At 66.7% G+C, this 110268-nt stretch carries 94 protein-coding genes, 1 tRNA gene, 4 pseudogenes and 1 riboswitch (1 of these 100 only partly in view); of the genes and pseudogenes, 52 read left to right on the forward strand and 47 right to left on the reverse strand.

Going from position 1 to position 110268, the window contains the following annotated elements:
- From J7I85_RS01295 to J7I85_RS01325, 7 genes are all read left to right on the forward strand, one after another.
- Positions 1-846, forward strand: the end of a protein-coding gene (locus J7I85_RS01295) for a dihydroxyacetone kinase family protein (protein WP_214845618.1). 927 nt of this gene lie to the left of the window's left edge; only the last 846 of its 1773 coding nucleotides appear in the window; its start codon lies beyond the left edge, outside the window; it ends in the stop codon at positions 844-846.
- Complete coding sequence (locus J7I85_RS01300; RefSeq protein WP_102973483.1) at positions 843-1313, forward strand: ribose-5-phosphate isomerase; 471 nt, start codon at positions 843-845, stop codon at positions 1311-1313. The genes J7I85_RS01295 and J7I85_RS01300 overlap by 4 nt, the downstream gene beginning before the upstream one ends.
- Positions 1297-2169 carry a triose-phosphate isomerase family protein gene (locus tag J7I85_RS01305; protein ID WP_308159354.1) on the forward strand — a complete coding sequence of 291 codons (873 nt, stop codon included), beginning with the start codon at positions 1297-1299 and terminating at the stop codon, positions 2167-2169. Before J7I85_RS01300 ends, J7I85_RS01305 begins: the two co-directional genes overlap by 17 nt.
- Complete coding sequence (locus tag J7I85_RS01310) at positions 2166-2984, forward strand: sugar phosphate isomerase/epimerase (protein ID WP_214845620.1); 819 nt, start codon at positions 2166-2168, stop codon at positions 2982-2984. The genes J7I85_RS01305 and J7I85_RS01310 overlap by 4 nt, the downstream gene beginning before the upstream one ends.
- A 1-nt stretch (position 2985) precedes the next feature.
- The gene (locus tag J7I85_RS01315; RefSeq protein WP_214845622.1) at positions 2986-3846 is read left to right on the forward strand and encodes a phosphogluconate dehydrogenase C-terminal domain-containing protein; all 861 of its coding nucleotides are present in this window, start codon (positions 2986-2988) and stop codon (positions 3844-3846) included.
- Positions 3847-4214: 368 nt separating this feature from the next.
- A complete protein-coding gene (locus J7I85_RS01320; protein WP_214845624.1) occupies positions 4215-6578 on the forward strand; it encodes a bifunctional SulP family inorganic anion transporter/carbonic anhydrase in 2364 nt (787 codons plus the stop codon).
- A gap of 226 nt (positions 6579-6804) precedes the next feature.
- Positions 6805-7269: a hypothetical protein gene (locus J7I85_RS01325; RefSeq protein WP_251023776.1), complete on the forward strand. Its 465-nt coding sequence runs from the start codon at positions 6805-6807 to the stop codon at positions 7267-7269.
- On the opposite strand, the gene J7I85_RS01330 is transcribed toward J7I85_RS01325, so the two are convergent.
- Positions 7259-10678 carry a DEAD/DEAH box helicase gene (locus J7I85_RS01330; RefSeq protein ID WP_214845625.1) on the reverse strand — a complete coding sequence of 1140 codons (3420 nt, stop codon included), beginning with the start codon at positions 10676-10678 and terminating at the stop codon, positions 7259-7261. The genes J7I85_RS01325 and J7I85_RS01330 overlap by 11 nt on opposite strands.
- 248 nt (positions 10679-10926) lie before the next feature.
- Here J7I85_RS01330 and J7I85_RS01335 point away from each other — a divergent pair, with 248 nt between their 5' ends.
- The 7 genes from J7I85_RS01335 to J7I85_RS01365 all read left to right on the forward strand — a co-directional run bounded on the left by J7I85_RS01335 (position 10927) and on the right by J7I85_RS01365 (position 19859).
- Positions 10927-11808 carry a hypothetical protein gene (locus tag J7I85_RS01335; RefSeq protein WP_214845632.1) on the forward strand — a complete coding sequence of 294 codons (882 nt, stop codon included), beginning with the start codon at positions 10927-10929 and terminating at the stop codon, positions 11806-11808.
- 169 nt (positions 11809-11977) lie between these two features.
- On the forward strand, positions 11978-13699 hold the full coding sequence (locus J7I85_RS01340; RefSeq protein WP_214845634.1) for an Ig-like domain-containing protein: 1722 nt from the start codon (positions 11978-11980) through the stop codon (positions 13697-13699).
- 216 nt (positions 13700-13915) lie between these two features.
- Positions 13916-14938 (forward strand): LacI family DNA-binding transcriptional regulator, encoded by a 1023-nt coding sequence (locus J7I85_RS01345; protein WP_214845636.1) that lies wholly within the window; start codon positions 13916-13918, stop codon positions 14936-14938.
- A gap of 131 nt (positions 14939-15069) precedes the next feature.
- A complete protein-coding gene (locus J7I85_RS01350) occupies positions 15070-16365 on the forward strand; it encodes an extracellular solute-binding protein (protein ID WP_214845639.1) in 1296 nt (431 codons plus the stop codon).
- Positions 16366-16449: 84 nt separating this feature from the next.
- Positions 16450-17409 (forward strand): carbohydrate ABC transporter permease, encoded by a 960-nt coding sequence (locus J7I85_RS01355; RefSeq protein ID WP_214845646.1) that lies wholly within the window; start codon positions 16450-16452, stop codon positions 17407-17409.
- On the forward strand, positions 17410-18288 hold the full coding sequence (locus J7I85_RS01360; RefSeq protein ID WP_214845647.1) for a carbohydrate ABC transporter permease: 879 nt from the start codon (positions 17410-17412) through the stop codon (positions 18286-18288).
- 32 nt (positions 18289-18320) lie between these two features.
- Positions 18321-19859 (forward strand): glycoside hydrolase family 32 protein, encoded by a 1539-nt coding sequence (locus tag J7I85_RS01365; RefSeq protein ID WP_214845649.1) that lies wholly within the window; start codon positions 18321-18323, stop codon positions 19857-19859.
- Positions 19860-19926: 67 nt separating this feature from the next.
- Here the strand turns inward: J7I85_RS01365 and J7I85_RS01370 are convergent, their stop codons facing one another.
- Positions 19927-20550 (reverse strand): hypothetical protein, encoded by a 624-nt coding sequence (locus J7I85_RS01370; protein WP_251023777.1) that lies wholly within the window; start codon positions 20548-20550, stop codon positions 19927-19929.
- Positions 20511-21032: a hypothetical protein gene (locus J7I85_RS01375; RefSeq protein WP_214845651.1), complete on the reverse strand. Its 522-nt coding sequence runs from the start codon at positions 21030-21032 to the stop codon at positions 20511-20513. Before J7I85_RS01375 ends, J7I85_RS01370 begins: the two co-directional genes overlap by 40 nt.
- Before the next feature lie 191 nt (positions 21033-21223).
- Between J7I85_RS01375 and J7I85_RS01380 the strand changes: the two genes are divergently transcribed.
- Positions 21224-21724: a sigma-70 family RNA polymerase sigma factor gene (locus tag J7I85_RS01380; protein WP_214845659.1), complete on the forward strand. Its 501-nt coding sequence runs from the start codon at positions 21224-21226 to the stop codon at positions 21722-21724.
- Positions 21721-22404, forward strand: coding sequence for a zf-HC2 domain-containing protein (locus J7I85_RS01385; protein WP_214845661.1), 684 nt, complete (start codon positions 21721-21723; stop codon positions 22402-22404). Before J7I85_RS01380 ends, J7I85_RS01385 begins: the two co-directional genes overlap by 4 nt.
- Before the next feature lie 31 nt (positions 22405-22435).
- Here the strand turns inward: J7I85_RS01385 and J7I85_RS01390 are convergent, their stop codons facing one another.
- Together J7I85_RS01390 and trmB are read right to left on the reverse strand one after the other, a co-directional pair.
- Positions 22436-23242 carry a DUF1206 domain-containing protein gene (locus tag J7I85_RS01390; protein ID WP_214845663.1) on the reverse strand — a complete coding sequence of 269 codons (807 nt, stop codon included), beginning with the start codon at positions 23240-23242 and terminating at the stop codon, positions 22436-22438.
- 104 nt (positions 23243-23346) lie between these two features.
- Entirely contained in the window at positions 23347-24279 is a 933-nt protein-coding gene (trmB, locus tag J7I85_RS01395; protein ID WP_214845666.1) for a tRNA (guanosine(46)-N7)-methyltransferase TrmB, read from the reverse strand.
- Between the two features lie 628 nt (positions 24280-24907).
- Between trmB and J7I85_RS01400 the strand changes: the two genes are divergently transcribed.
- Complete coding sequence (locus J7I85_RS01400) at positions 24908-26206, forward strand: MFS transporter (protein ID WP_214845668.1); 1299 nt, start codon at positions 24908-24910, stop codon at positions 26204-26206.
- A gap of 74 nt (positions 26207-26280) precedes the next feature.
- Here J7I85_RS01400 and J7I85_RS01405 read toward each other — a convergent pair whose 3' ends face one another.
- Together J7I85_RS01405 and J7I85_RS01410 are read right to left on the reverse strand one after the other, a co-directional pair.
- Positions 26281-27570, reverse strand: a complete 1290-nt coding sequence (locus J7I85_RS01405; protein WP_214845670.1) for an MFS transporter — start codon at positions 27568-27570, stop codon at positions 26281-26283.
- A 24-nt stretch (positions 27571-27594) separates the two neighbouring features.
- On the reverse strand, positions 27595-28854 hold the full coding sequence (locus tag J7I85_RS01410) for a M20 family metallopeptidase (RefSeq protein ID WP_214845672.1): 1260 nt from the start codon (positions 28852-28854) through the stop codon (positions 27595-27597).
- Positions 28855-28954: 100 nt separating this feature from the next.
- Here J7I85_RS01410 and J7I85_RS01415 point away from each other — a divergent pair, with 100 nt between their 5' ends.
- Positions 28955-30028 carry an Lrp/AsnC family transcriptional regulator gene (locus J7I85_RS01415; protein ID WP_214845674.1) on the forward strand — a complete coding sequence of 358 codons (1074 nt, stop codon included), beginning with the start codon at positions 28955-28957 and terminating at the stop codon, positions 30026-30028.
- Positions 30029-30030: 2 nt separating this feature from the next.
- The gene (locus J7I85_RS01420) at positions 30031-31428 is read left to right on the forward strand and encodes an MFS transporter (protein WP_214845676.1); all 1398 of its coding nucleotides are present in this window, start codon (positions 30031-30033) and stop codon (positions 31426-31428) included.
- Between the two features lie 203 nt (positions 31429-31631).
- On the opposite strand, the pseudogene J7I85_RS01425 reads toward J7I85_RS01420, so the two are convergent.
- The 7 genes and pseudogenes from J7I85_RS01425 to J7I85_RS01455 form a co-directional block, all read right to left on the reverse strand.
- A pseudogene (locus J7I85_RS01425) lies at positions 31632-32111 on the reverse strand (dihydrofolate reductase family protein); the annotation flags it as partial.
- A 27-nt stretch (positions 32112-32138) separates the two neighbouring features.
- Complete coding sequence (locus J7I85_RS01430) at positions 32139-32891, reverse strand: cyclopropane-fatty-acyl-phospholipid synthase family protein (RefSeq protein ID WP_251023779.1); 753 nt, start codon at positions 32889-32891, stop codon at positions 32139-32141.
- Positions 32888-33289 (reverse strand): DUF1801 domain-containing protein, encoded by a 402-nt coding sequence (locus J7I85_RS01435; RefSeq protein ID WP_214845680.1) that lies wholly within the window; start codon positions 33287-33289, stop codon positions 32888-32890. The genes J7I85_RS01430 and J7I85_RS01435 overlap by 4 nt, the downstream gene beginning before the upstream one ends.
- A 57-nt stretch (positions 33290-33346) precedes the next feature.
- Positions 33347-33676, reverse strand: coding sequence for a Rieske 2Fe-2S domain-containing protein (locus J7I85_RS01440; RefSeq protein WP_214845682.1), 330 nt, complete (start codon positions 33674-33676; stop codon positions 33347-33349).
- A complete protein-coding gene (nirB, locus tag J7I85_RS01445; protein WP_214845685.1) occupies positions 33673-36186 on the reverse strand; it encodes a nitrite reductase large subunit NirB in 2514 nt (837 codons plus the stop codon). The genes J7I85_RS01440 and nirB overlap by 4 nt, the downstream gene beginning before the upstream one ends.
- A complete protein-coding gene (locus tag J7I85_RS01450) occupies positions 36186-36533 on the reverse strand; it encodes a molybdopterin oxidoreductase (RefSeq protein WP_214845687.1) in 348 nt (115 codons plus the stop codon). Before J7I85_RS01450 ends, nirB begins: the two co-directional genes overlap by 1 nt.
- A 259-nt stretch (positions 36534-36792) precedes the next feature.
- A complete protein-coding gene (locus J7I85_RS01455) occupies positions 36793-38289 on the reverse strand; it encodes an amino acid permease (protein ID WP_214845689.1) in 1497 nt (498 codons plus the stop codon).
- Between the two features lie 695 nt (positions 38290-38984).
- Between J7I85_RS01455 and J7I85_RS01460 the strand changes: the two genes are divergently transcribed.
- Positions 38985-40838 carry a DEAD/DEAH box helicase gene (locus J7I85_RS01460; RefSeq protein ID WP_214845691.1) on the forward strand — a complete coding sequence of 618 codons (1854 nt, stop codon included), beginning with the start codon at positions 38985-38987 and terminating at the stop codon, positions 40836-40838.
- Between the two features lie 90 nt (positions 40839-40928).
- On the opposite strand, the gene J7I85_RS01465 is transcribed toward J7I85_RS01460, so the two are convergent.
- From J7I85_RS01465 to J7I85_RS01485, 5 genes are all read right to left on the reverse strand, one after another.
- The gene (locus tag J7I85_RS01465; RefSeq protein ID WP_214845693.1) at positions 40929-41579 is read right to left on the reverse strand and encodes an MBL fold metallo-hydrolase; all 651 of its coding nucleotides are present in this window, start codon (positions 41577-41579) and stop codon (positions 40929-40931) included.
- A 26-nt stretch (positions 41580-41605) separates the two neighbouring features.
- Positions 41606-41989 carry a multidrug efflux SMR transporter gene (locus J7I85_RS01470; protein WP_214845695.1) on the reverse strand — a complete coding sequence of 128 codons (384 nt, stop codon included), beginning with the start codon at positions 41987-41989 and terminating at the stop codon, positions 41606-41608.
- On the reverse strand, positions 41989-42312 hold the full coding sequence (locus J7I85_RS01475; protein ID WP_214845698.1) for a multidrug efflux SMR transporter: 324 nt from the start codon (positions 42310-42312) through the stop codon (positions 41989-41991). The genes J7I85_RS01470 and J7I85_RS01475 overlap by 1 nt, the downstream gene beginning before the upstream one ends.
- A gap of 9 nt (positions 42313-42321) precedes the next feature.
- Positions 42322-42388, reverse strand: a riboswitch (guanidine-III (ykkC-III) riboswitch).
- A 109-nt stretch (positions 42389-42497) separates the two neighbouring features.
- Positions 42498-43028 carry a ferritin gene (locus J7I85_RS01480; RefSeq protein ID WP_214845700.1) on the reverse strand — a complete coding sequence of 177 codons (531 nt, stop codon included), beginning with the start codon at positions 43026-43028 and terminating at the stop codon, positions 42498-42500.
- 43 nt (positions 43029-43071) lie between these two features.
- Positions 43072-43704 (reverse strand): HutD family protein, encoded by a 633-nt coding sequence (locus J7I85_RS01485; protein WP_214845702.1) that lies wholly within the window; start codon positions 43702-43704, stop codon positions 43072-43074.
- Between the two features lie 105 nt (positions 43705-43809).
- On the opposite strand from J7I85_RS01485, the gene J7I85_RS01490 reads away from it, so the two are divergent.
- From J7I85_RS01490 to J7I85_RS01500, 3 genes are read left to right on the forward strand one after another with little or no spacing between them, the layout of a single operon-like run.
- The gene (locus J7I85_RS01490; RefSeq protein WP_214845704.1) at positions 43810-44406 is read left to right on the forward strand and encodes a phosphoribosylanthranilate isomerase; all 597 of its coding nucleotides are present in this window, start codon (positions 43810-43812) and stop codon (positions 44404-44406) included.
- A 24-nt stretch (positions 44407-44430) separates the two neighbouring features.
- Complete coding sequence (locus J7I85_RS01495; protein ID WP_214845710.1) at positions 44431-45624, forward strand: MFS transporter; 1194 nt, start codon at positions 44431-44433, stop codon at positions 45622-45624.
- A 59-nt stretch (positions 45625-45683) separates the two neighbouring features.
- Positions 45684-46085 (forward strand): YccF domain-containing protein, encoded by a 402-nt coding sequence (locus J7I85_RS01500; RefSeq protein ID WP_214845712.1) that lies wholly within the window; start codon positions 45684-45686, stop codon positions 46083-46085.
- Between the two features lie 43 nt (positions 46086-46128).
- Here the strand turns inward: J7I85_RS01500 and J7I85_RS01505 are convergent, their stop codons facing one another.
- Positions 46129-46998 carry a DUF4031 domain-containing protein gene (locus J7I85_RS01505; protein WP_214845714.1) on the reverse strand — a complete coding sequence of 290 codons (870 nt, stop codon included), beginning with the start codon at positions 46996-46998 and terminating at the stop codon, positions 46129-46131.
- Between the two features lie 497 nt (positions 46999-47495).
- Between J7I85_RS01505 and J7I85_RS01510 the strand changes: the two genes are divergently transcribed.
- From J7I85_RS01510 to J7I85_RS01545, 8 genes are all read left to right on the forward strand, one after another.
- Complete coding sequence (locus J7I85_RS01510) at positions 47496-49556, forward strand: Ig-like domain-containing protein (protein ID WP_308159355.1); 2061 nt, start codon at positions 47496-47498, stop codon at positions 49554-49556.
- A gap of 95 nt (positions 49557-49651) precedes the next feature.
- Entirely contained in the window at positions 49652-50743 is a 1092-nt protein-coding gene (locus J7I85_RS01515) for a hypothetical protein (protein WP_214845719.1), read from the forward strand.
- Positions 50744-50753: 10 nt separating this feature from the next.
- A complete protein-coding gene (locus J7I85_RS01520) occupies positions 50754-51566 on the forward strand; it encodes a glycosyltransferase (RefSeq protein WP_214845720.1) in 813 nt (270 codons plus the stop codon).
- Positions 51563-52846, forward strand: a complete 1284-nt coding sequence (locus tag J7I85_RS01525) for a polysaccharide biosynthesis protein (RefSeq protein ID WP_214845722.1) — start codon at positions 51563-51565, stop codon at positions 52844-52846. The genes J7I85_RS01520 and J7I85_RS01525 overlap by 4 nt, the downstream gene beginning before the upstream one ends.
- A complete protein-coding gene (locus J7I85_RS01530) occupies positions 52843-54696 on the forward strand; it encodes a glycosyltransferase (RefSeq protein WP_214845724.1) in 1854 nt (617 codons plus the stop codon). Before J7I85_RS01525 ends, J7I85_RS01530 begins: the two co-directional genes overlap by 4 nt.
- The gene (locus J7I85_RS01535; RefSeq protein WP_214845726.1) at positions 54693-55034 is read left to right on the forward strand and encodes a hypothetical protein; all 342 of its coding nucleotides are present in this window, start codon (positions 54693-54695) and stop codon (positions 55032-55034) included. Before J7I85_RS01530 ends, J7I85_RS01535 begins: the two co-directional genes overlap by 4 nt.
- Positions 55031-55237 carry a hypothetical protein gene (locus J7I85_RS01540; RefSeq protein WP_214845733.1) on the forward strand — a complete coding sequence of 69 codons (207 nt, stop codon included), beginning with the start codon at positions 55031-55033 and terminating at the stop codon, positions 55235-55237. The genes J7I85_RS01535 and J7I85_RS01540 overlap by 4 nt, the downstream gene beginning before the upstream one ends.
- Positions 55234-56286: a hypothetical protein gene (locus tag J7I85_RS01545; RefSeq protein WP_214845735.1), complete on the forward strand. Its 1053-nt coding sequence runs from the start codon at positions 55234-55236 to the stop codon at positions 56284-56286. Before J7I85_RS01540 ends, J7I85_RS01545 begins: the two co-directional genes overlap by 4 nt.
- Positions 56287-56555: 269 nt before the next feature.
- Here the strand turns inward: J7I85_RS01545 and J7I85_RS01550 are convergent, their stop codons facing one another.
- From J7I85_RS01550 to J7I85_RS01565, 4 genes are all read right to left on the reverse strand, one after another.
- Positions 56556-58661, reverse strand: a complete 2106-nt coding sequence (locus J7I85_RS01550) for a glycosyltransferase (RefSeq protein WP_308159356.1) — start codon at positions 58659-58661, stop codon at positions 56556-56558.
- A gap of 13 nt (positions 58662-58674) precedes the next feature.
- Entirely contained in the window at positions 58675-59775 is a 1101-nt protein-coding gene (locus J7I85_RS01555) for a hypothetical protein (RefSeq protein WP_214845739.1), read from the reverse strand.
- Between the two features lie 61 nt (positions 59776-59836).
- Complete coding sequence (locus J7I85_RS01560) at positions 59837-60835, reverse strand: glycosyltransferase (protein ID WP_214845741.1); 999 nt, start codon at positions 60833-60835, stop codon at positions 59837-59839.
- Position 60836: 1 nt separating this feature from the next.
- Positions 60837-61688, reverse strand: coding sequence for a glycosyltransferase family 2 protein (locus J7I85_RS01565; protein WP_214845743.1), 852 nt, complete (start codon positions 61686-61688; stop codon positions 60837-60839).
- 233 nt (positions 61689-61921) lie between these two features.
- Between J7I85_RS01565 and J7I85_RS01570 the strand changes: the two genes are divergently transcribed.
- Positions 61922-63034, forward strand: a complete 1113-nt coding sequence (locus J7I85_RS01570) for a glycoside hydrolase family 16 protein (RefSeq protein WP_251023780.1) — start codon at positions 61922-61924, stop codon at positions 63032-63034.
- Between the two features lie 19 nt (positions 63035-63053).
- Here the strand turns inward: J7I85_RS01570 and J7I85_RS01575 are convergent, their stop codons facing one another.
- Positions 63054-64100 carry a metallophosphoesterase gene (locus J7I85_RS01575; protein WP_251023781.1) on the reverse strand — a complete coding sequence of 349 codons (1047 nt, stop codon included), beginning with the start codon at positions 64098-64100 and terminating at the stop codon, positions 63054-63056.
- Between the two features lie 168 nt (positions 64101-64268).
- Between J7I85_RS01575 and J7I85_RS01580 the strand changes: the two genes are divergently transcribed.
- Complete coding sequence (locus tag J7I85_RS01580; RefSeq protein WP_251023782.1) at positions 64269-65132, forward strand: trypsin-like serine protease; 864 nt, start codon at positions 64269-64271, stop codon at positions 65130-65132.
- A 4-nt stretch (positions 65133-65136) separates the two neighbouring features.
- Here J7I85_RS01580 and J7I85_RS01585 read toward each other — a convergent pair whose 3' ends face one another.
- Complete coding sequence (locus J7I85_RS01585) at positions 65137-65472, reverse strand: YciI family protein (RefSeq protein ID WP_214845749.1); 336 nt, start codon at positions 65470-65472, stop codon at positions 65137-65139.
- 271 nt (positions 65473-65743) lie between these two features.
- Between J7I85_RS01585 and clpB the strand changes: the two genes are divergently transcribed.
- On the forward strand, positions 65744-68401 hold the full coding sequence (gene clpB, locus J7I85_RS01590) for an ATP-dependent chaperone ClpB (protein ID WP_214845751.1): 2658 nt from the start codon (positions 65744-65746) through the stop codon (positions 68399-68401).
- 36 nt (positions 68402-68437) lie between these two features.
- On the opposite strand, the gene J7I85_RS24780 is transcribed toward clpB, so the two are convergent.
- Complete coding sequence (locus tag J7I85_RS24780) at positions 68438-69136, reverse strand: septum formation family protein (protein WP_251023783.1); 699 nt, start codon at positions 69134-69136, stop codon at positions 68438-68440.
- A gap of 326 nt (positions 69137-69462) precedes the next feature.
- Between J7I85_RS24780 and J7I85_RS01600 the strand changes: the two genes are divergently transcribed.
- Both J7I85_RS01600 and J7I85_RS01605 read left to right on the forward strand, forming a co-directional pair.
- On the forward strand, positions 69463-69696 hold the full coding sequence (locus tag J7I85_RS01600) for a DUF3073 domain-containing protein (RefSeq protein WP_003803040.1): 234 nt from the start codon (positions 69463-69465) through the stop codon (positions 69694-69696).
- Between the two features lie 221 nt (positions 69697-69917).
- Entirely contained in the window at positions 69918-70709 is a 792-nt protein-coding gene (locus J7I85_RS01605; RefSeq protein WP_214845753.1) for a VOC family protein, read from the forward strand.
- A 190-nt stretch (positions 70710-70899) separates the two neighbouring features.
- Here the strand turns inward: J7I85_RS01605 and purM are convergent, their stop codons facing one another.
- Genes purM through uraD form a run of 6 tightly spaced genes read right to left on the reverse strand, consistent with a single transcriptional unit; the run spans position 70900 to position 76039 of the window.
- Positions 70900-72063 (reverse strand): phosphoribosylformylglycinamidine cyclo-ligase, encoded by a 1164-nt coding sequence (purM, locus tag J7I85_RS01610; protein WP_214845755.1) that lies wholly within the window; start codon positions 72061-72063, stop codon positions 70900-70902.
- The gene (gene purF, locus J7I85_RS01615; RefSeq protein ID WP_214845757.1) at positions 72063-73793 is read right to left on the reverse strand and encodes an amidophosphoribosyltransferase; all 1731 of its coding nucleotides are present in this window, start codon (positions 73791-73793) and stop codon (positions 72063-72065) included. The genes purM and purF overlap by 1 nt, the downstream gene beginning before the upstream one ends.
- A gap of 47 nt (positions 73794-73840) precedes the next feature.
- Positions 73841-74281 (reverse strand): hypothetical protein, encoded by a 441-nt coding sequence (locus J7I85_RS01620; protein ID WP_308159357.1) that lies wholly within the window; start codon positions 74279-74281, stop codon positions 73841-73843.
- 56 nt (positions 74282-74337) lie between these two features.
- Complete coding sequence (locus tag J7I85_RS01625) at positions 74338-75195, reverse strand: fumarylacetoacetate hydrolase family protein (RefSeq protein WP_214845759.1); 858 nt, start codon at positions 75193-75195, stop codon at positions 74338-74340.
- Positions 75196-75206: 11 nt separating this feature from the next.
- On the reverse strand, positions 75207-75545 hold the full coding sequence (gene uraH / locus J7I85_RS01630; protein ID WP_214845761.1) for a hydroxyisourate hydrolase: 339 nt from the start codon (positions 75543-75545) through the stop codon (positions 75207-75209).
- On the reverse strand, positions 75542-76039 hold the full coding sequence (uraD, locus tag J7I85_RS01635) for a 2-oxo-4-hydroxy-4-carboxy-5-ureidoimidazoline decarboxylase (protein ID WP_214845763.1): 498 nt from the start codon (positions 76037-76039) through the stop codon (positions 75542-75544). Before uraD ends, uraH begins: the two co-directional genes overlap by 4 nt.
- A 456-nt stretch (positions 76040-76495) precedes the next feature.
- Here uraD and J7I85_RS01640 point away from each other — a divergent pair, with 456 nt between their 5' ends.
- The 10 genes from J7I85_RS01640 (at position 76496) to J7I85_RS01685 (ending at position 89521) form a co-directional block, all read left to right on the forward strand.
- Positions 76496-77179: a response regulator transcription factor gene (locus J7I85_RS01640; RefSeq protein WP_214845765.1), complete on the forward strand. Its 684-nt coding sequence runs from the start codon at positions 76496-76498 to the stop codon at positions 77177-77179.
- A complete protein-coding gene (locus J7I85_RS01645) occupies positions 77176-78576 on the forward strand; it encodes an ATP-binding protein (protein WP_251023784.1) in 1401 nt (466 codons plus the stop codon). Before J7I85_RS01640 ends, J7I85_RS01645 begins: the two co-directional genes overlap by 4 nt.
- Before the next feature lie 38 nt (positions 78577-78614).
- Entirely contained in the window at positions 78615-79199 is a 585-nt protein-coding gene (locus tag J7I85_RS01650) for a TetR/AcrR family transcriptional regulator (RefSeq protein ID WP_214845767.1), read from the forward strand.
- Positions 79200-79586: 387 nt separating this feature from the next.
- Positions 79587-81302, forward strand: a complete 1716-nt coding sequence (gene betA / locus J7I85_RS01655; protein WP_214845774.1) for a choline dehydrogenase — start codon at positions 79587-79589, stop codon at positions 81300-81302.
- A 9-nt stretch (positions 81303-81311) separates the two neighbouring features.
- Positions 81312-82838: an aldehyde dehydrogenase family protein gene (locus J7I85_RS01660; protein WP_214845776.1), complete on the forward strand. Its 1527-nt coding sequence runs from the start codon at positions 81312-81314 to the stop codon at positions 82836-82838.
- A gap of 150 nt (positions 82839-82988) precedes the next feature.
- A complete protein-coding gene (locus J7I85_RS01665; protein WP_214845778.1) occupies positions 82989-84587 on the forward strand; it encodes an APC family permease in 1599 nt (532 codons plus the stop codon).
- Positions 84588-84646: 59 nt separating this feature from the next.
- Positions 84647-85786: an S-(hydroxymethyl)mycothiol dehydrogenase gene (locus tag J7I85_RS01670; RefSeq protein WP_214845780.1), complete on the forward strand. Its 1140-nt coding sequence runs from the start codon at positions 84647-84649 to the stop codon at positions 85784-85786.
- A complete protein-coding gene (locus tag J7I85_RS01675; protein WP_214845782.1) occupies positions 85783-86403 on the forward strand; it encodes an MBL fold metallo-hydrolase in 621 nt (206 codons plus the stop codon). Before J7I85_RS01670 ends, J7I85_RS01675 begins: the two co-directional genes overlap by 4 nt.
- 121 nt (positions 86404-86524) lie before the next feature.
- On the forward strand, positions 86525-88876 hold the full coding sequence (locus J7I85_RS01680) for an FdhF/YdeP family oxidoreductase (RefSeq protein WP_214845784.1): 2352 nt from the start codon (positions 86525-86527) through the stop codon (positions 88874-88876).
- A gap of 468 nt (positions 88877-89344) precedes the next feature.
- The gene (locus tag J7I85_RS01685; protein WP_115523802.1) at positions 89345-89521 is read left to right on the forward strand and encodes a CsbD family protein; all 177 of its coding nucleotides are present in this window, start codon (positions 89345-89347) and stop codon (positions 89519-89521) included.
- Between the two features lie 151 nt (positions 89522-89672).
- Here J7I85_RS01685 and J7I85_RS01690 read toward each other — a convergent pair whose 3' ends face one another.
- From J7I85_RS01690 to J7I85_RS01700, 3 genes are all read right to left on the reverse strand, one after another.
- Positions 89673-90296, reverse strand: coding sequence for a TetR/AcrR family transcriptional regulator (locus tag J7I85_RS01690; RefSeq protein ID WP_251023785.1), 624 nt, complete (start codon positions 90294-90296; stop codon positions 89673-89675).
- A gap of 9 nt (positions 90297-90305) precedes the next feature.
- Entirely contained in the window at positions 90306-90572 is a 267-nt protein-coding gene (locus J7I85_RS01695) for a hypothetical protein (protein ID WP_308159359.1), read from the reverse strand.
- Between the two features lie 452 nt (positions 90573-91024).
- On the reverse strand, positions 91025-91450 hold the full coding sequence (locus J7I85_RS01700; RefSeq protein WP_251023786.1) for an Hsp20/alpha crystallin family protein: 426 nt from the start codon (positions 91448-91450) through the stop codon (positions 91025-91027).
- Positions 91451-91670: 220 nt separating this feature from the next.
- On the opposite strand from J7I85_RS01700, the gene J7I85_RS01705 reads away from it, so the two are divergent.
- The 4 genes from J7I85_RS01705 (at position 91671) to J7I85_RS01720 (ending at position 93581) form a co-directional block, all read left to right on the forward strand.
- Positions 91671-91745: transfer RNA gene (locus tag J7I85_RS01705), tRNA-Lys, on the forward strand.
- Positions 91746-91813: 68 nt separating this feature from the next.
- Positions 91814-92062: a hypothetical protein gene (locus J7I85_RS01710; protein WP_214845788.1), complete on the forward strand. Its 249-nt coding sequence runs from the start codon at positions 91814-91816 to the stop codon at positions 92060-92062.
- A gap of 459 nt (positions 92063-92521) precedes the next feature.
- The gene (locus J7I85_RS01715; RefSeq protein WP_214845790.1) at positions 92522-92797 is read left to right on the forward strand and encodes a hypothetical protein; all 276 of its coding nucleotides are present in this window, start codon (positions 92522-92524) and stop codon (positions 92795-92797) included.
- A 421-nt stretch (positions 92798-93218) separates the two neighbouring features.
- Positions 93219-93581 carry an SRPBCC family protein gene (locus J7I85_RS01720; RefSeq protein WP_374102418.1) on the forward strand — a complete coding sequence of 121 codons (363 nt, stop codon included), beginning with the start codon at positions 93219-93221 and terminating at the stop codon, positions 93579-93581.
- Positions 93582-93618: 37 nt separating this feature from the next.
- Here the strand turns inward: J7I85_RS01720 and J7I85_RS01725 are convergent, their stop codons facing one another.
- From J7I85_RS01725 to purU, 9 genes and pseudogenes are all read right to left on the reverse strand, one after another.
- Complete coding sequence (locus J7I85_RS01725; RefSeq protein WP_214845791.1) at positions 93619-94428, reverse strand: IclR family transcriptional regulator; 810 nt, start codon at positions 94426-94428, stop codon at positions 93619-93621.
- A gap of 221 nt (positions 94429-94649) precedes the next feature.
- A complete protein-coding gene (gene fdhD / locus J7I85_RS01730) occupies positions 94650-95543 on the reverse strand; it encodes a formate dehydrogenase accessory sulfurtransferase FdhD (protein WP_214845792.1) in 894 nt (297 codons plus the stop codon).
- A gap of 3 nt (positions 95544-95546) precedes the next feature.
- A pseudogene (locus J7I85_RS01735) lies at positions 95547-96840 on the reverse strand (molybdopterin molybdotransferase MoeA).
- 248 nt (positions 96841-97088) lie between these two features.
- Positions 97089-99458, reverse strand: coding sequence for an FdhF/YdeP family oxidoreductase (locus tag J7I85_RS01740; protein WP_214845793.1), 2370 nt, complete (start codon positions 99456-99458; stop codon positions 97089-97091).
- A gap of 46 nt (positions 99459-99504) precedes the next feature.
- The gene (locus tag J7I85_RS01745) at positions 99505-99753 is read right to left on the reverse strand and encodes a hypothetical protein (protein ID WP_214845794.1); all 249 of its coding nucleotides are present in this window, start codon (positions 99751-99753) and stop codon (positions 99505-99507) included.
- The gene (locus J7I85_RS01750) at positions 99750-100628 is read right to left on the reverse strand and encodes a bifunctional 5,10-methylenetetrahydrofolate dehydrogenase/5,10-methenyltetrahydrofolate cyclohydrolase (protein WP_214845795.1); all 879 of its coding nucleotides are present in this window, start codon (positions 100626-100628) and stop codon (positions 99750-99752) included. The genes J7I85_RS01745 and J7I85_RS01750 overlap by 4 nt, the downstream gene beginning before the upstream one ends.
- Positions 100625-101251: a cyclodeaminase/cyclohydrolase family protein gene (locus tag J7I85_RS01755; protein ID WP_214845797.1), complete on the reverse strand. Its 627-nt coding sequence runs from the start codon at positions 101249-101251 to the stop codon at positions 100625-100627. Before J7I85_RS01755 ends, J7I85_RS01750 begins: the two co-directional genes overlap by 4 nt.
- A 110-nt stretch (positions 101252-101361) precedes the next feature.
- Complete coding sequence (locus J7I85_RS01760; protein ID WP_214845799.1) at positions 101362-103854, reverse strand: FAD-dependent oxidoreductase; 2493 nt, start codon at positions 103852-103854, stop codon at positions 101362-101364.
- A 54-nt stretch (positions 103855-103908) separates the two neighbouring features.
- Positions 103909-104823: a formyltetrahydrofolate deformylase gene (purU, locus tag J7I85_RS01765; RefSeq protein WP_214845805.1), complete on the reverse strand. Its 915-nt coding sequence runs from the start codon at positions 104821-104823 to the stop codon at positions 103909-103911.
- A gap of 122 nt (positions 104824-104945) precedes the next feature.
- On the opposite strand from purU, the gene J7I85_RS01770 reads away from it, so the two are divergent.
- The gene (locus tag J7I85_RS01770; RefSeq protein ID WP_214845807.1) at positions 104946-105626 is read left to right on the forward strand and encodes a GntR family transcriptional regulator; all 681 of its coding nucleotides are present in this window, start codon (positions 104946-104948) and stop codon (positions 105624-105626) included.
- Between the two features lie 144 nt (positions 105627-105770).
- Here the strand turns inward: J7I85_RS01770 and J7I85_RS01775 are convergent, their stop codons facing one another.
- Positions 105771-107237, reverse strand: a complete 1467-nt coding sequence (locus J7I85_RS01775) for an MFS transporter (protein ID WP_214845810.1) — start codon at positions 107235-107237, stop codon at positions 105771-105773.
- A 492-nt stretch (positions 107238-107729) separates the two neighbouring features.
- On the opposite strand from J7I85_RS01775, the pseudogene J7I85_RS01780 reads away from it, so the two are divergent.
- Positions 107730-108814, forward strand: a pseudogene (locus J7I85_RS01780) (inositol-3-phosphate synthase).
- 91 nt (positions 108815-108905) lie between these two features.
- Here J7I85_RS01780 and mshA read toward each other — a convergent pair.
- Positions 108906-110161: pseudogene (mshA, locus tag J7I85_RS01785) on the reverse strand (D-inositol-3-phosphate glycosyltransferase).
- Positions 110162-110268 lie beyond the last annotated feature (107 nt).

Here is a 110268-nt window from a genome sequence, read left to right on the forward strand (position 1 = left end):
GGCACCTCGCTGACCCTCTTCTGGCTCGATGAGGAACTCGAGACCCTCTGGAACGCACCCGCAGACACCCCGGCGTTCCGCCGCGGTGCCGTCACGGCACAGGCCCTGAACGCCGACGAACTGTCCGCGGAAACGGCAGAAGACGTGGTGATCCCGGAAGCCACGGACGAGTCGCGTGCAGCTGCAGTCCGCGTCCTGGCCGCGCTCGGCGCCGCGAAGGACGTCGTTGACGCCAACGTCGAGGAACTGGGCCGCATCGATGCGGTCGCCGGCGACGGCGACCACGGCATCGGCATGGAGCGCGGTGTCCGGGCCGCGGTCGAGGCCGCAACGGACGCCGTCGAACGCGGTGCCGGTGCGGCCACCACCCTGCACCTGGCCGCCGACGCCTGGGCCGACCGGGCCGGCGGCACCTCCGGTGCGCTCTGGGGCATGGCCCTGCGGGCAGTCGGGGACGCGATCGGGGACAGCCACACGCCCGACGGCGGCGCTGTGGCTGCCGGAGTGGCTGGCGCCGCCGCCTCGATCGTGGGCTTTGGCAAGGCAAAGGTGGGCGACAAGACCCTTGTGGACGTGCTGGTTCCGTTCCGCGACGCCCTGTCCGCCGCCGTCGGCTCCGGGCAGTCCCTCACCGACGCCTGGGGTGCGGCAGCCACCGTGGCCCAGCAGGCCGCCGAGGAAACCGCCAACCTGCTGCCCCTCATGGGCAGGGCACGCCCGCACGCCGAAAAAAGTCTGGGCACCCCGGACGCCGGCGCTGTATCCATGGCGCTGATTGTCCGCGCAATCCACAACACCTTCGCCGAGGCGAAAGCTGCAGCAACCACCACTAAGGAGAACGCATGAGCGCCAAACTGCGCCTGATCGTCGGTTCCGACGACGCCGGATTCGAGTACAAGGAAGCCCTGAAGGCGGACCTGGAGGCCAGCGAACTGGTCGAGTCCGTGCAGGACGTCGGAGTGGACGCCACCAGCCACACCCCGTACCCGTCCGTGGCCATCGCCGCCGCCGAACTCATCGCCGCCGGCAAGGCCGACCGCGCCCTGCTGGTCTGCGGCACGGGCCTGGGCGTCGCGATCGCCGCGAACAAGGTCCCCGGCGTCCGAGCCGTCACCGCGCACGACAGCTTCTCCGTTGAGCGCTCCATCCTGAGCAACAACGCCCAGGTCCTCACCTTCGGCCAGCGCGTCGTCGGCCTGGAACTGGCACGCCGCCTGGCCAAGGAATGGCTCACCTACACCTTTGACGAGTCTTCAGCCTCCGCCGAGAAAGTCACCCTGATTAAGGACTACGAGGGTGTCACTTCCTGCTAATTCCCCCACCACAGGCAAGATAGGTGCGGCCCGGCCGGGGGCCATCATCGGCGTCAGCCTGAAGATGTACTTCGGCTATGAGCGCACCCTGGGCTGGTGCCGGGACATGGCTGAAATCGCCTCGGCCCATCCGGCCGTCCGCAGCGGCGACATCGAACTGTTTGCCCTGCCGGCGCACCCGGTCCTGCCCGAGTGCGCGCGGATCCTGTCCGCCGCCGGGGCGGCGGCCGGCGCCCAGGACATTTTCTGGGAGGACGAAGGCGCCTTCACCGGCGAGGTCAGCGGCAAGATGGTGGCCGAAACCGGCGGCCGGTACGCCGAGGTGGGCCACGCCGAACGGCGCCGCATCTTCGGTGAGGACGACGACGTGATCGGGCTGAAGACCGCCGCGGCCTACCGCAACGGCCTCACCCCGGTGCTGTGCGTGGGCGAGCCCGGCAGCGGCACCGCGACGGACGCCATCAGGCACTGCATCCGCGAAATCGACGGCGTCCTGAACCGTGCCGGAAGCCTCGGCAGCACCGGGCGCACCATCGTGGCCTACGAACCGCAGTGGGCCATCGGTGCAGCCGAACCGGCGTCGCCTGAGTTCATCAGCGAAGTCATCACCGGGCTGGACGCCCACCTGCGCACCCGCGCGGGCCAGGAGGACAGCCGGGTGATCTACGGCGGCAGCGCCGGCCCCGGCCTCATCAGCCAGCTCGGCCCCGCCGTCGCCGGGCTGTTCCTGGGCCGCTTCGCCCACAACCCGGCAGCCGTCAGGGACATCCTGGACGAGGCCGCCGAGCGCCTTGGACTCATGAAACCCGGTCTGCTGGAACCGGCACTACTGCAAACCGTCGGGGGCCGGGCATGAACGCCACTGGCGGCCAGGGTTCAAGGATCGGACTGAGCAGCTACGCGTTTTTCTGGCAGCTTTCGGACCGGGTTTCCCGTCCGCTGAGCATCCACGAGGCGCTCGAGCGGACCGCGGCGCTGCGTGTGGACCTGTTCCAGATCTGCGACTACGCGCCGCTGGACACCATGACCGACGATGAACTGCAGGCCGTGCGGGCCACCGCCGACTCGCTCGGGATCAGCCTGGAGCTGGGCACCAAGGGCATCCGGCCGGAGCACCTGCGCCGGTTCCTGCACATCGCCAAGATCCTGGGGGCACCGCTGCTGCGGACCATGTTCAACGTCCCGGGCCACACCCCGACGGCGGACGAGGCGGTGGAGATCTTCACCGAGATCCTGCCCGAGTTCAAGGCAGCCGGGGTGCGGATCGCGCTGGAGACCTACGAACAGGTCCCCACGTCCCGGATCCTGGAGGTCGTGGAGCGCGTCGGAAGCCTGTACCTGGGCGTGTGCAGCGACCCGGCCAACACCGTGGCGGCCCTGGAGTCGCCGCGTGAGGTGATTGACGCCGTCGCACCGCACGTCCTGAACATGCATATCAAAGACTTTGCGTTCAGCCGCAAGGAGGGGTGGGTCGGGTTCACATACTCCGGCGCGCCGCTCGGCGAAGGCCTTCTGGACTATGACTACATGGCCCGGAAGCTTCAGCCCAAAGAAAGAAACATCAACCAGATCGTCGAACACTGGCTGCCGTGGCAGGACTCCGAGGACGAAACCATCCGCCTCGAAAACCAGTGGACCCAGCAAAGCCTCGATTTCCTAAGGAGCAAATGAAATGTCTGCAGAACAGTTGACCGTCGCCGTTATCGGAGCCGGAGGCAAGATGGGGATGCGCGTTTCCCGCAACCTCCAGAAGTCCAGCCACACCGTGTTCTACTCCGAGAACTCACCCGGCGGCCAGGACCGCGTCCGCGCCGAAGGCCGTGAAATCACCGCCACCGACGAGGCCGTCAAGGGTGCCGACGTCGTGATCCTCGCCGTTCCGGACACCGTCCTGGGCGTCGTGTCCGAAGGCGTCGTCCCGCAGATGAAGGCCGGCGCGATCCTGCTCACCCTGGACCCGGCCGCCGCCTACGCCGGCCTGCTCGCCCAGCGCGAGGACGTCGTCCAGGCCGTGGCCCACCCCTGCCACCCGTCCGTGTTCCTGGAGCGCACCACCAAGGAGGAATGGGCCGATACCTTCGGCGGCGAGGGCGCCCCGCAGAACGTCGTCGCCGCGATCGACGAGGACGCCCCCGAGGACACCAAGGCTGCCGCCGAGGCCACCATCCGCGTCATCTACGCCCCCGTGATCGACGTCCACTGGGTCACCGTGAAGCAGCTCGCCATCCTCGAGCCCACCCTCGTGGAGACCGTGGCCTGCATGATCGGCACCCTGCTCAACGAGGCCCTGCACGAGACCGTCCACACCGCCGGCGTGCCCGAGGAAGCAGCCAAGGCCATGCTGTTTGGCCACGTGCAGATCGCCCTCACCAACGCGCTCCGTGGCTCCAACCCGTTCTCCGAGGCCTGCGAAATCGCCATCCAGTACGGCAAGGACACCATCATCAAGGACGACTGGAAGAAGATCTTCGACGACTCCGAGCTCGATAGCGTCATCGCCAAGATGCTGAAGCTGGACGCCGTCAAGCGCTAAACCGTCAGCCGCAAACCGGCGTTAGGCAAAGGATCCATCCCCGGGATGGATCCTTTGCCGTTTAAACGCTGCCGCCAAAGATTTCCGGCACGTTAAATCTTTGCCGGCTGATCCGCCGTCGCGCATGTCCGGCCTCAATGTGACTTGAACGGCGGCCGGTTTTCCTCCTCAGCGGGGACCCCTTGCGGCATGGGGAACTGCCTCAATGGAAGCAGCGTGGCCTTTATGCAAACGAATGGATTAGTGCACTAGTTTTCGCATTATGTCCGGTCTGACCTCGTGTTTCTTCTCACGGGCCGTATCCTTGCGGCCGGCATCCGGGCGTCAATAGCGTGGGTAAGGACCCTTCGAACGAGCTAAGGACTTATATGCCCTCGCCAGCCGCCACGGATCCACAACCCATCCATCCCGGCAGGAGCCGGATACCAGTCCTGGCACGCCTCACATCGGGCCTCCGCTGGGACCTGCCGGCGTCCCTCGTGGTGTTCCTCGTTGCGGTTCCGCTGTCCCTCGGCATCGCCGCGGCGTCGGGCGCGCCGGTCATGGCGGGACTGATCGCGGCCGCAGTGGGAGGCATCGTCGCCGGCAGCCTGGGCGGCTCCCCGCTGCAGGTCAGCGGCCCGGCAGCGGGCCTGACCGTCATCGTCGCAGGGCTCATCGAGCAGTTCGGCTGGCCCGTCACCTGCGCCATCACTGTGGCCGCCGGCGTCCTCCAGGTGCTGCTTGGCATGGCCAAGGTGGGGCGTGTGGCGCTTGCCATCGCGCCGGTGGTGGTGCACGCGATGCTTGCCGGGATCGGCATCATCATCGTCCTGCAGCAGCTGCATGTGATGCTTGGCAGCGAAACCGGCGAAGCGGCGCTGCACAACATTGTGGCACTGCCGGACAGCCTGGCCGCCCTCGATCCGCAGGCCGCGTTCCTGGGAGCTGTGGTGATCGCGCTGCTGGCCGGCTGGAAGCACATGCCGGCAGCCGTCCGCCGCGTCCCCGGCCCGCTGGTGGCCGTGGTGGCCGCGACGCTGCTGTCCCTCCCGTTCAATTCCGACGTCGACCGAATCACCTTTGATGGTTCGCTGCTGGACGCCCTCTCACTTCCGCACCTGCCGCAGGGGGAGTGGACCGCCATCGCGGTCGGCGTCGTCACCATCGCCCTGGTGGCGAGCGTGGAGTCGCTGCTGTCCGCCGTCGCCGTCGACAAGATGCACCACGGCGAGCGTACAAATTTCAACCGTGAACTGCTCGGCCAGGGCGCTGCCAACGTGACGTCAGGCATGCTGGGCGGCCTGCCCGTCACCGGCGTGATCGTCCGCAGTGCCACCAACGTCGAGGCCGGGGCGCGCACCCGCAAGTCCGCCGTCCTCCACGGCATCTGGGTTCTGGTCTTTTCCCTGCTGCTGGCGGGAGTCATTCAGCAGGTGCCCCAGGCCGTGCTTGCCGGGCTGCTCATCATGATCGGCATCCGCCTCGTGAAGGTGGCCGATTTCCAGACGGCACGCGTCACCGGTGACCTGACCGTCTATGCCGCCACGCTGCTCACGGTGGTGTTCGTCAACCTCCTGGCCGGGGTGCTGATCGGGCTCGCGCTGGCAGTGCTGCTGGTCCTGTGGCGTGTGGTCCGGGCCAGCATCCACGCGGAGCCCCTCGGCGGAACAGCCGAAGGCCGCTGGCGCGTGGTCATCGACGGCTCCTGCACGTTCCTGTCGCTTCCCCGCCTGAGCAAGGTGCTGGCCGCGGTGCCGCCGGCGGCGCATGTCACGGTGGAGCTCGACGTCGACTACCTCGACCACCCGGTGCATGACACCCTGGAGGCCTGGCGTGTGCGGCACGTGAACAACGGCGGCAGTGTCGAGATCGAGGAAACCGGCACCGCCACGCTTCACGCTGCCCAGGCGGGAACTCCCGCACGCGGCTCGTCGCGCTCCGCACTGCGCGGCGGCTTCGCGCCCTGGCGGAGCTGGCAGCGAAACGCTGTGCCGCTGGCCGCAGAGGCAGCCGGACACGTCCCGGCCCCGGTACGCTCGGTGCTCAACGGCGTGGACAGCTACCACCGCCGCCACGCCCACCTGCTGCGTCCGCACGTCCAGGAACTGTCCACCTTCCAGGACCCCGACACGCTTTTCATCACCTGCGCCGACTCCCGGCTGGTGCCCAACCTGATCACCAGCAGCGGCCCGGGGGACCTGTTCACGGTCCGGAACGTGGGCAACGTGGTGGGGAGCGACCGCCTCGAACCGTCGGTTGAGGCATCCCTGAAGTTCGCCCTCGACGAGCTGTCGGTGACCTCAGTGGTGGTCTGTGGCCACTCCGGCTGCGGCGCCATGACCGCCCTGCTCGCTGGACCTGCCCCAGACCACAAGGCCTCAGACCACAAGGCCTCAGACCACAAGGCCTCAGACCAGAGGCCCGAATTGCAGGAGGAACGTTGCCCCATTGAGTCCTGGCTGGACCACGGACGGCCGAGCCTCGAGTCATTCCATGCGGGCCATCCGGTCCAGGTTGCGGCTGAGAAAGCCGGGTACGGCGCGGTGGACCAGCTGGCCATGGTCAACGTTGCCGTCCAGCTCGAGCGGCTGCAGCAGCATGCCAGGCTGCAGGACACCGTCCGTAGCGGTGACGTCCATGTGACGGGCCTGTTCTATGACATCGCCACGGCCCAGGTCCTGCAGATCACACCCACGGGCATCAGCCACCTGGACCCGCTGCCGCGGGCCGATGAGCTGACCCCGGCCTGACGGGCCCTAATTCACATCTGAATGGAGTACGCAGTTCGGCGGCCAGTCAAAGACCGGCCGCCGAACTGCGTACCGCTGTGTAGAGGCGAGTGATGCTGGCGGCAAAGACGGGTAGCCGACCCCCGTGACTCAAGGTGGACGGGCGCCGTTGAATGGTCTGACACACACAGAGGGGTACAGGAAGCAGTGCAAGCGACGGAGGAGACGGCATGGAAGGGTGCAGGCCATGAGTTCCGGGCTGGCGTCAGCGGTACAGTTCGCCGGGTCCCTGTCGGGGTCCATCCTGCTCACGCTGGGACAGGCCGTGGTGGTGGTGTGCGCCTGTTCCGACATGGTCCGTCTGCTCTCAGTGCCGCGCTCCCACCGGCGGTACCTGGCCAACTCGGTCTTCCGCACCCTGGTCCCGGCGGCGATCCTGGCCACCGCGCTCAAGGCGCTGCTCGACGCGGCCTCCGGCGTCTGGCCGAACGTCACCGCCGGGATGTTTGTGCTGGTGGTCCTGATCTACCGGTGGCGCACCGACACGGACGAGGACAGTTGGTGGAAGGGCAAGGGCAAGGCGCTTGGGCGGTGGTTCAGTAAGCGGACTTCATTCGGGTTGCGCCCCGCCCCGGCCGCGGTCATGTCCCTCGACAGACGGCCATGCGGGCGTCAGCCGGGAACGTGCCCCGTAGTATCCGTCAGTCGTTGAAGAGCCCCGCCAGATCGTCCGCGGTGAGCGCGCCGCCGGAGAGCGCATCGCCCTCCATCACGTCGGCGAAAAGCTGGGACTTCTTGGCCTTGAGCGCCATGACCTTTTCCTCGATGGTGTCCTTGGCCACCAGCCGGTAGACCATGACGTTCCTGGCCTGGCCAATGCGGTGCGTGCGGTCCACCGCCTGCGCCTCTGACGCGGGATTCCACCATGGATCGAGCAGGAATACGTAGTCGGCCTCGGTCAGGTTGAGGCCGAACCCTCCGGCCTTGAGGCTGATCAGGAACACGGGCGCCGTGCCGTTCTTGAACTCATTGACGACGTCGGTACGGTTCCGGGTGCCGCCGTCGAGATAGCAGAACTCGATGTTCTCCTCGCGGAGGCGCTCGCGGACCTTGCCCAGGAAGCCGGTGAACTGGCTGAAAATCAGGGCGCGGTGGCCTTCGGCCACGAGGTCCTCCAGCTGTTCAAACAGCACGTCCAGCTTGCTTGACCGCACGCCGGACAGCGACTCGTCCACCAGTGAGGCGTCCAGGCTGAGCTGGCGCAGCAGCGTCAGCGACTGGAAGATGGTGAAGCGGTTCTTGTTCACGTCCTCGATGAGGCCCAGGATCTTCTGCCGCTCGCGCTGCAGGTGTGTCTGGTAAACCTTCTGGTGCCGCGGGTTGAGCACCACCTCAAGGATCTGCTCCTGCTTGGGCGGCAGATCCTTGATGACCTGCTCCTTGGTCCGGCGCATCATGAGCGGACGGACCCGGCGGCGGAGCTTGTCCAGCTGCCCCTTGTCACCGTTCTTCTCCACCGGCTTCTGGTAGTACTCGGCGAACCGCGAAGGGCTCGCGAACAGCCCCGGCGCCACGATGGAGGTCAGGGCCCAGAACTCCATGAGGTTGTTCTCCAGCGGCGTGCCGGTAATGGCCAGCTTGAACGCCGCCGGAAGCTTGCGGGCGCACTGGTAGGCCTTGGACTGGTGGTTCTTGACGAACTGCGCCTCGTCCAGCACCAGCCCGGCCCAATGACGTCCCGCGTAGGACTCGTAGTCGATCCGGAACAGCGCGTAGGACGTGATGACGATGTCCGCCCCGGCCAAGGCCTCGGCGGGGTCGGCGCCGCTCTTGGCAAATGTCTCGCCGACGGCACGGACCGTGAGGCCGGGCGCGAAGCGGGCTGCCTCGGCCTCCCAGTTGCCCACGACGCTGGTGGGTGCCACCACCAAAAAGGGCGTGCCGCCGTCGTCCGCTGTTGTGGCGTCTTCCTTAAAGTCCGCGGCAGAAGCGGCGTGTTCCTTGGCCGCGCACATCAGGGCCAGCGCCTGCACGGTCTTTCCCAGGCCCATGTCGTCGGCGAGCACACCGCCGAGGCTGTGGCGGTACAGGAAGCTCAGCCAGTTGTAGCCCTCCAGCTGGTACGGGCGCAGCTCGGCGTTGAGCGTGGCCGGCAGCGGCAGGCCCTGGACGCCGCCCTCCAGCAGCCCGCCCACGGCTGTGCGCCAGGCGGACGCCTGCTCATCCACGATCCCAAGCTGGGCAAGTTCATCCCACAGGCCGGCCTGGAAGCGGCTGATCTGCAGAGGAGCGTTCTTGTCGCCCGAGTTGTCCTGCAGCGCGCGGGCCTCGTCGATCAGGGCCCGCAGCTGGTGCAGCTCCGGAAGGTCGAGGGAGAAGTAGGCGCCGCTGGGCAGGAGCATGCGTGTCTGCCCCGCAGCGAGGGCGGAGAAAAGGGCCGCGAAGGACACCGGCTGGCCCTCGAGGGTGATCACGATGCCAAGGTCGAACCAGTCGCGCTGGTCGGTCGCCTTGGTGGAGATAGCCACCACCGGCGCCTCTTCGGCCTCCCGGTAGTCGGCGATGTCGCCCGAGGTGTCCACATCGACGCCGGGCGTGTTCCGCAGCCGGGGGAGCACCTCCTCCGTGAAGGCGAGCGTGTCCAGCCCGCTCAGCTCCGCAGCGGCTGCAAGGCGCGGCGTGCCCCAGCCGCCGGTGGCCGATTCACCCAGCTTGGGCACCACGTCCCACGGCTGGCCTACTGCCTCCAGGATCCGGGCTTCCGCCGGATCGTCACGGTAGCCGTGGTCGCCGGGATGGCGCCAAAGCGGCTGTGCCGTGACGATGGTGCCCGACTTGTAGTGCCATTCCCAGTGCAGGCGCACACGGTGGTCGGCGCCGTAATTGGCCAGCAGCGAGAGAGTCGGGAGGGCGAGCTCGGGCAGCTCTACGGACTCGTCCGCCGCGGTCACGCGCGCGGTCTGCTTGAGCTTGGGGTAGAAGCCGGTGAGGAAGCGTCCTTCATCCCGGGCCGGGATGTGCAGCGTGCTGCCCGCCGTGACGAAGGCCAGCAGCTCCTCGCTAAGTCCGCTCTCGAGCGGGGCGAGGGTGATGATCTCGTCCGCGGCGACCCCCGGGAGCGCGTCCCCGCTTGAGGTAAGGAAAATGCCGTGCGCCGGGCGTCCGATGGTGCCCACCGACGCAGGATCAACCTCGGTGCAGTCGACCGTGATGGTGGACGCGAGCTCCAGGCCGCCTTCCTGCCCGTCGCTTCCGTAGCGGCCCAGGTTAAGCCCGACCGCGGCGGGTGCCGCCGCCACCTTCACCAGTTCCTGGCCGCGGTTGTGCACCAGCGCCACGCCGATCTGCCGCGCTTCCTCCAGCAGGCCCCACAGGTTCTTGCCGGCGAAGGTGTTCAGCCCCAGCCAGAGGGACGACGACGAGTAAGACCGGTTCGCGCCGCCGGTGTGCGCGGCGAGGAAGGTCTGCAGCCACTCCACATGGGCCTGGTTGCACTCGCGCTTGAAGTTCAGGTAGCTCAGCGTGTTCCACGAGACGTCGCCGCGGATCCATTTGCCCTTGGCACCCATGATCACCGGGCGGGCCTTGAGCTGGCGGACGCTGCGGAGCGGGTCGCGGCGGCCGGTGTAGGAGAAGTGCGGGGCCGGTTCCTCCACCTCGAACTGCAGGGCCAGGGGAGTGCCACCGATTTGCTGGGCGGGGCCGGCCTGCGAGATCAGGGGGCTGAGCGCCTGCTCCCAGTCCGAGAGCGCCGGCACGGACGTTTCCCGCGACACCCGCGAGACGTCGGCGGGGGACAGGAGCTGCACCCTCACGGCCGGGTTGTCTTCGGCCGCGAACAACAGCGCGGCCACGTGCTTGCAGTCCTTGCGGACCGGGCAGCTGCAGACGCCCACCGTGCAGCTCCAGCCGCCGCCCTTCCGGACCAGCTTGGCCGTGGTGGAGTAAGGCACCTCGGAGCCGCCGCGGACCTTGCCGAGCATCAGGCCGGTGGCGGAGTCGAACGAGATCCCGGACACACGGCCGCCCATGGCATAGGCGAGCCCGGCCGCGAGGGAACGGTCGTTGATCGCGGGGGTCTGGATTGCCAGTGCCGCACTGTCGTCCGGTTGGGAAGGCATGGGTGCGCGCTACTTTCGGCAGGTCGAAAATCTGCAGGTTATCTGATCCATCTTAGTCGGGCTGGAGGGGCCCTCAAATTTGCCTCCGCCCGCCGTCGGGCTCTCCGGTTTTTGTCCTGTCGGTGTCCCTCCGCTGATGCGGCGCAAACTTCGCCTGACGTTCACTTCGCCCTAAACCTGCGGGCGCCGGTGGCGCGTACGTTGAGAGGGTCCTGAGCACCACCGGCTTTCTGCAGTGAGGATTTCCCATGACATCCAGCGAATACCCCGTTGTCCTGACCGTCGAAGGCGCCGCAGGCGGCGGCAGTGCCAGTGATGCAGAGGTCGTTGATTCCAACGTTGCCGTGGTGAACGCCATGTATCAGGAGCTCCTCGGCCCGGGGGAGATCGCGCCCAACGCCCTGCGCAGCTACTTCGTGGACTTTTACCTGACGCAATCCCTCGGCGGCGGCTTCGCGCAGTATGTCTTCACCGCCCCGGACCGTGAGGAGCTTGACGCCTACATCCGGGAGGGCCTGGAAGGCATGGGCGCCGCCGGGCATGTCGACCTCTTTGACCGCACCGCGGAGGCATTCGACGCCCTGTCCGAGGAGGAAGCCGACATCTACCTGGACGGCGAGGCCGACGCCGAGCAGGACGGCGACCTCCCGGAACGCGTACAGGCCATGGAGGACCTCGACGCAGAATTCGAATCGCTCCTCGAAACGGAGGGCATCGTAGCCCTCAACGCCGCGTGGCTGCGCGGTCAGGAAGGCCTGCTGGTCCTGGCAGACGACGAGCTCACCGCACACATCGCCAAGCGCGTGGCGGCGCTGCCGGACCTCGAAGAGCGGCGCGCCGAGGCCGAGGAAGAGGCCCTGGAGAACGCCCCCGAATTCGAGCTCATTATCCGCGAGCTGTGCGACATCGCCGGGTACGAGCTGCGGAAGATCACCATGGGCGACCCGAACTACAACCACAACGGTGAGCCGGTGCTGGCGTGGCACTTCAGCACCGACCACGGCGACTTCCTGATGATTGAGGACGACGACGAGGCCTTCATGCTCAACCCGGATACCAAGGAAATCGTGGCCGCCGTCGAGTTCGAAGAACTGGGCGGAGACCTGGACGAGGACCTCGTGGAGGCGTAGCGCCACGGTTCTGCGGGACCCCTCGGTGAGGGGTCCCGCAGCTTTTGGTTAAAGGTTTCCCCAACGTGGCGTCCAGATACTGGCATCCTCTTCAGATCATGGACCTGAAGAGGATCACCTCGCTGGGTCTCGGCCGGGTGAAGTCTGGGGCCTTTGAGGGGAGCTTTCCATGAAACCTGCAAGAAATCGTCCGCGTCTGGCAGCCGCCATCACGGCTGGCGCGCTGGTGGCGCTGGCCGTTCCGACCGCGGTTGTTCCGGCTTTCGCCGTCATCAGCGACCCGGGTACACACATCATCACCGTTTTCCCGGAACGGGACATGGTCTCAGCCGAAGGGTACGCAGCGGGCGATCATCCCACGATCCAGGTGCTTCGCGGCGGCGCAGTAATCGGCACGTCGTCGGTCCTGACTCCTGCGGCCGGCATCGTGGAAGTCAACCACCCCGGCGGAGGATGCTGGGAAGGCACCACCCCGGACATCCGCCCGGGTGATGTGGTTCGTGTTCTGACAGCCCCCGACGTCGGCGACCAGACGTCCGTGGGGAACGTCACCGTCACGCAGCCGGCCACGAAGATCAACGCCAGCACCGTGGTGATGAAGGGTACCGCTGTTGCGACCGGCGGCGGGCAGCTTCCGGCGGACCAGCTGGAGGCCCGGGTCGTGGCAGCCAACCAGTCGTTCGCACTGAACGGGCGGCGAACGCTGCGTGCCGGTGCCCCGGGGTCTGGCGCGGACGGCGTCGTTGTTTACGACGGACCGGGCGTCACCACCTGGACGGCAACCTGGACCGGCCTCACCGGAGTTGGCGCGGACGGCGTGTCCGACGCAGACCGCGCATCATCAACCACCACCTCCGAAAGCCGGGGCATGTGGCTGGGACGGGCCGCCGCGATCGGCAATGAAGTCACGATCTTCGAATACGCGGCGATCGGCGGACCCGCCGCTCCGTGCACGGCGCCCCTAGCCAAGGGACCGAGCACACCTGACCTGACGGCCGCCACCGACACTGGCCGCTTCAATACGGACAACATCACGCGCAGCACCACCCCCGGCTTCACCGGTGCCGTTGCATTGCCGGACGCCGCCAGCGTCAACCTCTACATTGACGGGGTAGCCAGCGGCTCGGCATCGGTGGCCGCGAACGGCAGCTACTCGATCACGTCCAACCGGGCGCTGGCCAACGGGCGGCACACCGTAACTGCCGGGGAGGTCAGCCCTGCAGGCATCGAAACACGCTCCGCCGCGTCCCTGGCCGTCACCGTCGACACCGTGGCGCCCTCGGTGACAGCCAAGGCGCCGGCCGTCAACTCGCTGATGGTCAGCCAGACGGCCAACGTCACGGCAACCTTCAGTGAACCGATGGCCGGCATAGGATTCGCGTCCTTCAATTTGAAGAACTCCGCAGGGGCGGTGATCGCGGCTCCCGTCACGTGGAACGCCACGACCCGTGTGGCCACTGCCAACCCTAACGTAACGCTCACTGCCGACCGGAAGCACACGGTAACCCTGACTTCAGGCATCACTGACATCGCCGGCAACCCGATTGCCGCGAACTCCTGGGCGTTCACCACGGGACCGCGGCCTGTCGTGACCGCCAAGTCCCCGGCAACGAATGCCACAGCCGTCAGCCGTACGGCCAACGTCACTGCGACCATCAGTGAGAACGTGACCGGCGTCAGCAACGGAACGTTTGCCCTCCGGAACGCCGCCACCGGCGCCCTGGTGAGCTACGCCGTCAGCTACAACGCCACCAGCCACGTGGCAACGCTGAACCCGAATGTGACGCTGGCGGCCAACACGAAGTACACGGCCACCATTTCCACCAGCATCAAGGATGGCGGCGGGAACCCGCTCAGCGGCCTCTCCTGGAGCTTCACCACAGGACGGTAAACGAGCAGTTACACAGGACCTCCGGCCCGGTGCCGCCCGAAAGGGCAGAGCCGGGCCGGACCCATGCCCACTGGTTGAGCCTGGGGCCACGCCCGCGCGGTTCCCTGTCCGAGCTGGCGAGGTTAGGGAGCGGGTTGGGGAGTGACGCTTGACACATGCAAAACGTTTTGTGTACTCTCATTCACACCGAACCAAAACGTTTTGTAAAGGAAGTCGATGACGACGCGAGTAGGGATACGCGAAGTGGCCAAGGCCGCCGGAGTCTCAGTGACCACTGTGTCCCACGCACTCAATGACGCCACCAGCTCCCGGGTCAAAGCGGAAACCCAGCAGCACGTCCGGGACGTGGCCAGGAACCTCGGCTACGCCCCCAACCGGCTCGCCAGCGGGCTGCGCAACCAGCGCTCCCAGATCCTGGGCCTGGTCAGTGACGAGATCACCACCACGCCCTTCGCCGGAGCGATGATCCGCGGAGCGCAGGACGCGGCCTACGAGCGGGGCTACGTGGTCATGGTGGTGAACTCGGGCCTGGACAGCGAGCTCGAACACCGCGAAATCACCATGCTTCAGCAGCACCAGGTGGACGGCGTGGTGTACGCCCGGATGTACCACCAGGGAGTGGAGCTGCCGTCTTCGCTCGCCGGGTTCCCCACCGTGCTGTTGGACGCCGTCACCGGGGACCCCACGGTCTCCTCCATCGTTCCGGACGAGGTCAACGCCGCCGAAACCGCCGTCGAAGCCCTCATCAGGGCCGGGCACAAGCGGATCGGAATGATCAACAACGTGGACGACATTCCCGCAACGCACGGCCGGCTGGAAGGTTTCCACAACGCCCTGCGCCGCCACGGCATCGAGCACGATCCGCGGCACCTCGTCATCGCCGCGCCGGAGACCTCGGGTGGCCGCGAGGCGGCACTGGCTCTCCTCGGCCAGCCGGACAGGCCAACGGCCCTGTTCTGCTTCAGCGACCGGGTGGCCATGGGCGCGTACCAGGGGGCCGCAGCTTTGGGGCTGACCGTCCCGGAGGACATTTCGATCGTCGGCATCGACAATCTGGAGCTCATTGCGGACTCGCTGTGGCCGGGACTGACCACGGTGGCCCTGCCGCACTACGACATGGGGCGATGGGCGGTCAACCGCGTTCTTGACGACATTGAGAACCCGGCGGCGCCGCCGGAACAGGTGCGGCTCGCCTGTCCCCTGATCGAGCGGGGATCCGTAGGACCGCCCCGGACCTGACGGCATTTTTCAGAAACCAACACCACCCGGTGTCCGCCAGAAAAAGGGACGCAGCCGTTGCAGCGGCCGCGCCCCTTCCGGATCCGGGGCCAATCATCCACGCGCAAAATCAGCAGAAAGACTGGACCTTCATGAACAAGCGATTCACACGGATCCTGGCCACCAGCATAACCGCGGCTGCACTCGTGGGCGGTCTCGCTGCCTGCGGCAAGGGCAGCGCGTCCGCCACATCCCAGGACGGCAACGAGATCACCATGTGGACCCACAACGCGGGCAACCCAGACGAGCTCGCGGCCATCGAGTCCATCGTCGACAAGTACAACAAGAGTGGCGCCGCCAAGGCCCAGATCAAGGTGCAGGCATTCCCGCAGGACTCGTACAACGACTCGGTGGTCTCGGCCGCCGCTGCCGGGAAGCTCCCGTGCATCGTGGACATCGACGGGCCCAACGTGCCCAACTGGGCCTGGGCCAAGTACCTGACCCCGCTGAAGCTCTCAACAGACCTGTCCAAGAACCTCCCCAGCACCGTCGCCAAGTGGGAGGGTGAAACGTACGCGGTGGGCTACTACGACGTCGCCCTCGCCATGCTGGCCCGCGCCTCGGACCTCAAGGCAGCCGGCGTCCGCGCGGCCACGGTAGAGAAGCCGTGGACCAAGGAGGAATTCCAGGACGCGCTGACCAAGCTCAAGGCTCTCGGCAAGTGGCAGTATCCCCTCGACATGGGGACTGCCGGCACCGGTGAATGGCTGCCCTACGCGTACTCGCCGCTGCTGCAGTCCTTCGGCGGAGACCTCGTCAACCGCGACGGATTCCAGTCGGCCGACGGTGCCCTCAACGGCGACAAAGCCGTCGAGTGGGCCGCGTGGTTCCGCGGACTCGCCGACCAGGGCTTCATGGCCAAGAAGAGCGGCAAGGACTCCACCCAGGACTTCCTGAACAATAAGAGCGGCCTCGTCTACACCGGCTCGTGGGCCGCGGACAAGGCGCGCAAGGCGCTCGGCAAGGACCTGACGGTCATGCCGTCCGTGGACCTCGGCAACGGACCGAAGATCGGCGGCGCCTCGTGGCAGTGGGGCGTGACCAGCGGCTGCAAGAACTCCGAGGCCGCGATGGACTACCTCTCCTACTCGCTGAAGCCGGAAAACATCGCCGCCGTGGCCACGGCCACCGGAACCATTCCGGCCACCGATGAAGCCGCGGCCCTGATCCCTGCCTTCGCCGAGGGCGGCGAGAACCGGGTGTTCATGGAACTCTCCCGCCAGCAGGCCGTCATGCGCCCCGAAACGCCTGCGTACCCGTTCATCGCTACGGAGTACGGCAAGGCCGTCCAGGACATCCTGGCCGGCGCAGACCCCAAGACCGTCCTGGACAAGGCGGTCAAGGCGATTGACGCCAACATCAAGTCCAACGGCGGCTACAAAAACTAGCCAGCCGCCGGACGGGAGGACGACGGCGGGCGGCACCTGCCGCCGTCGTCCTCCAGCCGGCACTGACTGTCAACGGAGACTCCCATGACAACCACCCAGCTTCCCTCCCGCCGCTCCGCCGCTCCGGCAACGGGCGGAACCCCCACCACAGCAGCCCGCCGCAAGCGTCCGGGCCGCCTGCGCGAACAGCTCAGCGGCTGGGGGATGATCGCGCCGGCCGCCGTCCTCCTGCTCGCCTTCGTCTTCCTGCCGGCGATCCTCGGCTTCGGCCTGGCCTTCACGAACGCCCGCCTCATCTCCCCGCGGCCGGTGGAGTTCGTCGGAGTGGACAACTTTGCCCGGCTCTTCACCGACCCCACGTTCTGGCGCGCGCTCCTGAACGTCAGCTACTTCGCCGTGGTGGTAGTGCCGGTGCAGTCCGGCCTCGCCCTGGCCATGGCCCTGCTGATCAACAAGAAGTTCCGCGGCGTGAACTTCTTCCGCACCGTGTACTTCCTGCCCGTGGTCACGTCCATGGTGGTGGTGTCGCTGCTCTGGCTCTTCATGTACCGCAAGGACGGCCTGATCAACGAGCTGCTGTCCACGTTCAGCTTCGGCCTCATCCAGGGCGCGGACTGGCTGAACGACCCCGCCACCGCCATGCCGGCCATCATCGCGCTGTCCATCTGGCAGGCCGCAGGCTTCCACATGATCATCTGGCTCGCCGGGCTGCAGAGCATTTCCGGCGAGCTGTACGAGGCCGCGCAGCTGGACGGGGCCAGCCGCTGGCACCAGTTCCGGTACGTGACGTGGCCGGGCCTGAAGCACACCCGCAGCCTGGTCCTGGTGACCATCACCATCCAGGCCCTCGGCCTCTTCGACCAGGTGAGCGTCATGACTCAGGGCGGCCCGCTCGACTCGACGACCACCATCATCTATGAGGCGGTCCGCTCCGGTTTCAAGCAGCAGGAGACCTCCTACGCTTCCGCCATCTCGCTCGTATTCTTCGTCCTGGTACTGCTGATCTCCGCGGTCCAGCGTTACCTGACCCGAGAGAAGGACTGAGTGAAAAACGTGCTCCGCCTCAATTCGATCGGCGCCATGGCCGTGCGCATCCTGTTCGCCGCCGCCGCCGCCTTCCCCATCGTGTTCATGCTTGTGTCCTCGCTCAAGCCGGACCAGCAGATCTTCGGTGACATGTCCTCTGTGGCGGCGTTCCTGCCCATCGGCAACATCTCGCTGGACAATTACACCGCCGTCTTTGACCGGGTTCCGGCCGCCCGCTTCCTGATCAACTCGGTCGGTGTCTCCGCCGTGACAGTGGTGCTGGGAATCTTCATCAACAGCCTGTGCGCCTTCGCGCTGTCCCGCATGCAGGTCCGCGGCAAGCGCGTGGTGTTCACCGCGATCCTGGCAACCCTCATCGTGCCGTTCCAGACGCTCGCCCTGCCGCTGGTGTGGTGGGTGAACCAGCTGCCCTACTTCGAACTCAACGGCTTCAGCCTGGAGATCTCGAAGGGCTGGCTGGACACGTACCAGGTGCAGATCATCCCGTTCATCGCCAACGCGTTCTCCATCTACCTGTACCACCAGTACTTCGAGTCCATCCCCAAGGAACTTGACGAAGCAGCCCGGATCGACGGCGCCGGTTGGTTCAAGATCTACCGCCAGGTGGTCATGCCGCTCGCCGGTCCCGCCACAGCCACCGTGGCCATCCTGACCTTCCTGCCCGCCTGGAACTCCTACCTGTGGCCGCTCATGGTGGTCCAGTCCGAGGAGCTTCGCCCGGTGATGATCGGCATCCAGTACTTCTTCCAGCTGAATGTCTCCTGGGGTGAGGTCATGGCCTACGCCTCGCTGATCACGGTTCCCGTGGTGGTCCTCTTCATCGCGTTCCAGCGCTCCTTCATCAACAGCATCGCCTCCAGCGGTGTCAAAGGCTGATCCAGCCCCTCTTCCTAGTTCGAAAGCGAACCATGACTTCCCTGAATGCAACGCCTGCGCTCGACTGCCGTTACCGGCCCAAATGGCACTACGCCGCCGAGCGCAACTGGCTTAACGACCCCAACGGGCTGGTGTACTCCAACGGGGTCTACCACCTCTTCTACCAGCACAACCCGCTCGGCGACGTGTGGGGCAACATGTCCTGGGGCCACGCCACCTCGGCGGACCTGCTGAACTGGGACGAGCAGCCCGTGGCCATCCCGTGTGATGAACACGAGGCCATCTTCTCCGGTTCAGCCGTGGTGGACCCGCTGAACACAAGCGGTTTCGGCGTTGGGGGAGTGGCGCCGCTGGTGGCGGTCTACACCAGTGCCTACTCCCCGGCGTCGCCGCTTGCTGGCCGGCAGGCGCAGTCGCTCGCGTACAGCACTGACGACGGCGCAACCTGGACCAAGTACGCGGGGAACCCGGTGCTTGACCGGGCGTCCGCTGACTTCCGCGACCCTAAGGTCTTCTGGTACGACGGCGACGCCGGCAGCTACTGGGTGATGGCCGCCGTCGAGGCCGTCCGGCATGAGGTGGTGCTCTACAAGTCCGACGACCTCAAGTCGTGGGAGCATCTGAGCACCTTCGGTCCTGCCAACGCGACGGACGGGGTCTGGGAATGCCCGGACCTGTTCGAACTGCCCGTGGACGGCGATCCCGGGAACACCCGGTGGGTCCTCGTGGTGAACCTGAGCCCGGGCGGGATCGCCGGCGGTTCGGCGGGCCAGTACTTCCTGGGAACGTTCGACGGCGTGACGTTCCGTTCCGAAACCACCGTCACCGAGGGCATGCAAACCGACGACAGCCGGATGCCCGACTACGGATGGCTCGACTGGGGGCGGGACTACTACGCCGCCGTCTCGTTCAGCAACGCTCCCGGCGGCCGGCGCCTCATGATCGGCTGGATGAACAACTGGCAGTACGCCGCCAGCACCCCGTCGCAGGGCTGGCGCAGCGCCATGTCGCTGGTCCGCGAGGTCCGGCTGGAGACCCGCGCCGGGCGTCCTGCGCTGGTTCAGGCTGCGGTGGATCCGTTCGCGGCTTCCGGGACGGAGCTGTTCGCCGCGGGTCCGGCGCCGCTTGCGGACGGGGTGCGGTGGCTGCCCGTGGAGGCATCCGGGGATGTGCTGCGGATCGACGCCGAGTTCCGGCCAGGTTCCGCAGGCAAGGTCGGGCTGGTGCTGCGTGCCGGCGAGGCGGACGGCGTGCAGGAGCGCACAGTGCTGGCCTACTCCTCAGTTTCCGGGGAGTCCCTGTCCGGCGAGCTCAGCCTGGACCGGACGGCCTCCGGGCACGTCGGGTTCCATGCCGACTTCCCGTCCGTGGAGCGCGTTCCGGTCTCTTTGGACGGCAGCGGCAAGCTGCGGCTGACGATCTTCCTGGACCGCTGCTCTGTGGAGGTCTTCGCCCAGGACGGCCTGGTGACCCTTACGGACCAGATCTTCCCCGCGGAGTCCAGCACCGCCGTCGGACTGCTGGCGGAAGGCGACGGCGCCACCCTGGTAAGCCTCAGCGTCACGGGCTGAGCCTGTCGAAACCCGAGGGCCTGCCTGTCAGCGTCGTTTCGCCAAATGTGGCCGCTCGCCGAGGGGTTCAGGCGGCCATTTTTGGTAAAACGTCGGCCTGGAGCGGCGTCAGCTTGACCGCCTTGAGGCGCTCCCCCATTGGCGCCTCAAGGCGGAGAATTACATCCACTGCTGTGCGGTTCGCCCGGGTCACCTGCGCGAACTTCCGGCGGCTGCTGTGCAGCGAGACGTAGCCTTTGCGCATCTGGATTTCTACGCCCGGATGGGCTGCGGCCCACGCCAGGAGGGTGTTGGCAATGGGCCGCAGGTTCGGATGGTCACTGTACTGGCCATCAAGGAGTTCGTCGGCGTCCCGCAGCATAAACTCGGGATAGCCGAACATCTCCCAGGACACGGCGTATTGGGCGTAGCCGGTGATTCCGTGCTCGGTTCGCATCCATTCGCGCAGCTCGGCGTCGCTCTTCACCCCGGCGGAGCGTCCCCGCTCCGCCCACCAATGGACGTCGTGTCCTGACCTCCGCAGCAGCAGTGCCTGTTGCTGTCCACCATGGACTTCCAGGTTCTTGCCGCTGATTTCAATTGTGTGGATCCGCCATGCTCCGATGGTAGTGCCGGCACCTCCGGAGAGGCGCCGGCCCCAAACCTGCAGGTTTACTTCATCATCGTCCCGTCGGGTGCCACGAGGTACCAAACGTTGCCCACGCCCTGGCCGGTGATGTCACCGGGGGCCTTGTCCTTCTCCCACAGGTAGACGGGCATGCCATTGACCGTCACCTGCTTCTTGCCGTCCGGCGTATCAATGGTGCCGACCGTGCCCGTCACACCCTCGACCGTGGGGGTGTCCGTGGCAGCAAACACCGGAGGCCACTTCACGAGGCAGTCGCCTGTGCAGTTGCTCTTGCCGGAGTCCTTGACGTCCTTCGTGAAGTAGTAGACGCTCATGCCCTTGCCGTCCACCACGATGTCACCCTTGCTCGAGGACGCCGTCTTGAGGTCCACCGTGGCGCTGTCGCTGGCGGATGCCGTGGCCGACGCGCTGGCGGTGGCCGCTGGCGGCTCGCTGGCCGGGGCGGCCGCCGAGGTGGTGGTTGTTGTGCCGGATCCGCCGCCACAGGCCGTCAGTGAGGCGGCAAGGGCCATAACTGCGAGGCCAACGCTCAGTTGCTTCTTCATGTGCTGCTCCTTGGCTCGGGCCGGCAGACTGAGAGACCGGCGCTATCTGGAATGACGCACAAAGGTGAAGAATGGTTCAAAGGATCTGACGCTGGCAGGAATTGAACTTATCGCCGGCTGCCGACGTCGTATTTGCCAGGAAGGCCGGCCCGCTCGGAACGGCTTCACAGGTCATTGCAGGGAGGCCGAACGTGCCGCTGGATGAGGATTTGGTTGCAGCGATCTACCGCGAGCACGGGACGGCGCTGCGCCGGTTTGTGCTCAGTGCCTCCCGCGACCCGCACCTCGCCGACGACATAGTCCAGGAAACAGTGCTTCGCGTCTGGCAGCAGGCGCCCACGGTTACGGGCAGCATGCGCAGTTACCTTTTCCGGACTGCCCGCAACATCATGATCGACAACTACCGGAAAGCCCAGCGCCGGCCGGTGGAAGCCGAGGACCGGGACTTCGCGGATCCGGAGGAAGCGACGGGGCGGGTTGACGACCTGCTGAACAAGGTACTGATGGAGGAGGCGCTGCTCCGGCTGAGCGCGGAGCACCGTGATGTCCTGGTGGCACTCCACTACCGGCGGTTCACGGTGGGCGAGGCCGCGGTCCAGTTGAACATTCCGAGCGGAACGGTGAAATCCAGGGCTTTCTACGCGGTGAAGGCCCTGCGGACGATTCTTGATGAAATGGGTGTGGAACGGTGAACGGCAAGGAAGTCCATGAGCTGCTGGGGGCATACCTGCTGGGAGGGCTCGACGACGCAGAGAGGCTGCGTTTCGAGGACCACCTCAAGCAGTGCGCCACCTGCCGCAGTGAACTGTCGGACCTGGAATCCCTGCCTGGACTGCTGGAAGCCGTGCCGGTCCCGGACGCCGTGGCGCTCGCCGTCCCGGCGGCAAGCCGTCCCGGCTCCGATGCCGGCTTACCTGCCCCGTCCCCGGTCCCCCAGCCGATACTGGACCAACTGGCGGCCCGCCGTCGTAATTCCCGACGGCGGCTGACGGCCCTTGTGGGTGTGGTGGCCGCGGCCTGCCTCGCCCTGGGATTTTCGGCGGCGCCGTTCTTTGATCCCGCAGACAAGCCCGATGCCAGCTACTCGGTCAAGGCCGATACCGGCATGCAGGTCACGGTGGGAATGGTCAAGAAAACCTGGGGTACCGAACTGGCCGTCGACGCGCGGAGCCTGCCCAAGAACGGCCGGCTTTCACTGTGGGTGAAGGACCGCGCCGGGGTTGCGGACCGGGCCTGCGCGTGGATGGCGACACCGAGCGGAAGGGTCCGGGTCACCAGCGCGACGCCGCTGCAGTACACGAGCATTGCCAGCGTTGAAGTGCGGAACGACCGGCAGCAGACCATTGCCGTCATTGCCGTGCCGGGCACCTGAACCGTACCGACGCCTCTGCCATCCCGACGACTCACATCCTGGCGAGCCGCGCCCGCACCACCGTGAAGACCCCGTAGCAGATCAGTCCGGCGCCCACCGCGGCCAGCACGTACACACCGTAGGGCTGTTCCCGCAGAGCGCGGAGCCCGCCGTCGAGACCTGTCGACTGCTCGGGATGGACGGTGACCGTGGCGATGACCACCAGCAGGCCCGTCACAAACAGGGCAACGCCCTTGGCCACATAGCCCACCATCCCAAGGGCGGTGATGGCTTTGCGCCCGTCCGGCGAAGACGGCAGATTGATGTGCTTTTCAAACGACTTCTTGAACCCGCGGACCGCGTAGATGATCCCAACGACGGTCACCCCCGCACCGATCAGCACCAGGAGCAGGACACCGCCCGGCGCCTTTATGAGGTTGACCGTGAGGTCGCTGGTTGATTCCCGGTTGTCCTTGCCGGCGCCGCGCGCGAAGGTGGCCAGCGTGAATGCCAGCCCGGCATACACGACAGCCTGTGCTGCGGCCTGCAGTTTCTTGCCGGCCTTGTGCTTAGTGGGCAACCGCTCAAAATCGAAAATCGCATCACCGGCCTGCCACAGGGCCAGCGCCACACATCCGGCAAAGCTGCACCACAGAAGCACCGGCCCGGCCGGCTGGCTGGCAAGTTCGGCGACGGCGCCGCTCACATCCGCGCGGCCGCCACGGCCCCGGGCGAGCCCGAAGGCAATGAGCCCCACCAAAATGTGGAGCACGCCGCTAACGGCGAATCCGCCGCGTGCCAGCATTTCGAGGGGCTTCGAGTTCGTGACGTCCTCGGCCCTGCCGGCTGCGCTTCTCATTTCTCGTTTGATGATCGTTCCTCCGCGCCGGCAGCTGCTGTGGCACTCCGCCACACGCTTATCGTGCCACGGCGTGGCGCCGGGGAACAGATGCCCGGACGGGGTTAAACCCGCCGGTAGCAGAGGTCGAAAATCATCCGGCCGGCTTCGTGCGCCTTGCTCTCGAAGCTGGTGCGTATGCGGCCCTCGAACCGGGGCGCCCAGCCGCCTCTTTCGTCGATGCCCTCGTTAGGCCCCGTATGTTCCGTACTCACGGGCGCCCGTCCCTCCTTGACCGGCGCGCCGCCCACCAGCGACTCCACGCCGGTCTGCCACACGTGGGTCAGGGGACTCTCGGGACCGCTGCGCTCGCCGTGGTGAAGGTTTTCGAACGCCTCCGACCCGGCGAGGACGTCGCGGACGTGCACGGCGTAGTTGGACCAGTCTGTGGCGATGCGCCAAAGGCCGCCCGGCTTCAGCGCCTTCGCGGCGAGCTCGGCGAATTCGGGCTGGATCAGGCGGCGCTTGTGGTGCCGGGACTTGTGCCAGGGGTCGGGAAAGAAGACCCACAGCTCACTGACCGAGCCGGCCGGGAGCATGGTGGCCAGGACCTCGGGAGCGTTCGCCTCCACGACCCGCACGTTGGTCAAGCCACGGCTGTTGATCTTGATCATGGTGTTGGCCAGGCCGGGGGTATAGACCTCCACGGCGAGGAAGTCCGTGTCCGGGTTTTCCTCCGCGGCATGGCAGACGGCATCGCCCAGGCCTGAGCCGATCTCCACGATCAGCGGTGCCTTGCGCCCGAATTCGGCTTCGGCATCAAACGTGTAGTCGGGGTGGACCGAGGTGTTGGCAATATGGCGCGGCACGTCGATGGCCCAGCGGCCGGAGTGCTCCTCCCAGGCCGTCTGGCGGCGCCCCTGCAGCCGGGTTCCGCGGCGAACGAAGCTGACCGGCCGTCCACCGTAGGTTCCATAGGATGCCTGGCTTCCCGGCGTGACCGGCCGGGGCTGGTTCGGATTTGCCGGCGGCTGCGGGGATTCGGGAGATTCGCTCATCCCTTCCAGAATAGTGGAGCCGATGGGACGTGGCTTTCACGTGGGCTGCCGGTTCGCTAGTATCCGCGCGGGATCGAAGGCAAGAGTATGCAGACGGCCTCCAAGCCCGCGAGTACGAGGCCGACAGCGCCGGTTCTGAATCCCGTGGAACGCCGAGGGGCTCGTCCCAGGGCGACGAGCCCAAAAATCAGGGAGAGCAATGTAAGGATCACTGGCGCCGTAAAGAAAACAGTGCTTGCGACCCATTCCCTGCCGCTTCGTCCCCTGTCCGGTCGCGTGAACCACGAAACGAGCGAAGCAGGAAACATCGTCACCATCATGCTGGGCACGACCAGCGCACCACACACGAGGCTGGCCACACCCATGCCCGAATCGTCAGGCGGCCGGTGGCCAAGACGGCGCCCCGGCAGCTGACCTCCGGACTCCGGTGTTTCTTGAAAGCTCATGGTTCTCCTCGCGGACTCGGACCGCTGGCGGATTAGATCCGCACTTACCGCCCAGACTATTGCCCCCCCGGATACAGGAGATCCGTCCTGGGCCGGTATGTGGATAACCACACGTGGGGAGGCGCCGTCCGGGGATGGCTCGATCGCACAGGCCCACACAGCGCAACTGCAAGAATGGGCGGGTGATCGATGCCCAGAATTCACGCAGACACAGCAGCCGGCCGCAGCGCCCAGCCGTTAACACGGACACACTCGTGGATGCAGAAGCCGACGACGTTCCGGCCGCCGAACCCACTCGTGTGACCGGCCTCCGGGCCTTGGCGTACCTGGGCCTGTGCCTGGTGCTGATCGGGCTGAACCTGAGGACAGTGTTCTCCAGTTTTTCGGCTGTTCTCCCCGAGGTGACGTCCGACGCCGTCCTGCCCGGCTGGGCGGTGGTGGTGCTGACCACGGTGCCGGTCACCCTGCTCGGCGTCTTCGCGCCGCTGGCTCCGGTCCTGGCCCGCCGGTTCGGCGCCGAACGGGTGCTGCTGGGCGCCATGGCCGTCCTGACGGCCGGTCTGCTCCTGCGGCCGGCCGAGATCCCGGGCGCCGGGCACCTGCCGGCGCTGTTCGCCGGGACGGCCGCGTGCGGTGCCGCGATTGCACTGTGCAACGTCCTGCTTCCCGGGCTGGTGAAGCGGGACTTTCCACACCGGCTCGGCCTGATGGGCGGGCTATACACCACGGCCATCTGCGCCTCCGCCGCCCTGGGTGCCGGCTTCACCTACCCCGTTTTCAGCGCTACCGGCCAGTGGACGTCGGCGCTGTGGTTCTGGGCGGTACCGGCCGCCGTCGTACTTCTGCTCCTCCTGCCGGTGGCCGTGCGGCAGCGGCACGGGCAGCACAAAGCGGTGCGGGACGGCGTGAACGTGTGGCGCTCGGCCGTGGCCTGGCAGGTCACGATCTTCATGGTGCTGCAGGCGATGATGTCATTCAGCGTCTTCGCCTGGCTCGCGCCGATCCTGCGCGAGCGCGGCGTGGACGGCGGAACGGCCGGGCTGATTGTGTCCGTGTCCATCGTGCTGCAGATGCTCGGCTCGCTGTTCGCTCCGGCACTCGCCGCCCGGTTTCGCGACCAGCGGGTTATCAACACCGTGGTGGCGCTCATGACTGGCGGCGGTTTTGCCCTCAGCATCTTCGGCCCGCTTGAGCTGATCTGGGTGTGGACGGGCTTGCTGGGGCTGGGCCAGGGGAGCCTCACCGCCGTTGCCCTGACGATGATCATGCTCCGGACCCGCGACGGGCACACTGCAGCCCACCTCTCCGGCATGATGCAGGGGGTGGGCTACGGGCTCGGCTCCACCGGCACGCTGCTGGTGGGTCAGCTGCACCAGGGCACCGGATCCTTTGCTGCGGCGGGGCTCCTGTTCCTGGCCGTGGGTACGCTGGCCGCGGTGTTCGGCTACCGGGCCGGGCGGGACAGGTTCGTCGGCGGCTAGCGGCCCCATGTAGGTAGCAGCAGAGGGCGTTCTGATCGCTCAGAACGCCCTCTGCTGCTACCTGGTTGGGTGGGTTAGTGAGTCAGGTCTTTGCCCTTGGTCTCGGGGATGGTGAAGATGAACGCCACACTGATGGCCAGCAGTACCACCGCGTAGACGTTGAACAGGTCCGGCATGTGGATGGTGGTGCCCAGCCACTGCTGCAGGTAGGGCGCCGTCCCGCCGAACACTGCAACGCAGATGGAGTACGGCACGCCCACGCCCACGGTGCGGATGCTCGTGGGGAACAGCTCGGCGTATACGGCCGGAACGATGGCGGCGCTCGCGGCGATGAAGATGAGCATCACGGACATGCTCACGGCCAGCTGCCAGGCGGAATCCTTCAGCAGCCACGTCATCGGGAAGTGCATCACGGCCGAACCGATCGCGCCGGCCCACAGCACCTTCTTGCGGCCGATCCGGTCCGACAGCTTGCCCCAGAACGGCAGGGCGGCAATGAACACGATGTTGCCGACGACGCCGGCCCAGAGTGCCTCGCCGCGGTCGATCTTCAGCGCCGTGGTGGCATAGCTGGGGGCCACCACGCCCCAGATGTAGTAGATCACCGTGAGGCCCACGGTCAGGCCGATCACCTGCAGCGCCTGCTTGCGGTACCGGACAATCTGCGGCCAGAGCGGGGCGCGCTTCTCCTTTGTGGTTTCGCCTTCGAACACGTCCGTCTCATGGAGCTTCGACCGCATGATCAGTGCGTACAGACCCATCGCGGCCCCGATCAGGAACGGGATGCGCCAGCCCCAGGCGTTCATGACCTCCGTGGTCAGTGCCATGTTAAGGACGGCGCCCAGCAGCGTGCCAAACAGGATCCCCACCGTGCCGGAGGTGTAGATCAGCGTGGCCCAGAAGCCGCGGTGTTCCCTGGGTGCCATTTCAGAAAGATAGGTCTGCGACGACGGCAGCTCGCCGCCGTGGGCCAGGCCCTGGACCAGCCGGGCCACCAGCAGCATCAGCGACGCGAAGGCGCCGACGCTGGCGAACGTGGGGGCGATGCCGATCATGAGGCTGCCCAGCGACGCCAGGCCGACGGCGAGCGTCATGGACGCCTTGCGGCCCACCCGGTCACCGATCCAGCCGAACAGGAAACCGCCGAACGGACGGGCAACGAACCCGACGGCGAAGATCGCCAGCGTGGACAGCACTGCTGAAGCGGGGTCGGACTTGCTGAACAGCTGGCTGGCGATGAAGGGGGTGAAAGTGGCGTAGATGGCCCAGTCGTACCATTCGACGGCGTTTCCGATGCCGGTGCCGATGATGGTCTTGCGGGTCGTGATCCGGGCCTTGCGCTGGGCGTTGATGATGGCGGTCATGGTTGTCTCCCTGAAATGGGCGGGCTAGAGAGCCGGAATGGAAGCGGGGACCCGGGCGCCGGCGGCGGCCAGAGCATCCAGGCGGGTGATGGCGAGTTCCGCGTAGAGCGCGGCCCCGTCAGCCAGCACGCCGTCGTCGAACGTTGCGTACGGCGAGTGGTTGAACGGTGAGGTGGCGTGGTCCGCATCCTGCGGCACGGCGCTCAGCCCGACAAACGTGCCGGGCACCTCGGCCAGGACCCGGGAGAAATCCTCGGAGCCGCTGAGCGGCGTGGCCCACCGCGAGAGCCGCGAGTCGCCGAACAGTTCGGTGATGACCTTTTCAGCGGTGTGTGTCTCGTCCTGGTCGGTGATGGTGAGGGGGTATTCCTGCTGGTGGTCCACGTCGACGTCGAGGCCGTGTGCCGCTGCGATGCCCTTGAGCAACCGTGGGACGGCATCCATCATCCGCTGCCGGTTCTCCTCGGAGAACGTCCGGATAGTGGCCTCGATGCGGGCCGTTTCCGGGATGACGTTGCGCTTGGTGCCCGCGTGGAGGACGCCGACGGAGAGGACCACGGGATCGAACATGTTGAACTGGCGCGTGACCATCACCTGCAGCGCCGTCACCATCTCGGCTGCGGCCGTCACCGGATCCTTGGCTGAATGCGGGGCGGAGCCGTGACCGCCCGCGCCGAGCACGGTGACCACCAGGCCGTCGGAGGCGCTGAGCATCACGCCGGGCTTGGTGCAGAACGTTCCGTGCGGCTCGAGGGAAGAGAAAACGTGCATGCCGTAGGCCGCGTCCACCCGCCGGCCGGGCGCGTCCAGGACACCTTCGCGGATCATGTAGCTCGCGCCGTCGAAGCCTTCCTCGCCGGGCTGGAACATCAGGACGACGTCGCCCGCCAGCCGGTGCCGCCGCTCGGCGAGGAGGGTGGCCGCGCCGGTGAGCATCGAGGTGTGGAGGTCGTGGCCGCAGGCGTGCATCGCGCCGTCGATGGTGGAGCTGTATCCGACGCCGGTCTTCTCCTGCACGGGCAGCCCGTCCATGTCCGCCCGGAGCAGCACGGCGGGCGCGGTACCTGACGATCCGTCAGCACGGACGGCCCCGCCGCGCAGAACTGCGGTGACCGACGTCGTCTCCTTGCCGAGGGTGATTTCGTACGGCAGGCCCTCCAGTGCCTTCAGTACCTTTTCCTGCGTCCGCGGCAGCTGCAGTCCGATTTCGGGTTCCCGGTGCAGGCTGTGGCGGAACCGGGCAAGGTCTTCCTGCATGTGGCGGGCGTCTGCGGCAATCGGCACGTGTTCTCCTCGTTGGTGGTCCGGTGCTGTGGGTCTATTCTGGAGTGGCCTGCTTCACATTCGGCCGAAGTGCTGGAAAGATGCAAAAGCCCGGGCCAATATGCAGGATTCGTGCACTGCCCTACAGAAGGGAAGACCGCTGGACGTCACGGAGGAGGACCTCGCGCTGATCAACGCCCTGCAGATCGCACCGCGGCTGAGCTGGGCGGAGGCCGCGGAGGTCCTGGGCGTGCACGCCACCACCCTGGCCGCGCGGTGGGAGCGCCTCACCGCCGCCGGTGCCGCCTGGGTCACGGCTCATCCGATGGGGGACCCCCAGAAGATGTGCCTCGCCTTCGTTGACGTCGAATGCGAACTCCACCGCCGGGCGGAGGTCACCAAGGCTCTGGCGGCGGTGCCCGAGATCGTCACCGTGGAGGAGGCAGCGAGCAACCGGGACCTGATGCTGACGGTCATCACCGGCTCCCTGCAGCACTTCACCGCTGTGGCGTCGAAGCTGCACGCCATCGAGGGGCTGGTCAAATACAAGACCTCACTGGCCACCCGGCTGCACACCGGGGCCTACGCCTGGCGCATCAACGTCCTTAACCGCAGCCAGCTCCAGGCGCTCCGGGCACTCGCCGGTCCCGAGGCCGCAGCGTCGGCACCCTCGGCGGCGGTGGGGGAGCCGCTGCCCGCCAGCCACCTGGCGATCCTGCCGTTCCTGTCGACGGACGGCCGGGCGACGGCGGCGGAAATCGCCAGGGCGCTGGGCCGGCATCCGGCCACCGTGCAGCGCCAGCTGAACAGGGTGCTTGCCAGCGGCGTCCTCTCCTTCCGCTGCGAGATTGCACAGCGGTATTCGGGCTTCCCGGTCACCTGCCACTGGTTCGCCAACGTCCCGCCCGGCCAGCATGAAGCGGCGGCCGAGGAGCTCCGCAGCTTCCGGAACGTGCGGCTGAGCGCCTCCACCACCGGGCGCACCAACTTCGTCATCATCATGTGGCTGCAGTCGCTCGCTGATGTCATGACCGCTGAGCTGGCCCTTCAGCAGCGCATCCCGGGCATCGAGCTGGTGGAGAGCGTGGTCATGCTGAGGACGGTCAAGCGTGTGGGCTGGATGCTCAACCCTGATTCGACGGCCAGCGGCGACGTCGTCGCAGTGACCACCGGCGCCCCCGAGCTGGTGGGCTGACCATGCGCGACTCTGCCGTATCCGCCCCTCCCGGCGCGGGGATCCTGCAGCGGCCCTACGTGCTGGTGACGGTGGGGGCCTGCGCCCTGGTGTTTCTCGCCGCGTTCGAGTCCCTCGCCGTCACCACCGTCATGCCCGTGGTGAGCCGGGAGCTGGGCGGGGCCGGCCTGTACGCGCTCGCCTTCGCGGGCCCGCTGGCCACCGGCGTGATCGGCATGGTGGGCGCCGGGAACTGGTCCGACAGGCGCGGGCCCGTCGGCCCGCTGCTCGCCTCCGTGGCGGTCTTCGCACTGGGCCTGCTCGTCGCGGGCACGGCCGGCACCATGTGGGCGGTGGTCGCAGGCCGGCTGGTGCAGGGGCTGGGCGGCGGCGCCATGACAGTGGCCCTGTACGTCGTGGTGGCCAGGGTCTATCCGGCCGTCCTGCACCCCAAGATCTTCGCCGCCTTCTCCGCCGCGTGGGTCATCCCGTCCCTCGTAGGGCCGTTCGCCGCCGGGCTTGTGGCCCAGCTGGCGAGCTGGCACTGGGTGTTCCTCGGAGTCGTCGTGCTGGTACTCCCCGCCCTGGCGATGCTCCTTCCCGCGCTGCGCGGCGTCCGGTCCGGCAACGCGAACGGGAACGGCAACGCGAACGGGAACGGTGCAGATGCGGCGGGCGGGCCGGTGCCCTGGGCGCTGGGGCGGCTGGCCTGGGCGGCCCTGGCAGCGCTTGCGGTGCTGGGCCTGAACCTGTCCTCCGGGCTTCCGGTGGCCGGACCGCTCGTGGCGGGGGCCGCCGTCGTGATTGCACTGCTGGCCGTCAGGCCGCTGGTGCCGCGCGGAACCCTGACCGCCCGCCGGGGCCTGCCCAGCGTGATCCTGATCCGCGGACTGGTTGCGGCCGGATTCTTCGGTGCCGAGGTGTACCTGCCGTACCTGCTTGTGGAGCGCTACGCCTTCTCGCCAACGTTCGCCGGCCTCACCCTGACCGGCGGGGCCCTCGCCTGGGCCGCGGCGTCAGGCGTCCAGAGCCGTCTGGGCGGGCGGCTGGGCAGCCCGGCCGCCGTGCGGATCGGCTCGGTGATGGTGCTGCTGGCGATTGCCCTGGCGCTGGTGACGACGGCGCTCGGCTGGCCGCCCGCCGTCGCGATTGCCGGCTGGGTCCTTGCCGGCGGCGGCATGGGGCTCGCGTATCCAAGGCTGAGCGTGATGACGCTGGCACTTTCCACGCCGGACACGGAAGGCTTCAACAGCTCCGCTATGTCTATTTCCGATTCCTTGGGTGGTGCCCTCGCGCTCGCCGCCACGGGAATCGTGTTCACGGCGTTTACGACGACGGCGGCCTCCTTCGCCGGCGTCTTCGTGCTGACCGCGGTGATCGCCGCCGCCGCGGTCGCCATAGCGCCCCGCGTCGCCCACTGAGGCGCAACCAGCCGGAGTTTTTGTACAGATATCGCGACTTGAACCGCCTTGAAGTCGCGATACGTGTACAAAAACTCCAATGAAGGGTCAGATGCGGGGAGGACCTTGTAGTACAGGTGGGTCACGGCATCGCCCTGGATCGCCGCGGTCTGCTCCAGCTTTACCGGGGCCGCCGCGAGGTTGTCGAAAAACCTGATGCCGCTGCCGAGGATCCACGGCGCCAGGTTCACCCTGATCTCCTCCACGAGCCCGGCGTCGATCGACTGCCGGATGATGTCCGGTCCGGCCACGGACACGTCCTTGTCCCCGGCCAGCGCGGTGGCGGTCTTGACTGCATCCGCAAACCCCGTGGTGACAAAGGTGTATGGGACGCCGTCGCGTGGCCAGCCGTCCGGGACCGAATGGCTGAGCACAACGATGGGGCAGTCGATGGGATGCCGGCCGCCCCAGCCGTCCGTCAGGTCGAAGATCCGGCGGCCCACCAGCATGGCGCCGGCTGTGGACATGGTGCGCCGCAGGTGCATGGCGCTGGCTTCAGTCACGTGCCAGGTCATGTCCGGCCTGGCCGTGGGAACCTCCACCGGGCCGTTGCCGTACCAGTCGAACAGGCCGTTGACGGAGTCGTCGGGGAGGGCGATAAAACCGTCCAGGGACATTGTCATCTCGGCGACCAACCTGGCCATCCGTGCGCTCCTCTCGATGGGCGGGGACTAGGCGGGTGGCGGCTGCAGGCGGGTGGCGCGCAGAACGGCGTCGGCGAGGACGGCCGATTGGCCGTCCGGGCCCGTGGCCTCCCGCTCCCGGCTGGCCGCAACATCCACGCGCCAACCGGGCGGCGCGATGCCGAGCTCGGCCGCGGCCTGCTCCGCCGTGAAGAACATTTCCGAACCCGCGTGGCCGCCGCCCCCGTGAGAGTGGCTGTGCTCCTCAGCGTTGCTGCCCTGGCCTTGGCTGTCCTCATTCGAAATGCTCCGCCAGGGCGGCAGGCCGTCGGGATGGTGGCCGACGACCAGCAGCGTCCCGCCCGGGCGCACCGCATCTGCGGCTACCCGGTGCGGCCGCTGCCACGGAGCCTCGGTGGAGTGCAGGAACTGCGCGGACACAAGATCGAACTGCTCCTCGGGCGCCCACGCCCCAAGGTCGCGCTGCAGCCACGTGATGCGTTTCCCGACGGCTGAATCCGCGGCGTGCTGTTCGGCCCTTTCCAGCGCGACGGCGGAGACGTCCACCGCTGTCACCGTCCAGCCCTGCTCGGCGAGCCACAGGGCGTCGGCACCCTCGCCGCAGCCCAGGTCCAGGGCAGTGCCGGGCTCCAGCCCGGTTGCCTCGGCCACCAGTTGCGGGTTGGGCCGGCCGCTCCACACTCGTGGCCGGCTCCGGTACATTTCATCCCAATGGTGCGCTGCGGCATCGGGGTCTTCAGGGCCGACGTGCCCTTCGGGGGCAGGGTGACCGGCGGTCATGGTTTCTGTCCGTTCTTGATTCGGCGCCATCCGCCGGCCCGGTTGTTGGCGATGATGGACCTGAACATCTCGGTCAGGGCCGGGCCGTTGATGGCCTCGCCTGCGTAGAAGGCCACGGTGCGGCCGGTCTTGTTTTCATGCCCGCCCGTGATGAGGTGCTCCGGGTCCGGCGTAAGCCCGCCGTCGTAGAGGAAGACGTTGACGTGGTCCTTGGCGGCCAGGAGGGCACAGACGTTGCCCTGGAGTTCAAAGTAGGGCTGGCGGGTGCGTTTGATGGTTTCCGCCACCTCCGGATCGGCGGCGTGGACAAGCTCGCGGACCTCCCGGCACACGGCCTGCTGCCATGCGGGGAGCGCCGAGATATAGGCGTCAACGCGCGGTTCGGCAGCGTAGTCCATGGGGGATACCCTGCCACAGAACGCGCCACGCAACTAGGGCGCGGCCCCCATTGCCCGTCAAAGGAGATGGAGGACGATGTTCTGCTCGCCGTCAGCGAACACCGCATAGCTGCGCAGCGAGCCGGCCCCGGTGGTGGAGCAGCCTGTCTCCAGCTCAAACGCGTGCTGGTGCAGCGGGCACATCACCACGGCCCGGTCGATGGTGCCGTCGGCGATGGGGCCGCCCTTGTGCGGGCAGACGGCGGACACCGCGCGGAGGGAACCGTCCCGGAGACGGAACACCGCGATCTGTTCGCCGGCCACGCCGTACGCGCGCCCCTCACCCACCGGGATCTGGTCCACGGGGCCGAGGACGTGCAGCCCTCCGCCGGATAGTCCGGCGCTCATCGGACCGGCACCTTGGGGAGGACCTCGAGCGGGAGCGAGGTACGGAACTGGCCCGGGGTGAGGGGATCGTTGCGCTCGGCCCAGGGGTCGGCGTAGCTGTCGACGGACCGCTGCATTGCCTCGTCGAGCCGGGCGGCTATCCCTTCGGCGTCGTCCACGATGACCGCGCGGAGGTGCTCGATCCCTACCCGCGGCACGAAGGAATACGTGCGTTCGAGCCAGTTGGCGCGTTCCCGGTAGTACTGCATGAACCGTCCGGCCAGCAGCTTCACGGTCTCGGGATCGTCCACGGTTGCCAGCAGGTCCCCCTGCCGGATGTGGGCACCCGCGGCACCGCCGACGTAGATTTCCCAGCGTCCGCCGTCGACCGCCACCACCCCCACATCCTTGACCAGCGATTCGGCGCAGTTCCGCGGGCAGCCGGACACAGCGAGCTTCAGTTTCGCCGGTGACTCGATGCCCTGGAACCGCGACTCGATCTCGATGCCCAGCTTCGTTGAGTCACCCGTGCCGAAGCGGCAGAAATCCTGCCCCACGCAGGTCTTGACGGTCCGGAAGCTCTTGCCGTACGCGTAGCCGGACGGCATGTCCAGGTCTGCCCAGACTTTCGGCAGGTCCTCCTTGGGAACACCGAGCAGGTCGATCCGCTGGCCGCCCGTCAGCTTCACCATGGGGATGTTGTATTTGTCCGCGACGTCGGCGATCCGGCGGAGCTGCTCCGGGGAGGTCACCCCGCCCTTCATCTGCGGCACCACGGAGAAGGTGCCGTCGCGCTGGATGTTGGCGTGGACACGGTCGTTGACGAACCGCGCATCGCGCTCGTCGATGTACTCACCGGCCCACATCATCTTCAGCAGTGATGCCAGCCCCATCTTCGATTTGGCGTCCTCGGCGCCGTCCGGAGCCAGCGCCGCGAACACGGCAGACACGGACCTCAGGCCCTGCTCCCGGATCGCCGTCATCAGCGCAGCCTTCTCCAGCGGCACGCCGGGAACGTAGTAGGCCGCCGCCGGATCCTCCTCCACGGCGCCGTCGGCGGCCCATTCCACCACCTGCCGGACCAGCAGCTTGCAGGAGCCGCAGCCCTTGCCGGCCCGGGTGGCGTCCATGACGCCGGACAGAGTGGTGCAGCCGCCCTTAACGGTGTCCGCGATCGCCTGCTTGCTGACGCCGTTGCAGTTGCAGACCTGGGCATCGCCGTCGAGCTCGGCCACGCCGGCTTCCTCGCCCGGTCCGCCGAGATCGAACAGCAGTGAGACCCGCTCCTCCGGCAGCGGCAGCCCGCGATCGAACGCCTGCGTCAGATAGGCCACTTTACGGCTGTCCCCGAGCAGCGTTGCGCCCACAATCTTGCTGTCGCGGATCACGATGGACTTGAACACTCCCCTGCTCGGCTCGGAAAACACCACGTGCTCGTCGGTGTCCCGTTCCGGAGCCTGCAGCCCCATGGATGCGACGTCGACGCCGGCCACCTTGAGTTTCGTGGCGGTGCGGGATCCCAGGTAGACGGCCTTCGGGTTGGCTCCGGTGACGTGGTCGGCCAGCACAGCGGCTTGCTCCCACAGCGGCGCCACCAGGCCGTACACTTCGCCGCGGTGCTGGACGCACTCACCGACGGCGTAGATCTCGTCCTCGTCCGGGACGCGCATATGGTCGTCCACCACGATGGCCCGCTCCACCGGCAGGCCGCTGGTCACGGCCACCTCCACATTGGGGCGGATTCCGGCCGCCACCACCACCATGTCGCATTCGATGTCCGGCTCGTTCCGCAATTGGACGCCGCGCACCTTGCCGCCGCCGAGGATGGCGGTGGTCCGGCTGCCCGTGCGGACCCTTATGCCGAGCGCCTCCACGCTGCGGCGCAGGACCGCACCGCCGTCGGGGCCCATCTGTGCGTTCATCAGATGCCCGCCGGAGTGGACCACCTCGACGTCGATGCCGTGGCTTTGCAGGCCGCGCGCGGCCTCCAGCCCCAGTAGCCCGCCACCGATCACCACGGCACGGTGGTGGTGGTCCTGTTGGGCGTATGACACCATGCCCGTGGTGTCGTCGATGGTACGGAAGGCGAAGATCCCGGGCAGCAGCCGCCCGCCCGGCGTGTACATGCCGTCCATCGGTGGCAGGTGCGAGCGGCTGCCGGTGGCGATGATCAGCACATCGTACGGAGTGGCCCGGCCGTCATCGGAGAACACCAGCTTGGCGAAACGGTCGATCCTCTCCACCCGGACGCCGCTGTGCAGCGTGATGTCGTTTTCCCGATACCAGGCCAGTGAATTGAGGAAGATGTTTCCGGTGTCTTCCTCGCCGGAGAGGACATGGCTGAGCATGATCCGGTTGTAATTGCCATAGGGCTCGTCGCCGAACATGGTGATTCTGTGCTGGACGGCGCCTCCGCGGGCCAGGATTTCCTCGACGGCCCGGGCGCCGGCCATCCCGTTGCCGATCACTACAAGACGGCGGCGGGTATCACCCGGCGTGCTCCGCGCGGAGCGGCTGGCGAGGGCAGTCATCAGTGTTCCACCATGCCCATGTCGATGACGACGGAGCCGCTGACCCCCGTGTCCGCCAGCAGTCTCAGCTCGATCAGCGAGCCGCCGTCGATGTCCTCCACGACGCGCAGCGGGACGTGGACGTCCCCCCTGGCAGCAATCGGGAAGTACCGCATGGGCACGCCGTCCCGCATCAGCACCACCGTGATCAGTTCGGCGGAGGAGTTGCCGCCTCGGAAGTACAGCGTCTGGTTGATCACGCCGTCCGGGACGAAATGGGAGAGCTGGCTGTGGATGGGCACGGCTTTTTCGAGCCCTGCACCGTCGAACGGGAAGATGCCCTGAAGGAAGATGTTCTTCAAGATCACGGTCGGATCCTTTCGGCGGAGGGACGCTGCGGCCGCTGCCATCAGCCCGGCATAGGTCCATCCTTCGCCGCACGTGTTACAGCGCCAGGCGCCCTGTGTAATTTCCGCTTAACACCTTCCTCACCGCTTACCGGAGCCGGACCTGGCCAAAGAAGAACAGGGCAAAGAAAAGAAAAACCGCGCCGCGGACCACCGGGGTGGCCGCAGCGCGGTTTTCTGGATGCGGGATCAGCCCGCGGGGCCAAGCCGCATGAAGGATCTAGGCCGTGCCGGAGCTGGCCGCAGGGGCGGGGACGCTGGCGCCCTCGGCCTTCCATTCCTCGATCCGGGCCTGCTGCAGCGGAGTCTGGCGGTTGAAGTACCAGGCAGCGCCCAGCAGCAGGAACCACACCGGGGCAACCACCAGCGCGAGGCGGGTGTCCTCGGCCTGGGCCAGGGCCACGAGCATGAACACGAAGAAGGCCAGGACCACGTAGGGCATAAAGGCCGAACCCGGCATCTTGAAGGCGGACGCCTCGTGGAGTTCCGGCCGGCGGCGGCGGAACGCGATGTAGCTGATGAGGATCATCGACCAGACGAACATGGTCAGCACAGAGGCCACGGAGGTGACGATGGTGAAGGCTCCGATCACGGAGTCACCCGCGTACAGCAGGACCAGGCCGGCCAGCAGGAAGATGCAGGAGAACAGGAGTGCATTCTGCGGGACTTTGCGGACGCTGAGCTTGCCGAAGGCCTTCGGGGCGTTGCCGTCCTGCGCGAGGCCGTAGACCATGCGCGAGGTGGAGTATATGCCGGAGTTGGCACTGGAGGCGGCCGAGGTGAGAACCACGAGGTTGATCACAACGGCGGCGATGCCCAGGCCGGCGAGGGTGAACATGCCGATGAACGGGCTGCTGGCGGCGTCGATGCTCCGCCACGGGTTGACGGCCATGATGACCACAAGGGCGCCCACGTAGAAGAGCAGGACACGGATCGGGATCGAGTTGATGGCCCGGGGGAGGTTCTTTTCCGGGTCCTTGGTTTCGGCGGCAGCGGTGCCCACGAGTTCGATGCCGGCGAAGGCGAAGATGGCGATCTGGAAGCCGAGGATGAAGCCGAACAGGCCGTGCGGGAACATGCCGCCGTCGTTCCACATGTTCGCCAGGTTGGCCACCGCGCCGTTCGGCGAGGTGAAGTTGGTGGCGATCATGACCACACCGGTGGCGATCAGGGCGAGGATGGCCACCACCTTGATGATCGCGAACCAGAACTCCGCCTCGCCGAAGGCCTTGACCGTGGGAAGGTTCAGCAGGATGAGGACCACGGGAGTGATCAGTGCCGGGATCCAGAGGGGAGTGCCCGGGGCCAGCTTGTCCACGTAACCGGCGATTGCCACGATATCTGCCACGCCCGTCACTACCCAGAAGAACCAGTAGGACCAGCCGGTGAAGAAGCCTGCCCAGGGGCCAAGGATGTCGCCGGCGAAGTCGCTGAAGGACTTGTAGTTCAGGTTGGAGAGCAGGATCTCGCCCATGGCCCGCATGACGAAGAACAGCATGAAGCCGATGATCATGTACACGAGGATGACGGACGGGCCGGCGAGGGAGATGGTCTTGCCGGAGCCCATGAACAGGCCGGTGCCGATGGCGCCGCCGATGGCCAGGAGCTGGATGTGGCGGTTGCCAAGTCCGCGGGCGAGGTGCGGTTCCCTGCTTTGGCCGGATTCAGCACGCTCTGTGGACGGTTGAACGGAAATGCTGGTGGTGCGTTCAGACATCAAGTCTTCTTCCTTGTCACAGGTGCCGGCACGAACAGGAAGTTGCCGTGCCGGCCGCGTCGGTCCGCCGCAGATGTGACGGAACTAACAGTTGGGATGGTGTTAAGACTATGAGCGGCGGAACGCGGCAAAGGGTGCGCCCGCTGCCCGCGCCGCCCGGTAGCGGGCGGGCGGGTCGTCCGTGCGCCGGGCGGAGTGGACTGCCGGAAAAGCGCATTCCCGCAGTCCAGCCGGTAATCAGCCCGGCCAGCAGAAAATTCGCAGTGAGCGCGAAACGCTGCAATAGTCTTCGACATATGTCCAGCATGCCAGTCCTAAATGTCGTCCATTGTTCTCAGTGAGCTGCGTCACGCATCACTGGGCGGTGCCGCGAGGAGACAAATGCCCCGGCCAGCGCTGCCGGCTGACGCCGCAAAAGGAGCCGGCAATGGGGCGGAAACGGGCCGGAGCGGGTCCGGACGGCGCGGATGGTAGACTGGTGGGACTTGATGTGCAGTGATGCCCGCTTCTGGTGGGCTTTTTTCATGTGAGAGGCACATCCTGCGTCGATGAACGCTAATGGTCCCGGCGGCCGCTGTCTGAAACTGGCAGCAGCCCGGTTGACCACCTGACTTTTCTTCGGCGACCCCCTGCGCCAACCGGCGTCGGGGGCCGATATCCGCTGGATACCGCCTGAAAGACCCTGATAAACGCATATGACTACTTTTGCTGCCCTCGGCACGCCCAAGGCACTCACCGAAACCCTGACTGCCCAGGGCATCGAATCCCCCTTCCCCATCCAGGTCAAGACCCTGCCGGATACCCTGGCCGGCCGCGACGTCCTGGGCCGTGGCCGCACAGGCTCCGGTAAGACCATCGCGTTTGCCATCCCGCTTGTAGCACGACTCGCTGAGCGGGAAGCCAAGCACTTCCGCAAGCCCGGGCGCCCCATGGGCCTGGTCCTCGCGCCGACCCGTGAGCTCGCCACTCAGATCAACGCCACCATCGAGCCGCTGGCCAAGGCCATGGGCCTGAACACCACCGTGATCTACGGCGGCATCTCCCAGGCACGCCAGGAAAAGGCCCTGCGCGCCGGCGTCGACATCGTCATCGCCTGCCCGGGCCGGCTGGAGGACCTCATCCGCCAGCGCATCCTGACCCTCGAGGCAGTGGAAATCACCGTTCTGGACGAGGCCGACCACATGGCTGACCTCGGCTTCCTGCCCGTGGTGAAGAAGCTGATGGACATGACCCCCAGCCAGGGCCAGCGCCTGCTGTTCTCCGCCACCCTGGACAACGGCGTGGACAAGATCGTCCAGCGCTACCTGTCCAACCCGCTGACCCACTCCGTGGACGACCCCCAGGCCGCGGTGACCACGATGGAGCACCACGTGCTGGTGGTCAACGACCAGACGGTCAAGAAGCAGCTGATCGTCGAGCTCGCCTCCGGCGCCGGCCGCCGCGTGCTCTTCATGCGGACCAAGCACCATGCCCGCAAGCTGGCCAAGACCCTGACCGACGCCGGAATTCCCGCCGTCGACCTGCACGGCAACCTGTCGCAGAACGCCCGCGACCGCAACCTTGCCGAGTTCTCCTCCGGTGACGTCCGCGTCCTGGTGGCCACCGACGTCGCCGCCCGCGGCGTCCACGTGGACGACGTCGAACTGGTTATCCACGTTGACCCGCCCACGGAGCACAAGGCCTACCTGCACCGCTCCGGCCGTACGGCACGCGCCGGTTCCGACGGCACCGTGGTCACGTTGACCCTCCCGGAGCAGCAGTCTGACGTCAAGAAGCTGATGAAGGCTGCCGGCGTTGAGGTCAACTTCGAGCGCGTCAGTGCCAACTCCCCGCTGGTTGCAGATCTGGTGGGCGAAATGGCTGACAAGATCGATCCGCGCACCCGCGCCGCACTGCTGGCTGCCAAGGCCGCGCAGCACGGCGGCGGCACCTCCACCGGCGCCAACGCGGAGCGGAAGCGCGCACGCCGGCAGGCATCACCCACGGCCGGTGGCCGGGGTGGCCGCGGCGGCCGCGGGCGGGTTGCCGCTGAGGCTCCGCGCACGGACCTGCCCCGCGCCGAACGCCGTGCCGCTGCCTACGAGGGCCGCGCCGCTGCCCGCGACGCTGCAGACCGCGTAGTCGAGCAGAACGAGGACCGCGCCACTGCGGCAGCTGCAGCCCGCCGCAACGCGCGTGGCCGTGGCACGGCGTCCACGCACCGCAACGACGTTCCTGCCGCTGGTGGCCGTTCATCGGCTGGCCGCGGTTCGGACGGACGTTCCGAATCCCGGTTCACCCGCAGCGATGCTCCCCGTGGCGGCACCGGCCGCCCGGCCACCGGCGGCCAGCGCAGCGGACGTCCGGCAACCGGCCAGCGCGCAGCGGCTGGCAGCAAGGCCGGCGGCAACGGTCCGGTCTGGTCCTCCACCACTGGCGGCACGTCGGGCGGCTCGTACTCGGGCGGTTCCTCTTCGGGCGGCAGCGGCCGCTCCGGTGACGGCCGTCCGGCCCGGAAGTCCCCGCGCCGCGCGTCGGCCCCGGCGTCGAACGAGCGCCGCGGCCGCTAGGAACTAAGCGCCTGAAGGCTAGCCGGTGGCTGAGCTTGGAGAAACCCGGGTTTCGACAAGCTCAACCACCGGCTTTTTGTTACCCCGGATTCACCAGCCGCGGGCGCGCCACTCCTCAAGGTGCGGGCGCTCCGCGCCGAGTGTTGTCGGCTTGCCGTGGCCCGGGTGCACCACGGTGCTGTCCGGATAGACGCCGAAGATCCGCTCGGTGACGTCGGTGAGCAGCTGGTCGAACCGCTCGGGGTCCTTCTGCGTGTTGCCCACGCCGCCTGGGAACAGGGAGTCGCCGGAGAAGATGTGGGCCGGTCCCTCCGGATCCTGGTAGACCAGCGCCACCGAGCCGGGGGTGTGGCCGCGCAGGTGGACGGCGGTGACGTCGAACCCGTCGAAGTTCCCGACGTCGCCGTGGTCCAGCAACACGTCCACCTTCACAGGCAGTTCCGGGGCGTCGTCGGTGCCGGCAGCGGTCTTGGCTCCGGTGGCCTCGACGAGGGCCGGCAGTGCGCGCACGTGGTCCCAGTGCTGGTGCGTGGTGGCGATGAGCGCCAGCCTGGGCTCGCCTGAGGTGTCCGCCGCGGCATCCGCCAGCAGGCCCTGGATGGCCGGCAGGTCATCAGCGGCGTCAATCAGCAGCTGCGCTCCGGACTCCTTTGCCGTCAGCAGATACACGTTGTTGTCCATCTCGCTGACCGAGATCCGGCGGATGGTGATATCCCGAAGTGAGTGCATGAGCGTGTCCATGAGCCCAGTCTAAAGAGGAGACCCAGTTAGGGAGCCGAATCAGCCCCGCGCTCGGTCCGGCGCTGACGGGGCCGCCCCGCCGGCAGCATCTTGAGCCCGGCCGCGCATCCCACAATGCCCGCGATGAACAGCACCTTGAGCAGGCTGAAGGGCTCGACGCCGGTGGCCATGGCCCAGCCGACCGTCAGTGCCGCGCCGATCCCCACCCAGACGGCGTAGGCGGTGCCGAGCGGGATGTGCTTCACCGCCATGCCCAGGCCCTGCATGCTGAGCGCAGCGGTCACTACGAAAACGACGGTAGGCAGTGGCCGGGTCAGCCCGTCGGACAGGCCCAGCGCCGTGGCCCAGACAGCCTCGAGGACGGCGGAGGCGAGCAGGATGATCCAGGCCGTGGCAGGTTTCGCGGGCATCACGCCACCACCTTCAGACCAACCACGCACGCGGCGATTCCGGCGAGCAGCAGGAGCCGGGCCGCCGTCGGCCGTTCTACTTTGGCGACGATCGCGTAAGCGGACGTCAGCACCACACCCACGCCGACCCACACCGCATAGGCGGTGCCGGTGGGAATGGACTGCATGGCGATGCCGAGGCCTGCGGTGCTGGCCACGACCGCCACGAGGAAGAGGGCTCCGGCCGCGAGCCGGCGCCGGCCGGAGGACTGGGACGCCCGGTGCAGCGCTGCCGCCCACACCGCCTCAAGGGCGCCGGAAAAAATGAGGATGAACCACGACATGACAGATCCTTTGGCCAGTCTTGTCGCGCACCGGGTACTGAACCGTCGTCCGGAGGCCCGGGAAAGGGGACCTTGGTTTTCACCCTAGCAACGCCCGACGGCGGCGGCCACCGTTGGTGGCAAAGCTCACCGCCAGCGGGTCCTGAGCTCCTCGGGCCAGAGGCCGCCGCCAAAGAACGCTCCGGTCAGAGGGTGCCGCCTGCTGCCTCCGGTGCTGCGGCATCGCGGCCGCCGTCGCCGATGGTTTCCCGGGCGACGAAGTTCTCGATGTCGAAGGTGTTGTCCGCCCGTTCGGCGATGTTCAGGAGGGTGGTCATCGAGGCGACTTCCTCCACCTGCTCCTTGAGGAACCAGAGCATGAACTGCTCGCCGAGGGCGTCGTCCTCGGCCCGAGCTGCGCGGAAGAGGCTTTCGATGCTGCGGGTGACTTCCTTCTCCTGCTGCAGCGCGAGTGCCAGCGGGTCCGTGACGGAGGCGAAGTCATTGCGGACGGCCGGCACGCCGGGGATGCTGACGGAAACGCCGCGGTCCACCATGTACTGCACCATCATCATGGCGTGGTTGCGTTCCTCCACCGACTGCCGGTAGAAGTACCTGGCCAGCTGGGGGAGGTCCTGGTTGGTGAACCAGACGGCCACGGCAATGTACTGCTGCGAGGCCGCGAATTCGTTGCCGATCTGCAGCAGCAGGAGGTCGCTGAATTTTGACTTGGTCATGGCATCGAGTCTAGGTTCCGGTACCGGCTGCGGACCAGAGCCGCTAGTCAGTCACCGGGTCGATGGACACCACGGCCAGGAACCCGCGGCCCAGGATCTCCGGCGTCCGGCTGTCCGAACCCACCACTGCGTCGTAGCGGCTGAGCGGAACAGGCTCAGTAACCTCACCGGCCGGCTCGCTTGTATCGGAACCTGCGGTAACCGCCGCCTGGCCCTGCAGCAGGATGCCCAGTTGGCCCTCGAACACGGGATGGGCCCGCTTCTTGGAGAGCTCCACGATGGAGGTGTACGCCTTGAAAGCGCCCTCCCGGGCGATGACGTTGAGGTTGCGGACATCGCCGGTGGGCAGGGCCGAGGAGGAGGCCGCACCGCCGGGGAACCGGAAGGGCCGGTATTTTTCGAGCGGGTGCTCGGTCCCGTCCACGGCCAGCAACAGCAGTTCGCCTTCGACCACGGTCAGCACGCGTTCCATCCCGGGAAAGGGGGAATACTCCCCGGCGCTGGTGACGTCGGCGATGCTGACCCGCCAGTCCCACGCGCCGTCGTCCGATGACGTGGCCCCAGACGAAGCGCCGTCAGACGAAGCATCTCCGCGATGGCTGGCCAGCTCGCGGGTGACACCGCCGCCGTTGCGCCAGGGCTGGGCTTTGAGGTCGGCGAAGCGGATGATCTGCATCAGCCCAGCCTATCCGCGCGTTGCCCGCACCCTCCTTCCCCGCGTAAAGTCGGCGACGGATCGCTGCGGTCGTGGGCGACGCTTTCAACAACGAGGAGCCGGTGAATGTTCGTTAAAGTCTGCGGCCTGAGCACGCCTGAATCAGTCCGGGAAGCCGTGGAAGCCGGAGCGGACGCCGTCGGCTTTGTCCTGACGGCCAGCCCCCGTGTGGTGTCGCCCGCGCAGGTCACCCAGCTCGTGAAGGCCGTGCCCGACGGTGTGGCCGCCGTCGGCGTCTTCCGTTCCGAACCGGCCGCCGACGCGGTGGCCATCGCCCGCGCCGCCGGGCTGGGCTGGATTCAGCTTCACGGTGAGCGAACACCGGATGACGTAAAAACAGTGCACGACGCCGGCATGAAGGTCATCCGCGCCGTCACCATGGGTGCCGCACCGGACGCGTTTGCCAACTGGGGCGAGGAACTGCTGCTTATCGACGCCGCAGTTCCCGGTTCCGGCGAGGCCTGGGACTACGGTTCGGTGCTTGCCAAGGGCCTTGCGGGACGGCAGTGGCTCCTGGCCGGCGGCCTCGATCCCGCCAACGTGTCCCAGGCCGCCCGTGATGCCGGCGCGTGGGGCGTGGACGTCTCCTCCGGCGTCGAACAGAGCAGGGGAGTGAAGGACCTGGCCAAGATCAGGGCCTTCGTGACGGCAGCCAAAGGCTGACCGCCCCGTGACTCCGGCGACCCCGTGACTCAGGCGACGCGCGCCCGGACGCCCGCGGCGCCCCTCTACGCTGCCGGATTCGTGACCGCGTTCGGCGCCCACAGCATTGCCGCCGGCATGGGCGCCCAGAGCGGCAGCATCGGCCTGACCCTGCTGAACCTGGGAATCCTGCTGGCCGTCTACGACATCTCCGAGGTGTTCCTCAAGCCCGTCTTTGGCGCGCTGAGCGACCGGATCGGGGCCAAGCCGGTCATTGTCGGCGGCCTCTTCGGCTTCGCCGTCCTGTCCCTGATCGGCCTGTGGGCCGCAAATCCGCTGCTGCTCGGCCTGGCCCGCCTGGGCCAGGGCGCCGCTGCCTCGGCGTTCTCGCCGGCGTCCTCGGCCATGGTGGCCCGGCTCTCGGCCGGGAAGAACGCCGGGACCTTCTTCGGCAGGTACGGGTCCTGGAAGAGCCTCGGATATGTGATCGGCCCGCTGCTCGGCGCCGGGCTGATTGCCTCCGGCGGCTTCGCGCTGTTGTTCGGGGCGCTGTCCGTGATTGCCGCGGCCACCGCCGTGTGGGTCCTTCTCGGCGTGCCGCACCTGCCGCCGCTCCCGCGCCAGCGGTACACCGTGCTGGACCTGGCCCGGCAGGTTGCGGAGCGCAGGTTCCTGGTGCCCACCCTGGTGCTGGCGGCATCGATGGCGGCCATGGGGGCGGCTATCGGTTTCCTTCCGGCCCTGGCCGTGCAGCACGGCCTCGATCCGGTGGCCGGCACGGCCGCCGTCAGTGTGCTGGCCGTCGCCTCCCTGCTGGCCCAGCCGCGGATCGGAGCGATGCGCGACATGCACCGCATCGGCGACGCGGGCGGAATGCGCACCGGCCTGTTGCTCACCGCCGCCGGGGTCGCCCTGGTGGCCGCCGCCCCGGGGCCTGCCACCATCTTTATCGCGGCGGCGGTCATTGGGGCCGGCGTCGGCGCGGCCACGCCGCTGGGCTTCGCGCATTTGGCTGACAGCACGCCGAAGGACCGGATGGGGCGGACCATGGGCTCGGCCGAGCTGGGGCGCGAACTCGGCGACGCCGGCGGCCCGCTCCTGGTGGGAGCCGTCGCCACCGCCGCCTCGCTCCCGCTGGGCCTGGGGCTCCTCGCGCTGCTGGTCGCGGCCGCCGGGGTCCCGCGCCTCAGCACAAGGGTGAAGGTGTCCAAAGACGAAAGTTCGCAGCCTGAAGGTTAAGGGTTAATTCAGGGCAGGTCTCGGGGTGCTTCAGCCTTCCGGCCCGGCAGAATGGACGGATGAAGACAATCCTGAACATCATCTGGCTGGTTTTCGGCGGCTTCTGGCTGGCGGTGGGCTACTTCGCCGCCGGCATCATCTGCTGCCTGCTCATCGTGACCATCCCCTGGGGCATCGCCTCCTTCCGGATCGCGTCCTACACCCTGTGGCCCTTCGGGCGGATGGTGGTGGATAAGCCGGGCGGAAACGGCGTGTTCTCGCTCCTCGGCAACGTGATCTGGCTGTTGGTGGCCGGCATCTGGATCGCCATCGGGCACGTGGTCACGGCGTTCGCCATGGCCGTCACCATCATCGGCATCCCACTGGCCATCGCCAACCTGAAGCTGATCCCGGTTTCCCTCATGCCACTGGGCAAGCAGATCGTGCCCACCGACAGGCCGTTCATCACGGCCTACCGCTGACCCTACGCGGCGTCCGGCCGGTGTCGGTCAGGCCGAGCACCGGTCAGGCCAGTTCGCCCTGCAGGTTCCGCCGGGCGGCCTCCAGCCACAGGCTGCGGGCCCGCTCGGTGTGGAAGAGCGGGTCCAGTGCCAGCAGCTGGCGGACGACGGCGGCCCTGCCGGCCGCAAAGTCGGCGTCGCCGATGTGTGCATAGTCTTCCCGGACTGCCGCCACGTACCGGGCGTAGGGCTCCGGTTTGCCGCCGAGAACTGACAGGTCCGCGTCGCAGAGGAGGGCGCCGTCGTCGTCCCCGGCCTCCGGCCGGTGATCCGAGGTGAGCCGGACCAGCCGCGCCACCTCTTCGACGTCGGCCGCCGGCAGTCCGGCCTGGCTGAGCCTGAGTTCGGCGAGCTGGGCGGATTCCTCCTCGTCCTGGCCCGCCACTCCCCGGTAGACGGCGTCGTGGAACCAGGCCGCCAGCAGCACGGTGCGCGGCGGCCGGGCGGGTGCGGTGAGCAGGTCCAGGGCTTCCAGCACGGCGAGCAGGTGGGTGCAGCCGTGGTACCTGCGGTGGCTCTCGCTCCAGCGGTCCAGCAGGTCCAGGAACAGGGCGTCCTGGCCCGGCATCACCATGCTCCAGCGGTTGAGCAAGGGAGTTTTCAGGGACTTCGTCCGGCTGCGGGCCGGGATCCGAAGCCCGCTGGCGATGAGTTTCCGGACGAGGACCCGCGCCTCCACCGGAATGGCGCCGGCGGCCACCAGATCGTCATAGCGGCGCTGCGGCACGTCGTAGTGGTCGCCGTCGAATGCCCGTTCCGGGATGCCCGCCGCAGCGGCGAAGGCATGCAGTTCCGCCAGGGAGGTGTCCGAAATCAGATGCGAAAACAGTGTTTCATGGGCAGGCCAAAGCGGCGGATCGAGGTAGACGGCCATGGGGGAGAGTCTAGTCCGGTGCCCTACAGGCTGCTGAATGCGCGCTGGCCATGGGGAAGTGTGGCATTGGGACTTGCCGGTTCCCAGGGATCTTAGCCCCCTATAACTGGGGCTAGCTCAAGAATTCCCAAGCTTTTTACAAGTTGGCGAGCCGACCATGTTCCGAGGGGGAGTGCACGCAAGTTGCCAGGACCGCAGCAGCAGGCGCTTCGATGTCTCCGATTCAGCCCGGAAGGTTGCTCGGAACTGGCATAGGCAAACAACTTCGATGAGTGGTGAGGCTAGTGAGCATCCCTATACAGGCCGACGTTCAACTCCGGGAAGCAACAATGCTGGGCTATGCATTCTTTCACGTGGGCAGGCGTGGCAGAGGTGGCAGGACTTCCTGGCTTGGCGTAAGGCGGGGACGTGGTCGCTCGGCTGGTCTTCGTCGCGGGTCGCGGAATCTGTGGCTCCATGCACTGCTGACAGCGCTCCTGCTTGCGCTGAGTGCCCTGGTGGTGCCGGTTACGGCGACGGCCGCTGCAGGTGATGTTGGGGTTGAGGATTTCTCGCATTCGGGAACTGGGACGCCAACAGGTACAAAGCGGCAGGAGAATGCGCTGTGGTTCAACGACGGGATCTGGTGGGGGAACCTGTGGGACACTGCCAGCTCGGACTTCCATATCTTCCGGTTCAATGCCGCGACCAACTCGTGGGTCAATACGGGTGTGACGACGGAGACGCAGGCGAACACCCATCATGACGTGTTGTGGGACGGGAAGACGTTGTTTGTGGCGAGCTATCGGTTCGTTAATGACGGCCTGCCGTTTGAGCCGAACTTCCCGTCGACAATGCGGCGTTACAGCTACAACTCGAGTACGAAGACGTACACGCTGCTGAGCTCTCAAAGGATCCACAACAACAAGGTTGAGACCATGTCCATCGACAAGGACTCGACTGGTCGGGTGTGGGCCACCTGGCAGCAGGGGAACCGGATCTTTCTGAACGTTACTGGCACCGATGGCATAACGTGGGGAACGCCGTTCGCGCATCCTGCGTCGTTGAGCAACGTGTCAGTGGACGACAATTCGGCTGTGATCGCGTTCGGACCCGGCAAGATCGGTGTGATGTGGAGCCGGCAGGTTGGTGACGCCACTGACGGCATGTACTGGAGCTACCATGTCGATACCGACCCGTCGAACACCGCCTGGACCACTCCTGTGGCGGCGGTGAAGGGGCTGCGCAGCGGTGACGACCATATGAACCTGAAGTGGCTGGACTCCACGAACCATCAGGTTTTCGCCGCTGTGAAGACGTCGAACACGTCGGCGTCCCTGCCGCTGATCCAGCTGTTGGTGTTGAATGGCACGGCGTGGACGGCGCACACGATCGCGACCGTGTCGGAGTGCCCGAACCGGGTGATCGTCATGATTGACGAGTTTGCGCAGAGGCTGCGTACCTTCGCTACCTATCCGAAACCGAGCGGCACGACGAACGCCGGTGTCTGCACCAGCTCGGGTGGTGCGATTTACGAGAAGTCCACGCCGCTGAACAACATCAGCTTCACCACCACGAAGACGGCCCGTATCGTGGACGGCGACCAGTATGTCCACAACGTAACGTCGACGAGGCAGAACCTCAACAGTAATGCTTCCGGCACGGCCAACAGCGGCCTCCTGGTGCTCGCCGATGTGAACGCCACAAGCCGGTACTGGCACTACTACGACTCCACCGGTGGTGGTGGTGGTGCGGATACGACCGCTCCGACCGTGACGGGTACGTCTCCGACTGCCGGTGCGACCGGCACAGCGGTGACGACGAATGTGACGGGAACGTTCTCCGAGGCGATGACTTCGTCGACGGTCACGTCGTCCACGTTCACGCTGACGTCGAGTACGACGACGGTGGGGGCCGCTGTGACGTACAGCGGCGGGGTTGCGACGTTGAACCCCACTGCCGACCTGGCGGCGGGGACGACCTACACGGCGACCATCAAGGGCGGTGCCAGCGGAGTGAAGGATGCTGCCGGTAACGCGATGGCGACGGACAAGACCTGGCAGTTCACCACGGCTGCCGTGGGCGGCGGCACGACGCCGCAGACCGTCACGCTGACCGCCACTGCTGACAGCTATGTGACCAGCGCGTCGCCGACGACGAACTTCGGCACGAGCACCTTGTTGGGTGTGGACAACAGCCCGGTGGAGGGCACGTACCTGAAGTTCGACCTGTCGGCCTATGCGGGTAGGACGCTGCAGAGCGCGACGTTGCAGCTGCGTAGCGCCGGGAGCGGGTCCACGGGCCAGCAGAACGTCAAGCTGGTCGCTAATGACGGCTGGTCCGAAACCGGGATCACGTACAACAACCGTCCGGCGATGGGCACCACCGCCATCGGCACGCTCGGTCCGACAGCGACCAACACCGGCTACAGCGTTCCGCTGACGGTCACCGGCCTCGCCGGTGAGCTTGGACAACAGCTCACTCTTGGTATGGACTCCAGCAGCAGCGACGGCCTGGACCTCAACTCCAGGGAGGCTGGCAGCACTCTCGCACCGAAGCTGGTGCTCACCCTGAACTAGTAGGTGGACGGTGTCGGCACGGCCGGCACCGTCCACACCAGCAACACCATCCGCCCGACACCATCCGCCCGACACCACCCAGACAGGGGACGACCATGCGCACCTTGCAGAGCAAGGCACTGCACTTCGACATCCACGGCCGCGTCACGATCCGCGTCGACGCAAAGGCCCCGGCAGCGGCCCAGCTCCAGAGCATGTTGGCGTGTTTCGCCAGCGACACCGAACGGCCGGCCGACATCGTCGTCAATGACCGGCCGGAGCCGATGCCGGATGCTGGTCTGCTTGAGCACGAGCTCGCGTACACCGAGAGCAGCGTGCGTTTTCAAGACGATCGGGTCCAGGTTGTGAGGGATGGAGAGCAGTGGCGCATTCACGGGCCGGGCGAGCTGCTGACGTCTGTGGTCCCCGTTCTCGATGCCGCCATGGTCGCTCGAGGAGCCGGCATGATCCACGCGGCAACGATGGCGTACCGGGGTCACGCGATCGCGCTTCCCGCCGCCGGAGGGACCGGTAAGACGAGCACCGTCGCCAAGCTGATGCGGCGCGAGGGGTGGTCATTCATGGGCGACGACTGGGCCTTCCTCGCCGAGGACGCCACCCTGCTCGGATACGCGAAGCCCATGTTCATCAAGCCACACCACCGGACCATCTACCCGCACCTGTTCGAAGGTGTCCGGAAACCCCTTATCCCGTCACGGCTCTCGAAGGGCGTCGGCCGTCTGACCACGGTGGTGCACCCGTACGTCATCCGTTATCCGCGCCTGGCGGACTTCTCCCGGCGATGGTCGCCGGAGCACCGCATGGTCAAGCCAGCGACCGCGTTCCCGGGGCGGCAAGTGACCACCTCGGCCCCGCTCGCGGCCGCCATCTACGTCGAGCGCTTCGAGGGCGCCCGGTCCCGGATCGTTGAGCGGACGAGCGACTGGATGGTCGACCGCATGCTCGGCAACTTCCACATCGAGATGGCGGGCTTCTCGCAACAGGTCGTAACCGGCCTGGCAGCCACGTCCGTCGTCCCGTGGCGCGAGCACTTCGCGGCGAAGGGGCTCGTGCTGAGCAAGGCGCTCGACGGACGGCCCTGCCATCTGCTGCAGGTGCCCGCCGCGTACTCGGCAGACGAGGCATCCGACGACATTGTGCGGCATCTCGAGGAGCTGCTGCCGTCGGTCCTCGACGAGCAAGCCTGAGGAGGACGCAGTGGATCACAGCACTGCCGATCTCACCGCCGTCGTTCCGGCCCGCAACGCGGAGCGCATGCTCCCGCGCTGTCTGGAGGCCCTGCGCCAATCGGGTGTTGCCGAAATCATTGTGGTGGACGGATGCTCCACCGACAGCACCGTCGCCCTCGCCCACGAGGCCGGTGCCCGGGTCCTGAGTGACGAGGGCCGCGGCCTGCCATGGGCACGAACGCTCGGTGTGCGGAACAGCAGCACCCGTTGGGTCCTGCTCGTCGACACCGACGTCGTGTTCGGGCCCACGGGGGTCGCCGACCTGCTCACGGAGCTTGTCGAAGGCGGCTATGACGCCCTTCAGGCCGGTCTGGAGAGTGTCGGTGGACCAGGCTACTGGGGGCAGGCGCTGGCACATCACCACCGCACCGGCCGCAGCCGCAACTGGTTCGGGCTCGTGGCGACTGTCGTCGACCGGGACCTGATGCTGGACGTGGGTTTCGACGACTCGTTCAAATCGGGGGAGGACATCGAGCTGCGCTGGCGGATGCGCCAGTCAGGAATGCGTACGGCGGTCTCGCGCCGGGTCGTCGTCGAACACCGTTTCGCTGCAGACGACTTTGATTTCGCGCTAGACCAGTTCCTCATGGACGGAACGGGACTGGGACGGATGATCCGCAAGCATGGCTGGCGCGGTGCGAGGTTGGCGCTGCTGCCCGCTGCCGCGGCAGTCCGGGGCAGCGCCTTGAGCCTCGCCAAGGGCCAGCCCCGGTGGCTGCGCTACTACGCCGCCTTCTGCTGGTGCAACTATGTGGGCCTGGCGAGGGGCCTGGCGTCGTGAGGGCTAAAGCGGGGACCGCTGTGCCGGACGCCTCCGCCGTCCGGCACTCCGCCCTGCGCAGCTCGCTGGGCCTCGTCGCGGGAAAGGCCGCCCAGACGGGTGCGGGCTTCGCGTTCTGGATCGTGGCCGCGCGCGCGACGTCCGACCGTGAGGTCGGGCTCACCACGGCCGCGGTCTCGGCAGTGATGATCTGCACGCAGCTCGCGGTGCTTGGCGCCGGCTCGGCCGTGATCGTCGCGGTGGGGCGAGGGGAGCCGCCCGGGAGGGTGCTGGACGCGGCGTTCGCCATCGTGGGGGTAGCCGGCACCGGGCTGGCCCTCGGCTACCTCGTGCTGCAGTCCGCCGTGATGCCGGACACGGCCACGACATCGGTTCTCTTCTGGCTCACGTTCCTCGTGGCTGCCGTCACCGGCACCCTGGTAATCGTTCTGGACCAGGCGCTCGTGGCGTTGGGACGCGGTGCCAGCGCGACCTTGAGGTACGCCTTGGGCGGCGGGGTCTCACTCGTGGCTGCAGCGCTCGTGGCCTGGCTGGCGCACGGCGCCTCCGCCGACGTGCTGATGGCCTGCTGGACCCTCGGAACCACCGTGGCGTGCGTCGTCGGTGCGGTCCAGTTGCGAAGACTGGTCGGCTACCGGCCGCGACTGACCTTGCGCCCGGCGCGCGGCCGTCCACTGCTGGCGCTGGGCATTCCGCACCAGCTCCTCACCCTCACCGAGCGCGCCCCCGGGCTGCTGCTGCCGCTCCTGCTCGCGCACATGGTGGCGCCGGAGGCCGCTGCCTACTGGTACCCCGCATGGATGATGGCCTGGGCCGCCTACTCCGCTCCGATGCTGATGGGCATCGTGCAGTTCTCCGAGAGCGTCCGCGACGCGGACCGCCTGACGTCGACGACGTGGGCGAGCCTCCGTTTGTCGCTCACCGTAGGAGGTCTGGCTGCCGCCGTCCTCGTCCTCCTCGCCCACCCGCTGCTCAGCCTGCTGGGAGAGCGGTACGCCGATTCGTCCGCCGGCGCTCTGCGGTGGTTGGCCGCCGGCCTGGTGCCGTATGCGGTTTTGCAGGCCTATAACGCCGTGTGCCGGGCCCGCGGTCGCTACACGGAGGCGATCGTGGTCGGCACGACGCTGGGCATAGCCCTCTGCGTTTCAGCGCTCTCGGCCGCCGACAGAGGCGCCACCGCCATGGCCCTTGCGTGGCTGGTGGTGCTCTCCATCGGGGCCGCGGCGGTCGGCCTCCGGCTACTCGCCGTGCTCCGGCACACCAGGAAGGACATACGATGACTGGCACACTCGAAGCGACCACCCGTACCAAGGAACGCTGGAAGTCCCGTGAGGCGTGGTGCGCTCTGGCAGGCGTCGTCTCGCTGGCGCTTGCCGTGGGGGCTGCCTCCACGGTGACCGCGCCCGTGGACAACGACCTCGGGCTCGTCGCCGTGCTGCCCTACCCGTTCTGGGCGGGGGTCCTGATTCTGAACGTCGCCTTCGTCGTGGCGCTGCGGGGGGATGCCGCCGGCCCGGCGCGCCGCCCGGTCATGATTTGGCTCGTCGTCGTGCTCGTGCTGGTGCTCTTCGGGACCGCAGCTTTCGTGACTGATATACCGCGGGGTGAGATCGCGTTCCGTCATCTCGGCATCGCCGACGCCCTCTCGCACACCCAGGGGATCGACCCGGACATCGACGGGTACTTCAACTGGCCGGGTTTCTTCGCCCTCCTGTCCACGGTGCTCCGGGCGACCGGTCTCGACCCCGTGGCCCTTGCCCTGTGGGCGCCGGTGCTCAACATGGGTCTGTGGCTCGCTGCCCTGGCCGTGCTGACGGGCTACCTGACGCGCGATCCGCGACGGCGCTATCTTGCGCTCTGGCTCTTCTGCCTCGGCAACTGGCAGGACCAGGACTACCTGTCTCCCCAGGCCTTCGGCTTCTTCCTGCACCTTGTCGTGATCGCGCTGCTCCTCGGTCCGTTGGCCGCGCGGGCCCCCCAGTTCCGCGGCTTCCGGCGCGCGGACCTGGCGGCGTGGTGGCGAGGCAGGTCGCCCGCCGAACCCCGGCCGGGGTACCGGGTAGGCGCCCTCGTGATAACCCTCTTGCTCATCACGGTCATCGTCGCGAGCCATCAGCTGACGCCTTTCATGCTGCTCATCGGCGTCACCGCTCTCACCCTGAGCGGACGTGTGTGGCCCAGCAGGCTGCCCCTGATCACCATAGTCGTGCTGACGCTCTGGCTCGCCTACCCCGCGAGTGCATACCTCCTCGGGCACCCACCCTTGGCCGACGCAGGACTGGAGGCCGCGACCGAGGCGAACGTCCTCGACCGCGTGCGCGGGACCGACGGGCACGTGCTCGTGGTGCAGGTCCGGGCCCTTCTCACCCTTGTGCTGTGGGGGCTCGCCGCCGCCGGCGCCTGGCGCGACTGGCGCAGAGGGCGTCTCGACATCCGGGTGGTACTCCTCGCCGTCACCCCACTGTTGCTCTTCCCCGCCCAGGTGTACGGCGGGGAGATGCTCATCCGCGTCTCGCTGTTCGCGCTGCCCTTCATCGCCCTGCAGGCGTGCTCGGTCCTGCTTCCTACGGACGGCAGCAAACTTTCCACGGTCGGCAGCAAACTTCCCGCCGACGGCAGCAAACGCCGCTCCTACCTTGCCGCTGACGACAGCAAACGCCGCTCCTACCTTGCCGCGGGGGGCCTTGCGCTCACCTGCGTCCTACTGGCCGTGTTGACCGTGACGGGCCGGTTCGGAAACGCCCGGTATGACGTGTTCACTCATGATGAGATTGACGCCGTCGCCGCCATGCAGCGTCTCGCGCCCCCCGGCTCGGCGATCATCTCGGCTGCCCACCCGACACCGTGGCGGAGTGAGGCCTACCTCGATCACCGGTCCCGGACGATCGAGGACCTGTGCCGGTCCGACTTGTCGACGGCGAGATGCGGCCCACTCGTCTACGACTACGCCCGGCGCAGCACAGCCGGTGCCGTCTTGCTGATCACGCGCTCGTCGGAGGCGAGCCTTGTGCTCCAGGGCGTCCGTGGCGCCGGTGGCTTCTCCGAGCTGGAGAAGTGGCTGGGCGCGCAGAACGGCGTGGAACTTGTGTTCAGCAACGTTGACGCACGCGTGTACCGGGTGACGCCATGAACATCGGAAGCATCAGCCGGCTCACCCTGGCGCTCGGTCTCTCGGCCGTCGCGCTGTCGCTAATTACGCTCGTCGGGCTGCCGACACCGCTGCAGACGATCGCCGCGATAGCCGTCCTCGTCCTGCTCCCCGGGCAGGCACTGGCCCGACTCACACAGGTGACCGACATCGCGCTGGGCGCGCTGCTCGTCCTGGCGCTCGGCCTCGCCGCGCTCACGGTCGTGTCCACTGCGATGTTCTACCTCGCTGTGTGGTCCTGGCAGGCGTGCGTCGTCTCGATGGGCGTCATCACCGTTCTAGCGTGCATGGCACGCGCCCGGCAGGAGGCAACAACATGATAATCGAACTCGCGGGACTGCTCGCGGCTGCCGGCCTGCTCATGACCCTCGTGGCGCTCGAGGTCCGACGCACAGTCCCTGATACCGGGCAGCCCACACGCAAGGGGCTCCTTAGCCGAAGGGTGAGCCGGTGGGCAGTCGCCGCCATGTGGACGATGTACCTGTTCCTCTTCCTTCCACGCGTGCTGGGACTGCTCGCGTGAGCAGCCCCGCGCGGTGGTGGCTCCTCAGCGACCTCCATCTGGGCGTGTCGGACGACGACCCGCGGAGCCCCGGCAGAGTGCTGCCCGAGTTCCTGCGCCGCGAGGTGCTCGCAGCCTCCGGTTCGCAGCAGCACGTCGCCTTCGTCGGCGACACGTTCGAGCTGGCCGGGTTCGCGGAGGACGAGAGCCTGGCCCGACTTGAGTCCATCCTCGCCCGCCACCCAGACACGTTCTCGGCGATGAAGGCGTGTGCGGCGCGCGGCGTGCAGCTGCACTTCGTGTGCGGCAACCACGACGTGGAGCTGGCCCGGCCCTCGGTCGCCGCCCGCCTGTCGGTGCTGCTGTCACCCGCCGAGCCGACGCGGGTCCGGGTATACCCGTGGTTCCTGCACGTGCCCCACGTGCTCGTGGCCGAGCACGGGCACCATCACCACGCGCTGCATCGGATACCCGAGGTGCTCCGCGCGGCAGTTAACGGCACCGACGAGCTGGACCTGCCACCGCTCGCCGCCTGGAACGCCCTTCCGTCAAGGTCGCGCCTGAGCCGCGCCGGGGCCGTTGCCCGGGCCTGCCTGGCGTCCGAGCGGGCGGAACGCCGCGTCCGGCAGCCCGCGTATGACGAGCTGTTGCAGGCCGAGTCACAGCGGCTCGCGCTCGACGGGGTGGCCGTTCGGGACCTGGCGCGCCTGTCCCGGTTCCGGACGGTGTCGGCGCTCCCGGTCGCCGCGACCCGCATGGTGCTCGCGGCTGCCGGCCGCAGAGTCACCGGCGAGGAGGCTCCCGCGGCAGCGGGCCGGTTCGCACGTACCCTCGAGGCGCACGGTTCCGGGGTGGCCTGGTACGTCTCGGGCCACACCCACCGGGCCCTCGAGTCGGCGCTCGAGGCGAGCCCCACCCGGTACGTCAATACCGGCACGTGGGGTTCGGACGTCCGCGGGCGCGGACTTGACCAGTCGGACCGTCGGGCGTTCCCGTACGCCGTGGTCGACGTCGCCGCCGACGGAGCCACCAGCGGCGGGTTGCGGTACTGGCGTCCGGACGGTGGCTGAGCCTGACCCGTGTCAGCGCACCCGCGGAGCGGGGCGAAATGCTTGAGGATTGCCGCGAGCAGCTGTCCTGCGCGAACAGCCGTCCTGGGGGATGACCAGTGGTCCCGAATCGAGGCGTTGCTGCCGACCTTAGATCCATCATGCCTGCGACGTGAACCCGACGCTGACCACAGCCAGGACCCGCCGAATCCACCGTGACCCGCCGCATCCACTGGCGGCGGGGCTGGAACGGAACATGCCCTGGTGCGGGACGGTTGGATCAATCCGGGTTACGCCGCCGGCCAGAGACCACGTGCACCGGTTGCTGCCGGTGTGCCAGGCCCAGCCGCTGGAGGCGTTGCTGGCAACAGCATCCTGAGGCGCCAGATGGCAATCAGAGCCGCGCACGCCTGGGCGGCGGACCAAAGGGCTGCGACGCCGAGGAGGCCGAATTCGCGGGCGCCCAGCGAGGCTGGCCCCACGACAAGGACGGCAGCGAAGACAGCTACGGCTGTGGCCTCGGCGAGGCGGCCTTGCGCCCGGCACAGACCGAAGTAAACCTGAGTCACGCAGCCCAGCAGCAACGCCGGCACCAGGACAGGAAGCAGGATGGCGGTCGCCGCGTACTCCGGGCCAAGGAAACCGAGAAGGTAGGGGCCAGCTATGAGCAACATGGCTCCGGCGACGGAAGTGAGGGCGAGGCTGGCCTTGAGTGCGGAGGACACCAGCCCAGGCCTTGACCTGCCTCCGGCCAACGCGGTCTGCAGGGAGAACCCGGAAGACTGAGGAAAGAAGAAGACCGCCGAAGCCATCATCCACGCCATGTACCAGGACGCGGTTGCGGCCGGGCCGAGGGTAGCGGCCACGATCAGTGGAAGGAGATACCGGGGGGCGCGGTCTGCGAGCATCAGCGCATGGTTCGGCAGGCCCGGCTTCAGCAGCCGCAGGGCCGGGCCGAGCCGGAGCCCGTGCTTCCAGTCCGGTGATACCCCGGCACGGTTGAGCTGGCGCAGCCCGAGGACCACACTGGCCAGGGCGCCGGCGCCCACCGCCGCCACCACCACTGCCACTTCCCGGATGCCGGCCGCCATGGCAAAGGCCAGCACAGCCAGTTGCACCAGGCTTTGGGTCAGGCTCCTGACCAGTGCGCGGTCAGAGCGTTCCTGCGCTACGCCCACGTGGTCCAGCTGATACGCGACCGCGGCGAACAGTGCCGTCGCGGAGAACATCCCGGTTATGACGGGATCGTTCCAGGCCAGGCCCACGCCAGACCCCAGCCAGTAGGTCACCGCCGCCACTGCACCGGACAACACGACTGTGGAAACCCCAACGGTGAGGAGGCTGCTGGCAATCAGCCGGCGGCCGCCGTCGGACTGTCCGGGGAGCAGGGTAAGCGTGGCCGGCCCGACCCCCAGCATCCCGAGATGCACGGTCAGGAGGGCGGCGGCCACCACCGCAGAACCCATGCCGAGCTGCGCGGGCGGCAGCATGATCGCCGCCATCGCCCAGAACAGGAAACCGGTGGCCATCGGGGCCACCCGGGCGGCGGTCAGCCAGGCGGCGTTCCCGCCCACGGACAGGCCGGTGCCGGGCGGCCGCAGGAGCTCGCCGAACATCGACCTGTAGTTGTACACGAGGAAGCAGGCCCAGTACGCAAGGAACCGGGGCGCATGCAGCAGCGACAGGCCGGCGCCGCGGATGGCGGCCAGCAGCGGCAGCACCACAAGCCAGCCGGCGCGGCCTGGGTGCTTGCGGACCGTGCGGGCCAGCCCGGCGCCGTCCTGGAGCCACTGGTCGCGGGCGGCGTCGAATGTGTCCATGAACCGGTGCCGCACCGCAGTGATGCTGGAGACGCCAATGCGATAGCCCGCCTCTTCGAGCCTGATCCTAAGCTCGATGTCCTCGCCGGAGCGGAAGGTCTCATCGAACGCCACGGACAGCAGCACTTTCCTTCGCATGAGGGTGGCGCACACGCCGAACCACGAGCGTACCCGGCTGTGCATGTGGTGCCAAGACAGGGCGGCACCCCAGTATCCGGGCCCGTCCGCCTCGCTGACCAGGCCGAACTGCAGCCCGTCGTAGCCGCAGGCCTTGAACTCGTCCAGGAGACCACCCAAGGCGCCCGGCGGAAGGACGACGTCGGCGTCGATCAGTGCTACCAGGTCGGAGCAGGCGTTCTCGACACCCAGCATCCGAGCTGCCGGCAACCCGCGGCCCTCGTCCGAGATGACGCGGGCGCCCATGGACCGTGCGATCTCCACTGTGTTGTCCGTGGAGCAGCCATCCACCACAATGATCTCGCGCGGCTTTTCGGCGCGGATGGATTCCAGGCATTCGCCCAGCCACCGCGCCGCATTCCGCGCGGGAACCACCACGGACACTTCGAGGTCGCTCACGTGGGCACCCAAGTCACTCCTCCAGCTTGGAGCTGATCAGGCCTGCCACATAGTCCGACGTCCGGTCGGCGGACCAGGAGGCGGGAATCCTGAGCAGGGAGCACGGCACGTCCTCAAGGGCGCGGCGTACCACGGCTGCCTTCTGGCTGAAAAACTCCTCTAGCGGAACCAGGCCCGTCGCGCCGAGGGCCTCGATCAGCCGCCGTGACACCACCGGGAGCTCGGAGTGGAAGTTCCCGACGATGCGGGAGGTCATCCACTCGCGGCTCCGTGTCTCCAGCCGGGCTTCGGAACCGTCGTAGCGCTCCAGGAAGATTGCCAGCCGGGTGAGCGCTGCCGATGAGATGCCGTCCTGCCCGAAAACCAGTTCTGGATGGACCATCCGGTGCTCCGGGGACCATCGGCGGGTGAAGGCGGCGGTCTTCGGATACCGGACGATCACCGGATGGACAGCCGTCGCAAGGTGGGCCACCGTGTTCGTCAGCCAGCCGGGAGCCAGCGGCTTACGGGCGCCGCTGAACACCTCGGGGTAGATCCTGCGGTGGTGCGGCTTGAGGAACATCGGTTTCGCATAGCCCATGAGCATGCTGTCGGCATCCAGGAAAGCCCAGTCGTCGGCCATGAACCGCACACCGGGCATGGCCGTAAGCTTCGCGACCGTGCTGGTCTTGCCGACTCCGCCCCAGGCTGGAAGCAGGACCCCCGAGCCGCGGAAGTCCACCACCGCCGCGTGGATCATGGCGGCGTTTTGCCTGATGCAGAGCCGGTCCAGCAGGGGGATGACGGCGGTCAGCAGCTCGCCCCGGCCCTGGATCGAGTAACCGTCGCGGGTTTCCTGGACCTGGACGCGGTCCGCCGGGATGTAGAGCGACTCCGGCGTGAACCGGAAGGCATCCTCGGCGTGCGACTGTTCCGCCACATCCGCCGTTTCCGCGCTGACATGCAGGCGGAGCGGTGCCCGGGACGGTCCCAGGAACGGAGCGAGCATGTCCCGCAGCTGCGCTTCGCCAGGGGTGCCGGGGGCCACTTCAATGCCCACGAGGCCGTGGACATCGAAGCTGGCGCCGGTGGACGGGAGCGAGTCCCTCAGGACGTCTTTTTCGGACTGACTCATGCTTCGGGCCCTCCAGCGGTCTCGTTGATTCGGGCAATGTTGCCCTGCGGGTACATCCGGATCATTTGACTTCCCTCCAGCTGGCGCGGGACTCGTGCGGCTCGAGGCCCCCGCCCGTGGGATCAAGGGGCAGGCGGCGTCCCCGGATGTACCCGCAAGTAGTTACGGCCAGCACGGCCAGGATGGCCATTGCCCGGCGCAGACCGGCGGGGTCCGTTCCCCGGATCCTGCCCAAAATGCCAGCGGCTACGGCACGGGGCAGCACGCTGCGGACGTACCGGCGTTCGGGCCCCAGGGCGCGCTTGTGGCCGACGATCTTGCTGACCAGAGCTTTTGATATCCCCTCAGACCAGCCGCGCCGCAGCATGTAGTTCAGCGTGCCCCGCTGCGCGGGGACGTAATGGTTCACCACGGCCGCCGGTTCGTACACCACGCGGCCACCCGGCGAACCTATGGCGGCGCGGATGCAGATTTCCGTCTCCTCGCAGCCCAAAGGCAGCGAGTTCTGCCGGCCCAGGGACGTGTTGAAACCACCCGCCACCTGGAGAACCTGGGAACGGAAAGACATATTGGCGCCGACGACGTTGCGGACCTCGGCCGCCACCTTGGGCATGCCGCGGTGCGTGCAGCCGACGATCCAGTCCAGCTCCTCGCCGAAATAGGCCGGCCGGCTTGTTTCCCATTCCGGCACGACACGTCCGCCCACGGCCAGCACATCGGGGTCGTCGTAGAGGGCCGTCAGCCGCTCCAGCCAGTCCGGGGCCGCCACTGCATCGTCATCGAGGAAGGCAACGACTCCGGCCGTTGCCGCCGCGGCCCCCGTGTTCCGTGCTCCGGAGAGGCCTTTGGGGCCGGTGTTCTCCAGGAGCACGACATCATCGACCGAAAAGATGAGCCGCTTGTACAGGTCAACGTTGTAGTCGACCACCACGATGGTCTGCTGGGGCGGCACCGTTTGGGCGCGGACGGATTCGACGGCGGCCATCAGACGGTCCCATCGGTCTTCCGTGTAGGAGCAGATCACCACCGAAACGGCCGGAAGCCCTTCAGCGTGGTTCACGTTAATCACCTGCTATCAGGCCAAGGACGGTTGCCGGATCCGTCGGAATGTGGGGGAGGGAGATGCTGGGGTACCTGTATTTCACACGTCTGAGCGACTCCGGCCGGGCGCCGGCCGTGGGTGCTTCCCAGCCCACGCATTCACGGGCCAGGGTCCTCAGTACGCGCCACCCGTCACGGAATGTATTCAGGTTGGAATTGCCGGAGATCCGGTTGAGTTCGGTGCTGGGCACCTCGGCGATCCGCAGGCCAGCCCTGGACGCGCGGACGATCAGCTCCGTCTCGATTTCGAACCCTTCCGACGCCAGTTCGAGGATCTGCAGGCATTCCCGCCGCATGGCGATGTAGCCGTAGCAGAGGTCGGAATAGTTGCTGTGGAGCACCACGTTGGCGAGGCGCGTCAGGGCCCGGTTGCCGGCGCTGCGGAGCAGCGTGATGTCCTCGGACCCGCCACCGGTGACGTACCGGGAGCCCTTGACGAAGTCGAATTCATGCTGCAGCGGGGTGACGAACCAGCCTATTTCCTGCGGATCCATGCTCCCGTCCGCATCCAGCATGACAATGATGTCTCCGGAGGCCGCAGCGAGCCCGGCCCGGACGGCGAAACCCTTGCCGGCGTGGGTTTCCGAGACCACCACCACGTCGAGGCGGAGGGCACGGGCAACGTCGACCGTGCTGTCCAGTGAACGGCCGTCGACGATCACCACTTCGTCCACGTAGGAGGGCATGCGGCGCAGAACCCACGGGAGGTTCATGGCTTCGTTCAGGGTGGGAATCACCACGCTGATGGAGGCCAGAGGAACCGGCGCCGGACTTGGTGCATGAACAGCCGAAACTTGTATGGGGATGGTCACTAGCCTCACCACTCATTGGGGTCGTATGCCTATGCCCGTCCCGAGCAGCTTCCCGGCTGGTTACGGGAAATCGAAGCGCCTGCTGCTGCGGTCCTGGCAACTTGCTTGCACTCCCCCTCGGATCATGTTCGGCTGAGCAGCCTGTAAAAAGCTTGGGATTCCTTGAAACAGCCCCAGTTTTGGGGGTCAGGGATTCCTTGGAATCCCCAAGGCCCAAATGCCATAGTTTCCCCATGGCCTCTACCCCAGCCCACGGTAACCAGCAAAAACACCGCGTATGGCGGTTCGCCGCGCTCGCCGCGGTGGCGATGCTCACCGCGTGCGCTCCCGTGGCCAAGGAAGCGCAGCGGCTGCCGTTGGACCGACTGCCCGAGACCCAACCCTCAGCGGTCGGGCCGTCTACCAAGTCACAGTCGCCGGCTACGCCCTCTCCCGCCAAGCCCTCTGCAGCGGCACCAACTGGAGCGGCACCAACTGCAGCGGCACCGTCTGCAGTGGCACGGGCGGCAGCTGAACCAACTGCAGCTGCGCCGTCCACGGCGGCACCATCGGCGGGACGGCGGCCCACCCCGGGGCAGCCGGTGCCTGCCGTCGACCCGGCGGTGCACAAGTTGCCTGTAGGCGATTTGCCCGGCTGGAAGCAGGTCTTCGTGGAGGACTTTGAAGGCGGCGACGTTCCGATTGGCGCATTTCCCGGCCCGGCCTACATTGATAAGTGGAGTGCCGGCTATAAGGACGGGTGGCCCGATTCCGCAGGCCAGACCGGCCAGCCTTCACGCTACTATCCATCCAAGGTCCTCAGTGTGAAGAACGGCATGCTGGACTGGTACCTGCACACGGAGAACGGCATCTCAATGGGGGCCGCGCCTACTCCCAAGATTCCGAATGCCACCACCAACCCTCCCCGCGCCAACAGCCTCCTCTACGGCAGGTACTCCGTCCGGTTCAAGGCAGATCCCCTGAAAGGCTTCAAGACAGCCTGGCTCCTGTGGCCGGACAGCAAGATGTGGCCCCGGGACGGAGAAATTGACTTTCCGGAAAGCGATCTGGCTACATCCTCGTTTTACGGAGCAGTGCACAAGATGGGCAAGGACCCGCGCGACACAGATGTCTTCTATGCCAATGCTTCGTTCACCTCCTGGCACGTCGCCACTATGGAGTGGACGCCGGGAAAGGTCGAGTTCTTCCTTGACGGCCACTCGCTCGGAGCAGGTACTTCCCGAGTGCCGAACACCCCCATGCATTACATACTCCAAACGGAATCCTGCATGTTCAATGTGTGCCCCAAACCTAAGACGGCAGGGCACCTCCACCTGGACTGGATCGCTATCTGGAAACGCGCCTAGAGGGGTCGTAACTGCCCGCCTATTTCCGGTCGATGCCAAAGTTGTCAGTAAAGGTGTACCCCTCCGCCGGGACAAACTTTGCTGCGAGCCGGTCAGCGGTTGCCGTCACGTCCAGCGTGCCGAGGGCGGCGTCGTGGTTGCTCCCGGACCAGGTGGCAAAGTAGCGGGATTCCGAATCCTGGTCGTTGACCTCGTAGAGCCCTTGGCCGCCGGTTCCGACTGTGGCGAAGACCGTTCCGGCGCCGTGGACCATGGTGGCCGAATCGGCGAGGCAGCCTTGGGAGAATGTGTCCGGCACCAGTGCCGGGCAGCCCTGGCCCAGCCCCAGTTGGTGGCTCCGTTGATAGACGTGGTCGTGGGCGCTCAGGACCAGGTCTGCCTTCTTGTCGATGAGCATGTCCGTGAAGTCACCTCCGGCCTGGCAATCATACTTGCCCACACTGAGACAAGGAGTGTGCATGCCCACCACGGTCCAGGGGATGTTCTTGGACCTCGCACCGTCCAAGGCGGCTGCTGTCCAGCGCCACCGCTCACTGCCCCGCGAATAGTCCAGGTTGTTTCCGTCATGGAATTTGATCCCCGGGGACACCATGATGAAACGCACCAGCGGGTTCCGTTCCGGGTAGTCGGCGTACCACTGGATTCCGTACTCGCCTTGGAGCCCCGGCAGCTTGTTGGGCAGGCAGTTGACGATGTTGGCGATGTCGCCGTCATGGCCGTCGCTCTCGTGGTTTCCGGTGACCACCTGGTAGGGAAAGTCCCCGCCCAGCTTGCCGGTGACCATGTCACAGAAATCCTGCTCGCGCCCTGCCTCGTAGGGGAAGTCCCCGAGGGCCAGGTTCAGCTCAGGACGCAGGCCGCCGATCGTGTCAAGCACCTTCCGGGCCCCCGCGCCCAGCCCGATGTCGCCTTGGGCCGTGAAGTGGACGGCGGCTGGCACTGTGGTGGAGGCGGGCCCCGCCTGCGGCGGGGGCGGACCCTGCTGGCATGCGGTGAGCAGCAGCGCCATCGAAAGTACGGCCGGAGCAACCCCGGACCATCTCCGCTGTTTGGACAGTCCAGTCATGATCCCTCACACCGCGGAACTGAGCCTGATGCCGCCGCAGGCTGGCGAACAGTAATTACTGTTAGGCCCTCAGGGTAATGCCCGCAGGGCCCCGAGACCATGCCCCGGCCCATGCGCCGGCACCGCCCCGGACGGCAGTCACACTGCGAGTAAAGGATATGACAAAACTTGTCACGGCACGTACGCTCGCAGTCGGACCTCTCGCACCTGACTCTAAGGAGCCTCACGTTGAAGATCGCCAAAATCCTGACTGCGGCCACGGCCACGGCCAGCGCGGCCCTGCTGGCACCCGTCCTCTGCGGCCCGCTGGCGCAGGCCGCCGCAGCCCGGGAGGTGCCGGTCAAAGAAGTGCCGGCCCCGGACGGTGACGGCACGTTGAGCAGGGACATCGCCGGTGGCAGCAGCACCACAGTTTCAGCCGCCCCCTTCGCGGCGCAAGTTTCCTTCGACTCAGCAGGTACCAACATGGGGTGTACCGGCAGCCAGATCGCTGCGAGCTGGGTCATTACGGCCAAGCACTGCAACTCCACGAGCCTGAGGTCGGTCCGCCTGGGCACCAGCTACCTCGGAACCGGAGGCGCCGTCCGTTCGGTTGCCGGGCGCTACGCCGCTCCAGCCGGGGACGTCCTATTGCTGAAGCTGTCCACGCCGTACTACGGCTCCTACGTGGGCCTGTCCAGTTCTTTTCCTGCCACCGGAATACCCGCGAGGGTTTATGGCTGGGGCGATCAGTCCGAGGGTTCCGGCGCCATGTCCTACTACCTCAAAGCGGTGGACGTCTCGGTGGTGTGGCAGGGCGTGGACAACTACGGCGGTCCGTCCGTCCGGACGCGGTCGGAGAGCGGCCATACGCTCAGCGGCGACTCGGGCGGGCCGCTCATCGTGAACGGCAAACTTGCAGGTGTCCTCTCCACGTCGGACCTCCTGCCGGCCCCGAACCCCTCGAATTACACCGGTTACTACAATGACCACGCCTCCGTGGTCCGCAATCTCGCCTGGATCACTAGCGTCTCGGGGGTTCGGGGCTCCTAGCGGTTTACATCCCGGGCAGATCGAGGGTCTCGTATACCTGGATGCTCGCGCCGGGCATCATGAGGTGCGGGTGTCCGTCGAGGAGGGCCAGGGCGCCGTCCATGTCCTCGGCCTGCAGGATGCCGTATCCGCCCACGCTCGCGGTCGTGTCCGAAATGCCCGACTGGCTGACCTCCTTGCCGGCACCCAGGGGCTGGCCCATGTCCACGATGCCGCTGCCGGCCCGGGACGCCCACTCCATCCAGGCCTTCATGCCCTCCTGCGCGGCCTCGGGGGAACTCTCCGCCATCTGGGATTGTGCCGACTGCGGTGCGTTGTAAAGAACTACAAACTTCTTCATTGCCGGTCCTGTCTCTGGGGTAGTGGTCTTTGGGGGTTGTGGACTGATGCTCTTTGCGGCGGCCGTCTCCGGGGCTGACCCTCGCAGCCACAGGTCGATCCTAGGGGGATTCGGCCGCTGGCGATACAGTTCAAGGGCACCGGTCACGGAAAATTCGCCGGCCCGCCAGAGGGTATTTCGCTGTGGGAAAACCTTGGCGATGAAGACGTTAAAAGCAAAGTTGAGCGTAGTACACTCAACCTAGCTAAAACGTCTTCGAAAGGAGCTCTCTTTGGACGCCAAATTCACCACCAAGAGCCAGGAGGCTCTTTCGGCTGCCGCCATGAACGCCTCCACGGCCGGGAACCCGCAGGTGGAACCCGCCCACCTGCTCAAGGCGCTGATGGATCAGCGGGAGGGCGTCGCCGTCGCACTCCTCCGCGCCACCGGAGCGGACCCGGATACTGTCAGCGTCCAGGCCAGTACCGCCATCAAGGCACTGCCCGCCACGTCCGGAAGCTCGGTCCAGCAGGCCCAGCTGTCCCGGCCTTCCCTGCAGGCGATCCAGAACGCCCAGAACGAGGCTGACAAGCTGGGGGATTCCTTCGTTTCCACGGAGCACCTGCTGCTGGGGCTCTCGGCGGGAAGCGACGGCGTGGGCAGGCTGTTGCGCGACGCCGGCGCGTCGCATGAGGCGTTGACAGCGGCCCTGCCGGGTGTCCGCGGCGACCGCAAGGTCAACTCGCCCGATCCCGAGAACACCTTCCAAGCCCTGGAAAAGTTCGGCACAGACCTCACCGCGACCGCCCGCTCCGGCAAGCTGGACCCCGTTATTGGGCGGGATGCCGAAATCCGCCGCATCATCCAGGTGCTCAGCCGCCGAACCAAGAACAACCCCGTGATCATCGGTGAGCCGGGCGTCGGCAAGACGGCCGTCGTCGAGGGCCTCGCCCAGCGCATCGTCGCGGGCGACGTGCCGGAGAGCCTTCGCGGGAAGACCCTGATCGCCCTTGACCTGGCCGCCATGGTGGCCGGCGCCAAGTACCGCGGCGAGTTTGAGGAGCGCCTCAAGGCCGTCCTTGAGGAGATCAAGAACTCGGACGGCCGGATTGTCACGTTCATCGATGAGCTGCACACCGTGGTGGGAGCCGGGGCCAGCGGCGAAAGCGCCATGGACGCCGGCAACATGCTCAAACCCATGCTGGCCCGGGGCGAGCTGCGGCTGATCGGCGCCACCACCCTCGACGAGTACCGCGAGAACATCGAGAAGGACCCCGCCCTGGAGCGGCGCTTCCAGCAGGTGTACGTCGGGGAGCCCAGCGTGGACGACACCATCGGCATCCTGCGAGGCCTGAAGGAGCGGTACGAGGCCCACCACAAGGTTGCCATCGCCGACTCCGCGCTGGTGGCTGCCGCGACGCTCTCGAACCGCTACATTTCCGGCCGGCAACTGCCGGACAAGGCGATCGACCTCGTGGACGAGGCCGCCTCCCGGCTGCGCATGGAGATCGACTCCGCCCCGGAGGAGATCGACCAGCTGCGCCGTCAGGTGGACAGGCTCACCATGGAGGAGCTGGCCCTCGCCAACGAGACGGACGCAGCCTCGGTGGAGCGCCTCGCTGCCCTGCGGGCGGACATGGCGGACAAGAAGGAGCAGCTGGCCGGCCTGAACGCCCGCTGGGAGGCCGAGAAGGCCGGCCTGAACCGCGTTGGCGACCTGAAGGCAAAGCTGGACGAGCTGCGATCCACGGCGGACAAGGCGCAGCGCGAAGGTGACCTGGAGACAGCGTCCCGGGTCCTCTACGGCGAAATTCCGGCACTGGAACGCGAACTGAATGACGCCGCAGAGGCTGAGGCCGCCGTCGCCGACAAGTCTGCCCTGATGGTGGCGGAGGACGTCACCGCCAACGACATCGCTGAGGTCATCGCGGCGTGGACCGGCATTCCGGCCGGCCGCATGCTCCAGGGCGAAAGCCAGAAGCTGCTGCACATGGAGGAGGAACTCGGCAGGCGGCTGATCGGTCAGTCCAAGGCCGTCACTGCCGTGTCCGACGCGGTGCGCCGCGCCCGGGCCGGCATCAGCGACCCCAACCGGCCCACCGGTTCTTTCCTGTTCCTCGGCCCCACCGGCGTGGGCAAAACCGAACTCGCCAAGGCTCTCGCGGACTTCCTTTTCGACGACGAACGCGCCATGGTGCGGATCGACATGTCCGAGTACAGCGAGAAGCACTCCGTGGCGCGCCTCGTCGGTGCGCCTCCCGGCTACGTCGGCTACGAGGAGGGTGGTCAGCTCACCGAGGCCGTCCGCCGCCGGCCGTACTCCGTGGTGCTGCTGGACGAGGTGGAGAAGGCCCACCCCGAGGTGTTCGACATCCTCCTGCAGGTGCTCGACGATGGCCGCCTCACCGACGGCCAGGGCCGCACCGTGGACTTCCGCAACGTGATCCTGGTGCTCACATCAAACCTGGGCAGCCAGTTCCTCGTGGACCCGACGCTGGATGCGAACGCCAAGCGCAACGCGGTGATGGCCACGGTGAACGCTTCCTTCAAGCCGGAGTTCCTGAACCGGCTGGACGAGGTAGTGCTGTTCGATCCGCTGTCAGTCGAGCAGCTCGCCCGCATCGTCGAGCTGCAGGTGGCCGAGCTGACCAAGCGCCTGCAGGAACGGCGCCTCTCGCTCGAGGTCACCGAAGGGGCCCGCTCCTGGCTGGCAATGTCGGGCTTCGACCCGGCCTACGGCGCCCGGCCGCTGCGCCGCCTCGTGCAGCGCGAAATCGGCGACCGGCTGGCCAAGGCCATCCTGGCCGGTGAAATCTCCGACGGCGACACCGTCCTGGTGGACACCGCCGCCGATCTCGGGGAACTCACCGTCGAGGGCCTGGAAGCACTGTCGGGGCCCGACGGCGGTGCTCCCCTGGGCAGCGGGCTCACGGTCCGCCGCCGGGACTAGCATTGGGTTGGCCCGCTCCCTTGGTTCCCTTGGGAGCTAGGGGAGCAGGCTTGCCTTGATGATATTGCCGGACGCGGTGACGTAGCAGTCCACGCGGCGGTCACCCTTGGCCCAGCTGGCCGTGCTCGGATACGCGAGGCGGTAGTTCAGGTTGTAGGCGTTGGATTTCTCCGTCAGTGGCGCGGCCTGGCACGTTTCCCTGGCCCTGGTCTTCATGGCGTCACGGCCCGGGTATGCGTCCCCGCCGGCGTAATGGGTGATCGCTATCAGTTGGGCGGAATGGTCGGTGGTGCACGCAACCACGGTGGACTTGGACGCTTCGGGGTCGAAGTCCTTGAAGCAGTCGCCGACCCGGAAATCCAGCGGGCTCACGCTGGCCAGGGGCAGAGTGGGCCGGGGCGACGCGGCAGTCGGGGCGGGGGGAGGATCCGCCGCTGCCGCGCCGGGCCCGTTGGCCGCCTGCATGGTGGCGCCGGCGAGGAGTGACGTCAGGAGCCACACGAGCAGGCCGCCCACCACGAGCAGCGCAGCGACAAAGCCGGACTTGAGCAGGATTTGCCGGACCTCGGGCTGCGCGAGCCGGGAGCGGAACGATCCGGCGAGGCTTCTGGGCTGGACCGCATTAGGTTGCGCTTGTTTCGGTGGGGCTGATTTGGGCTCCTCCGGCCCGGGTTGCACAGCGACGGCGCGGGCCGGCCCGCGTTCCCCGTCGTGGCTGGGATCGTTGTCATTCATATGGGGGCGGCACCCCTTCCTGGCGTTCGCTCGGCGGTGAGTATCCGGCAATATGCGTTTCCACGGTGCGGCCCGTGCGGCCAATTGCCGGATTCCCATGCCCGCTTAATTCAGTCGTTCAGGAGACTCTATCGAACAAAAAATCCCTACGAGCCCCGGATTGCCGCGGAGAAGCGGACCGCGGCTGTCTCTGGAGGCCCCCGTGGCAAGCAGATGCCGCCGAAAGCATGTAATCTAGGGATACGACAAATTGACCAAACATTCCGGGGCCTCACCGATCGCCAAAGGTGACCACCTCCGGTCCAAGTACAAAAGGGGGTCACGCCATGGGGCGCGGCCGTCAAAAGGCAAAAGCTACCAAGCAGGCTCGGGACATCAAGTACTACTCCCCGAACACTGATTATTCGGCCCTACAGCGAGAGCTCACGGGTCCGGGAAGTCGTGCCACGAGCCATTTCGCGAATGAACCGGTCGAGCCGGACTATTCAGCCTACGTGGATAAGTACGCGGACGATTTGGATGAAGACGACGACGAGGTAGACAGCCGTCGTATCGGTTAGTCGTTCCCGCTGAACTGCCTTAAGGCAGTTGGCTGCGAGCCGCCGTCGTACACCACAGCTATCAGGCCCGTTGGGCACGCCAGTATTTTGCGTGCCCAACGGGCCTTTGGCGTTGCCGCGCATGCCCCCTCGGGAACCCGCCCCTCAGGAACGCGGCCGTAGGAACCGTGCCCTTCAGGAACTAGGCTGGAAAGAATTCAGCCAACGGAAGGTTCGGACGCATGGTTCAGCGCAGCGGGTACAGCCTCGGAGAGCTTTGCTGGGCGGACGTCCAGACACCGGACGTGGCCGCCGCCAAGGCCTTTTACGCCGCCGTGTTCGGGTGGCGGTACGAGGACCTGCCCACTCCGGACGGCCGCAGCTACGCGAAGGCCTTCCTGGACGACGACGTCGTGGCGACGGTGGCACCGCAGCCGCAGCAGGGTGACACACGGCGGCCCGCGCAGTGGAACATCTACTTTGCCACGGACGACGCCCGGTCCACCGCTGCGGAAGCCGAACATGCGGGCGGCGCGGTGCAGTTCGGACCGGAGGGCATCGGGGACACCGGAACCATGGTGTTTGTGGAGCCGCCGGGCGGCGGTGCCACCGGCGTATGGCAAGCCGGAACCCATCCCGGCAGCGGGCGGCACAATGAGCCCGGCGCGTTCGCCTGGGCCGAACTGCTCACACCCGAGCCGCAGGCCGCCGTCGGGTTTTTCCAGCACCTGTTCGGTCATGAGGTGACGGAATATCCGCAGGACGACGGCGGCACCTACACCACGCTGCTGGTGAACGGCAGGGAGGTGGCGGGCATTGCCCCCGCCCCGCAAGAGGACGAGGACGAGGACGGCGAGCCCGGCAGCCGCGGCTGGCAGGTCTACTTCGGCGTCTCCAGTGTCAAGGAAGCGGTGCTGTCGGCCGTGGCGGCCGGAGCCGAGGTGCTGGTGGAGCCGGAGTTCGACGACGACGGCGGCACCATTGCCACCCTGAAGGACCCGCAGGGCGGCGTCTTCAGCGTCCTGGAGGTCTAGTCCCCACCGGCCCCCTCGCCTCGCAAGCTCGGCCAGGGAACCCTGCCGGCGTGGGCCCAACCGGCCCCTCGCCTCGCAAGCTCGGCCAGGGAACCCTGCCGGCGTGGGCCCAGGCGGCGGCTTAAACGTCGAGGGCTCCCCAACCGCCGATGTGAATAAACCGGCAGTGGGGGAGCCCTCGATAAATTAGTTACGCGTAGGCGTTGACCAGCTGGACGGCGCCGCCGTCCACGCCCTTGGCGCCCTGGACGTAGTCCGGGCCGGTCTTGGCCACGGCGTCGGAATCGGCGCTGATGGAACCCATGATCCAGGACGGCAGGCCGCGCTCGTTCAGGCGGGCCACGGCAGCGTCGGCAGCTTCGGCGGAGACCACGGCCACCATGCCGACACCGAGGTTCAGCGTGCGCTCCAGGTCGGGCAGCGGGACGCGGCCCAGCTCCGAGACAAGCTTGAAGATGGCGGGCAGCTCCCAGGTGGAGCGGTCAACGGTGGCCACGAGGCCCTGCGGCAGCACGCGCGCCAGGTTGGCGGCGAGCCCGCCGCCGGTGACGTGGCTGAAGCCGTGCACGGCCTTATCCGCGGTGACGGGGAAGGCCCGCGCCAGGTCCAGGCAGTCCGCGGCGTAGACGCGGGTGGGTTCCAGCAGTTCCTCGCCCAGCGTGCGGCCAAGTTCGGAGACCTGGCGGTCCAGGGCCCAGCCGGCGTGGTTGATGACGCGGCGGACCAGGGAGTAGCCGTTGGAGTGCAGGCCCGAGGAAGCCATGCCGATCACCACGTCGCCTTCGCGGACGCGGTCCGGTCCCAGCAGGGCGTCTGCCTCAACAACGCCGGTGGCGGCACCGGCGACGTCGTACTCGTGCTCACCCAGCAGGCCGGGGTGCTCGGCGGTTTCGCCGCCCACCAGGGCGGTGCCGGCAACCGAGCAGGCGGCTGCGATGCCGCGGACGATGTCCGCGATGCGCTCCGGAACCACCTTGCCGCAGGCGATGTAGTCGGTCATGTACAGCGGCTCGGCGCCCACCACCACGATGTCGTCTACCACCATGCCCACAAGGTCGTAGCCGATGGTGTCGTGGATGTCCATGGCCTGGGCGATGGCCACCTTGGTGCCGACGCCGTCCGTGGACGTGGCGAGCAGGGGCCTCTTGTAGGTCAGGAGCTTCGAGACATCGTACAGGCCTGCGAAACCTCCGACGCCGCCAATCACCGATGCGTTGTGGGTCGCCTTGACGGCGTCCTTCATGAGCTCGACGGCGCGGTCGCCAGCCTCGACGTCCACACCGGCGGCCGCGTAGGTGATGCCGGTGTTGTTCTGGGCAGCATTCATGTCTGCAGTGGAGGAAGCGGAAGTCATCAGGACTCTTTCTTGTCAGCGCCGACGGTCGCAGCGTCGTGGTGGACATCGGGCACGCGGTCGGCGTCGGTGAGCAGGTTCTCGAACTCGGCGTCCGGCCCCGGATCGCAGCCGGTGGCTCCCGGCTTCTCGGCAGGGTCCTCGGTGACGGGGATGCTGTCCGGATTGCCCGCTGTGGCGGTGGCCGGTTCGATGGCGGCTTCCGCGGCGGCGTCACCGGAGGCGGCCGAAGCGCCGCCGGCCGGGGTGGCCGGCACGCCGCCCAGGTCCGTGCGCTCCAACAGGTTCTTGCCCAGTTTGTCCGAGCCCGGGAGCTCGATGGGGTACTTGCCGGTGAAGCATGCCGTGCAAAGCCGTTCGCGGGGCTGCTGGGTGGCACCGATCATGCCGTCTTCGGAAATGTAGGCCAGCGAATCGGCGCCGATGGCCTGCGAGATCTCTTCGATCGTGGCGCCGTTGGCGATCAGCTCTGCGCGGGAGGCGAAGTCGATGCCGTAGAAGCACGGCCACTGGACCGGCGGGGACGAAATTTTGACGTGCACGGCGGCAGCGCCGGCTTCGCGGAGCATCCGGACAATGGCGCGCTGCGTGTTGCCGCGGACGATCGAATCATCCACCACCACCACGCGTTTGCCGCGGATCACGGACTCCAGCGCGTTGAGCTTCAGCCGGATGCCCAGCTGGCGCAGCGTCTGGGAGGGCTGGATGAACGTGCGGCCCACGTAGGAGTTCTTGACGAAGCCGTGCGCGAACGGGATGCCGGATTCTTCGGCATAGCCCACGGCTGCGGGGGTGCCGGATTCCGGGACCGGGATGACAATGTCCGCTTCCTGCGTGTTCTCGCGGGCCAGCTGGCGGCCCATCTCCACACGGGATTCGTACACGGACCGCCCGGCGATCGCGGCGTCGGGGCGCGCGAGGTAGACATATTCGAAAACGCAACCGGCCGGCGTCGGCTCCGCAAAGCGCTGGGACCGCACACCCTGCTCATCGATGGCGATGAATTCGCCGGGTTCGATTTCGCGGATGAAGCTGGCGCCCACGGTGGCCAGGGCGGACTGTTCGGACGCCACCACCCAGCCGCGTTCCAGCCGGCCCAGGCAAAGGGGGCGGATGCCGTAGGTGTCCCGCGCGGCGTACAGGGTGCCCTCGTCCATGAAGACGAAGCAGAATCCGCCCTTGATCTTGGGGAGCAGCTCGATGGCGGTCTGTTCGAGGGACTTGCCCTCTTCACCCTCCAGCAGTGCCGTTACCAGGGCGGTGTCCGAGGTGTTGCCCTGCTTCATTTCGCCGCTGAGCTGGCCGCCGTTGCGTTCCAGGATCATGGCGTTGAGCTCGGCGGTGTTGGTCAGATTGCCGTTGTGCGCCAGGGCCACCGTGCCGGTGCTGGTGGCACCGAGGGTGGGCTGGGCGTTGGCCCAGTGGCTGGCTCCAGTGGTGGAGTAGCGGCAGTGGCCGACGGCCAGGTGCCCGGTCAGGGTGTTAAGCGTGGTCTCGTCGAAGACCTGGGATACGAGGCCCATGTCCTTGTAGACGTTGATCCGCTTGCCGTCGCTGGTTGCTATGCCAGCCGACTCCTGACCGCGGTGCTGCAACGCGTACAGCCCGTAGTAGGTAAGTTTTGCTACTTCTTCACCTGGTGCCCAGACCCCGAAGACGCCGCAAGCGTCCTGTGGGCCCTTTTCGCCAGGGAGAAGATCATGAGAAAGTTTTCCATCGCCGCGTGCCACTGGTCGATTATCTCACGTCGTGAGGTAAGGAAATTCCGGCCGCCGGATTATGACCGCGGGCCGGGCTCGCCGTCGTCCGTGGTCCGCTCCGGTGCGGGGCCCGGTTCCGTTCCCGGTTCCGTTCCTGGTTCGGTGCCTTGTTCTACGGCTGGGTGCGCGGCCGGTGCCGTGGCCGGGTGCGTGCCTTCGGCAGAATGCTCCGCTTCCGGCACGGCTTCGACGACGCCGCGGCGGGCGCGGCGCACGCTGGTGCGGTCCAGCACCAGGGCGGAAATTGCGCCGAGAATCACACCGGCCGCGGCGCACGGCACCATGAAGAAGCCGTACACGGCGCCGCGGTCGTAGCTGGCATCGCCGGGGAGGGCGTACGCAATGACCGCCGCCGCGGCGAAGCCCACCAGCCCGCCCAGGATCAGGAAGGGAACATACTTGGGGGCGCGCCGGACGGTGATCTCGCGCCGTTCGGGGGTGGGTTGGTCGGAAGACATGCCATCTAGCCTACTGTCATCCCGGCCGCGGGCCTGCCCCGGCGGGTTCAGCCTGCTCAGGCCTTCGGCCCCGCCGGGACCAGCCGCTGCCGCTGCTCGCCCAGGAGTTCCCCGCCGGACATCCGCATGACGTCGCCGGCTAACAGGTACGGGAAGCGGCCGGACAGTGCCACGCCCTCCGGGGTGCCGGTGGTGATGAGGTCGCCGGGTTCGAGCACCATGTACTGCGAGAGCCGGCGCACCAGTTCTACCGGCCCGAACACCATGTCCGCCGTCGAGCTGTCCTGCCGGACCTCGTCATTGACCCAGGACGCGAGGCGGATGCCGTCCGCATCCACTCCCGCGGCGGGCACCAGCCAGGGCCCCACCGGGTTGAAGGTGGGGCAGGATTTGCCCAGCGACCACTGCGGCCCGGAGTGCTCCAGCTGGTACTCACGCTCGGAGACGTCATTGGACAGGACGTAGCCGGCGATGCAGTCGGCCGCCTCGGCGTCGGATACCAGGTAGCTGGCACGCCGGCCGATGACCACTCCCAGCTCCACCTCCCAGTCCACCCGCTGCGCCCCGGGCGGGATGACGACGTCGTCGTCCGGACCTACAACGGTGTTGGGATGCTTGAAGAAGATAATGGGGCGCTCCGGCACGGGCAAGCCGGATTCGGCGGCGTGCGCGGCGTAGTTCAGCCCCACGCCGATCACGGCGCCGGGCCTGGCGATGGGCGCGCCGACCCGTTTGCCGTCGAGGGTCACCCGGGGGAGGCCTGTCAGGTCCAGATCCGTGAGTTGGCCGGCCCAGGCCTCCAGGAAGTCCCCGTCGATGTCCTGGGTGACCGGCCGCAGGTCATAGCCCTGGCCGTCGTCGTCGATGACCACAGGTACCTCGTTGCCCGCCGGGCCAATGCGCATTAACCGCATGCTGTCTCCTTTCAGCTGCCGCGGTAGGTGGAGTAGGCGAACGGGCTCAGCAGCAGCGGCACATGGTAGTGCTCGGTGCCCGTGACCTCGAAAACCAGGTCTACCTCCGGGAAGAACGTGGTGCCGCCCTGCTGGGCATAGTAGTCGCCGGTGGCGAAGTTGAGTCGGTAGTTCCCGGGGGCCAGGACTTCCGGTCCCAGGTCCTTCGCGCGGCCGTCCGCATCGGTGGTGCCGGTGCCCAGCTGAGTCCAGCTGCCGCCGTCGTTCGCGTAAAGCACGACGGCGATACCCGCCGCCGGGCGTCCGGCGCCGGTGTCCAGAACGTGGGTTGTTACGTGGGAAACGCTCATTCGCTGATCACTCCTTCTAGGCGCAGCAGGGCGATTTCCCGCAGCTGCTGCGCGACAATGGCGTCTTCCTGCGCCGGGGTATTGGCCAGGCGCTCGTTCAGCGCTGCCAGGATTTCGGGGGCCGTGCGTCCGGCGGCCCGGATCAGGAAGACCCGGCCAAACTTTTCCTCGTAGGCACGGTTGCCGCGCACCAGGGCGTCGGCCACGTCGGTGTCCGCCGGGTCCACGCCTGCCTGCTCGGACCGGGACATGGCGGCCTCGGTGGTTTGCGCGGCGGGGCGTTCGCCGATCCTCGGGTGGTGGGCCATTGCGCCTTCCACCTCGTCCGGCGTGAACGGCGCGGCGGCGGCCCGGGCTCCGTCGAGGAGCTCCCGGCGGGAGGCGAAGGGGCGCGCAGCGGCGATCTGGTCTACCCAGCGGGGGACGTCGATGCAGGGGCGCAGGACTGCGTTGGCAGCGTCCCTGTCCGCGGCGTTGAATTCGGCAAGCTTCACGTTGTGATCCTCAAGCAGATGCTGGCATCCATGGTGACGGCTATGCGGAGGGCCGGATGCTTTCCCGGCGATCGCCAACCCCTTATCGAGGGATCGTTGAGTTCCGCATCATGGAACTGTTATTTCAGCATACGTAATAGTGAAGCCGAGTAGGTGCGCCGGTGTCAAGAGACTACAGCAGGGGCTGAGCTTGGACGGATACCCGGACGCCCGGACGTCCGGACGCTCCCTCAGCTTTTGGAGGCTTTTGGCCAACGCTTCCGCAATCGGTGCGGACGGGTTTGGGTTTTTCCTGCAGGATCTGAGGACGGGTTTGGGGGATGGAGTAGTGCTGGCGCTTATGAAGGGGGTGGCTGGGGGCCTCGAGGGGCCAAGAATTGTCAAAGCTCGAAGAAGTAGCCTGTCCAGACCGTGGCTATCCGCCGCGGCACCGTTCCGGCCGGAAGATAATCGGATATGCAGATCCTGGTGGTTGAAGATGACGAATCGGTGGCCGCCGGCGTGATGGAGGGCCTGACCAGGGCCGGCTTCCAGGCCCGGCACGTCGCCGACGGGGCAGGGGCGCTCGCCGAGGTCCGCAGCTCCAGTCCTGATTTCGTGCTCCTTGACCTGGGCCTGCCGGACATGGACGGCACGGACGTCTGCCGGTCCATCCGGTCCCTGACCATGACACCGATCATCGTTGTCAGTGCCCGCGACGAGGAAATCGACCGGGTGCTGGCCCTGGAGCTGGGGGCAGACGACTATCTGGTGAAGCCGTTTGGAATGCGGGAGCTCGTCGCGCGGATCCGGGCCGTGGCCCGGCGCACGGCCGACCCGCAGTCTGAGACCGCCCCGCCGGCCGACGGCGCGCGCGTCATCGGCACCCTGAGCATCGACCAGCGCTCGCGGCGGGTCCTGGTGGACGGGACCGAAATCCATCTCACCGCCAAGGAGTTCGAGCTCCTCTACTACCTGGCGGAGGACCCCGGCGCCGTGTGCCAGCGCAGCGACATTCTGCGCGCGGTGTGGGACGGCACCTGGTACGGAACCACCAAGACCCTGGACGCGCACGTGGCAGCCATCCGCAAGAAGCTCGGCGACCCCCGCTGGATCGAGGCGGTGCGCGGCGTAGGGTTCAGGCTGGACGTGCCCGGATGAGGTGGCGGCTGATTTCCGTGTTCATGGCCATCACGCTTCTGGTGGTGCTGGTGCAGGACATTCCGCTGGGCAGCTACCTGGTACGGGTGGAACGCGACCGGCTGGCCACCTCCCTTGAACGCGACGCCTTTTTGCTCAGCGGGCGGGCACGGCAGCTGCTCGAAACGGGCGCTTCGGAACCCGGGACCGTGGCCGCCGCCGTCCGCGATTACGGCCACGCCAGCGGGGCCCGCGTGGTGGTGGTGGACCGTTCCGGTACAGCCGTGGCAACGTCCGACGACGACCAGTCGGCTACAGGGGCCTCCTACCTTTCGCGCCCCGAAATTTCCGCCGCGCTCGCTGGCCAGATCACCTCCGGTCAGCGGCACTCGGACACGTTGGGATTCGACCTGGTCTACGTCACCGTTCCCGTCCTCAGCGGCGAGAACATCACCGGTGCAGTGCGCCTGACCTACCCGGCGTCCGTAGTGGACGACCGCGTCTCCGGCCAGCTGAGGGTGATGTGGGCGGTTGCCGGCATCACTGTCCTGCTTGCCGGGCTGCTGGCCTACCTGATGGCTGGGGCCGTGACCAGGCGGATCAAGCGGCTGCAGAAGGCCACGGAACTGCTCGCGGAAGGCAACCTCGCCACCCGCACCGAGGAGGAGCAGGGGCCGCCGGAGCTGCGCACCCTGGCCCGGTCCTTCAACCAGATGGCGGACCGGCTGGAGCACCTGCTGCAGCAGCAGCGGGGGTTCGCCAGCGATGCGTCCCACCAGCTGCGCACGCCCCTGACGGGGCTGCGGCTGCGGCTGGAGAACGCCGTGGATGCCGTCGGTAATGATCCGGACGGGGCGCGCGTCATGGTGGCAGACTCGCTGGAGGAGACGTACCGGCTGCAGCTCATCATTGACGGCCTGCTCCTCCTGAGCCGGGCGGACAGCCGCAATGTGGACCGGGAGGATGCGGACCTCAGCGAGATCGCCCGGAACCGCGTGGAGCAGTGGGAAGCGCTGGCCGAGGAAAGCGGGGTGCGGACGGTCCTGGACGCGGTTCCGGATGCCAGGGTGGTGGCCATGCCCGGCGCGGCAGAGCAGATCATCGACAACCTCATCGACAACGCCCTGGCCGTGGCGCCGCCGGACTCGGAGATCCGCCTGGTGGTCCGCCCTGACGGTACTTCGGGAGGCTACGAACTTCACGTGCTCGACGACGGCCCCGGGCTTTCCGAGGAAGACCGGCAGAAGGCCTTCAACCGCTTTTGGCGCGGCCAGTCGACGTCGGAGGGCAGCGGCCTCGGCCTGGCCATCGTCCAGCAGCTCGCCGAAGCCAGCGGCGCGGCGGCGTCCCTCGAAGCCAGGCCCGGCGCCCCGGGCCTGGACGCCCGGGTCACATTCAAGGGCGCCGCGCGCCCCTGACGGATGCACCGTAACGGGTTTCGCCATATTCTGGCCAAGTGGATACAAGCACCGTGAACTCCGGCGAACAGGTTGACAGGCAGGCGCGCATTCTTGAAGCGGCGCTGGGTCTGCTGTCACGCCACGGCATCTCAGGTGTGAATATGCGCGCTGTGGCCCGCGAAGCCGGGGTCGCACTCGGCCTCGTGAATTATTACTACGAAGACAAGTCGAGCTTGATCCGTGCGGCCTTGCACCGGATCGACGAGCAAGACCTCATGCTGGTCGCTGCCGACCCCGCTTCGCCCCCGGACGAGCAGCTCCGAACGGCCCTTCGGCGCGTTGCCGGCCCGGAACTCCTGACCACACAATATCTGTCCCTGCGCCTCCATCTTTGGGCGCTGGCGCAAGCCCATGAAGACTTTGCGCTGATCAACGCGGCTGCGTTTGAGCGGTATCTCGATGGGCTCGCGACGCTGATAGGGAATGCCAAACCCGAGCTCACCAGCGATGAATGCAGGGAGCGGGCGGCCGACATCGTCGTCGTGCAAAACGGCATGTGGCTGACGGCGCTCCTTGGCGTAGACGAGGCATCCATCCGGAGGAGCCTCGCCCGCACGGAGCAGATCGCCTTCGCCGGCTAGCGGATACAGAACCCTAGCTAAACACGCACACTCGGCCTGGGCGACCCACGCCCCAAACTTTTTGAACAGATGTCCAGTTTTAACCTTGAACACTTGTTCAAGGTGGACTACTCTGCATGTGTATGACCTACACCACACAAACCGGGCCCCGCGGAAATAAAGGCGTTTCATCGGCGACCTCCGGTTTCCGGCTCAGGGAAGAATCCACTCGGCGCAACTCCCTGGCCGTCTCGTCAAACCCCACGCCGGGCTAACGGCGATCCAGCACTGCATCTAGCAACAACTCAGAATCCACAACGTTCTCCGGGGCACGGTGTATTGCCAGCTTCCGGATGAAGGACAACCCGCCCCGGCGGGTGATCTGCACCAGGTAGAAGGAGAATTTGCATGACACAGACCAACTACGACTACGTCATCGTCGGCGGCGGAAGCGCGGGTTCCGTGCTCGCCAACCGCCTGAGCGACGGAGGCCAGAGCAGCGTCCTGGTTCTTGAAGCCGGACGGAGCGACTACCCCTGGGACCTTTTCATCCAGATGCCCGCAGCGCTGACCTTCCCCAGCGGCAACCCTCTCTATGACTGGCGCTACGAATCCGATCCCGAGCCCCACATGGGCGGCCGGCGGGTGGCACACGCCCGCGGCAAGGTCCTGGGCGGCTCCAGCTCCATCAACGGCATGATCTTCCAGCGCGGAAACCCGCTCGACTACGAGCGCTGGGGCGCCGACGCCGGCATGGAAACGTGGGACTTCGCGCACTGCCTCCCGTACTTCAACCGGATGGAAAACGCGCTTGCCGCCGATCCCGACGATGAACTGCGCGGACACTCCGGCCCGCTGGTGCTGGAGCGCGGCCCCGCCACCAATCCGCTGTTCCAGGCCTTCTTCGCCGCCGCCCAAGAGGCTGGATACCCGCTGACCGACGACGTCAACGGCTACCGCCAGGAGGGCTTCGCTGCATTCGACCGCAACGTCCACAAGGGCCAGCGGCTCTCCGCCTCCCGCGCCTACCTGCGGCCCGAATTCGGCCGGAAGAACCTGACCGTCCTGACCCGGGCCCTCGTCACCAAGGTCAACTTCAAGGGCAACGTGGCCACCGGTGTCACCTACCGCCGCAACGGCAAGACCCACCAGGTCAACGCCGGTGAAGTTATCCTGGCCGGCGGCGCCATCAACACGCCGCAGCTGCTGCAGCTCTCCGGCGTCGGCGATGCCGTCCACCTGAACTCGCTGGGCATCAACTCCGTGGTGAACCTGCCCGGCGTCGGCGAAAACCTCCAGGACCACCTCGAGGTCTACATCCAGCATGCCTGCACCCAGCCGGTCTCCATGCAGCCCAACCTGGACCTGTGGCGCTACCCGCTGATCGGGCTGCAGTGGATGCTGGGGCGTAAGGGGCCGGCCGCCACCAACCACTTCGAGGGCGGCGGCTTCGTCCGCTCCAACGACGACGTGGCCTACCCCAACCTGATGTTCCACTTCCTCCCGGTCGCCGTCCGCTACGACGGCCAGAAGGCGGACGCCAAGCACGGCTACCAGGTGCACATCGGCCCCATGTACTCCGACGCCCGCGGCAGCCTGAAGATCAAGTCCACCGATCCCACGGTGCACCCGTCCATGCTGTTCAACTATCTTTCCACCGACCAGGACCGCCGCGAGTGGGTCGAGGCGATCCGCGTTGCACGCGACATCCTTGGCCAGTCCGCCATGGGTCCCTTCAGCGGCGGCGAGCTTTCTCCCGGACAGAGCGTGCAGACCGACGCGGAGATCCTTGACTGGGTTGCCCGCGACGCCGAAACGGCGCTGCACCCGTCCTGTACCGCGAAGATGGGTCCGGACTCCGATCCCATGGCCGTGGTGAACCCGCTGGACATGAGCGTGCACGGCACCCGCGGCCTCCGCGTGGTGGACGCGTCGGCCATGCCCTACGTGACCAACGGCAACATCTACGCCCCGGTGATGATGCTCGCCGAGAAGGCTGCCGACCTGATCGCCGGCAAGGCGCCGCTCGCGCCCCAGCACGCCGAGTTCTACCGGCACGGCGTGAGCCCGCTGGAACGCGGCGGAGCCGCGCCGGTAGCAGCCACCGCGGCGGCGAAGGGCTAGGGGATCAGCATGACGATTTATACCGAACTGAAGCTCGCCCGGGGCCTGTACGTCGACGGCGCCTGGCAACCGGCGTCCGACGGCGGGACCACCACAGTGCGCTGCCCGGCGGACGGGCGCGAGGTGGCGGTAGTCGCCTCGTCGACGGTGGAGGACGCGGAGCGGGCGATCGCCAGCGCACGGGCCGCGTTCGACGACGGCCCGTGGCGCCGGCTCACGGACTTCGAGCGCGGCGCTGTCATGCTCCGCGTCGCGGACCTCCTTGAGCGGGACAAGGCCGCCTATGCGCTGGCCGAGGCCCTCGACACGGGCAAGCGGCTCGTGGAGGCCGAGTACGACATGGACGATATCGCCGCGTGCTTCCGGTACTACGGCAAGGTCGCCGGACTCGACGCCGGCCGGGTCATCGACACCGGCCGGGCGGATGCCATCAGCCGTGTGGTGTACGAGCCGCTCGGGGTCTGTGCCCTCATCGCGCCGTGGAACTACCCGCTCCTCCAGGCGGCGTGGAAGGTCGCGCCGGCGCTCGTCGCCGGGAACTCGTTCGTACTCAAGCCCAGCGAGCTTACGCCGTCGACCTCGATCCTGCTCATGGAGACGCTCGCGGAGGCCGGTGTCCCGGCCGGCGTCGCGAACCTCGTCACCGGAGCCGGGTCAAGGGTGGGCGGCCCGCTCAGCTCCGACCCGCGCGTCGACCTCGTCTCCCTGACCGGAAGCCTCGCCACGGGGCAGACGATCATGGCGGCCGCAGCGGAGACCGTGAAGCGCGTCGCGTTCGAGCTCGGCGGGAAGAACCCCAACGTCGTCTTCGCGGACGCGGACTGGGACGCCGCCGTCGACAACGCCCTGACCGCGGTGTTCCTGCACTCCGGCCAGGTCTGCTCGGCAGGGGCGCGGCTCGTCGTCGAGGAGACGATCGCCGAACGTTTTGTGGCCGAGGTGGTCCAGCGGGCCGGGAAAATCCGGATGGGCGGACCGTTCGACCCCGACGCCGAGACGGGGCCGCTCATCTCCGCCAAGCACCGCCAGCAGGTCCACGCCTACGTCCAGGCCGGGATCGCGGAAGGCGCTGAGCTCTTGTGCGGCGGCTACATTCCCGACGACGGGCCACTCGCGGACGGCTTCTTCTACCCGCCCACCGTGCTCGGCAACTGCCGCTCCGGCATGAGCGTGCTGCAGGAGGAATCGTTCGGTCCGGTGCTGACCGTCGAGACGTTCCGGACCGAAGCCGAGGCGGTCGCGATCGCGAACGACACCGAGTACGGCCTGGCCGGCGCGGTGTGGACGTCGGACGCGTCGAAGGCGCAGCGCGTCGCCGGCGCCCTCCGGCACGGAACGGTGTGGATCAACGACTACCACCCGTACGTCCCCCAGGCGGAGTGGGGCGGTTTCGGGAAGTCGGGGATCGGCCGTGAGCTCGGCCAGGCGGGCCTGGCCGAGTACCGCGAGGCCAAGCACATCTGGCAGAACATCGCCCCCGCCCCGAGCGGATGGTTCGGCTCAGCTCCCGGGGAAACGGCGGGCGCGGCCGGCTAGGCATCAGCTTTGGGGGAGACGGCCGGGCGCTGCAGCGCGGTGCCCGGCCGTCGATACACCTGCGTGCGATTTCACGTGGGTGTAGTGTTACCCGCGTCCAAAGGCGGCCGCGGGTCATCACCATCGTGCTTTTCTGACTTAGGAGTTCAGATGTTGGAACCCAGCAAGAGTACTGATTCAAGCGGCATGGACGAGTTCGGCTATGCCCAGACCTTGGACCGGAGCATCGGCAAGTTCGCCAGCTTCGCCGCAGGCGTTAGCTACATCTCCATCCTCACCGGTGTTTTTCAACTGTTCTACTTTGGTTTTTCCATGGCCGGCCCGGCCTATGCGTGGTCCTGGCCCATCGTTTTCGTCGGCCAGCTGATGGTGGCGCTGTGCTTTGCCGAACTGGCAGGCCGCTACCCCGTGGCCGGCTCCGTCTACAACTGGGCCAAGCGGCTCGCCTCCGGGACCTCGGCCTGGCTCGCTGGCTGGCTGCTGCTGCTGTCCTCCATCATGGCGCTGGGATCCGTGGCATTGGCCCTGCAGATAACCCTGCCGCAGCTCTGGTCCGGTTTCCAGATCGTCGGTGACGGCACCGGCCCCTTTGATTTCGCAATGAACGGCGTCGTGCTGGCCACCATCATGATCACCATTTCCACCCTCATCAATGCCTTCGGTGTGAAACTCATGACCATGATCAACAGCATCGGCGTGTTCGTGGAGCTCGTCGCGGCGGTGCTGCTGATCCTCGCCCTGGGCTGGCACGTGGTCCGGGGCCCCGAGGTCTTCTTCGACACCGCCGGGTTCGGCGAAGGCCACGACCTGGGATTCTTCGGCGTGTTCCTCATTGGCGCGATGGCCTCCGGCTACGTCATGTACGGCTTCGACACCGCCAGCTCCCTCGGCGAGGAAACGAAGGACCCGAAGCGTACGGCACCCAAGGCAATCCTGCGGGCCGTCACCGCCTCCTTCCTGCTGGGCGGGCTGATCCTGCTCTTCGGCATCCTGGCGGCGCCGGACCTCACCGACCCCAAGATCGGCGCGGCCGACGGCGGTCTGCAGCACATTGTGCTCTCCGTCCTTGGCGGACCCTTCGGCAAGGCCTTCCTCGTCTGCATCGTGGTGGCCGTGGTGGTCTGCACGCTGGCCGTCCACGCCGCAGCCATCCGCATGATGTTCGCCATGGCCCGGGACAACAACCTGCCCTTCAGCCGCCAGCTCAGCAAGGTGGACCCGGTCCGAAAGACCCCCACCATTGCGGCCATCGTGATCGGCGTCCTGGCCGTCATCCCGCTGCTGGTCAACGTTATGCAGCCGGCGATCTTCACCATCCTCTCCAGCATCAGCATCGTCCTGATCTACATGTCCTACCTGCTGGTTACGGTTCCCATGCTGCGCAAGCGCCTCCTGAAGAAGTGGCCGGGCGCCGGCGACCACTCCGAGGCCGGTTTCAGCATGGGCAAATGGGGGCTGCCTGTGAACATCCTCGCGGTCCTGTGGGGCGGCGCCATGACGCTGAACCTGATCTGGCCGCGCCCGGAAATCTACAACTCGGTGCCGCCGTTCGAGTGGTATCTGCAGTGGGGCGGGGTCATCTTCGTCGCTACCGTCACCGTGGGAGGTGCCCTGCTCTACCGCCTGAAGATCAGGCACCAGACCGGTGTCCTGGCCGAGCATGCGGCTGCCGTGGCGGCCCACCCGACGTCGGGTGCGGATGGCCTTGATCCGATGGAAGATGATCTTGAACCGCAACGAGTCAGTTAGATTGGCAACGGGTGCCGTTGCCTACGAGTCCCCAGGACTCAGGAAAGGAACATTAACTCATGGTTCATAAAGTCAAGGCTGTTGTTGTCAGGGCGAAGGACGCTCCGGTGTCGGTGGAGACGATCCTGGTGCCGGATCCGGGTCCGGGTGAGGCGCTGGTGGATGTCCTGACGTGCGGGGTGTGCCACACGGATCTGCATTACAAGCTGGGCGGGATTGGTGATGAGTTCCCGTATCTGCTGGGCCATGAGGCCACCGGTGTTGTTTCCGCGGTGGGTGAGGGTGTCACGGAGGTCGCCCCGGGTGACCGGGTGATCCTGAACTGGCGTGCGGTGTGCGGGCAGTGCCGGGCGTGTGCGAAGGGCCAGCCGCAGTACTGCTTCAACACCGCGAACGCGGTGCAGAAGATGACCCTGGAGGACGGCACCGAACTGTCCCCTGCGTTGGGGATCGGGGCGTTCGCGGAGAAGACCCTGGTCGCTGCCGGGCAGTGCACCAAGGTCGATGAGGACGCCGACCCGGCCGCGGTGGGGCTGCTGGGCTGCGGTGTGATGGCGGGCATCGGCGCCGCGATCAACACCGGTGAGGTCAGGCGCGGCGAGTCGGTGGCCGTGATCGGCTGCGGCGGCGTGGGCATCGCCGCGATCGCCGGTGCGAAGCTCGCCGGGGCCACCACGATCATCGCCGTGGACATCGACGAGAACAAGATCGAGATGGCCAAGACCCTGGGCGCGACGCACGGGGTGAACTCCCGCACGTCCGACCCGGTCGAGGCGATCCGGGCACTCACCGGCGGGAACGGCGCGGACGTGGTGATCGAGGCCGTCGGCCGGCCCGAAACCTACAAGCAGGCCTTCTACGCCCGCGACCTGGCCGGCCGTGTGGTCCTGGTCGGCGTGCCGACCCCGGAGATGGTCCTGGAGCTGCCGTTGCTGGATGTCTTTGGCAGGGGCGGGTCGCTGAAGTCCTCCTGGTACGGGGACTGCCTGCCCTCCCGCGACTTCCCCATGCTCGTGGCCCATTACAAGGCCGGCAACCTGGACCTGGACGCGTTCGTTTCCGAACGGATCACCATCGACCAGGTCGAGGAGGCCTTCGGCAAAATGCATGAGGGCAAGGTCCTGCGCTCAGTGGTGGAGATCCAGCCCGCAGGGGCCTCCACGGCGGCTGCTGCCGAGCCGGCGGTGGCCTCGGCATGAGCGTCACCATCGAAAACCTCGTCACCTCCGGCACGTTCTCGCTCGACGGCGGCACCTGGGACGTGGACAACAACGTCTGGATCGTGGGCAACGACACCGAGTGCGTGATCATTGATTCCCCGCACGACGCCGCCGCGATCATCAACGGCGTCCGCGGCCGGAAAGTGAAGGCGATCCTGCTCACGCACGCGCACAACGACCACATCGGCGCCGCCCGCGACGTCGCCGACGCCGTCGGCGCCCCGATCCACCTGAACCCCGAGGACCAGGTCCTCTGGGAACAGGTCTACCCCGGCACCACCCCCGACCAGGCCATCGCGGACGGGGACGAGTTCCAGATCGGCGGGGTCACGCTGCGGGCCATCCACACCCCCGGCCACTCACCCGGCTCCACCTGCTTCCACCTCGAATCCGAGAACACCGTGTTCACCGGAGACACCCTGTTCAACGGCGGACCCGGCGCCACCGGCCGCTCCTACAGCGACTACCCCACCATCCTGACCTCCATCCGCGAACGGCTCCTCACCCTCCCGCCGGAAACAACCGTCAGGACCGGACACGGCGACAACACCACCATCGCCGCCGAACGCGAAACCCTCGCCAAAGTAGCCCAGTAAGACAGGTGACACAGTAAGAAGAAAGACAAGATCGCCACACAGAAGGCGCGCCAGGAATCCCTGGCGCGCCTTCGTGGCGATCAAAACAGGCACGAAAGCAGCCGGTTAGGAAGTTGGAACAATGAAGTTCGGGAAGCAGCCCGCCCCCGCCGCGGACATCAACGAGGACAAGCTCGAAGTCCACAAGCCGAAGACCGAAGCCGCCGGCGTCAAGGCCGTGATGGTGGCGCTGGAGCGCGCCGTGGCGCAGGCCGGCGTGACCCGCACGGCGCAGTCGCTGCTGCGGCTCAACCAGCGCGGCGGTTTTGACTGTCCCGGCTGTGCGTGGCCGGAGTCGGACAAGAAGCGCAAGGCCGCCGAGTTCTGCGAGAACGGCGCCAAGGCCGTGGCCGAGGAGAACACCCTGCGGACCGTGGGGGCAGAGTTCTGGGCGAAGCATTCCATCGCCGAACTGGCGGAGAAGACCGAGTACTGGCTGGGAAACCAGGGCCGGCTCAGCGAACCGGTGGTAATCAGGGAGGGGGAGACGCACTACTCGCCGATCTCCTGGGCGGACGCCTTCGAGTTGATCGGCGAGCACATCCGCGCCAGCACCCCTGACCGCTGCGTCTTCTACACCTCGGGCCGCACGGCCAACGAGACGGCGTTCATGTACCAGCTGTTCGCCCGGTCCCTGGGCACCAACAACCTGCCGGACTGCTCCAACATGTGCCACGAGTCCTCGGGTTCCGCGCTGAACCCGACCATCGGCATCGGCAAGGGCACGGTGTCGCTGGAGGACATCCACGACTCGGAGCTCATCTTCGTGGTGGGGCAGAACCCTGGCACCAACCATCCACGCATGCTGTCCGCGCTCAAGGAGTGCAAGGATAAGGGCGGCAAGGTGGTGGCGGTGAACCCGCTGCCCGAGGCCGGCCTCTTCAACTTCAAGGACCCGCAGACCATCTCCGGCGTGGTGGGCGGCGGCACGCCGCTGGCCGACGAATACCTGCAGATCAAGGTGGGCGGGGACCTGGCACTGTTTCAGGCACTGGGCCACCTGCTGCTGCAGGCCGAGGAGCAAAACCCGGGGGCCGTCGTCGACCATTCCTTCATTGCGGCGCAGACTGACGGCTTCGACGCGTACCGGGAAGCGCGCCGGGACCTGGACTGGGAAGAGACGGAACGGGCCACCGGCCTGAGCCGGAAGCAGATCGTGGACGTGGCCGGGATGCTGGTGGCGTCCAAGGCCACCATCTTTTGCTGGGCCCTCGGTGTGACTCAGCAGCCGCACTCGGTGGACACCATCAAGGAGATGGTCAACGTCCTGCTGCTGCAGGGCAACTTCGGCAAGCCCGGTGCCGGCGCGTGCCCGGTGCGCGGACATTCCAATGTCCAGGGCGACCGGACTATGGGCATCTGGGAGAAGCCGAAGGAGTGGCTGCTGGAGGCCTTGGACAAGGAGTTCAGTATCGAGTCACCGCGGCACCACGGCCACGATGCCGTGGAGTCCATGGAGGCCTTCGAGCGCGACGAGGTGGACGTGTTCGTGTCCATGGGCGGCAACTTCTCCCTCGCGTGCTCGGACACCGAGACCCTGGAAGCCGGGATGCAGCGGATCGGCCTGACCGTGCACATCTCCACCAAGCCCAACCGGTCGCACGTGGTGCACGGCCGCACCTCGCTCATCCTTCCCACGCTGGGCCGCACGGACAAGGACGACAAGCACCCCAAGGGCGCCCAGTTCCTGTCCGTGGAGGACTCCATGTCAGTGGTCCACTCCACCCAGGGCAGGCTGCAGCCGGTGTCCGAGCACCTGCTCGCCGAACCCGTCATCGTGGCACGGATGGCCGAGGCAACGTTCGGCCCCGGCCACGCGGTGGACTGGAAGGCCATGGCCGAGGACTACGACGTGGTCCGGAACCACATCGCCCGCGTCCTGCCGGGGTTCGAGGACTTCAACGCCAGGGTCCGGACCAGGAACGGCTTCGTGCTGCCCAACCCGCCGCGGGACACCCGGTCCTTTAAGACGGACATCGGCCGCGGCCGCTTCACGGTCAGCCCGCTGGAGTACCTCACGCCGCCGAAGGGGCACCTGGTGCTGCAGACCATCCGCAGCCACGACCAGTACAACACCACGTTCTACGGCCTGGACGACCGGTACCGCGGGATCTCCGGCGGCCGCCGCGTGATCCTGGTGCACCCAGAGGACCTCGCCGAGCAGGGCTTCCAGGACCGCGACCTCGTGGACGTGGTGAGCACCTTCCAGGGCACGGATCGCCGTGCCGAGAGATTCCGGCTGGTGGTCTACCCGACCGCCAAGGGCTGCGCCGCGGCGTACTTCCCGGAAGCCAACGCTCTGGTCCACAAGGAAAACGTGGCGCGGGTGTCCAACACTCCGGGATTCAAGGCCATGTTCGTGCGCTTCGAGCCGCACGCCGGCGGGGCTGCCGCCGGCGCGGCTGGCGCGCTGGAGACGGTCTCAGCCGGCTAGCCGATTTCTGCACGGAACTGCCCCGCTTCCTTTCGGAAGCGGGGAAGTTCTGGGAAAGAACCCAAAAAAAGAAGAATCGAACCCTGTTCTGACGGCCCCTGGCCACCAGCCTGGCGTCAGGTTGGGTGTAGCTCAACCGGACGGGTTATTGCGGGAGCGGGCCGAGTCCGACCTCGACTTCGGGCGCTGGGTTCGCCGGAGTTGGACATCCTTCGTTAAAAGTTTGGTAAGGCGTGTCCGACTGGTGATATCGACCCGGGTGTCGTCGACGTTGATCGGGACTAGTGGACCCTCCAGGTTTCGTGCATCCCATGCATGTTTCCACGGCAGCCTCTGCGTCACTACGCCAACCAATCGTCCTGAGTTGCCGAGCATCCGCGTGAGCGCGCACTTGAAAAAAAGATCCTAAGCATGCTTATGATGTTCGTAGCCGAATGCGAACGGCTGCCAACCAGAGGAGGAAACACCATGGGATTGGGTGACAAGATCGAGAACGCTGCCGAGAAGGCTGGCGGCAAGGGCAAGGAAGCGGCAGGCACCGCCACGGGCGATGAGAGCCTGCGGACCGAGGGTCAGGCCGATCAGGCCAAAGGCGATTTGAAGCAGGCCGGCGAAAAGGTCAAGGACGCTTTCAAGAAGGACTGACCAGCCGGCAACGAAGGGCGCACTCAGCGAACGGGTGCGCCCTTCGCTGTGCCCGGAAGAGTAGGGAGTGTGGGAACAGGCCCGGCTACTTGCCCGCGGAGCGGCGTGTCTTCGGCCAGCGCGGACCTGCTCTCCGGTCAGAGCACGCAAGTCACAACACGGGGCGGCGGTGACGTTCGATGAGGCAGGTGGCCATCTGCTTGGCTAGTTCGGCGGCTTCACGGTCGCCCTCCATTGCGGAGATGATGGATCCCTTCAGTAAGAGGTGCCACGCCCGGGCGAGCAGTTCGCAGCGCTCCAGCCCGGCGTCTTCGGCCAGGGCCTGGACGTGTTCCCTGATCCTGGCCAGGTATTCGACGCTGGCGCGGCCGAGGGGATGGTCAGGGCCCATTTCCATGAGGACCTTTATCAGCATGTTGGACTTGTAGCCACCGCTTCCGAGCCAGTCGGCGAAGACGTCGAAGATGACCAGCAATTCCTCTTCCGGAGTAGCGCTGCGGCGCCGTGCCTCGGCAACGATTTCCGCGAACCAGACCTTGTCACGGAGGGCCAGCACTGCCAGGACCAGGTCGTCCTTTGACGGGAAGTGCCGGTAGAACGTCGACTTCGCAACCCCGGAGGTGTCGATCAGCTCGTTGACGCCGACATCCCGGATACTCCGCTGGGAGAACAGTTCGTAGGCAGTTCTGAGGATACGTTCGGTAGTTTCGACCGGGGACGGCGAGGGCTGGCCCGGAAGTGAACCGCCCTGCGGAACCCCGGCTGCGGTCATCATCCGGAACTCCTAGGTCCGCGGGGTGGATGCAGGGCTGAAGAACCTAAGCTCCGGCCCTGCTGAGGAGGCGGAGCGGGCCTTGTCCAGGATGAAGTCGCGGTCCTCCTGTGACAGCTGCGAGCCCCCGTGCAGGTCACGGTCTGCTGGTTTGCCGATCTCCTTGCAGATCATGGCGGCCATGGTCCGCGGCAGGATTGTGGATCCTGGATTGTCGATGAGCCACTGCTGCGTGGAGGGGCTGAGCTTGTCCCAGTTTTCCCCGATGTCCATCTCCATTGATGCTTCCTTCCTGGTTTGGGCGTGCCACGCCGCCCTATACAGGCGTGCGGATCGCGCCAAGCCTACGGCCGGAGAGCAGCTTGGGAGCGAGACCCGCCGGGCGGATAAAAACGAAGTGAAGGCGACGGCGCGTGTGACCCGGCGCCGGCTTGTTGACAGGACTGCGGGAGCCCAGAGCGCTCATTGCGCGTTGCCGTCCCGGCGGCATTTGCTTCTTGCGCGGTCTGGGGGTGCGGCCCCCGCGCCCCGACGATGCCGCGAAGGATATAACTGACCGTCGACCTCGAGTGGCGAACGGTCCCCGGCGCCGCGGGCGGCCGGGGACCGCCGCTGGGACGGCCCGTGCGCTGCTGCTGCATGTGCGCTACAAGCGCGGTGGCGTTTCCTTCTGGTGCCAGCCGCCCGAGGAGGCAGCGTTAGCGTGTAACGGGGGAGCCCGTCCCGGTCTGTTAGGCCGCGTTGATTTGGTGCTGCTGGCCTCCCTTGGTCTCTATTTCGATTTTCCGCGGCTTTGCTTGGGCAGCCACGGGGATTCGTAGGTTCAGGACGCCCGCGTCGTAGTTTGCCGTGATTTTATCGGTCTCCATGGCCTCCCCGAGAACGAGTTGGCGGCTGAAGACACCTCGGGGCCGCTCGGAGGCCACCATCTCGACGTCTTTTCCAGCCGTGTCCTTCCGTTCGGCGCGGACCGTCAGAACGTTTTTGTCCACGCCCAGGTCAATGGAATCAGGGTCCACGCCCGGCAGATCCAGGGCAAAGACATAGTCATCCCCTTCCCGCCATGCATCCATCGGCATGGCTGCAGGATGGGCCACAGTCCCCAGCACCTGTTCGGCGAGGCGGTCCAGCTGACGGAAAGGATCGAACATCAACATCACATACCTCCTTGATCATCTTCGATCGGATCTGTATCCGTTGACATAGATTTAATAGCACTGTCCATTGCCGTCTGCAAGAGCTTTCGCGTCAGTTCTCGCGCCAGAAAAACCCTTGCGTGCACCCTTCACCAGTGCTAATAAATCTATAGCAGCCGATACAGATTATTTGAGGGTTGTGAGCGATTGCCGGGAGGATCACATGCGTGCAGGGTAGGCCGCACCCGTAGCTCAGCCGGAAGAGCAGGGGACTTTTTAATCCTCGGGTCGTGGGGTTCGAGCCCCACCGGGTGCAACTCCGGACGGACAGTAGTGGGGATTTCCGGTCCGGGCGCGGTTCAGATGGAAGGCGGTGAATGAGACATGAACCCAGAACTCCAAAGGTTGCGGGCACTCGCGGCGGTCATGGCGGCCACCCAGACCGCCCTGGACGTGGCCCACCGAACATTGCGGGAATCCTCGGCGGCGCTGCTGCGCACCGGGGACGCGACCCTTGCTGAGGTCAGTGAAGCCACTGGTTTGGACCAAGGCGAACTGCTGGACCTGCTCAGCCGCAACACTCCCGGCCGCGAACCGGCCTGGAACCAACCGCGGATCACAGGTTTGTCCTAGCGGTCGGCGCACGTGACATGGCAGATCCAACGCCCGGCCCGCCAGGAAGAGCGAATAGGCGACCCCCTGCTGGCTTTTGGTTGACGAAGGTCATTATTGGCGTTCAGAAACAGCCACGGAGGGGACTTGGAGTCCGTCGCTGACGACTCGGCTGCATCAAGGTTCCCGCCGGGCCCGGCTTGGCGGGGGGTGCATTGCCAGGCCCGGCGGACTGGCCCGGAGGGCGCCTCGTTGGCCAGATACCCAGATCCTTTCGCTGGCGCCTTGGGGAAACCCGACGAACCCTATGAACCGATAGCCGCCCCTTGGAAAACAATGCCCATCGGAGAGCCCACCCTTGATGGCCCCACCAGAACAGAGGGTGGAAAACCCTACAGCGGTCCAATTGTCCACAGGGAATTCATCATGAAGTGATGGCAGAGTACGAGCAGTGGGGACAAGGCTAAGGAGGTGGTTCCCGTGGACGTCGAGGTGACCGGCAATGCCGCCGGCGCGGGTTCAACGGCCGGACCGGGCGGGCTTCTGCAGTTTCAGCTCACGCAGCTGATCGGCGGGATCCTCGCCCAGCAGGACCTGGACCCCGGCATACGCCTGGCCCTGCTCCGGCACCTCTCTCAGAACCCGGGGCATCCCGAGCAGGCTCTGCTCGCCCACCTCCACGACGTCCAGGCCCCGGAGGACCTGCCACCATTCAAGGACTGCCAAAAGCCCACAATGCAGACTGCCGGTTCGTAGTCCGCTCAGCGGCGGCGCCGTTGCCTTTTCCGGGCTACTTTGTCGGGGAAGACCGGCCGCAACTGCTCCCGAAGACCAACCTATTCTTCGCCATATACCCGGCGTAAAATTGGAACCGGCCGGCGGCGGACGGCCGCTGGTGTCCCCCATGCCAGCCGGCACCCAGCTCCGTCGTCGGTCCCAGCACTCCGTCACGTGTGTGTTCGAAAACCACCGAAGAAGAACCCCGCGCAACTGACTCGTGCCGCGGGGTTCTTCTTTGAAATCTGACGGCTCAAATTTCAGGCGGGTCAGGAAGGTTCTCTCGCGCCTGCGAGGAGCGCGCCTGACTTCCTCAGGCTATGTCGAGAATGGAAGTGTTTCCCGCAGCCGTCCTGACCTCTTCTTAACCAAGAACGACGGCGACACCCCGGACTCACCGGTGTGTCGCCGTCGTTCTTGGCGCAAAGGGGGTCAGGACGACTGGCTGTACCTGCCCTCCGTCGTCGAGTCCGGCAAGGACGTCACTGCCTCCGTTGAGCTGTTCCACCGGGTGAACATGCAGGACTTCGACGCGTGCGAACGCTGCCAGCCGGGCATGGCCTCCAAGGTCTACTCCAAGGGCGGCGTGCTCGTCCCGTCCGAGCACCACATCGGTGCTTTCCACGACTGGATCCAGGAAAAGGTTGGCGACGTCGAGCTGTCCGGCGAGGCACTGCTGGGCATCACCGACAGCACCCCGCCGCTGGAGGAACGGGCTGAAACCCTCGAACGCAAAGAGGCCGCACCAACCGCCGCCTCCTAAACGATCATTTCGATGACCCCGGACCCTCGGTCCGGGGTCATCGGTGTGTGTAGCCCATCTTTCCGCTGATGCTCAGGCCAGCGTCCCGGAGGCCCTGGATCAAGCCGGGCGTATTTTCGGGGTTGAAGCGGAAGGCAGGACCGGAGATGCTGACGGCCCCGATGACCGTCCCGAAGTGGTTGTAAACCGGCACGGCAACAGCGTTTAGGCCGATTTCGAATTCCTCATGAACAACGGCGTAACCGTCGCGGGAAACGTCGAGGAGCTGGTTCTCCAAGGCATCCCTGTCAGTGATGGTCCGCGGGGTGCGGGCCGGAAGGCCCGCCTCCTGGAGGATCCGGGACCGTTCTTCAGCCGGCAGGGCTGCCAGCAGTACTTTGCCGCTGGAGGTGGCGTGGAGGGGCGTGAGGCTGCCCACCCAGTCGGACGTTGCCAGCGTCGACGGGCCCATGGCCTGGTCGACGTTCACCGCGTAGCCGGAACGCAGGACGGCGAGGTTGACGGTTTCCTTGTATTGGTGTGCGAGGCTCTCCAGGGTGGGACGCGCCTCGTGGACCAGGCTCAGCCGGCCGGGAATGGAGCTCGCCAGGCGAAGGATGCCGAATCCCAGCTGATACTTGCCGCGGTCATTGTTCTGCCGCACGATCTCCCTGGACACCAGCGAGCCGAGCAGCCGCGAAACGGTGGACTTGTGAACTCCCATTTCGTCGGCGATGTCACTGACGCCTGCGTGTCCGTCCCTGGCGATGATTTCCAGGATCTGGAGGGCGCGGTCTACGGACTGGACGCCGCCTCCGCTTTGGGCGTCCGCATCCCTGTCGTTCCCTGGTTCGTCTCTCGCAGCCATCAGAGGTGCTCCCATGTTGTCGCCGTGACCAGCCGTCAGGCTTTGCACCATCCCGCCTGCTTCACACGTCTGATCCTAGACTGCGTCGGACACACCGGCGTCATCTTCCTGAACACAGCCTTTATTCCCCGGACGCAGGGAATCCCGGAAACACGGAACCCCGCCGCGGCTGTGAACGGGTCACTGTGCCGCGGCGGGGTTCCTGAAGCTGTCTGGAGTGGTCAGCCGATTTTGGGGCTCGTTAGCGCAGGAGCCGCTAGTGGGGGCGCCAGCCTTTCCTGGCCCACATACGCATTGAGGCTCTTGCCCCGGCTGAAGCCCACAAGGGTTACACCGGCGTCGGCGGCGAGGTCCGCTGCCAGGCTTGAGGGTGCGCTGACCGCAGCCAGAACCGGGATGCCGGCGAGGGCAGCCTTTTGAACGAGCTCGAATGACGCCCTGCCCGAGACCTGGAGGACGGTTCCGCGCAACGGCAGAAGCCCTTCGCGCAGCGCCCACCCGATCACCTTGTCCACGGCATTGTGCCGGCCCACGTCCTCGCGGAGGCAAAGCAGCTCCGCTTCACCCCGGTCACCGATCTTGAACAGCCCTGCTGCGTGGACGCCGCCGGTCTTGTCGAACAGCGCCTGGGCTTCGCGCAGTTGTTCGGGCAGACGTGCTATGACATCGATCGGCACGCGCAGCTGGTCCCCGTGCACGTCATAAGTGAGGGTCTTGCGGACGGCCTCGATGGATGTGCTGCCGCAGATGCCGCAGGAGCTTGACGTGTAAACGTGCCTGCCGGTGTCCGGCAGTGCCAAGCCGGGACGGAACTGCGCTTCGACCACATTGAACGTCTGCCTGCCGGTTTCGTCCTCCCCGGCGCAGAAGCGCAGCGAAACGAGATCCGCCTGGCTGGCGATGATGCCCTCCGAGACGAGAAAACCCGCAACGAGGTCAAAGTCATCGCCGGGCGTCCGCATCGTCACGGCAAAGGACAGGTTTCCGAAGCGGATTTCCAGCGGCTCCTCGGCCGCCAGCACGTCTTCGCGCAGCCGCACTGGATATTCCATGGCGGCTTCGGAGCCGTCCAGCAGGTAGCGGTGTACCTTCCGGCGCTGGGTCATGCGGGCCACGTTCTAGTCCTCCCAGATCAATTTGCCGGGAAGCGGGGGCCGCAGCTCCGGGCGCCACGGGAGCGCAAATGCCGGAACCGGCTCACCCAGCTGAACGCCGCGGGACGGAACCACCATGACGCCGTCGGCGGTGGCCAGTCCGCGCATCATCCCGGGGCCGGTGTAGTAGGCGGGAGTCGCCAGGTCCTTGACCCAGCGGAACGGCATGAGCCGGGTGGACCGCACGGTGGGCGTCGATGGTGGTGCCGCACGGCACCCGGCTGATGCCGGGCAGAGGCTGGTGACCGAGGGCGGCCAGCAGCGGACCGCCAACGGTGAAGAGCGCCATGAGGGCGGCGAGCGGGTTGCCGGGAAGCCCGACGACGAACCGGCCGTTGGGCAGTTTGCCCAGGGCGGCAGGGTGGCCGGGCCGCATGGCGATGCCGTCGACGAGGAGTCGCCCGCCGAGCGCTACCACGGCATTTCGGAAATGGTCAGCGCCCGAGCGCCCTGTGCCGCCGGTGGTCACCACGACGTCGGGCCACTGCCCCATCGGCGCTTCGGCGGCACCCAGTGCCGTGAGCCATTCCTCGTAGGAGTCCCCGATCCGGACCAGCGGCCCCGGGACACCCCCAAGCATCTGGATGACTGTGCTGAGCTGTGGCCCGAAGGCGTCCCTGACCTGTCCCGGTGCCGGGATTCTGGCCGTGACCACCTCTGAGCCGGTGACCAGCATCTTGACCAGTGGCTCGCCGCGCACTGTCAACTGGTCGAAGCCTGCGACGGCGGCCAGGGCGATATGCGCAGGGTTCAAGGCCGTCCCGGCAGGGATCAGCACCTCGCCGGCTGCCGCTTCCTCGCCCGACCTGCGGATGTGCTGGCCCGGGCGGGGTTCGCCGGGGGAAGCCCCGTCTCCCACCAGCAATATGGCCCGGCCGCCCGCGTCCTTTGCAAGCCGTCCGCTTTCAACACGGAGCACCGCCTGGGAGCCTGGCTGTATGACCCCACCTGTGACGACAGGGCTGGCCTCTCCGTTGCGGAGGGGCTTTCCCGGTTCCGTCAATGTCCAGGGGCCGTCACCGCTAACCGTCCAGCCGTCCATGGCGGATGAAGCGTAGTGGGGCATCTCCTGCAGCGCGACGACGTCGGCCGCCAGGGTTCTGCCGTTCGCCTCCCCAAGCGGGATACGCTCCGGTCCAAGGGGGCTGGCGCAGTCGAAAGCCAGACGGCGTGCTTCCGCCCAGGTGTGCTCCCCGTGAGCGGCCCGCCCGCCATCCTCGCCGGGCCTGTTGACGGTTTGAAGGGATAGAGCTACCACTGGTCGTCCCCTCGTTTGGATGGTTGCCGGGCTGTCGTCCCGCCTGGCGGCGACGTCCTAAAAGACATGCCTGCCGCTGCTGTTTCGTTTCCCGAAAGCGGTGCTCCGGCGCTTACCTCCCCAGGTATTTCAGGCCTCCGAAACACCGTTTACGGGAAACGAAACAGCTTTATGCCCTTGGCGGTGCGGGCTTGGGCGCCGCGCCGTCGCCGGTCGCCCTGATATTCAAATTATATCGTAAAGATATATCAGTGCGGAAGGGTTGCAAGCATTTGATTTTCCCCTGCCTTGACGACGCCTGCCGGTTCCAGCCGGACGACGACGGACTTGGACGTCGGGGTTCCGCTGGTGTCGGCCACGGAGTCCAGCGGCACCAGCACGTTGGTTTCCGGGTAGTAGGCGGCTGCGCACCCCTTCGGCGTCGAGTAGCCCACGATCCGGAAGTTCTCCGCCCTGCGTTCTGTGCCCCGGAACTCTGAAACCAGGTCCACCATGTCGCCGTCGGCATAGCCCAGCTCGGCGATGTCCGCCTCGCTGACCAGCACCACGCGCCGGCCGCCATGGATTCCGCGGTACCGGTCGTCCTTTCCGTAGATCGTGGTGTTGTACTGGTCGTGGGAACGCAGGGTCTGCAGGATCAGCCGGCCGGGGGGAACCCGAAGGTACTCCAGGGCATTGGACGTGAAGTGCGCCTTGCCCGACCGGGTCTTGAACTCCTTGTTGTCCCGTGGCGGGTGGGGCAGAACGAAGCCCCCGGGGTGCTGGATTCTCTCCTCGAAATTCTCGAAGCCATCGATGACGGCCTCGATGTGCTTCCTGACCAGGGAATAGTCGTCCCGGAGCGAGAGCCAGTCCGCCACCGGGGTGTTGGGACGGGGCTGGCCATTGGCGTCGGTGAACACCCTGTGCGCCAGGTTGCAGACGATGGCCACCTCGGACATGAGGTGCTCGCTGGCGGGCTTGAGCCGGCCGCGGGACGCATGAACTGCGCTCATGGAATCCTCCACGGTGACCCTCTGGTCACCGGACCGCTGGGTGTCCCTCTCGGTGCGGCCCAGCGTTGGGAGGATCAGGGCGCGCTTTCCTGTCGACAGGTGCGAATGATTCAGTTTCGTCGAGATCTGCACGGTCAGCCGGGTATTGGCCAGGGCCTTCTCGGTGGCATCCGAGTCCGGAGCCGCCCGCACGAAGTTTCCGCCCATGCCCACGAATAGCCTGACCTTGCCGTCACGCATTGCCCGGATTGCGGCGACGGTGTCGTAGCCGTGCGCCCGCGGCGAATGGAACTGGAATTCCTGGTCCAGTTGGTCGTGGAAGCTCTCGGGCATCCGTTCGAAGATGCCCATGGTCCGGTCGCCCTGGACATTGGAGTGTCCGCGAACCGGGCAGACTCCCGCTCCGGGCTTGCCGATGTTGCCCTGCAGCAGCAGGACATTGACGACGTCGCGCAGGGTGGGGACTGAGTGCTTGTGCTGCGTCAGGCCCATGGCCCAACAGACGATGGTGGAGCCTGACGCCAGGAGCCGTTCACCGGTGGCGTTGATCTGTTCCATGGTCAGGCCGGTCGCCTCGACGATGTCGTCCCACTGCACCTGTTCCAGCTGCGAAAGGTATGACTCGAGGCCCACAGTATGGTTGCTGATGAAGTCGTGATCAAAAACCGTGGACAGGCCAGGGGTGTTCCTGCCTGCACGTTCTGCGTCCAGCAGGTATTTCCCGAGGCCCTGGAAGAGTGCCTGGTCGCCGCCGGCCCTGATCTGCAGGAAGTCATCAGTCAGCTGCGTGCCCACCAGCGTACCCACGACGGTCTGCGGGTTCTCGAAGTGCAGGAGCCCGGCCTCGGGGAGCGGATTGACGGATACGATGGCGGCGCCGTTTTTCTTCGCCTTCTCCAGGGCACTGAGCATGCGCGGGTGGTTCGTGCCCGGGTTCTGGCCCGCCACGAAGATGAGGGACGCCGTCTCCAGATCCTTCAGGCTGACAGAACCCTTGCCAATGCCTATGGTCTCCACCAGTGCAGATCCGGAGGACTCGTGGCACATGTTTGAACAGTCCGGGAGGTTGTTCGTGCCCACGCCGCGGACGAGCAGCTGGTACACGAACGCTGCCTCGTTGGAAGTCCGTCCGGACGTGTAGAAAACGCTCTGGTCGGGGTGGTCCATGTCCCTGAGTTCCTGGGCGATGAGCTCCAGGGCGTCGTCCCAGTCGATGGGACTGTAGTGGGTTGCGCCCTCATCCAGGACCATCGGGTGGGTCAGCCTTCCCTGCTGCCCCAGCCAGTAGTCGTCGCGTGTCTTCAGCTCGGCGACGGAATGCGTGGCGAAAAACTCCGGGCTGACACGGCGGCGGGTAGCTTCCTCCGCCACCGCCTTCGCACCGTTCTCGCAGAATTCCGCCGCATTGCGCTTCTCATGTTCCGGCCAGGCGCAGCCCATGCAGTCAAACCCGTCGATCTGGTTGACGGCCATCAGCGTCTGGACGCTGCGCAGGGGACCCATCTGCTCCAGCGAGATTTTCAGGGCGTTCGCCACCGCGGGAATGCCCACGGCCTTGGTTTTGGGTTTGCTGACGGTCAGCCTTGACTCGTCAATGTTCTCGCGTGGGGCTTTAGACGCCATTGGCTCTTCCTTAAATCTTTTGCCGGGCAATGAGGGCGTGCGTTGACTATGGAACTTCGACCGTGATGATGTCGCCGTCCTCGCGGAAGAACATGCGACGGCCGCCCCCGAAGGCCAGAACCAGCCAGACGATGCGGCCATCCTCGGTCAGGTCGTCGATCCAGCCGCTGTGGGGAACCGCGTACGACTCCAGCACGGTGACGAAATCGCCTGGCATGAGCGCGTTCCAGTCGGCCACGACCTTGGTGCTGGTGGCCTGAGGCGCGGTGCTGCACGCCATGACTGTCTCGGTCATGGCGTGAGGACCGGCGTCCTGGCTGCACGTGACTGTTCGCGCGCCGCTTCGGAGGTGTGGAGAAGCAGCAGTGCCGTGGTGACTGAGCCGACACCGCCGGGGACGGGCGTCAGCGCGGCAGCGACCGGCCGGACACTGGCTTCGTCGACGTCGCCGGCGAGCGAGCCGTCGGAAAGCACGTTGGTTCCCACATCGATGACCACTGAATGCTCCGAAACATCCGTCCCGGTGAGCAACCCGGTGCGGCCCGCGGCAACAACCACGATGTCGGCATCCTTGGTGTACTTCCCGAGGGGGCCGGACTTCGAGTGGCAGACGGTCGTGGTGGCGTCCTTCCCCAACAGCAGCAGGGACAGCGGCTTGCCGACCACGGTGGAACGGCCAACCACCACCACGTTGCGGCCCGCCACCGGGATCTCGAAGTGGTCCAGCATTTCAACAACAGCGCGTGCCGTGGCCGGGGCGAAGGCGCGTTCCCCTACGGCGAGAAGTCCCAGGCTCAACGGGTTAGCGCCGTCGATGTCCTTTTCCGGGGCGATGTACTGGACCAGTTCCTGGGTTTTGACGCCCGGAGGCAGGGGAGTCTGCAGAATGATGCCATTGACGGAAGGCTCTGCACTGAGGTCCTTCAGCACGGAGATGAGCACCTGTTCGGTCGCGTCCTGACCGACGTCGATGACCCTGCAGCCGATGCCGGCGTTTTCCGCGGCGCGCTCTATGGAGCGCACGTACCAGTGCGTGGAGCTGTCCTCGGTCGCAACCACGACGGCGAGGGTGGGGCATGAGCCCTCTTCGGCCAGGGCCTTGGCTTCGGTCTGGGCCTTCTGCTGGATCAGTTTGGCGAGAGGCTTGCCGGAGAGCAGGGATGCCGTCATCGGAGGATCCTTTCCCGTACCTGGCGTGAAAGCGAGTCCGCCGCCAGAATGACTTTTTCTTCAAGGCCGTCGGTTTGTTCTGCCAGTGCGGCGCGCGCCGGGGCGTCCTTGATGGCTACGACGTTGATGTCGATGTTGACGCGGGCCGTGGTCGCCGCTGCCCTGGCCGCGTCCGCTGCTGCGGCAATGTCGCTGATGACGTTCGGGTTCGCAATATCCAGAAGTTCGGCCGCGAGCTCCACTACGGCCCCTGACAGCATGATCAGGCGGGCCGGCGGTTGGGCGGCCTGGCCAAGTGCGTCGTTGATGGCGGCTGCGCGCGCCTGCCGCTCAGGGTCGCTTGCGGCAGGCAGCTTGTAAGAGGCAATCACAGCTTTGAAGGCGGCTTCGTCGGCGTCGGCCAGCCCCAGTGTCTCGCCGATGAGCCGGTCGGCGGCCGCAATGATTCGGGACGTTGTCTCTGCGTGCTGCTCATATGTGCCGCCGGTGCTGAACCGTGCCACCATCGCCACCAGGGCCGCACCTTGCGCCGCGTGGAGCGCCGCGGCCGCGCCGCCACCAGGGGTGGGCTTCCGCGAGGCAAGCCTGCCGAGGTAGTCATTAATTGTTTCTGAACCGATCATTTGTTCATTCCTGGGCTGGTAGAGGCTGGAGCGGAAAGGGGGCTGCACGCAGCCCGGCCCCCGTTGCGAGGATGAGCCGGGCTGCGTGGCCCCGAAGGGCCCTGCGGTGCTTAGCCGCGGAGCCTGGTCATTTTCGGGTCGTACAACGGCTCTTCCGAAACAGTGGCCGTGATACGCCGCCCGAAGTACTCGATCTCGACGGAATCGCCCACCGAAACGGCGGCCGGGAGGTAGGCGTAGGCAATCGGCTTGGCCACGGTGTATGCGTAAGCGGCGCTGGTCACGTACCCGACTGCCTGCTCCTTGTAGAACACGGGCTCCTTGCCCAGGACAATGGACCGGCCGTCGTCGATGGTCAGGCACCGCAGCCGGCGGGCGGAGCCCTCCTCGGTCCGGCCTTCGAGTGCACCCTTGCCGATGAAGCTCTCCTTGGCCATCTTGACGGCGAATCCGAGGCCTGCTTCGAAGGGGTCATGCTCCGTGGTCATGTCCGATCCCCAGGAGCGGTAGCCCTTTTCGAGGCGCAGGGAGCTGAACGCCGCCCGCCCGGCCGCGATGACTCCGAAGGGCTGTCCTGCCTGCCACAGCGCATCCCACAGCCGCTGTCCGTTGTCCGCGCTGGTGTAGAGCTCCCAGCCGAGTTCGCCAACGTAGGACAGCCGCATGGCGGTGACCGGGACCCCGCCGATGACGACGCTCTTTGCCCGGAAGTACTTCAGGCCGTCGTTGGAGAAATCATCCTCGCTGACCTTGCTGACCAGATCGCGGGCCAGGGGACCCCAGAGGCCGATGCAGCAGGTCCCGCCCGTGGTGTCGCGCACCTGGACCCAGTCAGAAGCGGACCCGCTTTGCGTCTGATGCCGGGCAGCACGCGTGAAGTAGGCGGTGTCGATGTTGCCGTTGGCTCCGAGCTGGAAGGTGTCCTCGCTCAGGCGGGCCACTGTGATGTCGCTTCGCACGCCGCCGGCGTGGTCGAGCAGGAGGGTGTAGGTGACCGCCCCGGGCTTCTTGTCCAGGTCCGCCGTCGTCAGCTCCTGAAGCAGTTTCAAGGCTCCGGGACCGGACACTTCCAGCCGCTTCAGTGGCGTCATGTCATACATGGCGACAGCCGTGCGGGTTTTCCACGCTTCGGCGGCGGCAATGGGGGAGCTGAACATGTTGGACCATGCGTCCCGGGCCGGCGGCAGCCATTCCGCCGGCATCTCCTTGAGGAGGGCAGCGTTTGATTCGAACCAGTACGGCCGCTCCCACCCGCCGGACTCCAGGAAGGTGGCCCCCAGTTCCTTGTGCCGGGCGTGGAACGGGCTCACGCGCAGGTTGCGGGGCGACAGCTTGGGCTGGAGCGGGTGGAGGACATCGTAAATCTCCACAAAGTTCTGCTGCGAGGTCTCGCTGACGTACTCGGGGGTGAGCTGGACGTCCTCGAAGCGGGTGATGTCACACTCGCCCAGGTCGGTTTCGGACCTGCCGGTGGTCAGAAGTTCTGCCATCGCCTTGGCAACGCCTGCGGAGTGCGTTACCCAGACGGCTTCTGCGACATAGAAACCGTCGAGTTCCTTGGACTCGCCAAGGAGCGGTCCGCCATCCGGGGTGAAAGAGAAGATGCCGTTGAAGCCATCCTCGATTTCGCATTCTGCCAGTCCGGGAAGAAGCTGCTTCGAGGCCTCCCAGGCCGGCAGGAAGTCCTCCAGGGTGAAGTCCAGCCGGGAAGGCATGTTGTGTTCGCTGACGGCCTCGGGGGCATAGGTTCCCAGAGTGTCGAGGTCGACGGGCATGGGGCGGTGGGCATAGGAGCCGATGCCGTAGCGTTCGCCGTGCTCGCGGTAGTAGAGGTCCTGGTCCTGGTGGCGAAGGATCGGCAGCGTGGCTCCGTTCGGCAGCTCGTTGCGGCCGCTCAACTGGGGTACCGCAGTGGTCTTGACGTACTGGTGCGCCAGCGGAAGCAGGGGAACCGCCATGCCGATCATGGCACCGATCTTCGCGCCCCAGAAGCCGGCACACGAGATGACAATGTCGGCCGGAATGACGCCCTCGGAGGTCTCGACGCCGGTAACGCGTCGCCCGGACTGCTCGATTCCCGTCACGGTGGTGGAGCCGCGGTACTTTACGCCCGCGGCTTCAGTGCGCTTGATCAGCAGCTGCACGGCACGCGCGGCGCTTGCCAAGCCATCGCTAGGCACGTGGAGGCCGCCCAGGATGTTCTCGTCGTCGAGGAGCGGGTAGAGCTCCTTGCACTCGGCGGAGGAGAGGATCCGTCCTTCGATTCCCCAGGAGGCTGCGTAGCCCAGCTTGCGCTTGAGGTCAGCGAGTCGGGTTTCAGTGGTGGCGACTTCCAGGCCGCCCACCTGGTTGAAGCAGCTGACGCCGTCCTCTGTCAGGGACAGCAGCTTTTCCACAGTGTACTTGGCAAAAGACGCCATGGTTTTGGAGGGATTGGTCTGGAAGACCAGGCCCGGAGCGTGGGAGGTAGATCCTCCGGGCATGTTCAGCGGGCCCTGGTCCAGCACTGTGATGTTGTTCCATCCCCGGGCGACCAGTTCGTCGGCCAGGTTCGTGCCGACGATGCCAGCTCCGATGATGACGATTCGAGGCGTTGATGCCATGTGGTTCTCCTGCTGATTTAGGTAGTGGGCTTTCGCGGCCTGTACGTGGCTGCTTTAGCGGAAGACGATTGTGCTGGTCTGGTCCAGCAGTACCCGGTGTTGGCAGTGCCAGCGCACAGCGCGGGACAGGGCGAGGGCTTCGGCGTCCTGTCCGATGGTGGAGAGGGTGCCCGGTCCATGTGTGTGGTCGACCCGGATGACTTCCTGCTCGATGATCGGGCCCTCATCCAGGTCGGCGGTGACGTAGTGGGCGGTTGCACCCACAAGCTTGACGCCGCGGTCGTAGGCCTGGTGGTAGGGGCGTGCGCCCTTGAACCCCGGCAGGAACGAGTGGTGGATGTTGATGGCCCTGCCCTCGAGGGACCGGCACAGGTCATCGGACAGCACCTGCATGTACCGGGCCAGGACCACGAGGTCGATGTCGTACTCGTCCACGAGCTCCAGCAGACGCCGCTCGGCGTCCTGCTTGGTTTCCGGGGTCACGGGGATGTGAACGAACGGAAGGCCGGCAGCCTCGGCCATTGCCCGGTGCGTTTCGTGGTTGGAAACCACCAGGGCCAGGTCCCCGCCAAGGCTGCCGCCACGCCAGCGGAAAATCAGGTCGTTCAGGCAGTGCCCGAACTTCGACACCATGACCAGAACGCGGTGCTTGGTCTCGTCGTGGACGTTGAACTTCATGTCAAAGCGTTCCGCGATGGGGCGGAACTCCTCTTCGAGCGTCTGCAGATCGTGTTCCGTCGCACCCGAGAAGGCCGTGCGCAGGTGCAGGGTCTGGCGGAGGCCGTCGTCGAACTGCTGGTGCTCTTCGATGTTGAATCCGCGCTCGAAAAGGAACGTGGTTACTGCCTGCACGATGCCGGCACGTTCGACACACGACAGTGTGAGTACGAACTTGCCGGTTTTGGTTTCTCCGGAGGCTGCGGTGTGCGGAGCCGGCCGGGTTTCTGTGGCTGTGTCCACAACGGTCATGTCGAAATCCTTTAGATATATGGTTGATAACCTTATTGATATATCAGCAGTGATTGCCAGCGTATACTGGTGAGCGGATGAGGTCAATAGTCAGATTGTTGGCCCACAGGAGAGGCGGAGCGGTGGCGTTTGAAGCTTTGGCGGTGACGGAGGCCGGAGGTTCGAGGTCCTTGGCCGATGTGGCCTACGAACGGATCCGGGACAGCCTGCTGACTTTGGAGATCCGGCCTGGCGATCCGCTGTACGACGAGGGGCTCGCAAAGGAGCTCGGCGTCGGACGCACTCCGGTCAGGGAAGCGCTCAAACGGCTTGAAGTGGACCGGCTCGTTGTGACTTATCCAAGGCGCGGTACCTTCGCAACACGGGTGGAGGTCACGGACCTCGCGTTCATCTCGGAAATCAGGGCCCAGCTGGAGCCCCTTGCTGCCGCCCGTGCCGCCCGGGTGGCCACCGCCGCAGTGCGGGAGCGTCTCCGCCTCATCGTGGAGGAAGTGGAGTCCTTCGACGTGGACAGCGCATCAGTCGTGGAGACGTTGCGGCTGGACGCCAGGGTGCACCAGGGAATTTATGCTGCAGCAGCGAACCCGCACCTGGAAGACGTCCTGATCCGCTACGACAATCTCGCCACGCGCATCTGGTGCATGGTGCTGGACCGCCTGCCAAATCTTTCCCGGCACGTGCATGAGCACGTCGACCTGCTTGAAGCGGTGATCAAAGGGGACGAGGCCCAGGCTGCCGAACTGGCCCGCGTTCACGTCGACGGCTTTGAGAAGGCCGTGCGGACGGCCCTGTTCGCAGCCTAGCGCTTGTTGTTGCCTGGCAACGACGACGGCGGGACGTTGCCTCGCCGTCGTGAAGCGCGCCCATCCTAAAGGATGGGTGGCGCCGCCCGGTTTGGTGGTGAAACGCTACCCGGACGGGGGCACTTTGCTGTGGAGAAAGCGCGGCTAGCGCCACAATGGATTGGCGTCCTGGGAGGCGATGAGCTCCTGCGCCTCGGCTTCCGTGTCTACGCTCGGCATGGAGCCCGGCAGCGGGCGGCCGGCCGATTCACGAAGGAAATAGATGGCGATCGCACCGATGACCGACGTCGCCATCAGGTAGTAGGCCGGGGCCATGTCGTCGCCGGTGGCCGCGATCAGGCCCTGGACCAGGAATGGCGTGGTTCCGCCGAAGATCGCCACAGAGAAGTTGTAGGCGATGCCCATGCTGCTGTAGCGGCTTGAGGTGGGGAACAGCGCCGGAAGTGCTGACGCGAGGTTGGCCACGTAGAACGTGACGGGGAAGGCGACCAGGGACAGGCCCGCCAGGGTGGACCAGACGTCGCCGATTCCGATGAGCATGAACGCGGGGACGGCAAAAAGGACGGTGCTTCCGGCACCGATCCACAGCACCGGACGCCTGCCGATGCGGTCCGAAAGCTTGCCGGTGAGCGGGATGCACAGCGCCATCACCACCAGGACCGGAATGGTCAGCAGCGTGCCGTGGAGGGGGTCGTAGCCTTTGGATTCGGTCAGGTATGTCGGCATGTACGACGTCAGGGCATAACCGACGGTGTTGGCAGCGCCGGCGAGGATCATGGCCAGCACGATTTGGCGCCAGTAGGTTCTCATGATGCCCACCGGGCCGACGGCAACACTCTTATCGCTTGCGGCGGCTTGGCTGGCGGCTGACTCCTGCGCGCCGAGGGTTGCCTGGAACTGGGGGGATTCCTCGATCTTGTTCCGGAAGTAGATGGCGATCAGGCCTAACGGCCCGGCCACCAGGAAAGGCAGCCTCCAGCCCCATTCCTCCATGGCGGCCTCGCCGAGGGTGACCTGCAGGACGGAGACCGTGGCAGCGCCCAGGGCAAAGCCAATGTAGGAGCCCATGTCCAGGAAACTGGCGAAGAAGCCGCGCCGCTTATCAGGGGCATATTCACACACAAACGTGGTGGCGCCGGCATACTCGCCGCCGGTGGAGAAGCCCTGCACGAGCTTCAGGAGAACCAGCAGCGCGGCCGCCCAAACGCCTATTTGCGCGTAGCCGGGGAGGAGTCCGACGGCGAAGGTGCTGGCCGCCATCAGCATAAGGGTCGCGGCGAGCACCTTCTGGCGCCCTACTTTGTCCCCGAGCCAGCCGAACACGACGCCGCCGATCGGGCGGGCAATGAAAGTTGCCGCAAAGGTGCCGAGCAGGAACAGGGTCTGAACGGTCCTGTCCGCTTCCGGCAGGAACACCGGCCCCATGGTGGTGATCAGATAGCCGAACACGCCGACGTCGTACCACTCCATGGTGTTGCCCACGATGGTGCCACCGAGGGCCTTCTTAAGCATCCGCTGGTCCACGACATTGATGTCGGACGCCGTGAGCCGGCGGGAGTACTGTCTGTCTTTGCTGCTTTGATCGGTAGTGACATCACCTTGGATCGTCATACAGGTTCCTTACTGAATATTGGCGGGAATCCAGGCGCTGGACGCCCGTGCTGACGAAGATTGACCCTGCATGCATACGGCCGGCGCCTGCCGGGAGTGGACTCATCACCGGGCAGGGCGTGTGCAGAAAGCACCTTGTTCGTCAGGAGATGCGCAAGCACGTGGGATCCTCTCGTGTTCCGCAGTAATCAACAGGCTTCGGCTTATGCAACAGAGTGCGTCAGCTCACAGTCGTTGTCAAGAAGATGACTTGGGTCCCGCACCAGTGGGTGGCCGGCACTTTACGCCTACCCCTTTGGGTAGGTGTAACCGCCCGATGATGGCATAGCGCCCAGCCCGGCGTGCGGGGGAAGATAGAGGGCAACATATTCGGATGAGATCGGGACCGCCGGGGGCGGTGCTTCGAATGGTCCGAGATCGCTAATTTCCCTGCCTTCCAGCTCCGCCATCCTCGGCCGCTCCCGGCAACAGCTTTTCCTCCAAAGGAGTTCCGTGTCTTCAAATCCGATTCGTGTAGCTATCGTCGGCGTGGGTAACTGTGCCGCTTCGCTGGTCCAGGGTGTCCATTACTACCGGGATGCCGACCCCCAGGCCACGATTCCGGGTCTGATGCACGTGGAGTTCGGCAAGTACCACGTCAACGATGTGCAGTTCGTGGCCGCGTTCGATGTGGACGGCAAGAAGGTCGGCGTTGACCTGGCCGACGCGATCCTGGCCAGCGAAAACAACACCATCAAGCTCGCCGATGTTCCGCCCAGCGGTGTGACGGTCCAGCGCGGGCACACCCTGGATGGCCTGGGCCGGTATTACCTGGAGACCATCGAGCAGTCCCCGGCCGAGCCGGTCGACGTGGTGCAGGCGCTCAAGGACTCCCAGGCCGATGTCATGGTCTGCTACCTGCCGGTCGGGTCCCAGGAAGCCGCGGAGTTCTACGCCCAGTGCGCCATCGACGCCGGCGTGGCGTTCGTCAACGCCCTGCCGGTGTTCCTCGCGGGCACCAAGGAGTGGGCTGACAAGTTCACCGCCGCGGGTGTGCCGATCGTCGGCGATGACATCAAGAGCCAGATCGGTGCCACCATCACGCACCGTGTCATGGCCAAGCTGTTCGAGGACCGCGGTGTGACGCTGGACCGCACGTACCAGCTGAACGTGGGCGGCAACATGGACTTCAAGAACATGCTCGAGCGCGACCGGCTCGAGTCCAAGAAGATCTCCAAGACCCAGGCCGTGACCTCCAACGTCGAGGCCGAGCTCGCCGCGAAGGACGTCCACATCGGCCCGTCCGACTACGTGCAGTGGCTCGATGACCGCAAGTGGGCCTTCGTCCGCCTGGAAGGCCGCAACTTCGGCGACGCCCCGGTGTCTTTGGAGTACAAGCTGGAGGTCTGGGACTCGCCGAACTCCGCGGGTGTGATCATCGACGCGATCCGTGCGGCGAAGATCGGCCTGGACCGCGGCATCGGCGGCCCGCTGCTGTCGGCGTCGAGCTACTTCATGAAGTCCCCGCCGGAGCAGTTCAACGACGACCTCGCCCGCGACAGGTCGAGGCCTTCATCCGCGGCGACCTCGACCGCTAACCCCCGGACCCTTCCTCAGGTCCTGCAGGTTTTCACGCGATGCTCCCTCACTTTCGGGTGGGGGAGCCTCGCTGTTTAAGGGATGCGGAGGCTACCCGGCCAGGACCGTGAGACGGCCGAGGCGCTGTACCGCGGCGGCGTGGTAACTGTCGAGGGTGATGGCGGCGGTTCGTTGCCAGCCGGAGTTTGCCGCGTGGATGGCGGCGGCGGTGCCCATGTTGCGGCGGGTGGCCGGGTCGTCGTGGAGGGCTTCAAGGGCGTCGGCCCAGTCGGCGGCGTGGTGGCCGTCCACCAAAAGCCCGGTGCGGCCGTCAATGACGGCGCGGGACAGGCCACCCACCCGTGTGGCGACCACGGGGGTGCCGCAAGCATGCGCCTCCAGGGCCACAAGCCCGAACGATTCGCTGTAGGAGGGCATGACGACGACGTCGGCCGAGCGGTACCAGGAGGCCAGTTTCGGTGCTCCGACCGGCGGATGGTGAGTGACGGCGTCGTCCATTCCTTCGGCGGTAACAATCGCGTCCAGGTCGAAGTCCCGGGCGCCGCTCAGCGCGCCGAGCACGGTCAGTTTGAGGTCGATGTCGGGGCGTCGCCGGCGGAGCAGGGCGGCAGCCCTGATCAGGACCTGCGGCCCCTTGAGCCGCTGGATCCGGCCGGCGAACAGCAGGTGGAAGGTGCCCGGTGCAATGCCTTGGGCGGCGCGGGACCGGCTGCGGGAGGCGGGCGTGAAGACCGAAAGGTCAACGCCCGGGGGAGCGACATCGGTCTGTTCGGCGTCGGCGCCGTAATGCGAAACCAGCTCGGCAACCTCGGCACCGTGTTGGCGATCAGGCGCGTGGCGCCGTCGACAATGCGGTGTTCGCCTTCCTCGCGGCGCCGCGGCTCAGGCTCCTCGCCGGACTGCAGCACCAAATTCTTAGCCTTGGCCATGGTGTGCATTGTGTGAACCAGCGGAATGTCCCACCGCCAGGAGAGCTCCAGCCCGACCATGCCGGACAACCAGTAGTGGGAGTGGATGACGTCGTACCGGGCGTGCGGCTGCCGCGCGCCGATCCGCTGGATCTCGGCCACCATGCTGTGCATTAGGTCCGGCAGTTCCTCTTTGGACAGCCTGCGCGGCGGCCCGGCGGTGACGTTGTGGACGCGAACTCCCGGACCGGGATGTTCGACGGCGGGCTGGCCGGCCGAGGTGGAGCGGGTGAAGATGTCCACTTCGATGCCGGATTCGGCCAGGGCCGAGGCGAGGCCGCGGATGTAAACGTTCATGCCGCCGGCGTCCCCGGAACCGGGCTGTTCCATGGGAGAGGTGTGCAGCGACAGGAAAGCCACGCGCTTGATTGGGGTCACGGCTCATTCCTTTTGGTCTGTTAGCTCTGTTAAGGGGTACACGAACGGCCCCCGTCTCCAGGACGGGGGCCGTTCGGCTTTGGCAGTGTCTTACTGGGCTACTTTGG

Source organism: Arthrobacter sp. ISL-65, from assembly GCF_018613795.1.
GTDB lineage: Bacteria > Actinomycetota > Actinomycetes > Actinomycetales > Micrococcaceae > Arthrobacter.

Bases quoted from the DNA above. Each gene is read 5' to 3' on its own strand.
- J7I85_RS01300 (WP_102973483.1), top strand. From the start codon at position 843: ATGAGCGCCAAACTGCGCCTGATCGTCGGTTCCGACGACGCCGGATTC.
- J7I85_RS01710 (WP_214845788.1), top strand. From the start codon at position 91,814: ATGAACCCAGAACTCCAAAGGTTGCGGGCACTCGCGGCGGTCATGGCG.
- J7I85_RS01310 (WP_214845620.1), top strand. From the start codon at position 2,166: ATGAACGCCACTGGCGGCCAGGGTTCAAGGATCGGACTGAGCAGCTAC.
- J7I85_RS01415 (WP_214845674.1), top strand. From the start codon at position 28,955: ATGCAGGATTCGTGCACTGCCCTACAGAAGGGAAGACCGCTGGACGTC.
- J7I85_RS01555 (WP_214845739.1), bottom strand. From the start codon at position 59,775: ATGAGTCAGTCCGAAAAAGACGTCCTGAGGGACTCGCTCCCGTCCACC.
- J7I85_RS01515 (WP_214845719.1), top strand. From the start codon at position 49,652: ATGCGCACCTTGCAGAGCAAGGCACTGCACTTCGACATCCACGGCCGC.
- J7I85_RS01740 (WP_214845793.1), bottom strand. From the start codon at position 99,458: ATGGCGTCTAAAGCCCCACGCGAGAACATTGACGAGTCAAGGCTGACC.
- J7I85_RS01405 (WP_214845670.1), bottom strand. From the start codon at position 27,570: ATGACCGCCATCATCAACGCCCAGCGCAAGGCCCGGATCACGACCCGC.
- J7I85_RS01745 (WP_214845794.1), bottom strand. From the start codon at position 99,753: ATGACCGAGACAGTCATGGCGTGCAGCACCGCGCCTCAGGCCACCAGC.
- J7I85_RS01355 (WP_214845646.1), top strand. From the start codon at position 16,450: ATGACAACCACCCAGCTTCCCTCCCGCCGCTCCGCCGCTCCGGCAACG.
- J7I85_RS01670 (WP_214845780.1), top strand. From the start codon at position 84,647: ATGGTTCATAAAGTCAAGGCTGTTGTTGTCAGGGCGAAGGACGCTCCG.
- J7I85_RS01530 (WP_214845724.1), top strand. From the start codon at position 52,843: ATGACTGGCACACTCGAAGCGACCACCCGTACCAAGGAACGCTGGAAG.
- J7I85_RS01540 (WP_214845733.1), top strand. From the start codon at position 55,031: ATGATAATCGAACTCGCGGGACTGCTCGCGGCTGCCGGCCTGCTCATG.
- J7I85_RS01335 (WP_214845632.1), top strand. From the start codon at position 10,927: ATGACATCCAGCGAATACCCCGTTGTCCTGACCGTCGAAGGCGCCGCA.
- J7I85_RS01350 (WP_214845639.1), top strand. From the start codon at position 15,070: ATGAACAAGCGATTCACACGGATCCTGGCCACCAGCATAACCGCGGCT.
- purU (WP_214845805.1), bottom strand. From the start codon at position 104,823: ATGACCGTTGTGGACACAGCCACAGAAACCCGGCCGGCTCCGCACACC.
- J7I85_RS01390 (WP_214845663.1), bottom strand. From the start codon at position 23,242: ATGAGAAGCGCAGCCGGCAGGGCCGAGGACGTCACGAACTCGAAGCCC.
- J7I85_RS01750 (WP_214845795.1), bottom strand. From the start codon at position 100,628: ATGACGGCATCCCTGCTCTCCGGCAAGCCTCTCGCCAAACTGATCCAG.
- uraH (WP_214845761.1), bottom strand. From the start codon at position 75,545: ATGAGCGTTTCCCACGTAACAACCCACGTTCTGGACACCGGCGCCGGA.
- J7I85_RS01345 (WP_214845636.1), top strand. From the start codon at position 13,916: ATGACGACGCGAGTAGGGATACGCGAAGTGGCCAAGGCCGCCGGAGTC.
- J7I85_RS24780 (WP_251023783.1), bottom strand. From the start codon at position 69,136: ATGAATGACAACGATCCCAGCCACGACGGGGAACGCGGGCCGGCCCGC.
- J7I85_RS01430 (WP_251023779.1), bottom strand. From the start codon at position 32,891: ATGACCGCCGGTCACCCTGCCCCCGAAGGGCACGTCGGCCCTGAAGAC.
- J7I85_RS01570 (WP_251023780.1), top strand. From the start codon at position 61,922: ATGGCCTCTACCCCAGCCCACGGTAACCAGCAAAAACACCGCGTATGG.
- J7I85_RS01325 (WP_251023776.1), top strand. From the start codon at position 6,805: ATGAGTTCCGGGCTGGCGTCAGCGGTACAGTTCGCCGGGTCCCTGTCG.
- J7I85_RS01755 (WP_214845797.1), bottom strand. From the start codon at position 101,251: ATGATCGGTTCAGAAACAATTAATGACTACCTCGGCAGGCTTGCCTCG.
- nirB (WP_214845685.1), bottom strand. From the start codon at position 36,186: ATGACTGCCCTCGCCAGCCGCTCCGCGCGGAGCACGCCGGGTGATACC.
- J7I85_RS01575 (WP_251023781.1), bottom strand. From the start codon at position 64,100: ATGACTGGACTGTCCAAACAGCGGAGATGGTCCGGGGTTGCTCCGGCC.
- J7I85_RS01685 (WP_115523802.1), top strand. From the start codon at position 89,345: ATGGGATTGGGTGACAAGATCGAGAACGCTGCCGAGAAGGCTGGCGGC.
- J7I85_RS01690 (WP_251023785.1), bottom strand. From the start codon at position 90,296: ATGATGACCGCAGCCGGGGTTCCGCAGGGCGGTTCACTTCCGGGCCAG.
- J7I85_RS01375 (WP_214845651.1), bottom strand. From the start codon at position 21,032: ATGAAGAAGCAACTGAGCGTTGGCCTCGCAGTTATGGCCCTTGCCGCC.
- J7I85_RS01340 (WP_214845634.1), top strand. From the start codon at position 11,978: ATGAAACCTGCAAGAAATCGTCCGCGTCTGGCAGCCGCCATCACGGCT.
- J7I85_RS01600 (WP_003803040.1), top strand. From the start codon at position 69,463: ATGGGGCGCGGCCGTCAAAAGGCAAAAGCTACCAAGCAGGCTCGGGAC.
- J7I85_RS01365 (WP_214845649.1), top strand. From the start codon at position 18,321: ATGACTTCCCTGAATGCAACGCCTGCGCTCGACTGCCGTTACCGGCCC.
- J7I85_RS01470 (WP_214845695.1), bottom strand. From the start codon at position 41,989: ATGCCCGCGAAACCTGCCACGGCCTGGATCATCCTGCTCGCCTCCGCC.
- purM (WP_214845755.1), bottom strand. From the start codon at position 72,063: ATGACTTCCGCTTCCTCCACTGCAGACATGAATGCTGCCCAGAACAAC.
- J7I85_RS01420 (WP_214845676.1), top strand. From the start codon at position 30,031: ATGCGCGACTCTGCCGTATCCGCCCCTCCCGGCGCGGGGATCCTGCAG.
- J7I85_RS01455 (WP_214845689.1), bottom strand. From the start codon at position 38,289: ATGTCTGAACGCACCACCAGCATTTCCGTTCAACCGTCCACAGAGCGT.
- J7I85_RS01640 (WP_214845765.1), top strand. From the start codon at position 76,496: ATGCAGATCCTGGTGGTTGAAGATGACGAATCGGTGGCCGCCGGCGTG.
- J7I85_RS01680 (WP_214845784.1), top strand. From the start codon at position 86,525: ATGAAGTTCGGGAAGCAGCCCGCCCCCGCCGCGGACATCAACGAGGAC.
- J7I85_RS01490 (WP_214845704.1), top strand. From the start codon at position 43,810: ATGTTCGTTAAAGTCTGCGGCCTGAGCACGCCTGAATCAGTCCGGGAA.
- J7I85_RS01760 (WP_214845799.1), bottom strand. From the start codon at position 103,854: ATGGCATCAACGCCTCGAATCGTCATCATCGGAGCTGGCATCGTCGGC.
- J7I85_RS01440 (WP_214845682.1), bottom strand. From the start codon at position 33,676: ATGAGCGCCGGACTATCCGGCGGAGGGCTGCACGTCCTCGGCCCCGTG.
- J7I85_RS01475 (WP_214845698.1), bottom strand. From the start codon at position 42,312: ATGTCGTGGTTCATCCTCATTTTTTCCGGCGCCCTTGAGGCGGTGTGG.
- J7I85_RS01535 (WP_214845726.1), top strand. From the start codon at position 54,693: ATGAACATCGGAAGCATCAGCCGGCTCACCCTGGCGCTCGGTCTCTCG.
- J7I85_RS01480 (WP_214845700.1), bottom strand. From the start codon at position 43,028: ATGACCAAGTCAAAATTCAGCGACCTCCTGCTGCTGCAGATCGGCAAC.
- trmB (WP_214845666.1), bottom strand. From the start codon at position 24,279: ATGAGCGAATCTCCCGAATCCCCGCAGCCGCCGGCAAATCCGAACCAG.
- J7I85_RS01665 (WP_214845778.1), top strand. From the start codon at position 82,989: ATGTTGGAACCCAGCAAGAGTACTGATTCAAGCGGCATGGACGAGTTC.
- J7I85_RS01695 (WP_308159359.1), bottom strand. From the start codon at position 90,572: ATGGAGATGGACATCGGGGAAAACTGGGACAAGCTCAGCCCCTCCACG.
- J7I85_RS01465 (WP_214845693.1), bottom strand. From the start codon at position 41,579: ATGGACACGCTCATGCACTCACTTCGGGATATCACCATCCGCCGGATC.
- J7I85_RS01435 (WP_214845680.1), bottom strand. From the start codon at position 33,289: ATGGACTACGCTGCCGAACCGCGCGTTGACGCCTATATCTCGGCGCTC.
- J7I85_RS01500 (WP_214845712.1), top strand. From the start codon at position 45,684: ATGAAGACAATCCTGAACATCATCTGGCTGGTTTTCGGCGGCTTCTGG.
- J7I85_RS01675 (WP_214845782.1), top strand. From the start codon at position 85,783: ATGAGCGTCACCATCGAAAACCTCGTCACCTCCGGCACGTTCTCGCTC.
- J7I85_RS01330 (WP_214845625.1), bottom strand. From the start codon at position 10,678: ATGCCTTCCCAACCGGACGACAGTGCGGCACTGGCAATCCAGACCCCC.
- J7I85_RS01625 (WP_214845759.1), bottom strand. From the start codon at position 75,195: ATGCGGTTAATGCGCATTGGCCCGGCGGGCAACGAGGTACCTGTGGTC.
- J7I85_RS01605 (WP_214845753.1), top strand. From the start codon at position 69,918: ATGGTTCAGCGCAGCGGGTACAGCCTCGGAGAGCTTTGCTGGGCGGAC.
- J7I85_RS01660 (WP_214845776.1), top strand. From the start codon at position 81,312: ATGACGATTTATACCGAACTGAAGCTCGCCCGGGGCCTGTACGTCGAC.
- betA (WP_214845774.1), top strand. From the start codon at position 79,587: ATGACACAGACCAACTACGACTACGTCATCGTCGGCGGCGGAAGCGCG.
- J7I85_RS01585 (WP_214845749.1), bottom strand. From the start codon at position 65,472: ATGAAGAAGTTTGTAGTTCTTTACAACGCACCGCAGTCGGCACAATCC.
- J7I85_RS01620 (WP_308159357.1), bottom strand. From the start codon at position 74,281: ATGTCTTCCGACCAACCCACCCCCGAACGGCGCGAGATCACCGTCCGG.
- J7I85_RS01505 (WP_214845714.1), bottom strand. From the start codon at position 46,998: ATGGCCGTCTACCTCGATCCGCCGCTTTGGCCTGCCCATGAAACACTG.
- J7I85_RS01700 (WP_251023786.1), bottom strand. From the start codon at position 91,450: ATGTTGATGTTCGATCCTTTCCGTCAGCTGGACCGCCTCGCCGAACAG.
- J7I85_RS01460 (WP_214845691.1), top strand. From the start codon at position 38,985: ATGACTACTTTTGCTGCCCTCGGCACGCCCAAGGCACTCACCGAAACC.
- J7I85_RS01725 (WP_214845791.1), bottom strand. From the start codon at position 94,428: ATGGCTGCGAGAGACGAACCAGGGAACGACAGGGATGCGGACGCCCAA.
- J7I85_RS01315 (WP_214845622.1), top strand. From the start codon at position 2,986: ATGTCTGCAGAACAGTTGACCGTCGCCGTTATCGGAGCCGGAGGCAAG.
- J7I85_RS01775 (WP_214845810.1), bottom strand. From the start codon at position 107,237: ATGACGATCCAAGGTGATGTCACTACCGATCAAAGCAGCAAAGACAGA.
- J7I85_RS01320 (WP_214845624.1), top strand. From the start codon at position 4,215: ATGCCCTCGCCAGCCGCCACGGATCCACAACCCATCCATCCCGGCAGG.
- J7I85_RS01485 (WP_214845702.1), bottom strand. From the start codon at position 43,704: ATGCAGATCATCCGCTTCGCCGACCTCAAAGCCCAGCCCTGGCGCAAC.
- J7I85_RS01645 (WP_251023784.1), top strand. From the start codon at position 77,176: ATGAGGTGGCGGCTGATTTCCGTGTTCATGGCCATCACGCTTCTGGTG.